Source organism: Paraburkholderia lacunae, assembly GCF_003353175.1.
GTDB lineage: Bacteria > Pseudomonadota > Gammaproteobacteria > Burkholderiales > Burkholderiaceae > Paraburkholderia > Paraburkholderia lacunae.
This window is the reverse complement of sequence record NZ_QHKS01000022.1, coordinates 1-112,315: the sequence shown is the minus strand read 5'-3', so window position 1 is coordinate 112,315 and position 112,315 is coordinate 1. Positions and strand designations below refer to the sequence as shown.

The window sequence follows — 112,315 nt, the reverse complement described above, 5'->3', positions numbered from 1 at the left end:
ACCAGTTTTTTCCACAGTAGGAGTGCATCATGATCGATGACCAGGTAAATGCCGAAGAACTGGCAGAAAGCAGGAGAAAGAGAGAGGCCGCAGCGAACGCAACGGATGATGGCATGGCGGTGGCTCCGGAAAATGAAAAGCCAATCGTCGAAGCGACTCAAAACAGAGCGCCGAAGCAATGGGTCAGGCACGCAAGAAAATGGCTGGGTGCTGGAAGCGGCTTTATGCGACCTTGAACGTCGGTGACTCATAAGGAAGATATTGTTCCGCCCTGAGACGGCGGAAGCGGAAGAACCGGCGAAGCGTCGGTTTTTTTCTGTGGCGTGGCATTGTCCCGGCACGAGGGCCCGAATGGGAGCTCGGACGTCAGATCCGCTGGCACAGGTATTAGAAGAACGGGCACGGTGCCATACCGCGATCCAGGCGAGGCAGCATGGATTCGACGTGAAGCCGCACGCGTGAAGCCTTCCGCGGCTCGTGTGACAAGTTCGGGGCGCCCCACACCCTGTACGGTAGCGCGCAGATATGTCAGCCCGGCCGGTACAGACTCGATCCGTGACACCAAATCAACTCTGCAAGGATCCCGATGTCGAGCGACCAATTCGAACGAGACCTGACGCATCTCGAACGGATCATTCCGTTACTTGTGCACGGAAATCCCCTCGCGCTAGCGTACTGGCGGCGTCGCGTTTCGTCGCTATCGCCGCAGCAGAGTCTGCTTCCCGATGGAACCAGGCGTGTAACCCGACTGCTTAACGTATTCGATGAAGTCGAGCGTGCATTGATATCAGGCAAGGTCACCGCCCGACGGTCACCGGGATGAACCTCGACGCGTTTACGTCTCGGTCGCAGCGTCGTCAAATCCGGCAACAGGCGCTCGAACTCCCGCTTCATCATGGTGCAGCATTCGCAGACATACCTAATGTAGCAGGGTGCTGCGGTGACGCCTCACAAGACGGCGTAGACGGGTTGGAGTAGTGGAATGGGGCCTGCTAACGATGGGATGGCGGGCGAAGTGAATTTCCGCCCTCATCGCATCAGATCACCGAGACCCTATCACTCCTTTCCGCCACCGTTGATTCCGCTTCCACTTCGCCATACCTGCTTTCCCCGCTCGGAGAGCTCGCCGCAACTATGCTCCGCGTCGGCCTCCGTCCCCTCTATCGCCATTTCGCCGCCTGCCTGTTCCTGCGCCTTCTGCTTCTGCCCGTGCCGCGCTGCCACGGCTTCATCGTGCGACCTGCCTGCGTAATTCATGGTCATTTCGCCAACTCCTCAAAAACAGTCTTTGCAACCTGCCAATCTGCCGAGCGCATGTCATTTCTCAAACGACAGTCCCAATTGCTTGCGTAGCCTGTCCAATACATGGTGTTCACCCATCCAACGGATCTCCCGCTTCCGCAGAAGGCTGCGTCTGTATCGCCGCAGCGACACGCCGAACATCAGCGCCAGCCCGACCGCGATGCCCCACATTGCGTACGTCATATCATCCTTTTCAATCTGTTCTCGCCTTACTTCAGGCGACAGACCGCGCGATAGAGAAATAGCACGCGCGCGCCCCAGCGCTTCCAAAGATCATGTTGAATCACTCAGTGCTTATGGCGCATCCAGTCCCGGATCGGATGCGTGTCCAGCCAACGGGCAACCGGCTCGCTTTTGTGTTCCCGCCCGTACCGTATCGCGGCAAATATCGCGACGCACAGCACCACCACGATCCCCACTACAAAACTGATCATTGACTGGCTCATGGCAGCCTCCCTTGAGGTCAGAACCATGCTTATATTTTAGGTGACCAGAGAAATAGCAGGAGCCATCTTCATTCAACGCTCCTTGTTTCGCGCGAACCTTGTCGCGCAGTTGCATAGTGCGATACGGGTGCGCCGCTACTCAGCGGGTCCAAGGATGACGTCAACAGCGGCCTGGCCGGCGATCTCCGAAACAAGGTAGGCCCAGCGGCGCGAAAACGGACCGCCTCGTATCTTGATGCGCTCGCCGAGCGCCACCACCCCGGGGGGCTTGATGGGTCCTTCAATGCGAAACCAGACGTCGAACATGTCCGCCGACGTGGGCAGCAGATCCACGTGAATCTCGAATCCGCGATAATTAACGGTTCGTTGCATGAATATCTCCAATTCCAGCGCCACCGCAAGACGGGCAAATCAATGGGCAGGATGTCTTTCTCGGCCATCGCCCTCAGGCGCACATCGCCCGCATCGCGCGCGGTGGCCGCTGGCGCGAGATCCACGTCAGAAACAATCTGGCTCTTGAGTTTGCCGCAGGTAAAGTCCACCGGCGTCACAACCCGAACATGGCGTCCGCTTGCCGATGTCATCCGATGAATTCAGTTCATCGCGACGAGCGGTGGAATCAGACTTCGATCCCGAGTGGGTGACTCCAGGCAAGCGCCGCACGCGCGCGCAGTGAGATGGCGTCAAGGCGCTGCCTCTTCGTCGCAGGCGGATTCCTCCAGCGCGAGGTTGACACCCGGCACGCAGCGAGCTCGTGATCTCGTGGCGCGAGCGCCGATTTGGCCACGTGAGCTGCTGTTTTCGGCCCGCACAAGGCTGTTGTCTGTTGCTTGGCACCGCGAGTATTCGTCACTATCTGGCAAACGTGCGCTGGACGTACAGCACAATGTTGAACGGCTGCCCCTTAGCTCAAGCGTCGGCTATTTGGCTTGCTCGGCCGTGTTATGGATGGCCTGGCCGCCCTTCGAAATGTCTTCGCCCGCACCCGCAATGGTGTTGCAGCCCGCGAGGAGAGCGGTACAGGCGATCAGAAACAGAGCAATGAGTCGCGTCATGTTGTCCTCCTTTCACAGATTTTTGGCGGCGGCAGGCGGGGGCGAGCCGGCACATGTATGGGCGCTGCGCACCTATCCGGGCCAGTGCAGATCCTCCGTACGAGTCTGATCGTAGGCGAGACGTTGGCCAACTACGGCGTCGAATCCACGCTCGCTTCGCAATCCCGCCTGAACTGTGGCACGAATGACCGCTGCACCTGGCCGCTGCTGCTGAGCTGGCGTTTGGACGAACGGCCGATTCAGGCTACCTTGCTCTGAATGCAGCACAGGCGATGATGCCCCCTGATCGCCATCAGAAGCCAAGCGGCGTCGCCCCCTTAAGGTGTGCAGGGCACTCCAGGAAGCCGGGAATTGGCGGACCCGGAAGTATTCTCGCGACAGGTCTGTAGCTCATGAAATCGAATATCGATTCTGCGGACCGCCGACATACTGCTTCTTTGCGATTTCGAGAACCTTTTCGCGTAACTCGTCAAAGGCACCAAGCACCGACCGCTCGTCGGATCCAACGCCAGGTTGCAGATTTCTGAGCATGGCGTCGTCGACCATGAAGGTGATTTCGCGCGAATTGTCGTACCCCCAGAAACACACGCAATGTCGGGAGGCATCGTAGCTACGGCTGGGGTTGGGAAATTGAAGCACGGCAATCAGCTTTTCGCGCACACGGCCGAGTAGCGCCACTTACTGGCGTTGGAGTCGATTGTGGCGTAAGCGACGCGTCTTTTCTCTGCTCTCAGAGCATCCGCTGTGTCGAGTACATGAGCACGCATCCTGCGTTCGACGGCGTACTCGCTCTCGCTGCCAATGGCAGCCGAAGCAGGTTTGAGTTGCGATCGCATGATGGTGCCCCGAAGCTGGAGGTCGCTCATGGGCGACCAATGTCTCCACTGTATACCCTTTGGCTGGCAGCGACGTCTTTATTTACCTGAACCCCCTGGAGTTCAGTTTTCCGAAACGTTTAAACATGTCGACCCCGAAGAATTCGCTCGGACGGCGACCGCCGTATGTAGCCGACACCATTCGATTGACCACCAGTTGAGCAGGTGTCGGCTGCTCAGCACCGATCGCCTCTCATCAAACGAAATGAAAATGACCCAGAAACTGATTGCCAATATGTTGGGCGTGCGCGGATCCGGTGTAACCGGGGCCGCACTGAAACTGCAGGAAGCTGGTCTGATCCGCTACAGCCAAGACCCCATCGAGGTATTAGACAGAACGGGACTCGAAAAGCGTGTGTGCGAATGTTACGGCGGAGTGAAGCGCGAATTCGACCGGCTGTTACCCGCTTTGAAAGCGCTATAGAGATGGCGTGAGCTTGTCTCGGCGCAATTTCAATTTCATGCAAGGGTCAGGATGGCTAGCAAAGACAAACGAATGACCGCTGTGTGGCCGCTTTGCGCAGCCCCATGACATCACTGAAACGGCCTCTACGAGTCGAGTGCCGTCAGTGCCGACGGCCGCAGCCCGGCCAGACGCAACCGGTGGGCCGGAGACGAAGCGGTTCTACCTAGTGCGGCTTGAATATGCCGCTTTTGTCCGAGTACCCGCGTGGCCAGGTCATCTTTCACCTGCACTTCGATAGCAATCGAACCCTCATTCCGGCCTGTTGAAGACGCCCGCTTCGAGATCTTTCGTGAAGTGTTGTAGCCAATCGCTTTCGTCGCCGATCACGTATTCCTTCGTAACCTGCGTCGATAGCCGGGCTATCGTGACGTAGCCCTGTAGACCAAGGTTCTCGTCACCTTTCGGGTCCGTCGTATCTGTTTCCAGAAGAGCGAAATCGCCTTCTGCCAAACCACTGCGCGCCAGGGTCGCTAGAAAGTCTTTGTGTTCATCCGGTTCGATCAGTCGCATGTTCGGCCCCCTTGTGTTCAACGGAGACGTCGTGGAGCCCTATCGTTACGAGGACCGACGACACCCGCTCAAGTGTGGAAATCTGCGCACCGCACCCATGAGGTACGCGTCGTAATCGCCACCGTATCGGTGCTGTCAGGAAGCCAGCGTCATTATTGCTTGCCGTTCTATCGCTTAGGCCCTTTCATGCTTTCCGACTCCATGGCCGCATTCCGTTCCTCGCTCGCCTCGATGGGTTCCATCGCTTCGTCAACCGACGCCATTGCGCGCTCGGCGGCAGCTTTCGTTTCGTCTGCCGGGGCATCGAATTCGTCGTTGCCGTCACCCGGGGGCTGCAGCATGTCTTTGAGCATCGCGTTTAGTTCAGATGTATCCCACGGCAGGCCACGCTGCGTTCGGACCTTTATGTAATGTCTTACTTCCGCGTCCTGTTCCGCGGTAAGTGGCAGCCCTCGGAAGGTGCTTGTAGGGTCAGAGTTTGTCATGGCTTTCTCCTGCTTCGATTGCTCTTTCAGTGTAGCCCCATTGCAACCATGAAAGCCGTAATAGCAGGGCGCTTGTGCCCGCTCTTGAAAGGGACCGGATGCTGTGGCAACGACAGGCAGTACAGGTTCTGATTGGCATTGTTGCCGGTGTCCTCGTCGGACATTTCTACCCTGACATCGGTTCTCAACTTAAACCACTCGGTGACCTGTTCATCAAACTGATCCGGATGCTGCTTGCCCCGATCATTTTTGCATCTGTTGTTGTCGGCATTGCGCGCATGAACGACCTTCATGAGGCCGGTCGCGTTGGCGTCAAGGCGGTCATTTACTTCGAAATTGCCTCAACGATTGCTCTCGCGGTTGGCCTTGTCGTCGTGAACGTCATCAAGCCGGGCAGTGGTATGAACATTGACCCCGCGCACATCGACAGTTCGTCCATTTCTACCTATACCCATGCGGCACAGCAGCACGGGATGCTTGAGTTCTTCATGAGCATCGTTCCGAACAGCATTGTCGGAGCGTTTGCGAATGGAGACATCCTGCCCATCATCTTCTTTTCGCTTCTGCTCGCAATCGCTCTCGCCAGACTTGGGCCCCGCACTGCGCCGTTCGTCGACATGCTCGACATGTTCCTCCAGGGCATGTTCGGTGTCGTGCGAATCGTGATGTACGTCGCGCCCATCGGTGCCTTTGGCGGCATGGCCTTTACCATCGCGAAGTACGGCATTGGCACGCTGGCATCGTTCGGCCAGCTGATGCTGTGCCTTTACCTGACCTCGATCTTCTTCGTGGTCGTTGTGCTTGGCCTGGTGAAGCGGATGAGCAGATTGTCGCTGTGGAAGTATCTCCGCTACATCAAGGACGAAATCTTCATCACGCTCGGTACAGCTTCGACTGAAGCGGTGCTCCCGCAGATGCTTATCAAAATGGAGAAGCTGGGTTGTTCACGGCCCGTAGTCGGGATGGTGTTGCCTACGGGCTATACCTTCAATGCCGACGGTACGGCGATCTACCTGACCATGGCCTCAATGTTTGTTGCGCAAGCGATGAATATCCACCTGACGATCTGGGATCAGTTGCTGCTTCTCGGCGTGTTGCTGCTGACATCCAAAGGGTCCGCGGGTGTAGCCGGAGCCGGATTCGTCGCGCTGGCTGCCACGCTGGCCTCGATGCATAAAATCCCCGTGTCTGGACTAGTGCTGTTGCTAGGCGTTGATCGCTTCCTCAACGAGGCCCGCGCGGTGACGAACCTGATCGGCAACGGAGCTAAAGTCGAAACTGGTGTACGAGGGAGTTGAGGCGGGAAGTTGAAGGCGGTGGCGGTTTCAGCTGAGAATCTGATTGTCGAAGTCGGAAACCAGCGAACAACAAAACCATCCACCATGAGCAAGTTTACGGAAAAAAAGGTCATCGGTCTATCGGGTGTCAGTCTCGGCCTGGACGAATTGGTCCGTCAAGGGGCGCGGCAAGTGATTCAACAAGCGGTTGAAGCGGAGCTGGCAGAACTGATGGAGCGGTTCGCGAACGTCAAGACCATGCACGGTCAACGCGCCGTGGTGCGCAATGGCTATTTGCCGGAACGCGAGGTGTTGACGGCGGCCGGGCCGATTGCGGTGAAAGTGCCGAAGGTGCGCGATCGCTCGGGATCAGGCGTGAAGTTCAATTCCTCGATCGTGCCGCCGTATGTGAGGAAGTCACCACGTGTGAGCGCCGCGCTGCCGTGGCTGTATCTGAAGGGCATTTCCACTGGCGACATGAGTGAGGCGCTGAGCGTGCTGCTGGGCGACGATGCCAAAGGTTTGTCGGCAAACGTGGTGAGTCGCCTGAAAACACAATGGGCCGACGAGCATGCCAAGTGGAGCCAGCGTGATCTGTCGAAGTCCCGCTACGTGTATTGGTGGGTTGACGGCATTCATACCGGTCTGCGTAGTGAGCACTCGGACGGCCAGTGCCTGCTGGTGATCATCGGCGTGAGGCCGGATGGTCGCAAGGAGCGTGTGGCAATCGGCGACGGGTATCGCGAGTCGAAGGCGTCCTGGCAGGAGTTATTGCTCGATCTGAAGTCGCGTGGCTTGCAGTGTGGTCCGCTGCTGGCCGTCGGCGATGGCGCAATGGGTTTCTGGGCCGCATTGGAAGAAGTGTTTCCTGCGACGCGAGGCCAGCGCTGCTGGTTCCACAAAATGGGCAACGTCCTGAATGCACTGCCGAAGTCACAGCCAAAGCAGATCTGCAGGCGATCTGGATGGCCGCCACGCGCACCGACGCGTATGCCGCGTTTGACCGTTTCGTGACGGTCTACGCGGCGAAATATCCGAAGGCAACAGAGACGTTGAAGAAGGACCGGGAAAGCCTGCTGGCGTTTTACGACTTCCCGGCCGAGCACTGGCAGCATTTGCGCACCACGAATGCGATTGAATCGACGTTCGCGACGGTGCGCCACCGTACGACGCGCACGCGCAACTGCGTGTCGCGACCAACCTTCCTTGGTCTGGCATTCAAGCTGATCGAGGAAGCTGAGAAAACCTGGCGCCGCATTAACGGCCCCGAACAGATCAAGCTGCTGCTGAAGGGCATTGCCTTCAGGGACGGCGAACCGGTGCAAGACGATCGACCGGTTCAGCAGAAACTCGCCGCCTGACGTCGCCGGCCATCAACTGCCCATACACCAGACTTGACCTTATCTCCTGCACTTGCCGGAGGACGTCTTGTCGTCGTTGGACAAAATCGGTTCCGGGACGACGCAAGCCTAGCTCGGTCGTGTGGCGCGACAGGCCAATCATTGCTAACCCGGTCATTCGACGAGTTGGCCCGGTCTATCGAGGCAGAACTGTATCTGTCTCAGTGGCGGCTCATAGCGATAATGGGGTACATCGTTAGCAATGTCGTTAATAAACCGAGGAACCCAATGAATCGCCGCTACGTTACCGCTGATGTATTCACCGACGAGAAATTCAAAGGCAATCCGGTCGCGATCGTACTCGATGCCGCTGGCTTATCAACCAGTCAGATGCAGGCAATCGCAAGCGAGTTCGCTTACAGTGAAACGACATTCGTGTTGCCTCCCCGCGATGCCGCCAATACTGCCTGGGTGAGAATTTTTACGCCGAGCCGCGAGATACCCTTCGCCGGACACCCGAACATCGGCACGGCATTTGTGCTCGCCGCAAAAGCGGCGTCCGGTCGGGATCCGTTGCCAGATCTGCTCGTCTTCGAGGAGTTAGCCGGCCTGGTTCCTGTCAACCAGCTGAAGGAGGGTGGGGCCGTGGTCGGCGCTGAGCTTATTGCGCCGGAACCGTTGGCGCGACTGTCACATGTCACCGCAAGCGAGGTGGCCGCGTGTCTCTCACTCACCCCTGACGACGTCCGGACCGATGCTCATCCGCCCCAGGTCGCCTCTGTTGGCCTTCCATTCCTCGTCGTTGAACTTGCTTCACGCGATGCTCTACGGCGGTGTGTGCCGAATCTCGTGGCGTTCAGAGGCTTGCTTCCGATTGACGGTGCCGTGTCCATCTACGCCTATACGCGCGATATCGACCACGCAAGCCCCGGAACTCACTGTGACCTGGAGGCGCGGATGTTCACATCGCGCATGACGGAAGACCCGGCCACGGGCAGCGCGACAGCGGCAACGGCGGCACTCATTGCTCAGATCCGGGGTTTAGAGGAACTGTCGTTGTGCGTCGCCCAAGGCGTGGACATGGGGCGCCCGAGCATCCTGTTCGCGAAAGTGGATACGCATGGTGGTCATGCAAGGGTGCGTGTCGGCGGCAAATGCGTTAGCGTGATGGAAGGGGCGTTTCAGCTCCCGGGCGACCACTAGTTAATCGTTGGCCAGCGTCCGCTATCGAGAAAGTCGAGCGTCTCTTGCGGGGCGGCTACGGCCTGCCGCGTCGGGTGAGCATTGTCTTTCTCATTTGATCCCTCTTTTTTCCTATTCCGCAAAGACTTCCTGCAATGTCCGCAGCGTGTCCAACAACGTTTTATCGGCCACAGAGCCTTCTTTCTTTACCAAGCGCGCTTTATCTACTGCGCGAATCTGATCTAGCAGGATCAAACCCTGTTTGCCCTTGAACGTCACTGGAATCCGAAAGGGCGCCGAGCGGCCCTTCGAAGTCATCGGTGCGACGATAGCTGTCCGCAAGTGGTCGTGCATTTCAGGGGGCGAAACAACAACACAAGGTCGCGTTTTTTGAATCTCGCTGCCGAGCGTCGGATCGAGCGCGACTAACCAGACCTCCCCGCGCACTACCATGCAAGCTCCGCGTCGTCGGCGTTCGGGAATTCGCCCATCACCAGCGCATCGTCGCCACTCTCGGCAAGAGCCTTGCTCGCTACCGCCCAGCCTTCGCGGCTCTTATGCCTCGGGCGTCGCAGCACAATCGCGTCGTTTTCGACTTCCATTTCCACTTCGTTCTCCAGTCCCAATTGCGCAAGGACGGGCTTCGGAATCAGTACGCCCTGCGAATTTCCCATTCTGCGAATCGTCGTTCTCATAGACCCCTCCCAAAAAAGTAATAACAATGTTATCCCTAAAAAAGCAGAAGTGTCAACACAATGTTATTACTTCCCACCATCCAGGTCACGTCTCCGCAATTAGCCCGGCGGCGGTCCGTTGGTAAGCAACTCGTGAGGGCCGTTCTGGCCGGTTGATTGAGGTTTTGGGTAATTTGGTGTCCCCCAAATTATTGCGCACACCAAAGTGGACAAGACGTGGGACGAGCGCGCCGCAGGCGGCGTATATAAGCGGCCGAACTTCCCGGCCGAGTTCAAATGGTCGTGATGTGATGGACGACTCTCGCCGGTCAGCATCATTCAGAGCAAGGTTCGTGAGGTTAGTGCCGTATATGCCGCCGCGTGTGGCGTGTGAGACCTATGCCGGCTCTGGCGACCTTCAGACGGTCGAGTTCGCGCTGCCTTACGTCACTGATAAATCGACCCGACAGCGCCAGGACAATGGCTGCTTCCTACCGTTGCGGACCACTCCGGCCGGCATACCGTAACAGGCTGTGCGGTGACTGGCGCGGCTTGCTCTTCGGTTCGCGACGCCGGTTCATGTGACGGCTTTGTCGCGGTAAGAAACGAGGGGTGAGCGAGATCGTTATGCGAAGTACAACTTATGTTGCGAAGCCGTAGAATCGATCGGCGGCGCGCGGATGGGTTCCGTGAACCCATTTCATCTACCCATCCGCAATCGTGCGCGCCAGTTCGATGCCGGCCTTGTCTACGGCGTCAATCCCGACAATTTCCCGGCGGGCAGAATCTCGGCGACCTCGCGCCACCACCGCTCGCCTCGGTGCGGCGCGGCCAGATCCAGCCGCTCTCCCATGCGCGGCGTCGCGAGCGGAATGCCGTGCGCGGCGGCGAGCCCCATCACGCGCTCGAACGGTTCCTGCCAGCGATGCATTGCCAGATCGAATGTGCCGTTGTGGACCGGTGTCAGCCAGCGGCCGCGCAGATCGAGGTGCGCCTGTATGGTTTCGTCGGGCTGCATGTGGACGTATGGCCATTGGGCGTCGTAGGCGCCCGTTTCGAGCAGCGTCACGTCGAATGGACCGAGCCGCTCGCCGATGGTCCTGAAACCGTCGAAGTAGCCTGTGTCGCCGCTGAAGAACACGCGCAGATCGCCGTCGACGATCACCCACGAGGCCCACAAGGTGCTGTTGCCGTCGAAGAGACTGCGGCCGGAGAAATGCTGGGCCGGCGTCGCTGTCAACGCCAGACCGTCGATCTCGACCCCTTGCCACCAGTCGAACTGGCGGACCTTCGACGCATCGATACCCCACTCGATCAGCCGGTCGCCAACGCCCAGCGGCGTCAGAAATACGCTCGTCGTACGGGCTAGCGCGAGCACCGTCTCGCGGTCCAGGTGGTCGTAGTGGTCGTGCGACAGAATCACGCCGCGCAGCGGCGGCAAGTCGGCGAGCGCAATGGGCGGTGCATGAAAACGCTTTGGACCGAAGCGCCGGAACGGCGATGCACGTTCGGCGAAGACCGGGTCGGTCAGCCAGAACTGTCCGCGCAGTTTGAGCAGCATGGTCGAATGCCCGAGGCGATACAGGCTGCGATCAGGCGCCGCTTCAAGCTGTTCGCGCGTCAGCGCATCGACGGGCAGGGTGCTGGCCGGCGCAGTGCCGTCCGGCTTCCTGAACAACACATTCCACGCGATGCTCAAGGTCTTGCCGATTCCTTCGGCGGGACGCGGCTTGACGTTGCGAAAGCGCTCGCCGTCATGCTGAACTGAGGAGTCGAACAATTCGCGCCCGCGTCGCGCTGCTGTCAAGCCCAAAGCGCGGTGGATAGAAGCGGTGAACGATGTCATGTAAGCCGTCCCGAAACGGAAAGTAGACTGTGGAGTGTAGTTTGTTATCGAGAAAAGTAAACCGCCTGGTGTAAAATTTAGTGATGAATACCCGTGCCAGTCCGCTACGCCTGACCGATCGCAAGCGCGCCGCCGTAATTGGAGCGGCCATCGAGGAGTTTCTCGCCGCCGGCTTCGACGCGACCAGCATGGACCGCATCGCCGCCCGCGCGGGCGTTTCGAAGCGTACCGTCTATAACCATTTCCCGAGCAAGGAAGCGCTATTCGCGGCGATCCTGCGGCAGTTGTGGGACTCGAGCGACACCGGCGAGGCACCCGCTTACTCCGACTCTCAGCCGTTGCGCGCGCAGTTGCTCCAGTTGCTATTGAAAAAGCTGAGCCTTTTGAACGACGAGGCATTCCTGTCGCTCGCGCGCGTTGCGATCGCGGCAGGCATTCATTCGCCTGAGCGCGCGCGCGACATGGTGGCCCGCATGGGCGAGCGCGAAGAAGATTTGACTGTGTGGATACGTGCGGCCGCTGCTGCTGGCCGCCTCAAGACATCGGACCCGATGTTCGCCTCGCAGCAGTTGCAAGGCCTCGTGAAAGCGTTCGCTTTCTGGCCGCAGGTGACGATGGGGCAGCGTCCCCTCAGCAAAGCCGAACAAAAGCAGGTCGCGGAATCCGCTGCCGATATGTTTCTCGCACGCTATGCGTGAGTAGTGTGTGAGCGGACGCGGCAATCCGGCGCAACAGCGCCCCGCAAACGGGATTACACTTCAGCCGCATATCAGGCCGCGGGCACAGCGGCCACAGGAGACGTAATGGACCTCTTCATGTCGATGGAAGCGTTCGTGAGGGCCGCTGAAGCGCAGAGCTTCGCCGGTGCCGCGCGCCAGTTGGGCGTCGCCAAATCGGTGGTGACCTCGCGCGTCAAACAGCTCGAAGACCATTTCGGCGTGCCGCTGTTTCATCGTTCGACGCGGGCCGTGCGCCTGTCGGAACTCGGCGAGACTTACTACCGCGAATGCGCCGAACTGGTCAACAAGGTTCACGATCTGTCCGGACGTTCGCGCGGCGATCCGCAAGCGCTGGCCGGTACACTCAATGTGCACGTGCTGCCGGGCTTCGCGCTCGGGCATTTTTCGCAGACGCTGATCGAATTCCGCGCCGCGTACCCACGCGTGGAATTCGTCGTAACTGTCAGCGACCGGGTCATCGATCCGGTTCAGGAAGGCTTCGATCTGGCGCTGCAGATCTATCCGCCGGCGTCGAACCTGCTGGTCGAGCGGCGTCTGTTTCCAGTGCGCGGCGTGCTATGTGCAGCGCCCGGCTACCTGAAGGAAGAGCCGCTGATCGAAACGCCGCTGGATTTGCTGCGGCACGACTTCGCCCGCTATTCGTACTACCCGTGGGGCGACAAGTGGCCGCTGATGCGCGGCAACGAGTGCTTCGAAATCGCGCTGAACCCGGTGCTGAAAACCAATAGCGTGCATCTGCTGCTGGAGTTCGCGCGAGCCGGCGCGGGCGTGGTTTATTTGCCGACCATGGTCGCCGCCGCCGATCTGCTGGAGCATCGCCTCGAACGCGTGCTGCCGGAGTACGCGGCGCCGCCGCTGTGGCTGTCGGCGGTGTATCCCGCCTCGCATCGCTCGACCACCAAGGTCAAGGCTTTCGTCGACTTCCTGCGCACCCGCTATCTGCGCGAGCCGCAATGGGACAAGGCGCTCGGCATTGCGCCGCCGGACGACGAGACCAAAAGCGTCGGCGAGGAACTGGCCGAAGACTGAGCTCAGCCGGACCCCCGTCCGCCCGGGTTCGCCGCCAGGTAGTTTCCCTGGCGGGATTTTGCTGCACTCAGGGTTCGCGTTTCCCGACCCTCGGAACATTGCTGTTGCGCCTGGCGCCACTTAATCTTCGATGCAAGCAACGCACATTCGTAGATCAACTGGAGGCAGACATGCAACAGACCTGGTTCGGCAGCCTGGACAACTATCGGAAGGGCTCCATCGAAATCATCAAGGGCAAACCGGAGCATTACGCCATGTCGAATGTGTTCGACGTGGCGAGCCGCGCCGAGCCTTATGAGAAAGTCGTCGTCGGCAAGAATCTCAAGTATGTGATCGAGACGCTGCGCGCGGAAGGTTCGTCGCCGTGGTTCGCTGCGTCGCATGACGAGTTCGCGGTCGTGCTCGACGGCGAGATCGACGTCTACTTCATCAAGCCGTCGGACGGTCCGCTGGTCGATGCGCAGACCGAAGGCAGCGTGCGGCTCGAAGGCCAGCCGGCGGGACAGTCGATGGGCTACGTGCGGCTGCGCCGCGGCCACCAGGCGCTGCTGCCCGCGGGCGCCGCCTACCGCTTCGAAGCGGTGAAGAAGGGCGTGCTGCTCGTGCAGACGATCCTCGGACGCTATTCGGTCGAGAAGTGGGCCGACATCTGCATCCACTGATTCCCGCTACACGATCGATCCTCTTCTGGAGCCCGTCATGGACAAAGCCAGTACCCTGCAAAACGTTACCGCGAGCGAGGCCGATCCGGTCACCGGCTATCGCGTGTTCCGCCTCGGCGATTTCGAATTCAGCCGCGACGCCTATTTCGCCACCGTCAAATGGCCCGCCAAAGGCCAGATCCGCTCGCACCAGATGCACGCCGACGACTTCCTGCGCGCGATGATGCGCGATGTGGCCTGGGGCTTCTTCTACGGCTGGGTCAACTTCGACGAAGTGATCGGCACGCGCAATCACTACGGCAAGGTCGACATGTACGCCGGCGCGTATAACGCGAACTTCAAGGAAGCGGGTGTCGACCACATGCAGCAGTTCGACACCCCGCTCATCATGGCGACCTTCAAGGCGATTCTGAAGGACTGGGTCAACGAAGGCTTCGATCCGTTCGCCGCACCCGAAGAAACCGGCTCCGCATTCGGCACGAAACACGGCGACAACATCGCCGCGATCGAGCGCACGCGGATCGCGACCCGGCGCATGCCGGGCCTCGAAGGCGACTCGCCGTTGCGCGACGATCTGCCGGTCAACCGCCAGTTCGCCGACGTCGACCAGGATGAACCCGAGATTCACGCGCAGCCCGGCTTCGAGAACGCGCTTCATGCGTTCAGCCTCTTCAAGTATCTGTCGCGCTCGGACGTAACGTGGAATCCGTCGGTCACTTCCGTGTGTCAGCAGAGCCTGTTTTGTCCGACCACCGAGGAATTCGTGCTGCCGGTGTTTCATGGCAACGACCGCGTCGAGTGGTTCCTGCAACTGTCCGACCAGATCATCTGGGATGTCGCGGATAAGGACAGCGGCGAGCCGCGTGCGCGCATCACGATGAACGCGGGCGATATCGCCGCGATGCCGGCCGACATTCGCCATAAGGGCTACTCGCAGAAGCGTTCGATGCTGCTGGTGTGGGAAAACGCCACGCCCGATCTGCCCAAGCGCTACGAAAGCGGCGAACTGCCGCCGTATCCGATCCAGATGTAACTCGCCGGCATTCCCCCCGATCGTCGATCGAACGGCGCCGGACTGCCGGCGCCGCGGGGGATGTCACGTCCAGGTTTTACTTGCGCGGGACTGATATGCAAACGCAACTCTTCATCGGCGGCCGCTTCGTGCCGGCCGCCAACGGCGAAACGCTCGCCTCCCTCAATCCGCACGACAACTCGGTGATCGCCGAAGTTGCGATGGCCGGACCCGCCGATGTCGACCGCGCTGTGCAGGCTGCGAAAGCGGCGTTTCCGAAGTGGAGCAAGCTTGCCGCGATGGAGCGGGGGCGCCTGCTGCTCAAACTCGCCGACGCGATCGAAGCGAACGCCGACGCGCTCGCACGCCTCGAATCGCTCGACACGGGGCATCCGGTTCGCGACACGCGCAATCTCGACGTGCCGCGCACCGCGGCCACGTTCCGCTATTTCGGCGGCATGGCCGACAAGTTCGAAGGTTCGGTGATTCCGGTCGAGCAGGGTTTTCTGAACTACCTGACGCGCGAGCCGGTGGGTATCGTCGGGCAGGTTGTGCCGTGGAATTTTCCACTGATGTTCACGAGCTGGAAGATGGCGCCGGCGCTCGCGGCGGGCAACTGCGTGATCATGAAGCCCGCCGAACTCACGCCGCTGTCGAGCCTCGCCATCGCGGAACTGATGGCTGAAGTGGGCTTTCCCGAGGGTGTCGTCAATATCCTGCCGGGTCTCGGTCATGTAGCCGGCCAGTACATCGCCGAGCATCCTGAAATCAGCAAGATCGCCTTCACCGGCTCGACCGCGGTGGGCCGCAAGATCGTGCAGGCGTCGAGCGGCAATCTGAAGAAGGTGCAGCTCGAGCTCGGCGGCAAGGGCGCGAACATCGTGTTCGGCGACGCCAATATCGACGCCGTCGTGCAAGGCTCGGCGTTCGCGATCTTCCACAACCAGGGGCAGGCGTGCATCGCCGGCTCGCGGATGATCGTGCATGAATCGATCGCCGATGAAGTGCTCGAGAAGTTCACCGCGTTGAGCCGTACGATCCGGATCGGCAATCCGCTCGATCCACTGACCGAAATGGGCCCGCTCACCTCGCGTCAGCACCGCGACCGCGTGCTGTCGTTCGTCGATGTGGCGCGTGAGCAGGGTGGCCGCGTGCTGGCGGGCGGCAAGGCGCCGGACGACGCTGCGCTCGCGAACGGCTGCTATGTCGAGCCGACCATCGTTGCAGCGAAGCCGGAGCATCGGGTGTCGCAGGAAGAGGTATTCGGTCCATTCATGACCGTCACGACCTTCCGCACCGACGAGGAAGCGCTCGCCATCGCGAACGGCACCGAATATGGTCTCGGCGCCGGCCTCTGGACCCGCGATCTGCAACGCGCGCATCTGCTCGCTCGCGAGATTCGCGCCGGCATGGTGTGGATCAACTGCTACAAGCGCGTGAGCCCCGCTTCGCCGTTCGGCGGCGTCGGCGCAAGCGGCTATGGCCGCGAGATGGGTTTCGAAGCGATGCGCGAATACACGCAGCCCAAGTCGGTGTGGGTCAACGTGGATGCGCAGATTCCGCCTTACTACCCGCGCTGAACCGCCATGAAACCTTTCATCTACAACGGCTTGCCGGCGCGCGTGATCTTCGGTGCGGGCAGTATCGACCAGCTCGATCGCGAGATCGGTTTGCTCGGCGCGACGCGGGCGATCGTGCTGTCCACACCGCAACAGCGTGGCCAGGCCGAAGCGCTGGCCGCCAGTCTCGGCGCGCGAGCGGCGGGCGTCTACGCCGAAGCCGTGATGCACGTGCCGGTCGAAACCGCTCGCGCGGCACGCGAGTTTGCGGCACAGGTCGGCGCCGATTGCGCGATCGCGATAGGCGGCGGTTCGACCACGGGTCTCGGCAAAGCGATCGCACTCGAAACCTCACTGCCGATCATCGCGATACCCACCACCTACGCCGGTTCCGAGATGACGCCGATTTACGGTCTCACCGAGGGCGGGCTCAAGAAGACCGGCCGCGATCTGCGTGTGTTGCCGAAGACGGTGATCTACGACCCCGCGTTGACGACGTCGCTGCCGCCGGGGTTGTCGCTCACGAGCGGTATCAACGCGATCGCCCACGCCGCGGAAGGGCTCTATGCGCAGGACGCGAATCCGATCATCAGCCTGATGGCGGAAGAGGGCATCCGTGCGCTCGGCGAGGGTTTGCCCCGCGTGATCGGGCAACCGGGCGATCTCGCCGCGCGTGGCGATTGCCTGTACGGCGCATGGTTGTGCGGCGCGGTGCTCGGCAGCGTCGGCATGGCCTTGCATCACAAGCTGTGTCATACGCTCGGCGGCACCTTCAATCTGCCGCACGCGGAAACCCACACGATCGTGTTGCCGCATGTGCTTGCCTACAACCGCGAGGCCGCGCCTGACGCGATGCAGCGTATTGCGCGCGCCTTGCACGCCGACGATGCCGCGCAAGCCGTGTTCGACCTCGCTCGCGATCACGGCGCACCGACCGCGCTGAAAGACATCGGTCTCAGCGCAAACGATCTCGACGTCGCGCTCGGTCTCGCGTTGAAGAATCCGTACTGGAATCCGCGGCCGGTCGAGCATGCGCCGCTGCGGGCGTTACTCGAAGCGGCTTTCGACGGGCGACGACCGGCTTAGCGCGCTCGATCCCATTCATATAAAAACTTCAGGAGACAACCATGGACGCACATTCCTTCGATGCGAGGCGCCGCCGCTTCGTCACACTCGCGGCAGGCGGCGTGTTCGCCGCCACGGCCTCGGCATTCTCGCCGCTGGTATTCGCCGCCGGCCCGCGCACGCTGAAAATCGGCTACGTGTCGCCGCAAACCGGCCCGCTCGCGCCGTTCGGCGAAGCAGACCGCTTCACGATCCAGCAGATGCAGACGGTGCTGAAAAACGGCATCGCGATCGGCGGCAAGACGTATCCGGTGTCGATCGTCGTCAAGGACAGCCAGTCGAATCCAAATCGTGCCGGCGAGGTCGCCAACGATCTGATCCTGAAGGACAAGGTCGACATCATGCTGGTGTCCGGCACGCCCGAAACCGCGAATCCGGTCAGCGACGCGTGCGAGCTGAACGAGCTGCCGTGCGTGTCGACGGTGGTGCCGTGGCAGCCGTGGTTCTTCGGCAGAAAGGGCGATCCGAAGAAGGGCTTTCGCTTTACCTATCATTTCTTCTGGGGACTGGAGGACGTGATCGCCGTCTACACCGGCATGTGGCAATCGGTGCAGACCAACCACAGCGTCGGCGGCCTGTTCCCGAACGACGGCGACGGCAACGCATGGGGCGACGCAAAGCTCGGCTTTCCGCCGGTGCTCGCACAAAAAGGCTTCACGCTGAAGGACCCGGGCCGCTTCCAGAGCATGACGCAAGACTTCTCCGCGCAGATTTCGTCGTTCAAGCAGGCGAACGCGCAGATCGTCACGGGCGTCGTGATCCCGCCGGACGCGAAGAATTTTCTGGTGCAGGCGCGCCAGCAAGGCCTGAAACCGAAAGTCATTTCGATCGGCAAGGCGCTGCTTTTTCCGACCTCGATCGAAGCGCTGGGCGATCTCGGCGAGGGCCTCTCCACCGAGGTGTGGTGGTCGCCGTCGCATCCGTTCAAGTCGTCGTTGACGGGGCAAAGCGCGCGGCAGCTCGCCGACGACTACGAACGCGTCACCTCGAAGCAATGGACTCAACCGCTCGGCTTCGCTCATGCGTTGTTCGAAATCGCCGTCGATTCGTTAAAGCGCGCGAAAGACGTCGATTCGAACGAAGCGATTCGCGACGCGCTGGCGTCGACGAAGCTCGATACGCTGGTTGGGCATGTCGCGTGGGGCAGTGGGCCGGTGAAGAATGTCGCGAAGACGCCGCTGGTGGGCGGGCAATGGCGCAGTGCACAAGGGGCGGGACAGAAGCATCGCTTCGATCTCGCGATCGTCAACAACCAGCTCGCGCCGAGCGTGCCGCTGTCCGGCCCGCTCAAGCTGATCGCGTGACTCGATAGCGGAGAGCGGCGATGAACCCAGTTCTCAGACTAACCGGCGTATCGAAGCGCTACGGCGCGCTGCAAGTGACCGACGACATCAGCTTCGCCGTCGAACGCGGCGAAACCTACGGCATCCTCGGCCCGAACGGCGCCGGCAAGACCACGCTGTTCAATCTCGTCAGCGGCGACGTGCGGCCCGATCAGGGCAGCGTCGAATTCGACGGCGCGGATGTGAACCACTTGCCGCCGCATCGGCGTTGCGCCGCCGGAATCGGCCGCTCGTATCAGGTACCGCGGCCGTTCGGCGGCATGACGGTGTTCGAGAATCTGCTGGTCGGCGCGACTTTCGGCGGTGAACTGGCCGAGCACGCCGCCTACGGCGTTTGCATCGACGTGCTCGAACGCACCGGCCTCAAAGCCCGTGCCAACCAGTTGGCCGGCACGCTCGGGCTGCTGGACCGCAAGCGCCTCGAACTGGCCCGCGCGCTCGCAACCCAGCCGCAGCTGCTGCTGCTCGACGAGATCGCCGGCGGCCTGACCGAGCCCGAAACTCACGAACTCGTCGACGAGATTCGCCGCGTCAAGGAGCGCGGCGTGACGATCGTGTGGATCGAGCACGTCGTGCATGCGCTGCTCGCGGTGGCCGACCGGCTGCTCGTCATCAACTTCGGCAAACGGCTGGCCGAAGGCCTGCCCGCGGCCGTGATGGACGACCCCGAAGTGCGGCGCGTGTATCTCGGACTGGAGGCATGACCATGTCGGCATTACTGGAGACTCGCGCGCTGAGCGCGTTTTACGGCGACTTCCAGGCGCTGTTCGGCATCGACGTGACGGTCGCGCCGGGCGAGGTGATCGCGCTGATCGGCTCGAACGGCGCGGGCAAATCGACCTTCCTGAAATCGGTGGCGGGTCTGCTGCGCCCGCGTGCCGCCGCACAGATCCTGTATCGCGGCGAGCCGATTGGCGGCGCGCCTGCGGCGGGCATCGTCGGCAAGGGCATTGCGCTGGTGCCGGAAGGGCGGCGCCTGTTCGCGAGCTTGAGCGTCGAAGAAAACCTGCTGCTCGGCGCGTTCTGCAAACGGCCGGGGCGCTGGAACCTGGCGGGCGTCTACGCGTTGTTCCCCGTGTTGCAGGAGCGCCGTCATCACGCGGCCACCGCGTTGTCGGGCGGCCAGCAGCAGATGGTCGCGATCGGCCGCGCGCTGATGAGCAATCCCGATCTGCTGATGTGCGACGAACTCTCGCTCGGCCTCGCGCCGGTGATCGTGCGCGAGATCTACGCGGCGTTGCCCGCGATCGTCGCGGGCGGCATGAGCGCGATCGTGGTCGAGCAGGACGTGCAACTGGCGCGCCGTGTGTCGTCGCGTTTCTATTGCTTCCAGGAAGGACGGGTGTCGCTGGCGGGCATATCGGCCGAGGTGTCGGACGAGGCGATCACGCAGGCGTACTTTGGAGCGGTGGCATGACTACGTTCATCAATATCGTCGTGCAAGGCGTGCTGCTCGGCGCGCTGTACGGGCTCTTCGCGATGGGGCAGTCGCTGGTGTTCGGCGTGATGCGGTTGACCAACACCGCGCATGGCGATTTCATCGTGCTGCTGGTGTTCGTGCTGTTCGCGTTGACGAGCTTCGCCCATCTGCCGCTTGCCGCGGCACTCGTGCTGCTGCTCGTGATCGCTTTCGGCGCGGGCTATGCGGTGCAGTACGCGATCCTCAACCGGGTCAGCAGCCGCGATCCGCTGCCTTCGCTGATCGTCACGTTCGGTTTGTCGATCGTGATCCAGAACGTGCTGCAACAGGTGTTCTCCGCCGATCCGCGTTCGGTCGCAACAGGCAGCTTCGAGTCGAAGAGCATCACGCTCGCGGGGGGCATCACGCTGGGCTATCTGCCGCTCATCACGCTGGCGGCGACGCTTGCGCTCGCCTTCGCGATGCAGTGGCTGTTCGGCCGCACGCCGCTCGGCCGCGCATTTCGCGCCACCTCGGACGACCGCGAAATCGTGCAGCTGATGGGCGTCTCGTATCGCCGCACCTATGCGCTGGCGATGGGCATCGCCTTCGTGCTGATCGCGCTTGCCGCCGCGCTGTATTCGATGCGCACCGCGGTCTCGCCGACCGACGGCCCGGCGTTGCTGCTGTACGCGTTCGAAGCGGTGATCATCGGCGGGATGGGCTCGTTCTGGGGCACCTGCATCGGCGGCATCGCGCTCGGCATCGCGCAGCAGGTGGGCTTTTATTTCGACCCCGGCTGGGGCATCTGGCTCGGCCACGTGGTGTTTCTCGGCGTGCTGGTGGCGCGGCCGCAGGGCTTGCTGCCCAAAACTGCATAGAGGTTCGACATGACCATGCAATTGAACATGCCCGCAGCGGGTTTCGAGGTTCGGCGCGCGACCCGTGCGAGCCGGGTGGCGGCGATCGTGCTCGTGATCCTCGCGCTGGCGGTGGCGAGCGCGCCGTGGTGGGCCGGGCGCGACGCGCTGCGCGACTTCGTGCAGCTCGCGTCGTATCTGGTGTTCGCGTTGATGTGGAACCTGCTGGCGGGTTATGGCGGGATGGTGTCGATCGGGCAGCAGGCGTTCTTCGGAATCGGCGGCTACGGCATGCTGATCCTCGCGAACTGTTGCGGCATCTCGCCGTTCGTCGCCGTACCGGTCGCGGCGCTGATTGCGACGATCGTCGCGATTCCCGTATCGCTGGTGGCGTTCCGGCTGGAAGGCGGCTACTTCGCGATCGGCACATGGGTGATCGCGGAAGTGTTCCGGCTGACGGTGGCGAACGTGTCGGTGCTCGGCGGCGGCTCCGGCACGAGCCTGACCGCGCTGCAGGGCGTGCCGCGCGCGCTGCGCGAATCGCTGACGCTTTGGCTCGCGCTGGCCATCGTCGCGGCGGCGCTCGGGTTGCTGTATCTGTTCCTGCGCTCGAAAGCCGGCCTCGCACTGACCGCGATGCGCGACAACGCGGTGGCGGCCAGTAGTCAGGGCGTCGACGTGAAGCGCGCGCGGCTGATCGTCTATCTGGTGTCCGCGTGCGGTACGGCACTGGCCGGCGGCCTGTATTTCGTCGGCAACCTGCGCATTTCGCCCGATGCCGCGTTCTCGGTGAACTGGACCGCGTTCGGCATCTTTATCGTGATGATCGGCGGTCTCGGCACGCTGGAAGGACCGATCGTCGGCGCGCTGATTTTCTTCGTGCTCAATCAGTTTCTGTCCGACTTTGGCACCTGGTATCTGATCGGGCTCGGCGCGCTGGCGATCGTCGTGACGATGTTCTTTCCGCAAGGGCTGTGGGGCTTCGTGTCGCGCCGCTACGGCCTGCAATTGTTCCCCGTGGGCCGGCGCGTCGTATTTCCCGACGCCGGTCCGTCTCAGCAACCCTCGCCAGGCGGAGCGACCGATTCGCTCGACGCGCCGTCGGCGGCACATCGCGCATGAGGTCGATGATGAACGACGAAACCATCCATCCGCTTACCCAGAATGTGCTCAAGACGTTTGCCGGCTGCACCGATCCGCGCCTGAAGCAGATCATGACCGCGCTGGTCGAACACCTGCACGCGTTTGCCCGCGAAGTCGAACTGACCGGCGACGAATGGCGCCGCGGCATCGAATTTCTCACCGCCACCGGCAACAAGTGCAGCGGCATCCGCCAGGAATTCATTCTGCTGTCGGACACGCTCGGCCTGTCGATCATGGTCGATGCGATCAACCACGGGCACGAGGGCGACACCACCGAGAGCAGCCTGCTCGGCCCGTTCTATCGCGAGGGCGCCAGGAACGAAGCATTCGGCGCCAACATCGCGCGCACGGAAGGCGAACCGGCGCTGATCCACGGCCGCCTCGTCGACGAGCGCGGCGCGCCGGTGGCCGGCGCGCTGATCGAGGTATGGGAAACGGCGAACAACGGCATGTACGAAGGCCAGGACCCCGATCAGCCCGAAAGCAATCTGCGCGGCAAATTCCGCTCGGGGCCGAACGGCGAATACGCGTTCAGGACCATCAAGCCGACCAGCTATCCGATTCCGACCGACGGTCCGGTCGGAAAAATGCTGATGGCGACCGGCCGTCATCCGATGCGGCCTGCTCACGTTCACTTCCTGATCGAGGCGCCCGGCTACGAAACGCTGACCACTGCGCTGTATTCCGCCGGCGACCCGTATGTCGAATCCGATGCGGTGTTCGGTGCGAAGCCGTCGCTCGTAATCGACTACGTGCCGAACGATAACGCGGCAGCCGCCAAAGAGTGGGACTTGCCGAGCCCGTTCTTCGAGGTCCAGCGCGACTTCGTACTGTCTGAACGGCGTGTATGAGGAGGCAAGGCGATGAACGTGGCGAGTCCCGAATCTCGGGCGGGCTTCCTGTGCGCGCTAGGCGACATTCCTGACGGCGGCGCGCTTGAAATTGCCGCTGAGCAATCCGGCGCGCCAGGCGTCGTCGTGTTGCGCCGCGGCGACGAGGTCTGGGCCTATCGCAACATGTGTCCGCACTTTTCGATTCCGCTGAACTACGAGCCGAACACCTTCTGGGCCTACGACGCCGAATTGCTGATGTGCGCGCATCACAGCGCGATGTTCCGCTTCGAAGACGGCTTGTGCATCGATGGCCCGTGTGAGGGCGCGGCGCTCACGCCGGTCGCCATTCGCATCGAGCAAGGGCAAATATTCAACAACGAATGGAGGAGATAGGCATGAAGAGAACGAAGCCAAAGCGGCTGGCGATAGCGGGCTGCACGTTTGCGATCATCGCGCCGGGCATCGCAAGCGCGCAAAGCAGCGTGACGCTGCAGGGCGTGATCGATGCGGGTGTCACGTATGTGAACAACCAGCATGGCGGCGCCGCGACACTGTTCGACAGCGGCGTGCTGTCACCGGATCTGCTGACCTTCAAAGGCAGCGAAGACCTGGGCGGCGGCAACAAGGCGATCTTCGAACTGACGTCGCAATTCGATCTGGGCAACGGCGCGACGATTCCAGGTGCGGGACAGATTTTCAACCGCACGGCCCTGGTCGGACTTGCCAACGACCGCTTCGGCTCGCTCACATTCGGCAACCAGTACGACTTCATGTTCGAGACGCTGACGCTCGGGCTCTATGACGGCGCGTTCCTGTTCGGCGGTATCTACGATTTTCGTCAGGGGCCGTTTACCGCACTCGGCGTGCCGAACAATCCGACCGGATCGTTCGATTTCGACCGGATGGCGGGCGCGACCCGCGTGGCGAATTCGGTCAAGTACCGCAGCCCGGATATCTCGGGTTTCACGTTCGGCGCGCTCTATGGATTCGGCGGCGTGCCCGGCTCGTTCTCCTCCGACTCGACGATGAGCTTCGGCGCGAACTATGCGAACGGTCCATTCGGAGTCGGTGCGGCGTATGTCGAAGTGAAGTACCCGCAACTCGGCAACGGTCACGACGGCATTCGCAATTTTGGTTTTGGCGCGCACTACAACTTCGGTAGCGTGCTGGGGATGTTGCTGTACACGAACACCAAAAATACCGCGAGCGGCGCGAGGATCGATGTGTACAAGGGCGGCGCGTCGTGGACGATCTCCGGGCCGTGGACGCTCGGCCTCGACTATGCGTACATGAAAGGTAACGACGTGCTCCTGAACAACAAGGCGCAACAGATCACGACGGCGCTGCAGTACAGCTTTTCGAAGCGCACAACCGCGTATGTCGAAGCGATCTATCAGCGCGCGAGCGGTGATGCGGCCGTGACGCGGGCGTGGATCAATGGCTTGCTGCAACCGGACGGCGCGGCGAGCAACCGGTCGCAGACGCTCGCGCGGATTGGTTTGCGCACGAGTTTCTGAGGTTTTGTTGAACAAGGCCGCGCAGCAGAGAGCAGATGGGCGGCGCGTTAAGCGCCCGACCTGCTCACTTTCGTCAGCGGCTGAGGGGGCAGATGTGAAAACGACAGTCTGCTTCCCGTCAACTGCTCAGGACCGGCCGGGTCCAGCGATAGACGATTTAAATACTGTCGGAGTCTCTGCTGCGTCGGCCTGGTAGAACCCGGGGAAACGTTCGAACTGCCGTTTCGCGTCGGCCGGATCGACACCTTCTTTCAGCACTGCGCTCGAAAACCCGGTTCTTTCCATCTGCACGAGCTGGTCTATCAGGACGTCGCCCGTCGCGCGTAAATCGCCCTTGAAGCCGAGCCTGCGGCGCAGGAGATAGGCCTGACTGTACGCGCGTCCGTCGGTGAAGTGTGGGAAGTGCAGGTCGATGCGCGCCAGCTGTTCGATCTGCCCGGCAAGTGCCGTCGGGTCAGCGTCGTTGGCGAGCTGAACAGGGTTCGTGACGCCGTCGGCGAGATGCTCTGCCGTCGTCAATATTCTCAGGCGAATACCGTTTGTGTTTGTCACCGGGACGCCTCCGCCTTTCGTCGAGCGTCGTTGGCTGCGACTTTGAACGGTTCCAGTCCGACACGCTTCAACGTTTGAATAAACGTCTCCCGTGTTCCGCCGGTGTTTCGAATATCGCGGTAGGTGGCGAGAATCGCCTCGATAACGTCAGGAACCTCGGATGCGGAGAATGACGGGCCGATGACCTTTCCAGCCTGGGCGGCGCCGCTCGATTGCTTGCCGTCCGAGCCGCCGAGGGTCACCTGGTACCATTCCTGACCGTCCTTGTCGACGCCGAGAATACCGATGTGACCGCTGTGATGGTGACCGCACGAGTTGATGCAGCCGCTGATGTGCAGATCGACTTCGCCGATGTCGTCGAGTTCGTCCAGGTCCTGGTATCGTTCGGTAACGGCCTGCGCAACGGGAATCGAACGTGCGTTGGCGAGGGCGCAAAAATCGCCGCCGGGGCACGCAATCATATCGGTGAGCAGATGAACGTTCGCGCTTGCCAGGTCTGCGTCGCAAGCGGCTTTCCACAGCGGGAACAGGTCGTCGACATGGACCCACGGCAGCACGATGTTCTGCGTATGCGTGATGCGCGCTTCACCTGCGGAAAAGCGCCCGGCCAGGTCGGCGACGATATCGAGCTGATCGGCCGACGCGTCGCCGGGTGCCTGAAAGAGGCGTTTGAACGACAGCGTGACAATACGCATCGCCGGATGTTTGTGGTGCGCGACGTTGCGCTGCAGCCAACGGCCGAAACGCGGATGGGCCTGCGCTTGCGCACGCAGGCCTGAACTGACGGTCTCGTCGCTCCGGTGTATCCGGCTGTTCAGGCCGGGTGGCACGAACGAGGCACTGACGCGGTCCAATTCGGCTTGCGGGATGGTGTGCGGACCACCGTCGCGTTCGACTATCTGGCGGAACTCCTCGTCTACCTCGTCGATATATCGTTGACCCTCGGCCTTGACCAGAATCTTGATGCGAGCCTTGTATTTGTTGTCGCGCCGGCCGTAGCGGTTGTAGACCCGCACGACCGCCTCGATGTAGTTCATGATTTGATGCCACGGCAAAAAGTCGCGCAGCACGACGCCAAGCATGGGCGTGCGGCCCATCCCTCCGCCTGCTGTCACCCGAAAACCCAGCTCGCCTGCGTCATTTTTTTGGAGCCGCAGACCGACATCGTGCCAATCCGTCGCGGCCCGGTCCTCGGTCGCGCCGGTGATCGCGATCTTGAACTTGCGCGGAAGAAACGCGAACTCGGGATGCAGCGTCGTCCACTGGCGCATGATTTCAGCAAATGGCCGCGGGTCGGCAATTTCATCGGGTGCAACGCCTGCGCGTTCGTCGCAGGAAATGTTGCGAATGCAATTGCCGCTGGTCTGAATGCCATGCATGTCGACGCTGGCGAGCAGGTCCATCACGTCCGCTGACTTCGATAGGGGAATCCAGTTGAACTGGACGTTGGTGCGCGTGGTGAAATGCGCGTAGTGCGTCGGCAAGTGGGGGGTCCCGAGCTTCTTTTGTGCTTCGCAGGCAAGCCGATATATTTCGGCCTCGGGCTCATCGTAGTCCCGCGCAATCCGGGCCAGCATGCGCAACTGCGCGCTCGACAGTTCTCCGTATGGGACGGCCACGCGCAGCATCGGCGCGTGCCGTTGCACATACCATCCGTTCTGAAGACGGAGTGGGCGAAAGTCGTCTTCGCTGAGTTTCCCGGATTGCCAGCGCTCGAGCTGGTCGCGAAACTGCGCAGCGCGGCTGCGCACGAATGATTTGTCAAACTCGGTGTACTGGTACATGGTCCGGGGCGTCTGCGGCCACACTTCCGATGGAACTCGACGTCGTGAAGCCAGGCTTGGTCAGTGGCCAAAGATAGAGGCAACGGCGCTCGCCGAACAGCAGCAGATACCGACTAAAACGCGCTAGCAGATGGCGAGCGAGGTCGCAGCTGCGCAGCCGGCGGCAGCAGCAGGGGAGACTGCTGCGCCGGAATTGTTCGCAACTGCTGCTGTTTTGCGCGGCCTGCCCGGCTCAAACTACGGCATGAGATGAAGCAGTCCTACCTTGGGAGGTGATGCCATGAACCTGTTGAAAATGACGCGAATCGTGCTGTGGAGTTTCTTTGGCGTCCGCCGGGGCGCTTCGCATCAGAGCGACATGGCGGCCGTCAAGCTGCCCCTGTTGCCGGTAGTCGCAGTCGTGCTCGCCGGCGGGTTTGGCGCGACGCTGTTTGCCCTCGCGAAACTCGCGGTCAACGTCGCACATTGAGAGTGCTGGGCATGCGGCAGGCAGGCGCGCCGGCAGAGACAAGCGGTCTGTCACGCGTGGCTCAGTCGCAGGCGCGCTCGAGCAGCGAACCTAGCGTTTTGACGGCATTCTCCATCCTGTCGCCCCAGGGATGACCGAAATTCAATCGGACGTGGTCCTGGAACGCGTGCGTTGCGGAGAAGACTGGCCCCGGTGCGATGCTGATACCGCTCTCTATCGCGAGGCGGTGCAGCGTCATCGCATCGACACGCGACGGAAGTCGAACCCACAGAAAATAGCCTCCGGACGGCAGTGTCCAGCGCGCATCGTCGGGCATCCAGCGGCGCAGCGCACTATCCATTGCGGCCAGCTGGATGCGAAGCGAGCCGCGCAGTTTGCGCAGATGCTTGTCATACCCGCCGTGCTGAAGATAGTCCGCTATGCCTGCCTGGGCCGGGATGCTGGCCGATAAAGTGGTCATCAACTTCAGGCGCTGCACCTTGTCGGTGAAACGGCCCGCCGCTACCCACCCAATGCGGTATCCGGGTGCGAGTGTCTTTGAAAATGAACTGCAGTGCATCACGAGGCCTTTCTTGTCGAAGGCCATGGCCGGCAGAGGGGAGGCCGCTGCATGGTGCAACTCGCCGTACACATCGTCCTCGATGAGCGGCACATCATGCTGGGCAAGAAGTTCGACCAGCGCTTTCTTCTTGTCCTGCGGCATCGCCGCGCCGGTCGGATTCTGAAAGCTGGTCATGAACCAGCATGCTCGAATGGGGTGCTTGTCGAGGGCGTCCGCCAGCGCCTGCAAATCGACGCCTGAAACAGGGTCGACCGGAATCTCCACGGCCCGCAGGTCAAGGCGCTCGATGGCTTGCAACGCCGCGTAAAACCCCGGTGACTCGACGGCCACGACGTCTCCCGGACGCGTCACCGCCATCAAGCACAGGTTGAGCGCTTCCAGAGCGCCATTGGTGACGACAATTTCTTCCATCGGTTGGGCAATGCCCATCCCCATGTACCGCAACGAAATCTGACGACGCAGCTGCTCGTTTCCCGGTGGAAGGTCGGCCACCGTACTCCATGGGCTGATCAGTCGGCTTGCGTGCGCGAGCGATTTGGCGAGGCGCTGAAGTGGAAAAAGCTGCGGAGACGGAAACGCCGAGCCCAAGGGAACAATGTCGGGATGCTTCGCCGCCTCGAGCACCGAAAAGACAAGGTCGCTGATTTCGACCTTGGCCGACTCCAGCGTGGGCGGAAGGCGTGTGCTCTGCCGCTGTTCAGGCGCCGCGCCTGGCGCCACGTAGTATCCGGAGCGCTCGCGTGCCCGGATCAGGCCCCACTCTTCAAGGAGATAGTAGGCTCGAAACACGGTCGACTGGCTGACGCCGTGCTGCGTCGTGAGTTGTCTCAGCGAGGGCATGCGGGAGCCGATGGGACGGCTACCCGAGCGGATTTCGTTGGCCATGGTGGTGGCCAGCAATTCGAAGCGTTTCATTTGACGGCCGTGGTTCGACTGCCTTCGTCACGTGAAGGATTGCGGCCAGCCTGTCTTGGACAGCCGGGCCGTCGAGCAGGCGATGTTGCCTTGAATGAGGCCGATGGGCAAGTTGTCGCGAATCGAACCGCTGGGCGTCGACGCTGGAGCGGCGGTTCCCCGCGCGGGCTATACGCCGACGTGCCTAACGTGGCTCAGGCGTCTCATGCGTCTCATGCGTCGATGGCCCGATCCGATGCTCGTCGCAGACGATTGCCGTGAGTAACATGGGAATGACCTGGTGCACAGTCGCGTCGCTGCCGGCCTGGCGCACGCGTGTTTCCACTGTCTCGACCGGCCCCGACACCACGGCGCCATAGAGCGGCGCTGCGATCGCAGCGCCGCTTCCTTTCCTGAAGATCGTGTCGTCCCGCTGGTAACCGATGACGGCATAGACGCGAAAGCCGAACACCGTCAGATCGGTGCCGTGAGCGGGCCGAAACGCATTGACCGAATTATTCTCGACACGCATCGGATTCGAATCGATGAATTGCCCGTTCTCCAGAGACATGATGAATGCGTGAGGATTCGATCTGCAGTCGAACTCGCTATCGAGCGGATGGGCGTGCGCCACCACCGGCCAGAGGGTCGCGCGCAGCGCAGTGAGCACGACTAGAGCGATGCGAAGGTGCGTTTTCATGCCGGATGGGCGAGAACCAGGTCCGGTCGCTCGCCGACTCGTGTCGGAAATGACAATTTCTCATATCCGCCGGATTTGTGCCTTCGCGAAGTGTGCGCTGACGCTCGTTGCGGGTCAGCTCGAGGAAGCGGGCGCGAACAAACGGAAGCGGGTGTATTGGCGACGCAGCGGCTCCGTCTGCTTGGCGGCCCCACGTCGGACTATCCGTCGCCCTATACCGCGCCGAACGTGACGTGTGGCGTTGCTGGTTGACGGTTGGCGGGGCAGAACGCGCCGGGGTTCGCACAACTCACTCGGTTCGATGCGGAACGTCGTTCGGGAAAGGGTACGGCGCATGAGGGCCCGGCCATTCCGCTGCCGGGGGGCCACGCAAGGCATCGCAGCCGGCGAGACTGGCCAGAAAGCTGCACGTAAGCAAGCCGGCACAAACGAGCCATATCGTTGATCGAGCGTTCATCGCCCACCTCCTGCCTGTGGCGCAACTGCTTGACGTCGTGCGTGAGGACTTTGATCAATTCAAATAGTAGCGGGTGCTGCCGCGTGCTGCCATGCGCCCGAATGTCATTGCCTCTCCCGATCCGCAGGGCATGAAAAAAGGCGGCGAACGGATAAAATCCGCCGCCGCCAATTGGAGCACTTCATTCACTGGAACCGCTGCGAGGATATCTCCCCGGTTAGAAGCGCGTGCGCACGCCCGTGGTCAGCTCGAGCTGGTTGGTGGCGCCGAAGGTGCTGCCAACCGTATAGCCGCCGTGCAGCTTCATGTAGTCGCCGGCCAGATACACTTCGGTGCGCTTGGACAGGTGATAGAAGATCGAACCGTACAAGGTTTCCTTGAAGCCGTTGTGGAGGGCCGAGGTCGGATCGAACGCGCCGATGTTGGCGTTCGGAATATTGCCGTCGCCGTTGTACGCGGCGTTGTGCACGCGCATCTGCTGGTAACCGAGCTCATAGTCGAGCGGACCCTTCGGCGACAGTTTGAGCGACACCGTCCAGGCGTTGTCCTGACGCTGGCCCAGCGCGCCCTGATTGCCCAGGTAACGGAAGTAACCCGCATTGGCGCGCAGGATACCGAACGTGTAGTTGCCGCCCACCGACCACGTCTGGTTGGTAATGCCAACGCGATTCACGTGGCTGTAGAAACCCGACACGTTGAATGGGCCGCCGTTGTAGCCGAGCGCCGCCTGATACGTGGAGTTGGAGCCGAAACTGGTCGAGTTGCCGAACGCGTAGCCCGCGCTGGCAAAAATGCCGTTGCTGAACAGTTTCTTCCAAGCGAGGCCATTGGTATAGCGCGTACCGGTCGGACCGGCCGCGTAGAAAATCATCTGCTTGAAGTTGTTCGAATTGGTCCAGCCGCCTTCTTCCGTCGTCAGTTTGGCGCTGCCATATGCATCACCATAAATGGTTGCCGCGTCGCGGGCGATCGTGTTCTGGAAGCCAGCCGTGATCTTGCCGAACGTGTCGTTCTCGATACCGACCCATGCATCACGGTCGAAGATCTGGCCCGGATCTTCCATCTGGCCGTTGGCGACCACGAATTCGCTCTCCAACCGGAAAATGATCTTCGTGCCGCCACCGATGTCTTCCGCGCCCTTCAGGCCCCAGCGGCTGCCGCTGAACCACGGTTCGCCGTCGTTGCCCATGCCGATGACATGATTACCGTTCGCATCCGCGTGCGTGCGGTAGGTGGGGAAGCTCAGGTCCATCAGGCCGTAGAGCTGGACGCTCGACTGTGCATGTGCGCCGGTCGCCGCGAAAGCGCCTGCCGTGGCGGCCAGTGCCAGATACTTTTTCTTCAAGATCGTCTCCTCAGATTACTACGTTGAAATTTTCTCTTTAGCTGCCTGCTGCGCCCTTCACCCGGCGATCCGGAAGACGGTGATGGTCAACTGATGAGTGCAATCCTAGTGACTTCAATCCTTCACGCTCCTTTCCCGTATCACTTGTACAACTAAGTGAAATCACTGATGTACGGCATTGCGCATGTTTCTGCTAGAACGCATCCTTGCTGCGCAGGATGTAGCCAAGACCACGCAACGTCATGATCTGCGCGCTCGACGTGCCGAGGTGCTTGCGCAGACGGTGGATATAGAGGTCGATGGCGTCCGCGCTCAGCTCGCCGCCGAGACCGGACATGCTCTCCATCAAGGCCGCCTTCGAGACCGTCTTGCCCTGTCTTGTCATCAGGGCCTCGAGAATGGTGTGCTCGCGGCGTCGCAACAACAGTGGCGTGGTGCCGAGAAGGAATGCGCGCGTGCCGGCCAGGTATTGCAGATCGCCGCAAACGAGGACGTCCGGCATGCCGCCCGCTTGCCGGCGAATCAGCGTCTCGATACGCGTGACCAGTTCACGAGCATCGAATGGCTTGACGACATAGTCGTCAGCACCCGCGCTGAAGCAATCGAGCTTGTCGTCCGTCGAGCCATACGCCGTCAGCATCAACACGGGCACCTTGTCGCCGCGACGGCGTAAGCGCGCCAGCACTTCTTTTCCGTCCATGCGGGGCAGGCGGATGTCGAGTAGCACTGCGTCGTAGCGTTGAGCCGCGAGCACCCCATCCGCGCGTTCGCCGTCGGGGACGCAATCAATCGTGAAGTTCTGATTGCGCAGCAAGTTGACAATCCAGTGTGCGAGTTCAGCGTTGTCTTCCACGAGCAGCAGCTTCATCGCGTTTCCTCACTTGCGCGACGCACGGGCAATCCGTGGCGGCGAGGCTCATGGACTCGACATCCACATCACGGGCGAACACGCGGCCGGCTTCACGCACACACTGGAACGCATTGCCGGGGACCACGAAGTTGCCGGTACCAGGGCGGTACCGGCATGGCATCGGGGTCAGACGGCACGCGACCCGCAACAACGATCGGTAAGCGCCGGTTTATTTCGCGCTGACAAACTCGTTGGTATAGGTTTTCCCCAGTTCGACACGCTTGCCCTTGACCGACGGATTGAACGCCGACAGTACCTTGAGCACGGTTGCCGGGCCGTCGGCCGGCATCTTGCCGTCCGCCGTGTACATCGGCAGCGACGCCTTCAGCGCGCTCACGTAGAGCGGCTTGTCCTTCTGGTAGTCGTCGGGCATCTTCGCGGCGATTTCTTCCGCGCTGTGCGTGTGGATGAACTGCATCGTGCGAACGAATGCGTGCGCCAGCTTCGCGGCTTCAGCCTTGTGCGAATCGGCCCATGCCGACTGCACATACAGGCTCGACGCCGGGTAGGTGCCGCCCAGCGCCGCCTTGGTGCCCTCGACCGAGCGCATGTCGACCAGCACCTTGGCGTCGCCGGACTTCTGCAAGGCCGACACGGTGGGCTCGGTCGTCATGCCCGCGTCGATCCGGCCTTGCTTGATTGCCGCGATGAAGCTGGCGTCGGCGCCCACCGGCAGCATCGTGTATTCGGTCGACTGGATGCCGTGTTGTCCGGCGAGGTATTGCGTGAGAAAGCTGGTCGATGAGCCGAGGCCGGTGACGCCGAGTGTCTTACCCTTGACGTCGGCCATCGATTTGATCGTGTCGGCGGCCTTGGTCGATACCAGCTCGACCTCGCCCGGCACCTGCCCGAACACCACGATCGCCTTGACGTCCTTGCCCTTGGTTTGCAGGTCGATCGTATGGTCGTAGAAGCCGACCACCGCCTGGACCGCGCCAGCCAGCAGTTCGTTTTCAGCGTCGACGCCGGCCGGCTGCGACAGCAGTTCGACGTCGAGCCCTTCGTCCTTGAAATAGCCGAGCTGTTCGGTCAGGCGTGCCGGCAGGTAGATCAGCTTCGTGATGCCGCCCACCATGATGGTGATCTTGCCGCTGTCCGCCGCGGTCGCCTGCTGCGAGGCAAGGCCGAAAAGCAGGCTGGAAGCGATGGCGATATGGCGCAGCGTGCGAAAGCTCGAGGTCATCGATAGTCTCCGTTATTGTTTCTGGCAGCGGAATGCCGCCCGTCTGTCTGCTTTGACGGAGCGATTCTAGGCGAGCGAATCCTTCCCAAGGCTTTCACGGAGGTCCATGCCCGATACGGGATTTCCACTAGCAGCCGCTTGAGTTGACCCACGCTCACGACTTCACTCGAACGATGGAATAGCGCGATCGCTCGGTTCGTTTAGGCGACTGCGCAGGCGGCTGGATAGGCGGCCGATTCAGCACCTGCGGCACGAGACTCTCACCGTGCCGATTCGTAGCGGCCGGTTGATTTCCGCTCAACCGCGCGGAGCGTCCGCGGCCGGCCAGACGCCCACGCATGCCGGGTTGGGGTCCGCGATCCTTTCGCGTGACGTAAAGTCCTCCCTTTTCAGGCCGTTAGAGCGGAAAGAGCACCGCTCTCGCCGCCGACCTTCCGGAACACCACGACGCCCCCGTCCACCGCACCCATGCACAAAGCAGCAGCCCAACCAGCTAACTTGTCCCGCGCCGAACTCCGGCGTCTCATCGTGGCGATCGTGATCGGCAACGGTTTCGTTGCGTACGACTTCACTGTGTACAGCTTTTCGGCCGTGCTGATCGGCAATCTGTTCTTTCCGTCCGGCAACCCCGTGTCGTCGCTGCTGCTCTCGCTTGCCACCTTCGGCGCGGGCTTCGTGATGCGCCCGCTCGGCGGGATCATGATCGGCCACATCGCCGACAGCCGGGGCCGCAAGGCCGGCATGACCGTCTCGCTTGCGCTGATGACGCTCGGCACGTGGCTGATCGCGTGCCTGCCCACCTATGCGTCGATCGGTCTCGCGGCGCCGGTGCTGATGGTGCTCGCGCGGCTGATGCAGGGGCTCGCGGCGGGCGGAGAGATCGGGCCGGTGGCGGCTTCGCTGATGGAGTCGGTTGCGTACCGGCACCGCTGTTTCGTGGTGAGCTGGCGCGGCGCGAGCCAGGGCGCGGCCGCGTTCGCCGCCGCGCTGGTCGGCGCGAGCACCACCGCGCTGCTTTCTCCCGAGGCCATGCAGAGCTGGGGATGGCGCATTCCGTTCGTGCTGGGCGGCGGCCTGATTGGCCCGGTCGGCTGGTATCTGCGCCGCCGTATGCCGGCGGCCCGGCGGCAGTCGATTGGACGGCTGAATCCTGGGCGCCTGTTCGTCGAGTACACGCGCCCGCTCGTCTGCGGCATTCTGATGACGGCGGCGACTTCGGTGACCATCTATCTCACCGTGTTCTACATGCCGTCCTACCTGGTGCGAACGCTGCATCGGCCGCCGGCGATCAGCCTGCTGACCGCCTGTCTCTCGGGCCTCGCGATCTTCGTGGTGACGCCGCTGGTAGGGCGTGCCGCCGACCGGTTCGCGAGCCGCAAGACGCTCCAGTACCTGTTTTTCGTGGCGTCACTGGCGGCGGCATGGCCGGTCTTCTGGATGCTGACCCACGGCGTGAGCGATCTCGCCGCGCTCGTCATCATCACGGCGTACGTGGCGCTCGCAGTGAACAACGAGGGTGCGATCATGGTGCTGATGATGGAGGCCTTTCCCGCGCATCGGCGCGCGGCGAGCCTTGCCGTGATCTTCGGTGTTGGCGTTGTCGTGTTCGGCGGGTTTTCGCCGTTCTTCGTCACATGGCTCATCAATGTAACGGGCAACCCGATGATTCCTGCGTGGTACGTGATGGCCGCCACCGGGCTCACGCTCGTCGCGCTGAACCGGTTTCCCGAGCGGGCGCCGGCGGAGGAGCCCGCATACGCTGCACAGCCGCCGGCATGATGCGCCGGTTCAGTCGCTACGCCGCATTGCGATGCGTCAGATCCCATGCGAGCGCACGCATGTCCTGCGGGCTCATGTCGAACGCGCGGCGAAACGCGCGGGTGAAATCCGATGGGCTCTGGAAGCCGAGCCCGTAAGCGATTTCGGTGATCTGCAGATGCGGGAAACGGACCAGTTCGTCCGCCGCTTCCCGCAGCCGGCGATTGCGAATGTAGGCGCCGAGCCCGCCGTCGGGCTCGAACCAGCGGTAGACCGTGGCGCGCTTCAGTCGCAGCGCTTCGACGATACGGGTCGGCGTGAGGTCGCCCTGGTGCAGATTGGCTTCGACGTAACGCCGGACCTGTCCCATTACCGCGGCCTGCAGCGCGGCGCGGCCCTCGCCTGTCAGGCGCGATTCCTTGCGAAAGGCCGCGATCAGAAGCTGGGCGCCGGCATTCAATGCGGCGGTCGCGCTCTGAGCGTCGAGCGTCGGTATTTCCCTGGCGATGGCCGCCATGTGATCCATGACGAGGCTGGTCAGCGGCGAGCCCAGTGGGAGGATGCGGCCATGCAGCGACGCGCCGTCACGAAGCTCCTCGTCCACGATCGCCGCCGGCAGGAACAGACTCAGCAGACGACAGGCGGGCCGCTCGGCCCGAAACGGCTGATTCATATCGAATGCGACGATGCCTTGCACCGAGCCCGGATCGCTGCGTTTCTTGCGCATGCCGGTCACGTTGCCGATTTCGCCTTCCACGAACAGCTGAAAGGCGTAATCGCGGCGCGTGTCGGTGGACACTCGCGCCACCGAGCGTTCGAGCACCAGTTTCTCGGTGCGGCAGTCGGTAAACGTCATGCCGCCCACCGCATATAAATCGATGTCGCCGCGGAACCCCCCGGCGACCTGCTGCTTCGACGGCGGTACGTCGACTACGTGGCCCACGCGCTTGCGCCAGGCGAGCAGTTGCTCGTCGGCTGCCAGCGCGCGTGTACTGAAGCTGCTCGTCGTGATGACCGGGCGCGGCTCGGCTGCGGCAGCGGTTGCGTCGGCCACCGGGCTATACGGCAGTGAGCGCTGGTTCATGAGCCAATTGCAGCGAGCGAAGAATACGGTTGGGGCAAGACAGCCGCGGCAGGCGAAATATTTACGCCTGGCCGTCGGGAACTGAGACGCATGGTAAAGCCTGACAAAAAAGGCGCGTTATCGTAGGACGATTAGATGCAGATCGTTTTCACTGATGGCGCGGCGAGTCATTGTATCCGCTGTATCCGCGCCCCGTTCTGAAAGCGCAACTGCGCGTTGACAAGAGTGCCGCCTCGGCATGCGCGGCGCAATAAGGGCGAGCTAGCCAGGCATCGCCCGTCTGGCCAGGTTACGGGGTGCGAGAAAATGAGCGGCACGATCAATCGACCGACCGCGCGGCGCGGTGGGCGGCTTCCAGCCAGTCTGGTGGACAGCCAGTTGGAGCATCTGGAGAGCATGGTCCAGTACTTGACGCGTGGGGACGCGGATAGTGCGCTCGACCGGCTCGACCACGAGTATTGGGAAAGGCGCATTCGTGCACTGCAAGAAACGCACGATCTGATTGCCAGCCAGCAGCGTCGTGTAAGCAAGCTTCTCGACCGGCTCCAGAGGTAAGCGGGTATCGGGATGCGGCGTAGCACTACGGTGTGAATATGCAGTGAATACGCTGACAGAGTAGTTGCGGTAAACGGGGTTAGTAGCGGGGAGGCCACATCGATGCCGCAGAGCATCGGCACGTCGACGCCAATCGCGACCGGATCCGTGTGCGGCGCCGATCGTGACTGGATCGGCGTGTTTTGCGCACTATCCCGATCACCTTTGGTTGACCCACGTGTCATATGAATCAACGCGCATCGCCGCGAGCCACCAATCCGCGTCCGGCTCCCTGCGCAGCGGCCCCGGCTCGCGTAACCGCGCCGCCCGGTCTCCGGAGGCCCTTGAACTTCAGGAGAGGCGCTTCGATGAATCGCCACGACAGAACGGCGATCGCCAACGAAATCAGAAACGAAGCCACAATCCCCGCAACATGCGCCCACCCCGGCACGGCGCCGCCGAAAAGAGCCACCGCATGATGATTCCGCGTCAAATCCGGAATGAGATTGTGATAGAGATAAAACCCATAGCTGATACGCCCAAAACTCACGAGCCAACGGGTCTCGAGCAGACCCATGATCACAGCGCTCCGGCAGCAGGCAATCGAACACACCAGCGCCGCGATGCAGGCACCATACGCCGCGGAAACAGCGGTCAGCACAAGCGGACTCGTCAACTCGCTCCACACGGGCTCGGTCGCGCAGAACCCGACAACGCATGCCGCCAGCGCGATTGACGTCACGCCATGTCCCAGCACGGCCCGCAAGCGGTGCGCGTCTGCGGCGATCATCAGGCCGCCGATTCCGCCGAGCGCCAGCATCCAGAAATTGGTCAACGGATGCGTGTAGATCGTGATCTCCTGCCAGTGCGCCGCGCGCATCGCGAGCAACGAAGCGAGTCCCACCACCACGATTACCGCACACACCGCCCCATGCCGCCGCGCGGCGATCAGCAACATCAACGGCGCGAACACCAGATAAAACTGCTCCTCGATCGCAAGGCTCCAGAGATGTGAGTAACGCCCCGGCCAGTAATGCAGCACTGAACCGATCCAGAAGTTCGACAGATAAGCAAAATGAAACGGCATGCCGCCAGCCAGTTCGGGATCCGCCATGCCGAGCGTCATCAATACGCACATCACCGCGAGCATCAGGTAGTAAATCGGGAATATGCGCAGCGTGCGGCGAAACAGGAAACGCTTCAGCTCGGCGGCAAAGCGACTGCCGTTGCGTTCAATGCGCGCGCGTTGCTCGGACAGAATGCCGATAATCAGAAATCCGCTCAGCGCGAAGAAAATCCATACGCCCAGATGGCCGATTTCGCCGATATCGCCAAACAGGCGGTGCTGAAAAAACACCATCAGGACCGCAAGCGCACGCAGTCCGTCGAAGCCGGCAATCCTGTTGTTCATGAGGTCGTCTTCCAGGGACAACGGCGGTGCGCGAAGCGCCGCCGTTCAGGGCGATAGTGGAAGGGCCGGAGCGCATTGCGACGGCCAGTCGGCAATGGCAACTAGAGGACGCCGCAAGGACGCTCAGCGATCCGGCCGATCGAAGATCGGCCGGCGGCGTATCCGGTCCACAAGAGTGGCCGCCGTCGGGAGGTGGCAGCGCTCGCAATGCGCGATGTCCGACAGGCGTGCATGAACCCATGCTACGACGAAAAAAAGCGAAAATAATCACGCGGTGTATTCATCGATTTTTTTCCGCGGTTATTACCGGTAGGCGTTGCTGATTTGCCATTCAAAGCCGCAAAACTTTCCGGCAAGCGAATACTGAATGATTCAGCATTACCGCATGCCGACATTTAAGTTTCAGATAAGTTTCAGATCGCTGCCAATGCATGCGCGATTAAAGGGCGGTTGTCAGCGCGCACGGGGATAATCCGCGGCATCGGCGGGAACGTTTTAATGTCATGGTATTCCTATGAGAAATAGCGGAATATGACTGTCTCTCACGGCGCATTGGATACGCGCCATCTGCGAGAACCCGAATGGAATCACGCCGCGGACGCTCGATCGAAGTGGATTTTTTCCGCGGTATCGTGCTGATCGTCATCGTGCTGGACCACATGCCCGGCAGCGTGCTGTCGCATCTGATGCTGCATGCCTACGCATTGTGCGATTCGGCTGAAGTGTTCGTATTTATCGGCGGCTACGCGTCCGCAGCGGCCTATACGAGGGTGCTCGCGGGCCGAGGCGAGAGCGCGGCGAACCGGCGTTTCGTCAGGCGCTGCTGGGAAATCTACCGCGCCTATTTGCTGACGGCAGTATTGACGCTATTATCCGGCGCCATTCTCGCGACGCTGCATCTGAACCCGCCAATGGTCGATCTGACCAGTTGGACGCCGTTCGCGGCGCAGCCGTTGCGCGAAGCACTCGATATCGCCGTGCTGCGGCGTCAGCCGTATCTGTCGAGCGTGCTGCCCATGTACGTGATCTTTGCGCTGTGCGTGCCGTTCGCGGTGCCGCTCGCGCGCCGTTCGCCACTGCTGGCGCTTGGGCTCAGTCTGGCGATCTGGGCGCTCGCCCGGCCGCTGGCCGCGCTATTGAGCATTGACGACATGGCCGACTGGGCTTTTAACCCGTTTGCGTGGCAGCTGATGTTCGTGCTCGGAATGCTGTGCCGGGTGCAGCCCATCAGCGAGCGCTTTCACGCCACCCGCGCCGCGCGCTGGCTGACGTGGGCCGCGGCGATCGCGGTACTGGCATTCGCTATACTCAAACTCTTCGTGCTGACGCAACCGTTGCCCGGCACGTTTAAACAGAACCTTTCCGTGGACCGTGTGATCAACTTCCTCGTCATTGCCTGGCTCGCGGCGCAGTTCGTTCGGATGGGCAGCATCGCGCGGCTCGCGAGGCGGCTGCCCGCGGTGGTGACTGTCGGCCGTACCGGGCTCGTGTGTTTCGTCGCCGGCACGCTGGTCTCCTTGATCGTCGATACGGCCACGCCGCATATGTTTCACGGTTTTCGCGGCACGCTGATCGGACTCGGCGGCGATCTGGTCGCCATCGGCGCCGTGCTGATGATCGCGCGCGGCTGGGACGGCTGGAAGGGGCTGCAGTCGCGCGCGGCGGCCAATGGGGCAGGTTGCGGATGAGGGCGCGTTCGCGCCGCATGCGCACACGAGTTTCACGCGCGCTCGCCACGGCTGTCAGTGCGATGCTAGGGCTGAGCGCCGCCGAGGCGCTCGGCGCACCTAAGGACGCACCTAAGGACGCACCGCTCGCGATGCGTTGCGTGGAATTCGCCGGCGCCGTGTTGCCGCCGGAACTCATCGCCATGCCCACTGCCGGCGTGCAGATCGAAAGTGCGGCGATGGTGGGCGCAACCGTGCCCGGCAATCAGCAAGGCGGCGAATATTGCCGTATCACCGGCCGCATCAAAGGGCTCAACGCGAGCACGCCCGATATCCGTTTCGACCTGAATCTGCCGCGCCGCTGGAATGGCCGCGCGCTGCAGATCGGCGGCGGCGGGTACAACGGCGTGGTGGTCAGCGGCACAGGCGTGATTCCGTTTTCGCCGGATCGCGCGCCGCTTGCGCAAGGCTATGCGACCTTCGGCGACGACTCGGGACACGTGGGCGATTCGTCGCTCGCGATCTTCGGGCTGGTCGACGACGCCGTGACGAATTTCGGCTACGCGCATCTGAAGAAAACGCATGACGCGGCGCTTGCACTCATCGCGCGCGCTTACGGCCGTCCGCCACACCGGATGTACTTCGCCGGTGGTTCGACCGGCGGGCGTGAAGGCTACACGGTCATGCAGCGCTTTCCGGACGACTACGACGGCGTGATCGCCAATTCGCCGGCGCTCAATTTTTCCGGCGTGCGCCTGCTCGGCGTGGAACTCGGCCAGGCCGAATACGCCACGCGCGGCGGCTACCTTCCGCCGCCGTTGCTCGAACACGTGTATCAACATACGCTGGCGGTTTGTGACCGCCTCGACGGCGCGGAGGACGGCATCATCAGCGACGTCGCCGCATGCCGCCAGCACGAAGCGGACATCATCGCCTCCTTGCGCTGCGCCGGGCATACGCCGTCGCACGACGAATGCCTCACCGACGCACAGTTATCCACCTTGCTCGTGATGCGCGACGGTCTGTCGTTGCCGTACCGGCTGGCGTGGAACGTCAGCGGTTATCGCGGCTACAACGTCTTTCAGGGCACGCATCTGACCGGCACGCTCGGGCTCGGGCATCAACCCGGCCGGCAGCCGGTGCCGACCTTCTTCGCCAACGGCTACCTGTTTGCTCAGGGCGACGGCTACGTCCGCTATTTCGTTGCGCGCGACCCGAGCTTCGACTCGCTCGGCTTCGACCCCCAACATCCGGGGAAATATCGGGCGCAACTGGTCGCGCTGTCGCAGACGATCGGCGCGATGAACACCGATCTGACGCGCTATATCGCACGCGGCGGCAAGCTCATCACGCTGCAAGGCCTCGCCGACGAAGTCGTCAGCCCGCACCAGACGATCGCCTACTACGAGGCGCTGATCGACCGTTTCGGCATCGACCAGGTCAACGCGTTCATGCGGCTTTATATGGTGCCGGGTTTCCAGCACGGCAGCGGCGTGTTCATTCCGTCGGTGGACCTGCTCGGCGCGCTCGACAACTGGGTGACGCGTGGCGTATCGCCCGAGACGCTGAGCGCGACCGACATTGCGGCGGCCACCAATGGGCGCTCCCGGCCGTTGTGCCGCTATCCGCTGTTTCCACGCTATGCGGGCAAGGGCAATCTGAATCTCGCCAGCAGTTTCGTGTGCGCCGAACCGTAAGGGCGGGGTGAGCGAAGCCTGCGCGGTTTTTACTTAAAAGAGCGCCGCGCTGCACGCTTTCGATCTTTCATTTAAATTGCGGGTGCGGTCGCGCATTCGCACCGCCTCCTTCCAATCCAATACCGGTGTCTGCCATCGTCGAACCCATGCAGCCAATCGTTTCGGTTACGAATCTTTCAAAAACCTATGCAACGGGTTTTCACGCGCTCAAAAACATCAATCTGGCTATCCACCGCGGAGAAATCTTCGGCTTGCTCGGCCCGAACGGCGCGGGCAAGACCACGCTGATCAGCATCATCTGCGGCATCGTCAATGCGAGCGAAGGCAGCGTGACGGTGGACGGCCGCGATATCGCGGCCGACTACCGTGGCGCGCGCTCGCTGATCGGGCTGGTGCCGCAGGAGCTCACCACCGACTCGTTCGAAACCGTCTGGGCAACCGTTTCTTTCAGCCGTGGACTGTTCGGCAAACCGAAAAACCCCGCTTACATCGAAAAGATCTTGCGGGATCTGTCGCTGTGGGAAAAGCGCAATAGCAAGATCATTACGCTGTCGGGCGGCATGAAGCGGCGCGTGCTGATCGCGAAGGCGCTCTCGCACGAACCGCGCGTGCTGTTTCTCGACGAACCGACCGCCGGCGTGGACGTCGAGTTGCGCCGTGACATGTGGAAGCTGGTGCGCTCGCTCGCCGCGAGCGGCGTGACGATCATCCTCACCACCCACTATATCGACGAAGCCGAGGAAATGGCCGACCGCATCGGCGTGATCAACGCGGGCGAGATCATGCTGGTCGAAGAGAAGACCGAGTTGATGCGCAAGCTCGGCAAGAAGCAGTTGACCTTGCAACTGGACGATCCGCTCGAGCAGGTACCGCCGGCACTCGTTCAGTATGGGCTGGATGTCGCGAAGGGCGGCAACGAGCTGATCTACACGTACGAGGGCGACGGCGGCCGCACCGACATCATCGCGCTGCTCAAGGCACTCGACGACGCCGGCATCCGTTTCAAGGACCTGCATACCACGCAAAGTTCGCTCGAAGACATCTTCGTCAGTCTGCTCCGGGGTGATCAATGAATCTCTACGCAATTCGCGCGATCTACAAGTTCGAAATGGCGCGCACGTGGCGCACGCTGATGCAAAGCATCATCGCGCCGGTGATTTCCACTTCGCTTTACTTCGTCGTGTTCGGCGCGGCGATCGGCTCGCGCATCAAGGAGGTGGACGGCATCAGTTACGGCGCGTTCATCGTGCCGGGTTTGATCATGCTGTCGCTGCTGTCGCAAAGCATTTCGAATGCTTCGTTCGGGATTTACTTTCCGCGCTTCACGGGGACGATCTATGAGCTGCTGTCGGCGCCGGTCTCGTATCTCGAGATCGTCGTGAGTTATGTGGGCGCGGCGGCGACCAAGTCGATTCTGCTGGGCCTGATCATTCTCGCCAGCGCGGGACTGTTCGTGCCGTTGCAGGTGCAGCACCCGCTCTGGATGATTCTGTTTCTCGTGCTCACCGCGGTGACGTTCAGTCTGTTCGGTTTCATCATCGGCATCTGGGCCGATAGCTTCGAGAAGCTGCAACTCGTGCCGCTTCTGATCGTCACGCCGCTGACGTTTCTCGGCGGCAGTTTCTATGCGGTCAATATGCTGCCGCCGTTCTGGAAGGTCGTGACGTTGTTCAATCCGATCGTCTATCTGGTCAGCGGGTTTCGCTGGAGCTTCTATGGGATCGCAGACGTGCATGTCGGCGTGAGCCTTGGCATGACCGCGGTGTTTCTCGCGGTGTTTCTCGCGATCGTCGCGTGGATCTTCAAGACGGGCTATCGTCTTAAGTCGTGATCGGCATCCCCATCACGGATGCCGATATCCATTACGACACATACCCCTGCGCGACGTTGATCAACTGCACGCGGTTGCGCACCTTGAACAATTGCCGCAGCCGGCGCAGGTGGTAGTCGACGTTGTGCGGCGACAGCCCGAGGAAGTAGGCGATTTCCTTGTCGCGCTGCCCCTGTACCACCGCCCTCAGCACCGCATGCTGCAAGTCGCTCAGCGCGACGCGCTGCGGCTGCTCGGGCGCAATGCCAATCACGCTTTTCGCGTGCGTCCAGATGAATTCGTGGATCGTGTGCGCGAACATCAGCGTCTCGGCCACGATCGATTCGGTCATCCAGCGCGGATTGCCGATCTCCGAATTGAAGCACAGGCTCGCGCTCAATTCCGGCTCGGGCAGCGGCATCTGCGTCAGAATCCCGCTTTTGCGGCCGGTCGCCTCCAGCAGGTCGATCATGCCGCAGAGCCGCTCGCTGCGCATTTGCGCACGCGGCAGATCGGCGCGCATGTCGGCTGTATTCCACAGGAACGGCAGCCCGGTCGGCGACGCCAGCGCGACACGCGGATCGAGCTCGAAATAGCGCTCGCGGAAGTAACGCGTGAGCCACGCCTGCGACTCGTAGCTGGTCAGCACGAACATCGTCTTGTGATGGGCGGTGGTGCGCGTGGCCGTATAGCTGAACGAGTCGAAGCCGAGCTGTTTGATGCGCTGCCGCACGAATTCGATGCGGTCCTGCGCACTGCCAAAACGGACCAGCGGACTGATGACGGGCGTGGCCCGCCGCGTGGCAGGCGAGGGCGTGCCGATTTCCTCCTCGGTGAAGAGCGTGAGAAAGCCCGCCGTCGTCATGCCTGACGAAGCCGTGCGGACTGCCGCCCGGGTTGCTTCAGCCGCGTGGGCTGATTTCGCCGGTTGCCGCGCGCCGGCCTGGTAAGCCGATTGTGCGGAAACCGCTGAGTTGTAAGATGCCGACGCCCGACCGGCTTCGCCTTGCGGCGAGCCAGTCAGCCAATGCGGCAGCGTATCGCATTCGTGTTCCATGAAACGGTAGCTCCGGCGTTCGAAACGCGTGATGGACGACGACCTGAATGATTAACTATTTCCAAATATTACGGTAGCTGCTTCCTTGCTATCATTTTTGAAATCTTGCGCTGACTGCTTGCGGGCGGGCGCGAGCCCGCTGGGTTTCTCATCTGCATGCGGCATGTTTCAGGAGACGCGATGGCAAGAGTTCCAAAGCTGACAACAACGCTCGCCTACGATCGCTATATGGCGGGCCAGAAACTGGTGTCGAGCGTCGAGCGGCCGTGGCGAAACCTGGTGCTGCGCTCGTATCTCGAACCGAACGAGCAGGAACTGCTGGAGGCGCCCGGCTTGCAGGACCTCACGCTGATGACGCTCGCCAGCGGCGCCGAACATCTCGAGCGCAACCTGGACGGCCGCTGGGAAAGTGCCGACCTGCGGTTGGGCGACGTCTGGTTCGTGCCGCCCGTGCCGATCTCCTGGCGCTGGCGTTCGATCAGCGACGAGCCGTTGTCGACCGTCCATCTGCCCATGGAGCGAAGCCTGATCGACAGCGTCGCCGATCAGATGGAACTGGGCGGCTCACGCGAGCTGTCACTGAGCGACGCGATGCAGTTTCACGATCCGCTGATCGCGGCGATGCTCGCTGCATTGCATCGCGCTGCCGGCGATCCGTCCGACTCGCGTCTTTACGTCGACGCGTTGGCTCACGCGCTCGCCGCGCATCTGTTGCAACATTATTCGCGCGGCCGCAACAACGGTTCAGCAGGTCCGGCGGCGGGCCCGGAGCGGCTGGTGCCGCGTCGCATACGCCGCGTGATCGACTACGTGCAGGCCAATCTTGCCGCCGATCTGGCGATCAGCGAACTGGCCGCGCACGCCGGACTCAGCAGTTTTCACTTCGCGCGCGTGTTTCGCCGCGAGACCGGCGAAACGCCACATCAGTTCGTTACGCGCTTGCGGCTGGAAGAAGCCGCGAGACTGCTGCGCACTACCGATCAGACGGTGCTGCAAATCGCGCTTGCGGTTGGTTTCGAGAATGCCAGTCATTTCTCCGTGCAGTTCAAGCGTGGCTATGGCGTGACGCCGCTTGCTTACCGGTTGCGCGGCTGATCCGAGGTTTGCGCGGTTCGCGGCGGGATGGTGGTTCGTGACCGCGAGCCGGCAGCGCCGCGGCAGTCGCGGCCGGCACTGTGCGCGTACCCGTTTGCGTGGACAGTGTGCAGTGCGGCAATCGATTACCGGTCGATTACCGGCCACCGCGATCGGCACGCCGCGCGCAACGTATCGCCAAATGCCGCGGTGGATCATCGAGTGGCAAGTCCGATGAGCCGCCATGGCGGCAAACACGCAACTTTCGCAGTGTGCTGCTCATTGCGCGGCTTGCAAACTACGAACTTTCGGGGCGCATGTGAAGAGAGAAATGGCGCCGGCTGGCCTCGATGCTGCTTGGCCGCTCTTTTTCAACTGGCCTGACCGGATGTGCGGCAACTGTACCTGTCGATGCCACGCACCGGCCGACAGAATATCGCGCCAGCGGCTTGGCTTGGCTTGGCTCGGCCTGGCCGGCGTCTGACCGACCAGGCCATTCAACCCGTCATACCGGATACCTAGCGATGACCCAACTTCGAATCACTTCATGCGGCCATGTATTGACCGCCGAAACCCATCCGGACGCGCCGCAAACCGTGGCCGCTTTCCTGAAGCTGCTGCCGTACCGCCAGAAGATCATCCATGTGCGCTGGAGCGGCGAGGGCTGCTGGGTGCCTCTCGGCGACTTCAAGCTCGAGAACGACGGCGCGCCGGTCGGTTTCGAGAATCACACGAGTCATCCGTCGGTCGGCGACATTCTCTTCTACCCGGGCGGCTACAGCGAAACGGAGATCATCCTCGCCTACGGCTCCTGCTGCTTCGCAAGCAAGCTGGGCCAACTCGCGGGCAATCACTTCCTGACCATCGTCGAAGGTAAGGAGAAGCTGCGCGAACTCGGCACCAAGGTGCTATGGGAAGGCGCGCAGGAAGTGCTGTTCGAGAAGATCTAGGCGGCTGGGCCGCATAACCGCGTAGGGCTCGCACGGGGCGGCGAGGCAGCGCGGGCCGCCGGGCATCCGGGCCGCCGGGCATCCGGCGTGGGTCCGCTGGGGGTCCGCCGCCGGTCCGTTGTAGAGCTCGGCGCCGCCGTGGCGTACCGGTGGCAGCCTGGCGGGGGGAGGGTGCCGCGTCGTGAAAACGCAGCAGGATAACCAGCCCGGCACCCCGCACGTAGTATCGCGCGGGGTGCCGTTCAAACGCTTACTTGAACAGTTTCATCGCTTGCGAGAGGGTATTCACCACGCCCCACGCCAGCGGAATCGTTACGTACAGCCAGAAGAGGGCGAGTTTGACCTTGTTGGTCGGATGAACGGCTTGAACGGTCGACATGCGAGTCTCCTTAGGCGCCTTTGGCGAGTTGTGCATCGGTCATGTGGTGCTTGTCGTCCACGCGCCTGATCAGCAGATTGCAGACGAAACCGACCACCAGCAGCACGGCCATGATGTGAACCGTCATCGTGTAGGCGTCCGCTTTTGCCACGCCGTGTGCGACTTCATAGGCACGGATGTAATTCACCAGCACCGGACCTGCGACGCCCGCCGCGGCCCATGCGGTCAACAGGCGGCCGTGAATGCCGCCGACGAACGCCGTGCCGAACATGTCCGCGAGATACGCCGGCACGGTCGAGAAACCGCCGCCGTACATCGACAGGATCACGCAGTAAGCGAGCACGAACAGTGCGATCTGGCCGGAAGCGGCGAAACCCGGCACGAGGTAATACAGCACGGCGCCGAGCAAGAAGAAGATGAAGTAGGTGTTCTTGCGGCCGATCCAGTCCGAAGCCGAAGCCCACACAAAACGGCCGCCCATGTTGAACAGCGACAGCAGGCCGACGAAACCGGCCGCCGCGGCTGCCGTCACGGTGTCCTTGAAGCTTTCCTGAATCATCACCGAAGCCTGGCCGAGAATACCGATGCCGGCCGTCACGTTCAGGAACAGCACCAGCCAGATCAGATAGAACTGCGGCGTTTTCAGCGCCTGGTCAATATGTACGTGGTTGCGCGAAATCATCTTCTTCTGATTGGTCGCGCTCGGCGTCCAGCCGGCGGGTTGCCAATCGACCGGCGGCACGCGGATCGCCAGCGCGCCGATCGACATCGAGATGAAATACGCAATGCCGAGCACGACAAAGGTCTCGGCCACGCCGACGCTGGTCGCACTGCGGAAGTGGTTCATCAGCGCCACGGAGAGCGGGGCGGCAATCATCGCGCCGCCGCCGAAACCCATGATCGCCATGCCGGTCGCCATGCCGCGGCGGTCGGGGAACCAGCGGATCAGCGTCGACACCGGCGAGACATAGCCGAGGCCGAGCCCGATGCCGCCGATCACGCCGTAGCCGAGATACAGCAATACGATCTGATGCAGATGCACGCCGAGCGCGGACACCAGAAAGCCGCCGCCGAAGCAGCATGCCGCGGTGAACATCGTGCGGCGCGGACCGACGTGTTCGAGCCACTTGCCGGCAAACGCCGCGGACAAACCGAGAAACACGATTGCCAGCGAAAAAATCCAGCCGAGCGAAGTCAGCGACCAATCGTCCGCCGCCGACTGCGTGATGCCGATCACTTTGGTCAGCGGACCATTGAACACCGAGAAGGCATACGCCTGGCCGATACAGAGGTGGACGGCGAGCGCCGCGGGCGGAACCATCCAGCGCGAGAAACCCGGTTTCGCGACGGTGGCCTGCTTGGAAAAGAAGGGGACGGAGCCTTGATTACCGCTCGGCTCAGTGATGCTGCTCATGGTCGGTCTCCGTAGACGAATGCTTTATTATCGGCGGCTGGCGCAAATGCTTGAGATGTCGCGGTATAAAAATCGCAGATTTCCACGTCGAATATATGTCTTAATATTTCATATCTGGCGTACATATTTGCAACAAACACCGCTCCGGGGAACGATAGATTGAGAAGTTTTGCATTGCAATATGAGATTAAAATGCATAATTCATAAGTCTGATGAAATGCATCTAGCATGTGGGATTGCGGCTGTACGTGGCGGATTCGCTGGGGGAGCCGCCGAGTGGAACGCAAAGGGAAGGCCGAAACGGGCAAGAATGTAAGGCGGCGAAAGGAAAATGTCTGTCACGAGAATCCCTGCACCAAAAACAAAGCGGGCCGGCAGTGGCAACCTTGCCACGCCGGCCCGCTGTAACAGATGCTGGCGAGAATCAGGCGAGCGTGCGCCCGGTCTTCATTTTTGCCGCCTGCACCGAGATCAGACAGCCGATCGCCAGATAAGCCGCCATCGGATGCCACGAGCCACCGGCAAAGCAGCCGAGCGCCACCGCGATAAACGGCGTGAAGCCGCCACCGACCACGCTCGCCACCTGGCAGCCGGGCAGTGAACCGTCCGTGGCTCGCCCGTGCTACCGTAACGATGCAATCCTAAAAACAACAATGATTGATATACTACATACAGAATATTGATTTATGCGGCGTTGCAGCATATGATTGAGGCATCTCATCACTCAATCATCCGGAGTTACAAATGGAACTTGTTCCTCTCTCGCTGCTTGCCGTTGCTGTCGTTGGTCTTGGCTCCGCCGCCACCGTTCTGCTGACTCGTTGGATCCCACAGCCGGTTGCGCAGCTTGCAGCGCAACATGGCCGGTTCATCGGCCTCGGCGAACAACGTAGTGGGTTGGCAGCGGCGGCGCCGTACCGTGCTCATGTTCAACAAGAGGCGATGAATGTCGTCAGAACTTCAAACTGAAGCAGTGTCCACACCGTTGACGTTGTCACTGCAGCCGATCGGCGCAAGCGCGAGCTTGCGCGATCAGGCGTACGCGATGCTTCGCCAGGCCATTGCCGACGCGGATATCTATCAGACGCGCGAAGAGATTCGCCTCGACGAACGCGTGCTGAGCGAGTCGCTCGGCGTGAGCCGCACGCCGGTGCGCGAGGCGATGACGCTGCTCGAGCAGGAGGGTTTTCTGCGCATGGTGCCGCGCCGCGGCATCTATATCGTGCGCAAGAGCAAACGCGAAATCGTCGAGATGATCCAGATGTGGGCGGCGCTCGAAAGCATGGCGGCGCGTCTCGCTACGCTGCACGCCACAGACGAGGAAATCGCCCGGCTGCGCCACATGTTCGACCATTTCCGCGACGCCACGCCGGCCGAGCACATCGCCGAATATTCGGACGCCAACATTGCGTTTCACCAGGCGATCGTCGAGTTGTCGAAGTCGCAGATCATCCTGGACACGATCAAGAACATCTTTATCCACGTGCGGGCGATTCGCCGCATGACCATTTCGCAGAGCGACCGCGCGTCGCGTTCCATCGTCGATCACCTGCGCATCATCGAGGCGCTGGAGCAGCGCGATACCGAATTGGCCGAGCGGCTCGTGCGTCAGCACTCGCTCGATCTCGCGGCATTCGTCGAAGCGAATTGCGATTTTCTGGATTAACGCCGCATTGCCGCCAGCATTGTCTCCCCCAATGCCGCGGGCGACTGCGCGACATGAATCCCCGCCGCGCGCATCGCTTCGATCTTCGCGCCCGCTGTACCCTTGCCGCCTGAAATGATCGCGCCCGCATGGCCCATCCGCCGTCCCGGCGGCGCGCTGGTGCCGGCGATGAAACCGACCACCGGCTTCGTCGAGCGCGCGTCTTTGAGGAACTGCGCGGCGTCTTCTTCCGCGGAGCCGCCGATCTCGCCGATCATGATGATGCCGTGGGTGTCGTCGTCGGCGAGAAACAGTTCGAGGCAATCGATGAAGTTCGTGCCGTTCACCGGATCGCCGCCGATGCCGATGCAGGTGGTCTGTCCGAGTCCCACGGCGGTGGTTTGCGCGACGGCCTCATAGGTCAGCGTGCCCGAGCGCGACACCACGCCGATCTTGCCCGCGCGATGGATATGTCCCGGCATGATGCCGATCTTGCACTGCCCCGGCGTGATCACGCCGGGGCAGTTCGGGCCGATCAGCCGCGTGCGCGAGCCGGCGATCGCGCGCTTCACGCGCACCATATCGACCACGGGGATGCCTTCGGTGATGCACACCACTAACGGTACTTGAGCATCGACGGCTTCGAGAATCGCATCGGCGGCGAGCGGCGGCGGCACGTAGATCACCGAGGCATCCGCGCCGGTGCACGCCACCGCTTCCGCGACCGTATCGAACACCGGCAAGCCGAGATGCGGCGCGCCGCCTTTGCCCGGTGTCACGCCGCCGACCATGCGCGTCCCGTACGCGAGCGCCTGTTCGGAATGGAAGCTGCCTTGCGATCCCGTGAAGCCCTGGCAGATGACCCTGGTGTTGCGATCGATCAGAACAGCCATGTCATTGCACTCCTGTGTGTGACCGCGCGACGGCGGCGACGACTTTGTCGGCGGCGTCGGCGAGATGGTCGGCGGATAGGATCGGCAAGCCGGAGTCGCGCAGAATCTGCTTGCCGAGTTCGACGTTGGTGCCTTCCAGCCGCACCACCAGCGGCACGCGCAAATCGACTTCGCGCGCGGCGGCGACCACGCCTTCGGCGATCACGTCGCAACGCATGATGCCGCCGAAAATGTTGACCAGAATGCCTTCGACTTTCGGGTCGTCGAGGATCAGACGGAACGCGGTCGCGACGCGTTCTCTGGTTGCGCCGCCACCTACGTCGAGGAAGTTGGCAGGCTCGCCGCCATAGAGCTTGATGATGTCCATGGTGGCCATCGCGAGTCCGGCGCCGTTGACCATGCAGCCGATGTTGCCGTCGAGCGTCACGTAATTCAGTCCGTGTTTCGCGGCTTCGAGTTCGGCAGCGTCTTCTTCGGCTTCGTCGCGCAACGCTTCGATCGACGGATGGCGGAAGAGCGCGTTGTCGTCGAAATTGATCTTCGCATCGAGCGCGAGCACGTCGCCGGCGGTGGTCACCACCAGCGGATTGATCTCGACAATCGACGCGTCCAGTTCCACGAACGCCCGGTACATGCCGACGATCAAGCGCACCGCCGCGCTCACCTGTTTGCCGCTCAGCCCGAGGCCGAACGCGATTTGCCGCGCATGAAAAGACTGCAGGCCGGTAGCCGGATCGATCGCCACCTTGAGGATTTTGTCTGGCGTGTGCGCCGCGACTTCCTCGATCTCCATGCCCCCTTCGGTCGACGCCATCACCGTGATGCGCGACGTGTTGCGATCGATCAGCATGCCTAGATACAGCTCGCGCTCGATCGCGCAGCCTTCCTCAATATACACGCGCTTTACTTCGCGGCCCGCCGCGCCGGTCTGCTTCGTCACCAGCACCGAGGCGAGCATCTGCGCCGCATTGCGCCTCACGTCGCTCACGCTCTTCACCACGCGCACCCCGCCCGGGCCCGTCAGATCGTTGGTGAAGCGGCCCGCGCCGCGCCCGCCTGCATGAATCTGCGATTTGACGACCCACACCGAGCCACCGAGTTGCGTCGCGGCGTCTTCGGCTTCCTGAGCCGTGAAGGCGACGCAGCCGTTCGGTACCGCCACGCCGTAGTCCCGCAACAACGCCTTCGCCTGATATTCGTGAATGTTCACTGTCTCCTCGCTGGGTGGGGTGGCACCGTGCGGTGCGGGATAAACCGCGCTTGACGGTCTGTGAAATATGGTATGTGATATATCAAACGGCTTCAAGACACAACGTGAGTCGGTGTTTTCCCTCAGTTCAGAGGTTCACGAACGGCAGTTTCTGGCTGTGACGCAGGCGGGATAAGACTTGAAGCGGGTTTAAAGCAGAAATCCAGACGCAAACACATCTTGAAATCGACCTTGATTGAATATGATATATCACATACCGTATGTACCGAAGCCGGCCAGACTCCCGCAGCGGCGGGTGTCATCGAAATGGCCGCATCCGTCGATAACCGTCGCACAACCGATTGACCAGGAGACGACCATGTCTGCCGTTGTTTCATCCCTGAGTTCCGCCGCGGGCAGCACGACGGCCGAGGACTCGCGCCGCTGCGCGGTGGTGAACATCTGGGTCGACCCGCGTGAACATGCGCCGGGCACGAAGAATCAGACCAAGTACAGGTAACACGCACACTTCAGGAGACACGACATGGGCAAAGCACTCGACGGTGTGCGCATTCTCGATTTCACGCACGTGCAATCGGGGCCGACCTGCACGCAGTTGCTCGCGTGGTTCGGCGCGGATGTGATCAAGGTGGAGCGGGCCGGCGCGGGCGATATCACGCGTGAGCAACTGCGCGATATTCCCGAGGTGGACAGCTTGTACTTCACGATGCTCAATCACAACAAGCGCTCGGTCACGATCGATACGAAAAACCCGCAAGGCAAACAGGTGCTCGAAGCGCTGATCCAGACATGCGACGTGCTGGTGGAGAATTTCGCACCGGGCGCGCTGGACCGGATGGGCTTCACGTGGGAGCGGATTCAGGAGTTGAATCCGCGGATGATCGTCGCATCGGTGAAGGGCTTCGGCCCAGGTCCCTACGAAGACTGCAAGGTCTACGAGAACGTCGCGCAATGTGCGGGCGGCGCGGCTTCGACCACCGGCTTCGACGACGGTCCGCCGGTGGTGAGCGGTGCGCAGATCGGCGACAGCGGCACCGGCTTGCATCTGGCGCTCGGCATCGTCACGGCGTTGTATCAGCGCACAAGCACCGGTCGCGGCCAGCGTGTACTCGCCGCGATGCAGGACGGCGTGCTCAACCTGTGCCGCGTGAAGTTGCGCGATCAGCAACGACTCGAACGCACCGGCGTCATGAAGGAATACCCGCAATATCCGAACGGGAAGTTCGGTGAAGCCGTGCCGCGCGCGGGCAACGCATCGGGTGGCGGTCAGCCGGGCTGGATTCTGAAGTGCAAGGGCTGGGAAACGGACCCGAATGCGTATATCTACTTCATCACCCAGGCGCCGGTGTGGGCGAAAATCTGCAACGTGATCGGTAAGGAAGAGTGGGCCACCGATCCCGACTACGCGACGCCCGCCGCACGTTTGCCGCATCTGAAGGATATCTTCGCGGAGATCGAGCGCTGGACCATGACCAAGACCAAGTTCGAGGCCATGGGCATTCTCAACAAGTACGACATTCCGTGCGGCCCGATTCTGTCGATGAAGGAGATCGCGGAAGAGCCGTCGCTGCGCAAGACCGGCACGATCGTCGAAGTCGATCATCCGTTGCGCGGCAAATATCTGACGGTCGGTAATCCTATCAAACTGTCCGATAGCCCAACCGAAGTCACGCGTTCGCCTCTGCTCGGCGAACACACTGACGAGGTCATGGCCGAACTCGGCTATACGCCCGAACAGATCAGCGCATTGCGCACGGCAGGCGCGATTTAATCGCGCCTGATTTGAAACATCAAACAGGTGACGGCGCGTTTTTTCCGGGCAGCACTCGAAGGCAGGGAAGATCGCGTCAAAAACGCTCAAGGAGCGAAGTATGGATACGTGGATGCGGTTCATGTCGGGCGACGGCGGCAGTGTGTTCGGCCAGGTCGAGGGCGGTTATCTGCATGAGTATGAGAGCCTCAATCGGCCGGTGCCGACCGGCGCCGTGCTGTCGACCCGTGCGCTGACGCCGCTTGCGCCTTGCGCCCCTGGCAAGATCGTTGCGCTCTGGAACAACTTTCACGCGTTGGCCGCGAAGCTCGACAAACCGGTGCCGGCGCATCCGCTGTTCTTGCTGAAGCCGGCAGGGTCGGTGATCGGCTCGGGCGAACCGATCCGGCGCCCGATCAGCTACGCGGGCAAGATTGCCTACGAGGGCGAACTCGGCATCGTAATCGGGCGGCGCTGCCGCGATGCGAGCGTCGAACAGGCCGCCGAAGCGATCTTCGGCTACACGCTCGTCAACGACGTAACCGCGGCCGATCTGCTGAACGAGAATCCACACTTTCCGCAATGGTGCCGTGCGAAGGGCTTCGATACGTTCTGTTGTATCGGACCCGCGATCGTCTCGGGTTTCGACTGGCGCAAAGCGCATCTCGTGACGATGCTCGACGGTGTCGAGCGGCAGAACTATCCGCTCGCCGATATGGTTTTTTCGCCGGCCGAGCAGGTCAGCATGATTTCGCAGGACCTGACGCTCGAACCCGGCGATGTGATCGCATGCGGCACCTCGGTTGGCGTCGGCTCGATCAAGGATGGCTCGACGGTGACGATCACGATCGACGGGATCGGCACGCTCAGCAATACATTGATCGCCGCGTGCGAGGTGGCGGCGTCGGCTGCGGCGTTGGTCACTGCAACGACCGCCTGAATTGAAGCGAATCGGGTTCGGCCCAACGCCGTTGCATCGCAACACGGAGGAGCACGCATGCTGCTAGCGTCTGACAGTACCGTGTGGATGGGAGCCGGTTTCTTGCTGGCCGCTGTGCTGGCGGCGGTGCTTGCCGCTATCGGGCAATTGCCGCTTGCACGGCGTTCTCGCCGCCGGCCGTATTGGCACGCAGGTGCATTGGCTGCCGCGCTCGCCGGGCTGCTCGCGGCCGGCGTCGGCGCGAGCGGCGGCGTGGTGACGGCTGGGCTGGCGGGCGCCGCGCTCGGCGCGTGGCTCGTGCGGCGGCGCGATCTGACGCGGAGGCCCCGGCTCGTTGCCCTGCTCGGCAGCAGCGCGGGGATCGCCGCGATGGCCGGCGGGTTTGCGCGTTATGTGACGTCGGCGCCGTCATCCGCGGCGCTGGCCAATGTCGAGCGCATCGAACTATATGCGGCGATATTCATCGGCGCACTGATTTTCGCGACGTCGGCGATCGTCTTTTGCAAACTGACCGGGCTGCTGGAAGCGAAGGACGCGGACGCGCCGGCGCGTCCAAGCCACCACTCCGTCAATCTGCTGGCGCTGGTGTTGTGTGGATGGCTCGGCTACGGCTTTGTCACTGAACAGGCCGAACCGTTCGGACTCGCCGCGCTGTTCGCGATGAGTGTGCTGGCCGCAGCGTTAGGCGCACATCTGATGCTGAGCCGGGAATATTCCAACGGTCATGGCGCCGACGCTCATGGATTCGCGGGACGTTGCCACGGATTAGTATTGGCGCGTCCGGGCCTGCTCGCGCGTATCGAATGGCATGACGGCGACGAGCCAATGTGGACGCTGCGCGAGACATCGCCGCGGGGCATGGCGCGCACGGGCGCATACCGGCACGGCCGTAGCCGGCGTAACGGCAGTTATGAACACCGGTATCAGCGCGCCTGTGCACGCTACCGCTCGACTCGGCGCGCGACGCGCGGTCAAGCATGAATGTTCCGACGCGTCGAACGGCAAGCAGAGCGGATGGCGAGTCGGAGCACGAGTCAGAGCAGTTCGCCGCCAGCCGGAGCGAACTGGTTGTAGTACTGGACTTTCTTTTGCAGGATCAGTTGCGCGAGAAAGTCGGCCTCGTATGCCCGGTGAAGATGCGCATGGAACCGCTCGATGTACGCGGTGATGCGCGCAGCTTCGCAGTTGAATTCCTTGAGGACGTCGAACGTGTCGCGGTCCCAGCGGAACCGCAAGCCAAGGTCGCTGAACGCGGCGTTGTAAGCGCTCAAGTGGGCATCGTCGGGATTGTCCACGGCAACGCGTGCAGTGCGCGTGCTGGCATGGGACACAATCGAAGCGTGATCCATGATCGGCCTCCTGGGCTGACAGGTGTGAGAACGGGGTGGCGAACTCACCTGCAGCATAGAAGTGCCGATCAACTTGCAATAGTCAAAGTTTTATTGGATTTCCATAGCCTACTGCTTATAAACGCTCAATTCCCTTACGCGTGTGATCTGCTCGATCAGGTTCGCGCCTTCCTCCATCAGGAAACGTTTGAAGGCGACGGCAACCGGCGGCAGGCGCTTGTTCTTCCGATGCACGACATACCAGTTGAGCATGACGGGAAAACCCTCGACGTCGAGCACGACGAGATGGCCGAGCTGCAATTCGAGGCTGATGGTATGCGCGGACAGGAACGCGATGCCCATGCCGGCGATCACGGCCTGCTTGATCGTCTCCGTGCTCTTGATCTCCATCGCGATGTTCAGATTGGTGAGCCGGCCGGCGAAGCCTTCTTCCATCGAATTCCACGTGTCCGAGCCGCGTTCGCGCACGATAAAAGCCTCGTTGCCCAACTGGTTCATCTTGATGTTGCGCTTGTTCGCGAGCGGGTGCGTGGGCGCCGCCACGATCACATAAGGGTGCGGCGCGAACGGTTCGTTGGTCGCGTCGGTTTCGTGCGGCGGGCGCACCATTACCGCGAGGTCCGTCTGATTGGTGGCGAGTTGATGCAGCAATTCCTCGCGATTGTGCACCGCAAGGTTCAGCACTACACCCGAGTAGCGTCGTGTGAATTCGGCCAGCAAGCGCGGAAAGAAGTAGTCGCCGGCGCTGATCACCGCGACGTTCAGCTTGCCGCCGGAGACGCCCTTGAGCTGGCCCATCGCTTCGTCGACTTCGTGGAACTGCTGGATGATCGCGCGGCTGTAGTGGAGCATCTCGGTGCCGGCCGGCGTCAGATAGATTTTTTTGCCCAGCTGTTCGAACAGCGGCAGCCCCGCGTGTTCCTCGAGTTGCCGGACCTGGGTGGAGACGGCGGGCTGCGTCAGATGCAATTCTTCCGCCGCGCGCGAGAAGCTCAGATGGCGCGCCACCGTTTCGAAAACCTTCAGTTGCCGCAGGGTCGCATTGCGCATCGTCATGGTCGATGTATAAGCAAACGTGAATCCACATAATAACAAACTTTAATTATTAGTAATTCAGCATTGACCCTAGCATGAGTCTTATAAGAAAGCGGAATTGAGAACTTCGGATCCGGGTTAACGCTTGGTTTCAGGGCATGGCTGAACGGGCGGCCAGTTGCGGATGGGACACCGATTCGTAATTGATCAGATTAAATAGCGGCTGGGAAAATTGCGAATTCAGCAAGTCTGTCTTTAAAGAAAAGAATTAGAGGAAAAATATTAAATATGCCCGGACGGCAAGGCTTTTCGGATCATAACCATAAGGTGGAGTGCATACAGCGTGGCGTTTTGGCTGGCTGCACCAAATAGATAGCGGAGACAAGGCTCATGGACGAAATTACTCAGCAGACCACGGCCCGCGTATTCTGGGCGAACCGTTGGTGGCAACTCGTCATCGGCATGATGTGCATGGCGTTGGTGGCCAATCTGCAATACGCATGGACGTTGTTCGTCACGCCGATGAACACAAGGCATCACTGGGGCGAAGCATCGATTCAACTCGCTTTCGCTATCTTCATCCTGACTGAAACCTGGCTCGTGCCGGTCGAGGGCTGGCTGGTCGACAAGTTCGGGCCGCGTCCGGTCGTCGCCGGCGGCGCCGTATGTGCCGGTCTCGCATGGGTCATCAATTCGTATGCGACGACCTTGCCGATGCTGTATGTGTCGGCGGTCATCGCGGGGATCGGCGCGGGCGGGGTGTACGGCACGTGTGTCGGCAACGCGCTGAAGTGGTTTCCCGATCGCCGCGGTCTTGCCGCGGGCCTGACTGCCGCGGGCTTCGGCGCCGGCGCGGCAGTGACGGTCATTCCAATCGCCAACATGATTACGCGCTCGGGCTACGAGCACACGTTTCTCTTTTTCGGCATCCTGCAAGGTGTAAGCATTCTCCTGCTTGCGCTGATGCTGAAGAAGCCGAATTTGCGCCAGGCCGCTGCGCCCAAGAGGAAATTCGCGGTGACCAAGGTCGATTACACGCCTGGCCAGATGATCAGGACACCGGTGTTCTGGGTGATCTACGTGTCGTTCGTCGCGGTGGCGGCGGGCGGCTTGATGGCGACCGCGCAAATCGGCCCGATCGCGAAAGACTGGGGCCTCGCGCGCATTCCGATGACGATATTCGGCATGACCTTGCCGCTGCTCACCGCAACTCTCTCGATCGACAATATCTGCAACGGTTTTACACGTCCGCTGTGCGGCTTCATCTCCGACAAGCTCGGCCGCGAAAACACGATGTTCGTGATCTTCATCGGCGAGGGCCTCGCATTGCTCGGACTGATGCAGTACGGCACCAACCCGTATGCGTTCATGACCTTCGCCGCGCTGATCTTCCTGTTCTGGGGGGAAATTTTCTCGATCTTTCCCGCGATCTGCGCCGATACGTTCGGCAGCAAATATGCGGCGGCCAATGCAGGCACCCTGTACACCGCGAAGGGCACGGCTTCGCTGCTGGTGCCGATCGCTTCGGTGCTGTCGGCCACAGGCGGCTGGAATCTCGTCTTTGTCGTCTCCGCGGCCGTGACGATCGCCGCGGGCATTTCGGCGAAGTTCATTCTCGCGCCAATGCGCTCGCGCTGGATCGAATCGAGCAACGAGCAGCCTCAAGGCGTGCTGGTCGCTGCCGGCAGCAAGAGTTCGCAGCTCAGTCATTGGCCCGGGCAGACGGGTGAATAGGGCGAATAATCCGCACCCGGCAGCGACTTCATGAACGTTTCGTTGCAGCAGCTCAAGGTGTTCGTCGCCGTCGCGCGGGAACGGAGCTTTACGCGCGCGGCCCGCGAATTCGATCTGACGCAATCGGCGGTGAGCCGCTGCGTGCGCGAACTCGAAGACGCTGTCGAGCTGAAACTGTTCGACCGCACCACGCGCCAGGTAGAACTGACTAATGCGGGCGCGAGTCTGGAACGGCGCATCGGCCGCTTGCTGGACGAAATCGAGCTGACGCTGCGCGAGGAGCGTGCTGCGTACTGCGGACACACGGGCGTAGTGGTGCTGGCGAGCAATCCGGTGTTGTCGTCGGGTTGGGTGGCGGACGGTCTTGCGCGTTGTGCCGCGGCTTTTCCCGAGCTGATCGTGTCCGTCAGGGATCAACCGCAAAGCGGCGTGCTCGCGAGCGTCGAGCAAGGCGAAGTCGACTTCGGCGTGGTATCGGTGGCCGAGCCGCTGGCCGGCGATCTGTTGCACGCGCAAGCGATCTTCACGACGCCGCTGCATGCGGTCATGCCGCACACGCATCCGCTTGCGCGGCACGCCAACGTCGTCTGGAGCGCGTTGCAGGAGTGGGCGCTCGTCACCTTGAATGCCGACACGGGCGTGCGCGCCGCGCTCGCTCTGGCGTTCGGCGCGCATGGCCTGAAACGGCGGCCGGTGCAGGAACTCGGCCATGTGGCGGCCGTGCTGCGCATGATCGAACTGGGCCTCGGCATCGGCGTCTTGCCGATCGACGCCCATTGGCCCGCGCTTCATGCGCCGCTGGTTAGCCGGCCACTGGTTCCCGAAATGAATCTGTCGACGCTGCTGGTGCAGCGTCGCAATCGTTCTCTCAGACCCAATGCCGCTGCGGCCTGGGCGCAGTTCGCCATGCCCGCGGGCGCTCCTTCGAGCGCCGCCGGCGCCGCGCCGTCCGCCATGCATGGATTCGCGCGGGCGGTCGCGTCGGCCGGCAGCACGGTACTGCACGAACCTTAAGCCCACAGCGCTGGCCGCAGCGGATCCGCTGCCAGTCAGTCCACGCTACATCTCACGCAAGGAGCTTCATGATGGAAACTGAAACCGACCTCAGGCGCCACGATTTGCTGATCGACGGCAAGCGCTTGCCGCCCGGCACCGGCGAATATTCCGTCGACATCAACCCGGCCACCGAAGAGCCGATCGCATTGGTCGCGCAAGGCAGCGTGGCCGATGTCGATACCGCAGTGCATGCGGCGCGCGCCGCGCTGAAAGTATGGAACGCGCTACGCGCAGCCGAACGCGGCCGAATTCTCACCCGCCTGGCCGGTCTGATGCGCGCGAATCTGGATGAACTCGCCGTGCTCGAAAGCCTCGACGCCGGCAAGCCGATCTCCGCGGTGATGCGCCAGGACATTCCGGCGGCGATCGATACGCTCGAATACTACGCAGGCTGGTGCGACAAGATCAACGGGCAGGTGGTGCCGGTACGCTCCGATGCGCTGACCTACACGCTGCGCGAACCGGTCGGCGTGGTCGCGGCGATCGTGCCATGGAATTTTCCGCTGATGATCGGCATGTGGAAGATCGCACCCGCGCTCGCGTGCGGCTGCACGCTGATCGTCAAACCCGCGGAGATCACGCCGCTCACCGCGCTGCGTATCGGCGAACTCGCGCTCGAAGCGGGCTTGCCGCCGGGAGTACTGAATATCGTCACCGGCAAGGGGCGGGTGGTCGGCGATGCGCTGGTCGCGCATCCGGGCGTCGACAAGGTGACTTTTACCGGTTCGCCGTCGGTGGGGCGCGGCATTCTGCAAGGCGCGGCCAGCAACTTCAAGCGCGTGACGCTGGAGCTCGGCGGCAAGTCGGCCAACCTGATCTTTCCGGATGCGAATCTCGACAATGCGGTCCGGGCGGCGGCGTCGGGGATTTTCTTCAACACCGGGCAGGTGTGTTCGGCGGGTTCGCGCATTCTCGCGCATCGCGACGTATACGACGAAGTGGTCGAGCGCCTGGCGGCGCGCGCGAAGTCGATCAAGGTCGGCGATCCGGCGGCGCGCGAGACGTCGATGGGGCCGCTCATCTCCGCCGCGCAGATGAAGACCGTGCTCGGTTATGTCGAAACGGGCCGGGCCGAAGGAGCGTCGCTCGTGACCGGCGGCGCGCGGGTGGGCGAGCGCGGCTTCTTCGTCGAGCCGACTGTGTTCGCCAACGTCGGGCACGAAATGCGCATTTCGCAGGAGGAGATCTTCGGGCCGGTGGCCAGCGTGATCCGCTTCAACGACGAAGCCGATGCGGTGCGAATGGCCAACGGTACGCTGTACAGCCTCGCTGCGGGCGTATGGAGCGCGGATATTGGCCGGGTGCATCGTGTCGCGCGCGATTTGCGGGCGGGGACGGTGTGGATCAACACTTACGGCTATACCGACGTGCGCTTGCCGTGGGGCGGCTCCGGCGACTCGGGTTTCGGCCGCGAGCACGGCGACGTCGCCATTGAAAACTTCACCGAGCCGAAGTCGGTCTGGCTCGCGATCGATCAATAACGACGTTAAAAAAGGATCGAACGCCTCGCGTTCGATCCTCGTTCCGTTTGCCCGGTTTGCCTCGCCGGTTCGCTTAACCAGCGTGTCCCGCGTGTCGACCGGGCAGCGCGGGTTCTCAATCGCCCTGCAATGCCATCCGCTCGCGCAGCTTCACCAATGCGAGCACGACGTCGATGGTCGGCGTCGGTTCGGCGACAATGCGGCCCATTTCCTGCACCACCGTCAGCAACGGGTCGATCTCCATCGGACGGCGGTTCTCCAGATCGACCAGCGTCGAAGTCTTGTGCGCGCCGACCGCACCCGCACCGTCGATCCGTTTTTCCACATCGACGCGAAAGTGCACGCCGAATTGATCCGCGATGCGCTTGGCCTCCAGCATCATCGTGCGTGATACAGCGCGCGTGCCGGGGTCACTGGTGAGCACGTCGAGCGTGGCGTGCGTCAACGCGCTGATCGGGTTGAAGCAGAGGTTGCCCCACAGCTTGAGCCAGATTTCATCGCGGATATTGTCGCGGATCGGTGCATCGAAACCTGCCGCCTGCATGATCTCGTGCAACTGTTGAATGCGCGGCGTGCGTTCGCCGCTCGGTTCGCCGATCGGGAATTTCTTGCCGTACACATGCTTGATGACGCCGGGTTCGACGATCTCCGCTGCGGGATAGAGCACGCAGCCGATCGCGCGTTCGGGGCCGAGCTTCGCCCATTGGCTGCCGTCCGGATCGATGCTGGCAAGACGGGTGCCGGCGAATTTGCCGCCATGCTGATAGAAGTACCAGTAAGGAATGCCGTTGACGCCCGTGACGATAGCCGTATGTTTGCCGAGCAGCGGCTGCATTGCATCGACCACGCCGGGCAGCGAGTGCGCTTTCAGCGTGACGATCACGAAGTCCTGCACGCCGAGTTCGCGCGGGTCGGACGTGCAGCGCACCGGCGCGCTGAACGTGTCGCCGTCCATCTGCAAGCGCGCGCCGTGTTCGCGCATCGCCGCCAGATGCGCGCCGCGCGCGATGAAACTCACGTCCGCGCCCGCGCGGGCCAGCTGCACGCCCATCAAACCGCCAATCGCTCCCGCTCCGAAGATACAGATTTTCATGATGTCGCCCCTGTGACTATGAGAAGCCGTTTGCCCGTTGCCGCGCATGGCCGTGCGATGGCGGCGGGTCACTGTTCGAGAATACGGGCGCGGATCGATTGCGGATAGTTAAAGTTTCTCGGGCGATGCATTAGGGATTGGTTATGGAATGAATGCCACTGAACGTGGTTCATGAGATATCGGATTCAATCGGAAAGCAGGGCGGTTGGTCAGACGAATACGGCAATCGAATAAGAAACTTCTCAATCGAGAACGACGTGAGCAAGAGGAGAATGCGCCTTCGCTGAAGTAATGCATTTGAGAGGCATTGCGAACGGATTCTTGGGAGTGATGCCATGAAGTCGAAGGTTGATTTGAACGATCGCGTCGTGTGTTTGCGGGTTGCTACGGCTCGCGAGCAACGTGTCGTTGGGGGTGGAGGTTCGACGCTTCGGCGTGGTCCGACGCCCGGCTCAGCGCTATGCACACGGTGATGCGTCAAACCGCTGGCGGGAATTCCACGGATATCGAGAGCGTGCTCGCGCGCCTGCTCGACGTCATGCTGATCGCGCTCGGCGCGGCTCTGGCGTCGCTCCTGTTCATGGCAGACACGGGGTATTCGATTATCGAAGGCGCTTTCGTGGCGTTCGATATGGCGTTCGCGATTCTGCTTTTGCCATGGTTCGGCGTATATCGCTCGTGGCGAGGCCGCTCGAAGTGGCGTTTGAGCATCAACATCGTGATCGGCTGGATCGTTGTGCAGGGCTGCGGCCTTGCGTTGATGTTCCTGCTCCACCGCACCGCGTCGGTGTCGCGGCTCTGGTGCGTGAGTTGGACCGCGCTCACCGCTCTGGGACTCGTCGCGTCGCGCGTGCTGGTGCATGCGGTGCTCGGGCGGCTGAGGCGCGCGGGACGCAATCTGCGCCTGGTTGCGGTGGTGGGCGCGGGTGCGCATCGCGACAAGGTGATCGCCAACATCCTGGGTTCGCCAAGCGCGGGCTTTCGGGCGGTGGTTACGTTCAATACGCAGCCGGGTGCCGAGTCCGATTTGCCGGGTTTGCCGTCGTTCGGGCGTCTGCGCGAATTTGCGAACTGGGTGCGCCGCGAACAGATCGAGGAGGTCTGGCTCGCGCTGCCGATGTCCGAAGAGAACATGGTGTTGCGCCTCATCGAGGAATTCAGCGGCGACCTCGTCAATTTGCGTTTCATTCCCGACGTACGCAGTCTCGCGATGTTCGACGGCAACGTCGTCGATCTGATCGGCGCGCCGGCGATCAATTTGATGGCCTCGCCCATGACCCCGCACGCGCTGCTCCAGAAAGCGATTTTCGACCGGCTGTTTGCTGCCGTGGCGTTGCTCGCGTTGTCGCCGGTGATGCTCGCGATCGCTGCGGCCATCAAGCTGTCGTCAAAGGGGCCGGTGCTCTTCACGCAGCGGCGCAAAGGTGCGGACGGCCGCGTGTTTCGCATCTACAAGTTCCGTTCGATGCGCGTGCACGCCGAGCGTGACGGCGTGGTCCATCAAGCCACGCGCAACGATCCGCGCATCACGCGTGTGGGTGCTTTCCTGCGTCGCACGAGTCTCGACGAGTTGCCGCAGTTCCTCAACGTGTTGCGTGGAGAGATGTCGGTAGTGGGGCCTCGCCCGCATGCAATCGAACATGACGATCAGTACCGCAGCGTCGTCGACGGTTATATCCACCGCTACCGCATCAAGCCTGGCATCACGGGCTGGGCGCAGGTGAACGGATTTCGCGGTGAGACCGATCGGATCGAGAAGATGCAGGGTCGCGTCGAACACGACCTCTATTACCTGCGCAACTGGTCGTTCGGGCTGGATATGCGCATCGTTTTCGCGACGGTGGTCAAGGGATTTGTCCATCGGAACGCTTACTGAGCGGGTGCCGCGCGCGGTACGCTTACAACACAGGTTGAACAGGATGTCAGTAGCACTTTGTGCCCGGACGAACGGGCTGCACAGGTCTCTCACGGCTGCCGTGGTCGTGTCGGCAGTTTTGCTGTCCGCATGCGCGTTTGCGCCCGGTATGCACATGAGCAATCCGTCGGCTCTATCTGTAGCGGACATGCCGGTACGGGACATGCAGGCGTCCGACGCGCCGGTGCGGGGCGCCAGCGCCAGCAAGCGTGCCGCCGCGGACGGTGAGCCAGCCGCGCAGGCCGAGCCACTCCCGGTGCCGATCAGCGACATCGACGTCGCCCTGATCCGCAAGCTGAAGGAAGAAGCCGCACACAGCGCTGCCGTCGAACCACGCCTGTTCGGCACGCCCGAGGCCTACACCCTCGGCGCCGGCGACGTTCTGCAGATCACGGTCTGGGACCATCCGGAACTGGCTGCCGCGCAGGGTGCGCAGGGCCAGGCGCAGGTTCGGCCCGCCGATGCACCGAGCGGCTTCGTGGTCGAGCAGAACGGCACGATCGCGTTCCCCTATGCGGGCAATCTGAACGTTGCCGGGATGCGCGTCGACGAAGTGCAGGCGCAGCTCGCGCGCCGGCTCGTCAGGGTGTTTCGCGAGCCGCAGGTCACGGTGCGCGTTGCGTCGTTTCGCTCGAAGAAGGTGTACATCGACGGCGAAGTGCACGCGCCTGGCGTGCAGCCGATCAACGACATCCCGATGACGCTGTACGAAGCGATCACCCGCGCCGGCGGATTCACGCCGGCCGCGGATCAGAGCCGCATGGAGTTGGTGCGCGAAGGCGTTGCGTATCCGCTGGATCTGCCGCAGATGCTTCTCGGCAAGCAAGGGCCGGCGAAGCTGCTGCTGAAAGACGGCGATCTGCTGCGGGTCGTTTCGCGTGACGAAAACGGCGTGTTCGTGATGGGCGAGATCAACCGTCCAACCACGGCGGTGCCGTTGAAGTCAGGGAAGCTCACGTTGAACGACGCGCTGTCGCAAGCCGGCAGCGTCAATGTGAACACGGCTAATGCGGCGCAGATGTACGTGATTCGCGGCGGCGAGAACAAGCGCGCGCAGGTGTTTCATCTAGATGGCAGCTCGCCGGTGTCGATGGTGCTCGCCAATCAGTTCGAGCTTCAGCCGAAGGACATTGTGTACGTAGATAGCACCGGGCTGGCACGCTTCAGTCGGGTTCTTGGCCAGTTGTTGCCGGCGATCAACGCGGGTCTGACCGCTGCGGTGGTGACGCGGTGAGCGGGCCGGTCCTGATGGTGTGCGAGGGCAATATTTGTCGCAGTCCCGTGGCAGCTGCGCTGCTCGCCAAAGCGCTGCCGCAGGTGGCCGCGCGTTCCGCCGGCACGCGCGCGCTCGTCGGTTATGGCGCCGATCCGCTCGCGGTGGAGCTGATGGACGCGCGCGGTGTCGACCTGCGCCCGCATGTGTCCACGGCATTGAGCGCGGCGCAGGTGCACGGCGCGCAACTGATCCTGACCATGACACGGGCGCAGCGCGCGCTGATCGAACGCGCGTACCCGTTCGCACGAGGCAAGGTGTACCGGATCCGCGAGCACGACCAACTTGACGTAGTCGACCCGTATCAGCGCGGCCGATTCATTTTTGAACTGGCGCTGACGCAGATCGAGCAAGGCGTGCAGCGCTGGCTTGGCGCCATTGCGGGACTGCAGCACTGAATCATGGGCATTCAAAAGAACCTTTCTTATGCCGCGGGAAGCTCTGGCGACGAACTCAATCTGTCCGAGATCACGTCGGTGCTCCGCGAGAACCGCCTGTTGATTACGGCGATTGCCGCGGTCACGTTGACGCTCGGCATCGGCTACGCGTTGCTCGCAACCCCTGTGTACCGTGCCGACGCAACGGTGCAGGTCGACGACGATTTGGGCGCTGTCAACGACAAGTTGGGCGATCTCGCCCAACTGTTCAGCGGCAAGGCGACCGCCGACGCCGAGATCGAACTGATCCGCTCTCGCGGAGTGGTCGACGATACGGTGCGCCAACTGCACCTCGATATCGATGCGAAACCGCGCTACTTCCCTCTGATCGGCGAACGGATGGCACGCGCATCGTCCGTCGACACACTTGCCGATCCGGTGTGGGGACTCGGTCGCTTCGCATGGGGCGGCGAAGCGGTGCGGGTGTCGCAGTTCGACGTACCGCCGACGCTCTATGGAGAAAGGTTCCTCCTCGTGTCGGATGGCGGCGAGCAATTCCATCTCGAGGACCATGATGGGGAGGTGGTGCTCAAAGGCCGCGTGGGCGAAGCGGTGTCCGGCAGCACGCCCCATGGGCCGGTTCATTTACGCGTCGATAGCCTCGTTGCGCGCGCCGGCACCGGCTTCACCTTGAGCCGCGCGTCGACGCAACTGACCACGGCTGCGTTGCAAAAAGCGTTGGACGTTGCCGAGAAAACCAAACAATCCGGCGTGATCGGAATTCGGCTCGATGGCGATGACAGCGAGCGCACTGCCGCAACGGTCAACGCAATCGTGCGTGGTTACGTACAGCGCAACGTCGGCTGGAAGTCCGCGCAGGCCGAGAAAATGCTGAGTTTTCTGGGCAATCAGCTGCCGCAGTTGAAGGTCGATCTGGATCAATCCGAGCAGCGCTTCAACGCGTTCCGCAACAGGAACGGCACGATCGACCTAGCCGAAGAAAGCCGCTTGCTGCTGCAGTCGATTGTCGAAAACAAGACGCGGATGATTGCGCTGCAACAGCAACGCGCCGAATTGCTGCAGCGATTCACGCCGACCCATCCATCGGTGGCCGCGCTCGATGCGCAAATGGCCGATCTGCAACGCCAGCAGGCACAACTGAATGCAAAGGTCGCAAGTTTGCCGAACACGCAGCAGGCGGCTGTGCGGTTTACGCGCGACGTCGAGATCAATACGGGCCTCTACACCAATCTGATGGACAGTGCGCAGCAGCTTCGCGTACTCAAGGCCGGCCAGTTGGGCAACGTGCGCGTGGTCGACTATGCGGTGACCACCGAGGAACCCGTCAGGCCGAAGAAGGCCCGCATCATCGGGGCTGCCGCGGCGCTGGGGTTGCTGCTGGGCACAGCCGCCGCGTTCGCGCGGCGGGCGCTGCATCGTGGCCTGGAAAGTCCGCAGGAGATCGAGCAGATCGCCGATGCTCCGGTATTTGCGGTCATTTCGCACAGCGAGCGGCAGATGCGGTTGCAGCGTGCGGCGCGCAGGGGCGCGCCGGGCGCTCACGTCCTTGCTGTCGCCGCGCCGGACGATGTCGCGGTGGAGGCGGTGCGCAGCTTGCGCACGGCGCTGCAACTCCGTCTGGACGATGCGCCGAACAACGTTGTGATGATCACCGGCCCTCGGCCCGATGTCGGCAAGTCATTCCTTTCGGTGAACCTCGCGGCGGTGCTCGCATCGGTCGGCAAGCGCGTGCTGCTGGTCGACGGGGACATGCGGCGCGGCAATCTGCATCAGTACTTCGGCTTGTCGCGCGAAACCGGCCTGCAGGACATGATCGGCGGTGCCAGCCTCGACGCCGCGGTACGCCGTCAGATACTGCCGAACCTCGACATGCTCACGCGTGGCAGCCGCTCGCCGATGCCGGCCGAAATGCTGACCGGCCACCGGCTGGGCGAACTGGTCGATCAGTTGGCGAGGATTTATGACGTCGTGATTCTCGACACGCCGCCGGTACTTGCCGTGACCGATTCGGCATTGATCGGCAAACACGCCGGTACGAGCTTGCTGGTGATGCGTCATGCGCGTCATTCCGCTGCGGAACTGCGCGAGACCACCCGGCTCCTCGGCAGCGCCGACGTCAAGGTCGACGGGATCCTGCTGAGCGACGTTCCGCAACGCTCGTCCGACTACACGTATTCCACCTACCACAGCGCGCCCGAGACGGTGAACTGAAGTACCAGGCCCAATCAGGCTCATTCATGACAAGAAAGATTCTCGTGACCTTCGGCACCCGGCCGGAGGCGATCAAAATGGCGCCACTCGTCAAGCGGCTGCAGCAGACAGCCGGCGTCGACTGTCTCGTCTGCGTGACTGGCCAGCATCGCGAGATGCTCGACCAGGTACTCGAATTGTTCGACATCAGCCCGGATTTCGACCTCGATGTGATGAAGCGCGGTCAGGATCTGTACGACGTGACCACGTCGATCATGCTCGGCATGCGCGATGTGCTGAGCGCGTGCCGGCCAGACGCCGTGCTCGTGCATGGCGACACCACTACGACGATGGCCGCGAGCCTGGCGGCGTTTTACGAGCGCATTCCTGTGGGCCATATCGAAGCGGGTTTGCGCACCGGCAATCTGCTCTCGCCCTGGCCGGAAGAAGCCAACCGCAAGCTGACCGGCGTGCTTGCCGCGATGCACTTTGCGCCGACCGAACGGGCGCGTCGCAATCTGCTGGCCGAGGGCGTCGCCGGGCATCGCATTGTCGTGACCGGCAACACGGTGATCGATGCCCTGCTCCGAGTGCACGCAAGGCTCGCGGACGATGCCGCGTTGCGCAGCGAGGCAGAGCGCGTGCTACCGCAGTTCCCGCCGTCGCGGCGCGTGATTCTGGTGACCGGGCATCGGCGGGAAAGCTTTGGGGCCGGCTTCGAACAGATTTGCGCCGCGTTGCTGCAAATTTCGCGCGGGCATCCGGATGTCGAGATCGTCTACCCGGTGCACCTGAATCCCCGCGTGCGAGAGCCGGTGAACCGGCTGCTGACCGGCATCGACAACATTCACCTCATCGAGCCGCTCGATTATCTGCCGTTCGTGCGGTTGATGAACCGCGCCTACCTGATTCTGACCGACTCGGGTGGCGTACAGGAGGAGGCGCCGTCGCTCGGCAAACCGGTGTTGGTCATGCGCGCCGCGACCGAACGCCAGGAAGCGGTGGACGCCGGCGTCGTCCGGCTAGTGGGCACCGGCGTGCAGCGCATCGTGGAGAGCGTGTCGCAGTTGCTGAACGACGCGGACAGTTATCGCGCGATGACGAGCGGCGCGAACCCCTATGGAAATGGACAGGCCAGCGAACGCATTGTCGATGCGCTCGCGGCGCTTTGGCCGGATGCCGTCGCAGCTTGAAAGATAACGGATGATTAGAAGGTAGAACAAACAAATGGAATTTGAAGTTATTTCGGTGATTGGGCTCGGCTATATCGGTTTGCCGACCGCGGCTGCTTTCGCGGCGCGCCGCAAGCAGGTGATTGGCGTGGATGTCGATCAGCATGCGGTCGACACGATCAACCGGGGCGCGATTCACATTGTCGAACCCGAGCTCGACATGCTGGTGCATGCCGCGGTCACCCAAGGTTATCTGCGCGCAACGCTGACGCCCGAACCCGCCGATGCGTTTCTGATCGCGGTGCCCACGCCGTTCGCGGACGGCCATAAGCCGGACCTGCGGTACATCGAGGCCGCGAGCCGGGCGATCGCATCGGTGCTCAAGAAGGGCGACCTGGTGGTGCTCGAATCGACGTCGCCGGTCGGCGCCACTGAACAGATGGCGGCCTGGATGGCGGAACTACGCCCGGACCTGAGCTTTCCGCAGCAGAAGGGCGAGAACTCGGATGTGCGAGTCGCACATTGTCCGGAACGGGTCTTGCCGGGCTATGTGATTCGTGAACTGGTCGAGAACGACCGGGTGATCGGCGGTATGACGCCCCGTTGCGGCGAACTCGCGCGTGAACTGTACCGGAGCTTCGTGCGCGGCGAATGCGTTCTGACCGATGCGCGAACCGCCGAAATGTGCAAGCTCACCGAGAACTCGTTTCGCGACGTGAACATTGCGTTTGCGAATGAGCTTTCGGTGATTTGCGACCGGCTCGACATCAACGTATGGGAATTGATCCGGCTGGCTAACCGGCACCCGCGGGTGAGCATTCTGCAACCTGGGCCGGGTGTCGGCGGGCATTGCATTGCCGTCGATCCGTGGTTCATCGTGGATGCCGCGCCCGAGCATGCGCGCCTGATCCGCACCGCGCGCAACGTCAACGACGACAAGCCGCGCTACGTGATCGACCGTGTGGAGCGGGCGGCCATGCGTTTCAGGGTGCCGGTGATCGCCTGCCTCGGACTTGCGTTCAAGGCGAATATCGACGATCTGCGAGAAAGCCCGGCGCTGGAAATCGTGCATGAACTCGCCGAGCGCTTCGCGGGGCAACTGGTGGTGGTCGAGCCCAATATCCGGTGTTTGCCGGCCTCTCTCGAGGGGAGCGTGCGATTGTGCGAGCTGAACGAGGCGCTGACTGAGGCGGACGTGGTTGTGATTCTGGTCGATCACGCGCAGTTCAAGCGGCTCGACCCGGTGCGCTTACAGGCGAAGGTGGTGATCGATACGCGGGGGGTGCTGGCGCATGCGTAAGAGATGAATAGCAACCTCTCCTCTACCAGTAAAACTCTTTTATGAAGCGCATTGAATTACTAGGTTGTCCACTCGACATCGCGACGCTGGCCGAGACAGTCGGCAAGCTCTCGGTACGTATTGCCAACCGGCAGTTTACCCAGCATGTCGTGGTCAATGTCGCGAAGCTCGTGAATTTTCAGACAGATGTCGCACTCGCTCAATCCGTTCGCGAATGCGACGTTATCAATGTCGACGGCATGGGTGTGGTGTGGGGCGCGCGCTTGCTCGGATATGACGTTGCCGAACGGGTCGCCGGGATTGATCTCTTTCAGGCGCTGTTACAGGTATCGGCAAGTCACGGCTATCCGGTTTTCTTCCTTGGTGCCACGGATGAGGTGGTCCGGCACGCCGTGGAGCGTTGTGTTGCCTGTTTTCACGGACTGCGTATCGCCGGCTATCACCATGGCTATTTTGGCGACGACGAGCAAGCGGTGGTAGACATGATTCGCCAATCCGGTGCCCGTTTGCTCTTTGTGGCAATGAGCTCTCCAAAGAAGGAGAACTTCATCAATCGCTGGAAATCCGCGCTCCATGTCGATTTCGTGATGGGCGTAGGCGGGAGTTTTGACGTGATGGCCGGCAAGGTCAAGCGCGCGCCGCTCTGGATGCAGAGGTGTGGACTCGAATGGTTCTATCGCGTCATCCAGGAGCCGCGGCGTATGTGGAAGCGTTATCTGGTTACGAATTGCAAGTTCGTATGGATGCTTGGCATGGCATGCATCACTCCCCGTCGGCACTGATGATGGTCCGAAATTGCCCATTGTTTATCAAACAGGATCGAAGTTGAAAGTGTCTGTATACGGGAACCCGATTGGATCGATCGAATGATCCGACAGGCTGCCCACTTGACGATAGGAAACCTTCTATCGCGTTGTATTTTTGCTTTCCTGACAATCGCTGTTGCAAAAGAATTAAGTGCGGACCAGTACGGCGCTTTTTCGTATGCAGTAGCGACGGTTTCGGTAGCTAGCTATTTCTGCGAACTCGGTCTTCAGAATACGTATTTGCGGGAAGTGGCTGGCGGCAATTCGCGGTGGAGCGACTATACGATTACTTCGTTCTATTTGCGGGCGCTTTTGCTCGTGGCCGTTGCGGGGCTGGCATGGCTAGTCTTGCCTCATTTTGCAGTTTCCGCGCTTGTGTTGAAATGCGTTCTGCTGATGTTCGTGCCCGGCATTCTGGGTCTTGCGCTTGCCAGCTGGATAACGGGGGTGCTCCTGTCGAAATCCGACACCGGCACGCTGGCAGCGGTTCGGCTGAAAGCGGCGCTGACTCAGGGAGTCTTTGTTGGTCTCGGCATGATCGTGCCGGTTGGCTCAATCGCACGGGTTGACGTGCTGGCGTTCAGTTATGGAGCAGGGCTCGCGGCGGGCGGACTTTTCGGCATTCGCGCCGTGCCGGTGCGCTCCTATCGGATTTCACTACGCCGGTTCAGATATGGCGCTGCTCGGCTCAGCCGCGGTCTGCACGCCTACGCGATCTCCGGTTTCTTTTACATGCTTGCGCCAACACTGGGCGTGTTGCTTCTGGAACGCTCGGCGAGCCTGGCCGTCGTCGGAACTTTTGCACTTGCATCGCGTGTGCCTCAATTTCTTTACACGATACCTGGCTCGGTGGCTCAGGCGTTCTATCCGAAATTGTTTCAGGCTGCGCGGGAGCAGCAGTGGTCGGCGTATGCAGCCTTGCTGCGCAGAGAAGCGTTGTTTCTCGCCTCGATCGGCACTGTGTTAGCTCTGGCGGTTATGGTGTCCGGACCGCTGATTGCCCATGTGCTGAGGCATTCCGGCGACGCCGCTTACCAGCACGAACTAAAAGAGGCGTTATTCGTCGGCGCTGCGGTGATATTGATTCAGAGCATGTCGATGCCTTTAGGACATGCTCTGGAAACTGCCGGACGCGCGATGCCGAGAACCGCAGGGCAAGCAGTTTCGCTGACCATTGCAGCAGTGCTCTTTGTTCGACTAGGCGCGCAGCATGGCGTAACAGGGGCTATGGCCGCTGCTGTCGCCGGCGAAATTGCCCTTTATTTGTCGTGGCTTCTTCTGACCTTGGTCTACATCAAGCAAGCGAACGTCGCGCGGCTATCGTTGTCATCGCTCGGCGTCGTGGGCTGCATTTCGATGCTGGGTTGGAGTATCTGGTATTGCTTCTTGCGGTAATGAAATGAAGATACTGATTGTATGTGAACATTTTTTCCCCCAGACCGGGGCGCAGGCACTTCAGGCTACCAAGGTTGCCGATGCTCTTCACCTCGCAGGCTGCGAGGTGCGCGTATTGTGCGGGGTAGCGCAGGAAGCTTCGTCTGATCGACCCTACGACGTTCAGTGGGTACCGCCGCGAGACTACGGTAAGGCGACGAGTTCAATGGGGCGTGCGTTAAGACGGCTGCGCTATGAGATCGACACGGTTAATACGCGCGGCGGCTGGGTACGCGGCATGGCGGCCAAAGTCATTGAGATCAACCGGTCGTTTGAGGCGGATGTCATCATGACTCAATCCACGCCGTTCCGTGCGCATCTCGTGGGTTTGCATCTTCCACCGGGCCTACGCAAGCGGTGGGCGTGTTATTTCAGCGATCTGTGGCCGCTCTCGTTGACACCCCGACCGTATCGAACGCGCTTGTCCGATCTACTGCGGCCGATTCAAATGAAGTTGCTCACGCAAGTCATGTCGACGGCGTGCCGTTCGATCTTCACCAACGACGTGTCCGTTCTACGTCTGCTGCAAGCCTGGCCCCAGGGTGACAGGGCACGCTGTCACGTCGTCGCCCATATTGGTACGCCGCCTTCCGCCGGCGAACCTCCGTCGGCAATCCGAGCGCACTATAAGAAGCGATTCGTCCACGTCGGAAAACTGACGCGAGAGCGTTCTTGCATGGCGTTGATCGAGGCCGTTACGCGACTCTGTAATGACAGTGAGGCAGGAGAGTTATCGTTTCCAGGGCTCAGTTTTGTCGGCGGCGTAGACCCGGCATTCCGGCGTAACTGCGACGAGCTTGTGAAGAAAGGTGTGGTCGAGTTTGTTGGCGACGTCGATCCTGCTGCCGCACGGGCTATCTGCCAGGCTGCGGGTACGCTGGTGGTCATCGAGGCGGATATGGATGAAAGCCCATTCCTTGCGAGCAAATTCGCGGACTATGCAATGCTCGACAAGCCGATCCTGGCGATTTCGCCGCGAGGCCCGATTCGTGATTTCCTCGAATGTGACGGCGGGGGCGTCGCGGTCGGCCATGACGCGGATGAGATTTACGCGGCCATGCGGTCGATCATCGTACAGGGCGACGTCTGCGGCGGCAGTCGCGCGTTGGCAGCACACTTCGACGCCATGCGGATCGCGGGGCACTACCTCGATATATTCCGGCTCGTTAAATGAAGGTGCTAGTCGTAACCAATATGTACGCGGGCGCCAACACGGCGTCGCCGAACCAGGGCGTGTTTGTCACCGAGCAGGTAGATGCTCTGCGGCGTTTGCCTGATACTGAAGTCGATGTCATGACGGTCAATGGTTTTTCAAACCGATTGGCGTACCCAGCTTCGCTGTTCGCGTTGGCGTATCGTGTGCTGACAAAAAAGTATGACATCGTGCATTACCACTTTGGCCTGACCGCATGGACTGCTCCGTTTCTGCGCGTGCTCACTCGCGCGAAGGTCGTTATCACGCTGCATGGCTCCGATGTCATGGGGTCGCGATTTCTCCAGCGCGTCACCCGTTTCTCAATCCGATACTGTGATCTTTGCATAGCTGTAAGCGATGCCATTCGCAATGCAATTTCCTCCCGAACGCGTCACTGCGTAACGGTCCCATGTGCGGTCAACGACGTCCTGTTTATGCCGCCCGTCGGTGGCCGAAAGAAAGACGCGCGCCGGCGGATAGTTGTATTTCCTTCGTCGCCAGCACGGCCGGAGAAGGACCACCCATTGTTCGTCGCTGCGATCGAGCATCTGCGTCGCATCAGCGACTATGTCATTGAAGAGCGTTTGATCGACGGCCTCGACCGTGGGAGTGTCCGTGAACTTCTGCAGCAGGCCGATGTTCTTGTGCTGACATCGAAAAGAGAGGGGTCGCCGCAAACGGTCAAGGAAGCGATGGCGTGTGCGCTGCCTGTCGTGTCCCTATCTGTCGGCGATATTGAACAACTGCTCGGCGGGGTTAACGGCTGTCGTGTCGTCAGGTGCCGCGATCCTCAAGGCGTTGCGGCCGCAGTGGCGGAGGTACTGGACGAAGCATGGTCCGCCGGGCCCGCGCGTCTGCGCGAGTTGGGATACCTGTCGGCGGATGTCGCGCAACGTATTCGTACTTTGTACCAATCCGAACTTGCGGGGTCGCGCTCGGCTGTGACGGAAACAAGGAAGCCATGAAATCCCGCCGCTACTACCTGGTCCTTGCGATAGTTTCGTTCAAGTTTGTATTGGACTTCTTTGTGCCGGCGCGCGACGTCAGTTTTGTGGCATTCAATGGGATGTTCGCGCTCCTTCTGCTGATCCTTCGGCCGAGATTGCATCTCAATCGACGGCTTGTGATGGCCGCGACGTTGGTCACTGTCTTTCTTGTCTTGCAGCTTTGCCGCGACCCGGCCAATCCTATCGCCTACAAGCTACTGACGCTGCCGGCGCTTTCGGTCCTGATGTACGGCGTGGGCCGGGAACTGGATGAAACCGTTGCGCTACGTCTATTCAGAATGCTGACGGTCGAATTTCTGGTCTTTTTTTCGGCTAATTATGGGCTTTCAGTAGCCATGGGACTTACAAAAGACCGCGAATTCTGGAACTTCGAACACCCCAATCTTCTTGGCAGCTATGTACTGGTTATGTTGATCCCAGTGAACTATGTGCTGATGAGGGGAAGTCCCAGGAGTAATGCATTGTTGCGCGCGATCTTCGTCGCGATTGCTTATCTCACAACGTCGACCGGCGCGCTGCTGCTTTCAATGGCTGTCTATATGAAAGCTCGTGGCTTCAAGGTCAAACACGTCCTGACCCTTGTCGCATCGGCCGGCATCTTCTTTGCGGTGGGTATGGCAGTCTTGGGTGCCCTCGATCGTACCGTCTACGACAAGATTGCAGCGCCATTTCTCGTCATCTACAGCGGAGGATGGGACCGCCTGGTTCAGGCTGCCCAGAATGGCGGCGGAATGACGTATCTATCGAGCGAGCAGCAAGGTTCATTTACCTGGCGGATTTACTCCTACTTGGTGTACACGTTCTACGTTGTCAAGCAAGACAGCATGGCGATGTTGTTTGGCAATGGCATTGGCGGCTACGTGAAAGTCTGGAACGGAGCGATGCCGCACAACGACTTCATCTTGCTTCTGGTTGACTTTGGTGTCGTGTCGTTCATATCCGTGGTTTGGCTCAGCGTTCATTTGATCCGAAAAGTGGCGCTTTGTGCACCCGCCTGGCTGTTTGTTATCCTGGTTCTGCTGCTTCGGCTAACGGGAGAGAACAACATCTATTCATATTACCTGGTGAGCCATGCAGTCATTTTTTCGTCGTTGATCGCCGGCGTTGAAATGAGGCGTGACCGTCGCGAGGCAAGCGGTGCGGCCGGGTTTTCATACCTTCCGGCATAGGTGAGACGGCCGTCATAGCATTGACGGCACGCTTTCCCTCACGTCCTCCGCACCAGCAAAAAACTCACCCCGATCGCCGCCAGAAACGCCCCGCAGCAGCGGTTGAACCAGCGCCGGACTTTCGCGCGAACCAGCCACTTCCCGAGGTACATGCCGGCCCACGAGTAAAGCGCGATCGCCACCCATTCGAGCACCAGAAAGCTCGCGCCCAGCACCGCGAACTGCGGCAGCATCGGTTTGGCGATATCGACGAACTGCGGCAGAAATGCGGTGAAGACCAGAATCGCCTTGGGATTGCCCGCGGCCACCAGGCACTCCTGCCGCGCGATCCGCCATAGCGACGCGTCGTCCTGCTGCGTCGTATCGATGGCGGGGGCGTCGCTGCGCCACAACTGAATCGCTAGCCAGATCAGATATGCCGCGCCGGCCAGTTTGATCGCGAGGAAAAACCACTCGGATGCGTGCAGCACGACAGCGAGGCCGGTCGCGGCCAGCGCCAGCATCAGCGCGAACGCGACAAGCCGGCCGGTGCCGCCGACAAATGCCGTCATGAACCCGTGTCGCGCAGCAACATTGATCGAGAGAAGATTGTTCGGGCCGGGCGCGAGATTGATCGCGAAGCAGGCCGGCAGAAAGAAAAGCCAGGCGGTGATTGACATGACGGCTCGCACGAAAGAGGGACGGTTGGCACGACCGGACGTGCGAGGCGGCAGGCGCCCAGCGCACGTTTCTCCGATTGTAGCGAAACAGTAGCGAAACGCCGCAGCCGTACCGATCCGGCTCGTCCGCTCAATTCACCGATTTGATGAAACCCGGATCGCCGATCAGCGCATCGACGCTCAGCTTGACCGTGTCCTCGATAGCGATGGTATTGCTGGTGAATTTGGGCGACTCTTGGCGGACGGTCTTGGTGGTTGAGAACACAACCTGCTGGGTAGCGGCATCGGTGACGACATAACGCATTTTCAGCGTCCAGAACGCAGGCGAACGTGCATCGTCCACCGTGAAATTCTCGATGCTGCCGCTCAGGATTCTCTTGCCTTCGTGGAGGTGAAAGCCGGCGATCCGCAAGCGGCTCACGATGCCGTTGCGCACCGCTTCGCTGATATCGCTTTTCAGCACGATGCCGGTCATCGCCGTATTTTCGATCCGGTTCGACGACACACGCCCGCTGCGCGCCGGCATATAAGCGAAGTCTTGAGCCGGCGCGACGCTGAGCCAGCCGGTTGGCTGGGCCGCCGCGCGTGGCGAACTATTCAGGCCGAACCACGACCATGAACAAGCGGACAGCATCAACGGCAACGCGACGGCGCCGCAACCCTTGAGTACGGTGGTGTATCTCAGGGTCGGACGAAGAGGGCTAAGCGATTGCAACAGGGACAGACTCCGTTGCTGCGGCTCAGACGCTGTGCGGGAAAAAGCGGCGGTCGATATCAGAGGAGGTGCCTTCCAAGTTGAAACCTATTCGAAAACGGCGGCCAGTCTTGAGACCAGCTAGTGCACGAGAACCGTTTGCCAGCCGGATTCACGAAGCCTCCCCAGCGCTTTCGCGAATCCATACGGTCATGCGTCGTCCCGGTACAGAACAGCATGGTACCAGTGAGACGATCCCATCCATTTTCCTGACGTGGTTTAAGCCCAACGATTTTCAACGTTCCCATCGTAACGAGCTCACTTTTTTTTGCGGCGGGCGCCCCGAAACAAGCCCCCTTAGAGGACAGCGAAAAGTAGGTGCTGCCCCGCATAGGGGCAACGCCAGTAAGCCGATAAGACGACTGAAGGCACCGCCGCGGGCGAACTGACAACAAGCGCCGCGCAGGCAAAAAATCAAAAAAACCCTGCTTTTCCCTGAGTCATATCCACTAACTCCCGCTGGGCGTCGTCAACGGCATTGACCGGCAACCGGACGGTCATCCGCACCAACATCCCGTAAGCACTTTCCACCAACCCATACTCCCGGGCCTCGATCCATCGACGTACCTTCGCCTCATCGGCATAGCCCACTTCGACGGTCAGCAAAACCTGAGCGATCCGCTCGACCCTCGGTGCATCGAGCAAAGCCGAGGCAACCGCATCGGTATAAGCCCGCACCAGGCCGCCGGCGCCCAGTTTGACCCCGCCGTAGTACCTCACGACAGCGGCCAGCACGCCGTCCAGATCATGGTGGCGCAATACCTCGAGAATCGGTCTGCCTGCCGTGCCGGACGGCTCGCCATCGTCGGACATGCCCGACTGGCCGCCAGCCAGCAACGCCCAGCACACATGCGTCGCGGCAGGATGCGCCTCGCGCAGGCGACGCAATTCGGCCATCGCGGCGTCGCGGTCGGCGACCGGTATCGCATGCGCTATGAAACGGCTCTTACGAATCTCGAGTTCAGCGGTCAGCGCTGCAGGCAATGTATAGGTAGGCAAGGCAAGAACTTCGGTTGATGAAAAAAGAGGAAGCGCGCGCTTCCATGTTCGCCATGGTAATGGATAGGCCATGCAGGGCCGGCAAATCGCCTATACAGAACCGCCTCGCCGCGATTCTCGCCGATTCGGTAACGGTCTCTTGCGAAGTGACGCAATGACGTAAGACACCGCGCACAGCATAATCATGGACGTGGCGAATCTAGCTCCCGGCTGGGGCGAAGCCAGATTCCTCGTCTGGCGATTTGCCACGCTTTCCTGCCGTTTTTTCGCATTGCGCACACACCGTCGCGCGCGATGCTTTTCTCGCCGTATCGCCACGCGCCTCCACGCCTATTCGTAAAAGACGTCTCAGCGCGCTCGCGCGCCGCGCAAATGCAGATTCCACGTGTTCGTCTACAATCATTGGCTGAATGCGCGCCCGCTTTCTCTCTCGAGGCCGCGCGTCGCCGAGGAGCTGACATGCTTGATCTTTCGACGCTAGGAACGTTCGTTGCCGTTGTACTAGGGCTGTTTCTGATTCCCGGTCCGGCAGTGCTGCTGGTTTTGACGCGCACCGTGCATGGCGGCCGAAAGGCAGGCATTCTCACCGGCCTCGGCGTTGCAGTCGGCGATTTCATTCACACGCTAGGCGCATCGGTTGGCCTGTCGGCGTTGCTGATGACGTCGGCGCTCGCCTTCAATGCCGTCAAATTCGTCGGCGCCGCCTACCTCGTTTATCTGGGCATTCGCGCATTGCGCGAAAAGCAGACGAGCACGCACGTGCCGGCTGTCGCGTCCGTGTCGGCTTCCAAAGCCTTTTTTCAGGCGATTCCCGCTGAGGTGCTGAACCCCAAGACGGCGCTGTTTTTCCTCGCGTTCCTGCCGCAGTTCGTCCATCCCGAGCACGGTTCGTCGTTCCTGCAGTTCGCAACGCTCGGATTGATCTTCGTTGGCATGAGCGCGCTTTATACGACGCTCATCGTGTTGACCGTCCGTCCGTTGGGCAAGCTCGTCAAACGCTTGACGTGGCTCAGCCGCTGGCAGAACAAGATGATTGGCGTGCTGTTCATTTCGCTCGGGTTGCGCGTAGCGACGCAAACGCGCTGATTCAGCAGGGCGAGGGGTCGGTTTGCGCGCATAGCGAGCGTGCTCCTGCTGCGGCTAGATGTTTCGGCGCTGCCGTCGCAAGCGGCCTTCCCGCGCGTACTCCATCTGGCCCTCGGTGCGCACAGCCAGCCGTTCCTGCGCGGCACGGTTCATCTGCCGCGTATCGTCGATCTCGCCGACGCGCAGCACTTCCTGCGCGATCCTGATGCGCAGCGTCATCAGCGGTTCGCCGCGTTCGACCAACGAGCGATCCGTTGCGCGCGCCTGCTGGACGCCGGCGTCAATCAGGTTGCGCAACTCCAGCAGCGTGAGCCGTTGACGCTGGATCTCGAGGATCAGCCGCTGGACGGCTTGCTCGTCGCGGATGCGCCACCAGGCGCGCAGTTCGGCGAGCGTTGGAGGTTCGAAGGGGGGAAGGCGCATTAGTCAGACGAAAAATACTGTATATATGTACAGTATATCCCGCCTTGTTACGGAATCGCGCAGGTCGTGTTCGAGCACTTGCAATGCCCCGGAAAGGACGGAGCGCGGCAGGGGTTCAGGAGAGCGCGAGCAGGATCGTCGTGGAGATGACGATGACGAAAAGACACACGGCAGTCAGGATGTCATACGGATATCTCATGTCGTAACCGTTAAACGTGGCGGATAAATGGACGATCATAGACATGACAATTTCCTGCGACTGTTAACGATTGCAAATGCGGATTGCAAAGCTCGAGCGCATAGGCGGCATGCGGGCGGCATTGGCGGGTTCTCTCGCGCTGTACCGGCGGCACAGCGCATAGACCGCGCACCGAGGTATTTAATGCGAAGCATGCCGAACGATCGACTGCGATATCTCGCTGCGTATGAATCGGGGAGAGGAAAAAATGAATGACGCCGTGTCTTCCGTGAACGCCGGAGCGTCCGAAATCGAGTTCTGGTTCGACTTCGCCAGCAATTACAGCTATTTGAGCGTCATGCGTATCGAAGCGCAGGCCATGCAGCGGGGCGTGGCGATCCACTGGCGGCCCTTCTTGTTGGGACCGATCTTTCGCGCCCTCGGTTTCGACAACTCGCCGTTCGTGCTGCAGAAGGAGAAGGGCGCCTACATGTGGAAAGACATGGAGCGGCAATGCCGCAAATACGGTCTCGCATGGGCGCGCCCAACAACCTTCCCGCGTACCGCCGTGCTGGCGACGCGCGTGGCGCTGCTGGGCGCGCAGCAGAGCTGGATCGCCGTGTACTGCCGCCGCATCATGCAACTGAACTTCGCATTCGATCGCGACATCGGCTCGATCGACGTGGTGAGCGAGGCGCTCGGCGAGCTGGGTTTGCCCGCGCAGCAGATCATCGCCGACGCGCAAAGCGATGCCAACAAGCTGCGCCTGCGTGAACAGACGGCAGTGGCTGCCGCCAAGGGCATCTTCGGTGCGCCGACGTTTTTTGTCGGCGCTGAAATGTTCTGGGGAAACGATCGTCTGGACGACGCGTTGGCGTTGTGCGATACGACCGCAACGCCCGGTTGAGTTTTTAACGCATCTGCTTTTTGTCAGCTGTCGGTATCGTCAGACGCGGCGATTACCGGACGCGTCTCTTCGTTGCGGCTTGGCTCGCCGGCCGACGCAACGCTTCAGCACTGCCGCATATCAACGCCACACCCGCAGTGGCGGTGGCCCGCAGCGATGCGCGAGAATCGCCCGCGCGGGCACGCAGCGCGAGGCTGTGCAGAATCGCGGAGGCGACTTTCGCTAGCAGCGCCGGTTCGGCATCCTCTTGCAGTTCGCCTTTGCCCTGGGCCAGCCTGAAACGCTTCTCGAAGGTCCTGTCGTAGGTCCGCAATCCTTCTGCGAGCGCGGCGCGCACCTCGGCGTCATCCACCGCTTCGACCGCGGCCGTGCCGATCATGAAGCAGCCGAGCTGAGCGCCGTCTGCCGGCAAATACCATGCGAGCGCCCCTTCATACACCCGCAGCAGCGCTTGCGGCAACGGCAGGTCTTCATCGAGCGCCTGAACCATCGCGAGGCGGCCGGCCTCGATATAACGCTCGAGCGTCGTCAGATACAACGCATGCTTGTCGCCGAATGCGCCGTACAGGCTTGGCCGGTTCATGCCGGTCGCGGCGCTCAATTGATCCAGGGAGGTGCCGGCGTAGCCGCTGCGCCAGAACACGTCTCTCGCATCGGCGAGCGCCTGGTCGGAATCGTAGGCGCGCGGGCGTCCACGTGGACGCACTTCTTTTTTTGTACTGGTTGGCATAAAAAGTATGGCGAAAGTGATTTATATGCAATATAGTACAAAAACATCAACGACTGGGAGTTGTCTCATGGATCTGTACTTCTCGCCACTTGCGTGCTCGATGGCCACCCGCATTTCCTTTTACGAGGCGGGCGCGCAAGCCGGATACATTCAGGTCGATTCGCAATCGAAGCAGCTGTCCGACGGTTCCGACTTTTATCCGATCAGCCCGCTCGGGCAAGTGCCGGTGCTGCGTACGGACGAAGGCTGGCTGTTGAGCGAAAACACGGCGATCCTGCCGTACGTGGCCGATCGTTATCAGGCCGCGCGGCTTGCGCCGGTTGCGGGCACGCCGCAGCGCGCGCGGCTGCAACAATGGCTGGGTTTTATCAGTACAGAATTGCACAAGGTGGTGTTCGTTCCGTTGCTCGATGCACGCGCGCCGGAAGATGTGAAGCGCTATGCGCGCGAGAAGGCCGACTTGCGGCTAAGCGTCCTGCAAAAACATCTGGCGCAAAACGAGTACCTGCTCGACGCTTTCAGTGTCGGCGACGCTTATCTGGTCACGGTGTTGAACTGGGCGTCGTACGGCGGCATCGACTTGTCGCAATGGCCGGCGGTTGCTGATTACTACAAGCGGCTGATGCAACGCCCGAGCGTGGCGAGGGCGGTGGCGGAAGAGTTCGCGCTGTATCGCGAAGAAGTGGCCAAGCGCGCGAAAAGCTGAGTACGGGTGCTACTCGTCGCTTTGCTGGCAGAACCGGCGTCCCGGAATGTGCGACACGACCGCCTGAGCGATTTCAAGTGGCGTGCTTTCCGCGGGCACGACGCGGCGGCTCGATTCGGGGGTGTGCTTCATGGTCCATTCGACGAGCCTGTACGAGCGCCCCCAAGGGGGTTGCAATGGGTCCGAGACCTTGCATGAGTGGATCTGGCGTACCCATTCGTTGCCGGGCATGGCACGCAGATGCTCGAATACCGTGTCTTCAACCATGGTTTGACTCCTTCTTCGCAGGCATGCGATCTTTCGGCGCGTCGGCGACACCCCGCTAAAAAAAGCGCCGCCGATGTTTTGGCGGCTCAACAGGGGATGTTGAGCGCCATAGTTGCAGGGAAGAATTAAGCCAAACTTAAGATCGCATATAAAAGCGCTTCCATATGCACGCGCTGCGATCCTGCCCTCAAGACCTGGCGGAATCGGCCGTTATTACGGTGGTTGGGGTCATCGGCCCCGTCTCGCCTTCGGGCCGCATCGTTGATAACGTGACAAACCTCGCCCAAACGCCGCTTTCCGATCGCCTGCGCACGCTCGTCGATACCGTGCAGCACAACGAGCGCACGCTGCGGCGCTTTCAGAACGTCGAGTTACGGTTGATCGGCTCACAGGATTTCAGTTCCTTTCTCGACACGCTGTTCTGCCATCTGCCGCAAGAATTCGCGCTGGCGAGCGTCAGGCTATGGCTCGACGACCGCGCGCCGATGCTGCTCGAACTGCTCGAGCCGGGCGCGTTGCAGGCCCTCGGCCAGACCGATCTGAAGACGTCACGCGAAGGAGGACTCGCCGCGCAACGTCTGTGCGCCGAGGGCCGGCCGTGGCTGGGGCAGGTGCGCGAACTGGACGAGCGCGCCTGCCGCGCATTTTTCGGTGAAGACGACTTGCCGGCGAGTGCGATCGTGCTGCCGCTTGCCGTCGGCGACAACGTCAGCGGCTATCTATGCCTCGGCAGCGATGACCCCGCGCGTTTCGGCGATGGCATGGCCACGGATATTCTGGAACGCTTTGCGAGCATCGTCACAGCCAGTCTCGACAATGTCGCGCATCGCGAGCGGCTCAAGCAACTTGGCATGACCGACGCGCTGACCGGCCTCGCCAATCGCCGTTACTTCGACGAGCGGTTGCGCGAGGAGATCATGCGTGCCGTACGCTATGCGGTGCCGGTCGCCTGCCTGTTCATCGATATCGACTCCTTCAAGCGCATCAACGACACCTACGGCCATCAGACCGGCGACCGCGCGTTGGCGGCAGTGGCGGCCTGCGTACGGCAACAGGTGCGTCTTGGCGATACCGTGGCGCGCTACGGCGGCGAGGAGTTCGCGGCACTGTTGCAAGGCGATCGGAGCGATGCGCTGACGGTCGCCGAGCGTGTGCGACTGGCGGTCGAAAAGCTGGATCTGCGGGACGATCACGGCGAACGGATCGCGTTGACCGTGTCGATCGGCGTGGCGGCGCGCACGATTGCCGGCGCACCGGCGGATACCGCCACGCTTGGCCGGGCGATGATGGATGAAGCCGATCGCGCGATGTACCAGGCCAAACGCAATGGCCGCAATCGCATCGAGGCGATGGTGCAAGCGGCCGGCGATCACGTGCAACGTCAATAGTTGTCGGGCGGGCGCGGGACGTGCCGCCTGTCACGCATCCGGCGGCACGCCCAGCAACTGCAACGCGCCGCCCGTCACCGCGCTGAACACCGGACCGGCCACCGTTCCGCCGTAAAACGCCTTGCCGGCCGGATCGTCGATCATCACCGCCACAATTAGCCGTGGGGCGCTCATCGGCGCCATGCCGACAAACAATGCGCGGTAGCGGTTTTTCGCGTAGCTCGCGCCGACCTGTTTGCGTGCCGTGCCGGTTTTACCGCCGATCCGGTAGCCTTCCACCGCAGCGGCGCGTCCGGTGCCGCCGGGGCCGGTGGCCATTTCCAGCATCGAGCGGATTGCGCGCGCGGTGGCGGGCGTCGTGACCGTCTGGCCCTTGCGCGTGGCCGACGGCGCATCGGCTGCGGCTGCGGCGCGGTCGGCGCTAGCAATACTTGCATCGCTTGAGCCGCTTGCACCGCTTGCACCGCTCGAACCGCTCGAACCGCTCGAACCGCTCGAACCGCTCGAACCGCTCGAACCGCTCGAACCGCTCGAACCGCTCGTCGGGTCCCGCAACAAACTCACGTGATGCATCGTGCCGTCGCCCGCGTACGCCGTGTAGACCTGGGCAATTTGCAGCAGCGACGTCGACAGGCCGTAGCCATACGCCATCGTTGCCTGTTCGATCGGACGCCAGCGTTTGTACGGGCGCACCTTGCCCGACGCGACGCCCGGAAAGGTCAGCTCGGGTCTGAGCCCGAGCCCGTATTCCCGATACTTGGTCCAGATCGTTTCGGCGGGCAGATTCAGCGCGAGCTTGGCGAGCGCGATGTTGCTCGACTTCTGCACCGCTTCGGCGACGGTCATCGCGCCGTGATTCGACGTGTCGTGAATCACCGCCGGGCCGATTTTGTACCGGCCCGGCGCGGTATCGATGACGCTTTGCGGCCGCACCTTGCCCTGATCGATCGACAGCGCGACCACCACCGGCTTGATCGTCGAGCCGGGCTCGAAGGTGTCGACCACCGCGCGATTGCGCAGTTGCCGCCCGGTCAGGCGGGCGCGGTCGTTCGGATCGAAGCTCGGATAGTTGGCGAGCGCCAGAATCTCGCCGTTGCGCGCATCGAGCACGACCACGCTGCCGGCTTCGGCGTGGTGTCTGGCAATCGCTTCCTTGAGCTGCGCATAGGCGAGCTGCTGAATCCGCCGGTCGATCGTCAAATGGATCGTCTGGCCGTTCTGCGGCGGCACCAGCGGCCGTGTTTCGGACACCACCCGGCCGAGCCGGTCGCGGATCACTTCGCGCTGGCCGGGTACGCCGAGCAGCTGTTCGTTGGCGGCGAGTTCCACGCCTTCCTGGCCGTTGTCCTCGATATCCGTGAAGCCGACCACGTGGGCCGCCGATTCGCCCTCCGGATAAAAACGCTTCGAATCCGCCATTTGCGTGATGCCGGCGAGGCCCAGTTTGCCGACGTGATCCGCGGTGTCCGCATCCACCTGGCGTTTGAGAAGCACGAAGGCCTTGTCGGCGGTGAGCCTGCGGCGCAATTCCGCCAGCGGCAGATCGAGCAGCTTCGAAAGCGGTGGGAAGGCGGCCTCGTCGAGCAGCTTCGGCGTGGCCCAGATCTCGTAGGTCGCGAGGCTCACGGCGAGCATCGAGCCGTTGCGATCGACGATCCGCCCGCGCGTCGCATCCAGTTCGATGGTGCGCTGATAGCGCTTTTGCCCCTGATCGACGTAGAAGTCCTGCTTCACCACCTGCACCCAGAACGCGCGGCCGGCCAGCGACGCAAAGGCGCCGAACACCAGCAGGACGACGAGTTTCGAGCGCCACATCGGCAGGCGCGCGGTCAGCAAAGGGTTCTTCGCGACCGGTGCGTATGGATCATGCGACTGTGATTTCTTCTTCTGGATCATGGGTGCGGGTATGGACAGCGGGAAGGCGATCAGGCCGATCGCGTCGACCGTGACGAAGAGCCGTTGCCAGTGGCGCAGCCGCTTCGCGGCCGCCGCGGCAACGGCCGTCGCCCAGATTGTAATAAGAACGTAATCTGGATGCGAGGCCCATGCGAGCGGATAGTGGCCGAGCGGCACGTCCAGGGGGCGAGAGGCGTGGTGAGCGTTCGCTGATGAGCGGGTGTTTGGGTGGGGGCGAATAGTGTGCGGACGACAGCGGCCGGTAGCGGACGGCAGCGGACAGGGGCGGACGGCAGCGGACAGGGGCGGACGGCAGCGGACAGGGGCGGAAAAAGTGTCAACCCATTTCAGGACGGGTCAAAGCCACAAAAAAAACCGCGCGGTGTGAAAAATCCGCGCGGCTGGTTCGTTCGATTAATGCGTCAACTCCGACGCGGCGTGTTAAGAGGCGCTCCCTGCCTGTCGAGCGCCTTCTTTTTTGCGCTGCGCAGTGGCGACGCAGCCTCAGGCCGGCAGAGCGAAGCTCGAAATCGCCTCGCGCAGCACGCCCACCTGATCTTTCAGCGAATGGGCCGCGGCGGCGGCTTGCTCGACGAGCGCCGCATTCTGCTGCGTGACCTGATCCATTTCGCCGACTGCGCGATTCACCTGCTCGATGCCCGCGCTTTGTTCGCGCGACGCATGGCTGATTTCCTCGAGAATTTCATTGACGCGGCGCACCGATTGCACGATTTCGCCCATCGTCGAACCAGCGTTGGAAACCAATGCGGCGCCTGCTTCGACGGTGCCGGTGGAGGTCTCGATCAGCGCCTTGATTTCCTTGGCGGCGGTGGCCGAGCGTTGCGCGAGGCTGCGCACTTCCGCCGCGACGACAGCGAAGCCGCGTCCCTGTTCGCCCGCCCGGGCCGCTTCGACGGCTGCGTTGAGCGCGAGGATATTGGTCTGGAACGCGATGCCGTCGATCACGCCGATGATGTCGCCGATCTGCCGCGAGCTGCTGGTGATTTCGCCCATCGTGCGGACCACGTCGTCGACCACGCGGCTGCCGCGCGTGGCGACGTCCGCGGCCTGGCCAGCGAGTTGCGCCGCTTGCTGCGCGCTGTCCGCGTTCTGTTTCACGTTGACCGTCATCTGATCCATGCTCGACGCGGTTTCGACGAGCGCCGCCGCCTGCTCTTCGGTGCGTTGCGAGAGATCCGTATTGCCGGCGGCGATTTCGGTTGCGCCGATATTGATGTTCTCGGTGCCCTGACGCACGCGCGAAACCGTATCGACGAGCCCGGCCTGCATGGTGTGGAGCGCGTGCAGCAGGCTGCCGGTGGCTTCCGGGCGAACCGGCACACGCGTGGCGAGGTTACCGCGCGCCATGTGTTGGGCTGCGTCGACGGCCGCTTCCAGATCGCCGCCGAGCGAGCGGCGGATGCTGCGCAGAACCAGCAGCATGACGGACGTGGCGATGGCGCCGAGCGTCACGGTGATGGCGAGCCAGCGCAGCAGGCTGGCGTAGAACGCGCGCTGCACGTCGTCCATGTACATGCCGGTGACCAGATACCAGTCCCACGGCGTGAAGTGGCGCGAGTAGCTGGTCTTCGCGACGGGCTGGTCGCTGCCTGGCTTGGACCACAGATAGTCGACGAAACCGCCGCCATCGCGATTGCCTGCGGTGACGATGTCGACGAACAGATGGTGACCTGCCGGGTCGGTGAACTGCGCCAAATTTTTGCCGACCAGTTCCTTCTTGATCGGATGCATCAGCATGACGGACTGCGAGTCGTTGACGGAGATGTAGCCGTCTTTGCCATAGCGCATCGCGGCTAGCGTTTCCAGCGCCTGTTTTCTGGCTTCTTCTTCGCTGATCGCGTGTTGCTGCGCGAGGGTGTAGTAGCGGTTGACGATGTGGTTCGCCTGGTCGATCAGCGTAGTGAGCTGATCGCGGCGGTCGGAGATCATCGAGGCGCGGTTTTGCCATGCGCCGAAGCCGCCGATCAGGATCAGGCCGGTCCAGAGGACCGCAATCATTGAGGCTAGTTTTTTGTTCAGAGTCATGGGCGGGGACTTGTTCCAGGTGGTCGGTCGGAGACTTTGTAATTCGCTTGCAGCAACGGGCCTGTCGATTACCGTGTTTACGGTTTTGATGCGCGATGGGTGGAGAGAGGGAAAACCCTTGTGTATTTATTTGTCTGATTTTTAGCCTGCACGGCGCTTCTGGTTGGTTGTGGTCTGTGCAGTGCACACCTGCGCCTGCGGCGTTCGCTTTTGATTTCTGATTGGTTTCCTGGCGTTGCCGCCGGCACAGGGGCGCCGCTAATTAACTGATATAAAAATCAATGCGGAAGACGGTTAAAACCCGATATTGGATAAGCTCAAAACCGTCAAAACTCTAAAAGCAAAGAGCAGATGGAAACACGCCAACTCAACGCCGGCAAGGAATAGTGTCAATATTCCACAAAACGCCAATCAAATCCAAATCAGAAAAGCTAAATCCCCATCGCCTGGAAAATGCAAAAAACAACACATTTTTCCACCTAACCCCAACAGCATAAAAATCCTAATCTCCGCAAAAAAACGCATAAAAACGTTTTCAGCTATAGTCGCGATTTTCCAGTCGCCAGCAGGGCACAAAGAACCCCTTTCAGGGATGGACAAAACCGGCCTGTCACCAGGAGTACCGAAAAATATGAACGCCCGCGAACCTGCCTTCATTTCCGCGTCCCGCAGCGCGCGCCTGCGCCAGATGCTGGTCAGCAATGAACTCGAATTCATGATGGAGGCCCACAATGGCCTTTCTGCTCGCATCGTCCGGGAAGCCGGCTTCAAAGCAATCTGGGGTTCGGGTCTCGCCATCTCCGCGCAATTCGGGGTGCGCGACAACAACGAAGCCAGCTGGACGCAAGTCGTCGATACCCTCGAATTCATGGCCGACGCCAGCGATCTGCCGATCCTCCTCGATGGCGATACCGGCTACGGCAACTTCAACAATGTGCGCCGCCTCGTGCGCAAACTCGAACAGCGCGGCATCGCCGGCGTCTGTATCGAAGACAAGCAATTCCCGAAAACCAATAGCTTCATCAACGGCGAACGCCAGCCGCTCGCCGATATGGATGAGTTCTGCGGCAAGATCAAAGCCGGTAAAGACTCGCAGTCGGATGAAAACTTCTCGATCGTCGCCCGCGTCGAAGCGCTCATCGCCGGCTGGGGCATGGACGAAGCGCTGCGCCGGGCAGAGGCCTATCGGCAAGCAGGCGCCGACGCGATCCTGATCCACAGCAAGCTCTCGCGCCCCGACGAAATCCTCGAATTCGCGCGCGAGTGGGCCGGCCGCGCACCGCTCGTGATCGTGCCGACCAAGTACTACAGCACCCCCACCGAAGTGTTCCGCGAAGCGGGCATCAGCACGGTGATCTGGGCGAATCATCTGATCCGCGCGGCCACCTCGGCGATGCAGGCGGTCGCCAAAGAGATTCACAGCAGCGAAACGCTCGTCAATGTCGAAGACAGCATCGCCGCCGTCAACGAAATCTTCCGTCTGCAAGACGCCGACGAATACTCGGAAGCCGAAGACCGCTATCTGTCGGGCGGACGCACGGCCGGCGCGGCGGTGGTGCTGGCGGCAAGCCGCGGCGCGGGACTCGAAGCCGTCACCGAAGATCGTCCGAAAGTCATGCTGCCGATCGCGGGCAAGCCGCTCCTGCGCTGGCTGGTCGATGCCTTCAAGAAGCAGGGCGTCAACGACATCACCGTGGTCGGCGGTTATCGCGCCGATGCCATCGATACCGCCGGCATCAAGCTGGTTGTCAACGAACGTCATGCGCAAACCGGCGAACTCGCGTCGCTCGCCTGCGCGATCGGCGGCGTCGCGGGCGACACCGTCGTCTCGTACGGCGACCTGCTGTTCCGCAGCTACATCCTGCGCGATCTGGTGGAGAGCGAAGCGGCGTTCAGCGTGGTGGTCGATTCGTCGCTGACGGATGCGGAGAACGCCAGCGTGCGCGACTTCGCGTGGTGCTCGGCAGCCGACGATCGCGGCCTGTTCGGCAACAAGGTCACGCTGCGTCACGTGTCGAGCGGGCAGGACGCCGCGTCGGCGATCGCTACGCCAACGCCGCATGGCCGCTGGGTCGGTCTGCTGAACGTGCGCGGTGAAGGCCGCGAGCGTCTGCAAGCCGTACTCGCCACGCTGCAGGCGCGTTCCGATTTCGATTCGCTCGACATGCCCGCGCTGCTGAACGCGCTGATCGAAGCAGGCGAATCGATCGAAGTGCAATACGTGCACGGTCACTGGCGCGGTGTGAACGATCTGGAAGACTTCCGCCGCGCCGGCGATTTCGCCCATGCGCAAGCGCCGTTCGCGGCAGCGGCCGGCATCGGCAACAAGGCCGTGGACGCAGCCAGTGGAGCCGCACAATGATCGAGGCCGCACAATTCGTCGAGGCGGCGCGCGAGCGCGGCTTCGACTGGTATGCAGGGGTGCCGTGTTCGTACCTGACGCCCTTCATCAACTACGTGTTGCAGGACGAGTCGCTGCACTACGTCTCGGCGGCCAATGAAGGCGACGCGGTCGCGTTGATCGCCGGCGTTACGCTCGGCGCGCAAAACGGCCGGCGCGGCATCACGATGATGCAGAACTCCGGGCTCGGCAACGCGGTGAGCCCGTTGACGTCGCTGACGTGGACCTTCCGTCTGCCGCAATTGCTGATCGTCACGTGGCGCGGCCAACCGGGCGTCGCCGACGAGCCGCAGCATGCGCTGATGGGGCCGGTCACGCCCGCTATGCTCGAGACGATGGAGATTCCGTGGGAAACCTTCCCCACCGAAGCAGGGGCAATCGGCCCAGCGCTCGATCGCGCCATCGCTCACATGGACGAAACCGGCCGTCCGTACGCGCTCGTCATGCAAAAGGGCAGCGTGGCGCCCTACGAACTGAAAGAGCGCAACCTAGGCGCGCGCCGCGTACCGGCGGCGCCGCGTTCGCAATTCACGAACGCCGCGGCGAGCGACTTGCCGTCGCGTCACGACGCGTTGCGCAAAGTCATCGCGCACACGCCGCTCGAATCGACGGTGGTGCTTGCGTCGACGGGCTTTTGCGGCCGCGAACTCTATGCGATCGACGACCGTCCGAACCAGTTGTACATGGTCGGCTCGATGGGTTGCGTGACGCCGTTCGCGCTGGGTCTCGCGCTGGCGCGCCCCGACCTGCACGTCGTCGCGCTCGACGGCGACGGCGCCGCGCTGATGCGCATGGGCGCGTTCGCGACGCTCGGCGCATATGGTCCGGCGAATCTCACGCACGTGCTGTTCGATAACGGCGCGCACGACTCGACCGGCGGTCAGGCGACGGTGTCGCCGCAAGTGTCGTTTGCGGGTGTCGCCGCGGCCTGCGGTTATGCGTCGGCGGTTGAAAGCGACAACCTCGACGTGCTCGACGCGTTGTTCGAAGCGGCGCCGCTCGACGGCCCGCGCTTCGCGCGTCTCGCGATCCGCCGCGGCACGCCGGATGGCCTGCCGCGTCCCACTATCACCCCGCCCGATGTGAAAGCGCGCCTGATGCGCCACATCGGCGCCGCTCAAGGAGTGCGCTAATGCTGCTGCTCAATCCCGGCCCGGTGACGCTCACCGAACGCGTCCGCAACAGTCTGCTGCAAATGGATCTGTGCCATCGCGAAAGCGAGTTTTTCGACTTGCAGGAAGAAGCGCGCACGCGCCTCGTCGATCTCTACGAGCTCGACGCCGCAGAGTGGCAAGCGGTGCTGATGACCGGCTCCGGCACCGCGGCCGTGGAAAGCATGACCGCCGCGCTGGTGCCGCGCAACGGCAAGCTGCTGGTGATCGAAAACGGCGTGTACGGCGAGCGCATTTCGCAGATCGCCACGCAGTACGGCATGGCGCACGAGTCGCTGAAACACGACTGGATGCAGGCGCCGGATCTCGCGAAGATCGCCGAACGCCTCGACGCGGACCGGGCGTTCACGCACGTCGCCGTAATTCATCATGAAACGACGACCGGCCGCCTGAACGATCTGCCGGCGCTCGGCGCACTGTGCCGCGAGCGCGGCCTGCGCTTGCTGGTGGACGGCGTCAGCAGCTTTGGCGCGGAAGCGATCGATTTCGCGGACAGCAGTCTCGACGCCGTCGCCGCAACCGCGAACAAGTGCCTGCACGGCGTGCCGGGCGCGTCGTTCGTGCTGGTGCGGCGCGCGGCGCTCGCGCAAGCGGCGAGCCGCACGTATTACCTGGATCTCGGCCGTATGGCGCGCTTGCAGGATCAGCGCAACACGCCGTTCACGCCGTCGGTCCATGCGTACTACGCGCTGGTCGAAGCGCTGCGCGAAATCGCCGACGAAGGCGGCTGGCGCGCGCGTCATGCGCGTTATGCCGCGCTCGCCGAGCAGGCGCGCGCGGGTCTGGCTGAAAGGGGCATCGGCAGTGTGTTGCCGCCGGAGCAATCGTCGGTGGTGCTGCGGGCCTATCGCTTGCCGGACGGCGTGCCGTATCCGCGCTTGCACGACGCATTGAAAGCGCGCGGTTTCGTCATCTATGCCGGTCAGGGCGGCCTGTCGGCCGAACTGTTCCGCATCTCGACGATGGGCAACATTCACGCGGCCGATATCGACCGCCTGCTGCAAGGCTTTACCGAACTCACGCGCTGAGCGTCGGGCCGGCGTTCATGACGGTGTTCATGACAACGTTCATGAGCGCGCGGTCTCACACCGGATCCTTGTCCGGCGGTCCCTCCGGCCGCTGCGGTTCCTCGGTGTGATGACCGGGCGACGGCGGCACCAGCGGATCGCCTTCCGGGTCGCGGGTCGGATCGGCGTGCGGATCGGGAATCGGACTGGTATGCATGTCGTAGCTCATTGCATCACCTTGAAGTAGGGAAGTGGGCCGATACGGCCGGCGGCGGTTGGGTACGCGCCTGCCGTTCTTTTCAAGCGTAGGCGATTCGACACGCGCCGGGCGGCTACTTTTTCGGCCGGCGGCAGACGCTGAGTTGCCAGTAACGTTCGGTGGCAAAAACGTCCTCGTAGTTGCCCGCGCCGAAGGCGCGCAGCTGGCTTTCGTACGCGTTGACGGCTTCGCGTTTGAGCAGCGCCTGGCGCTCCGGATCGATCGTGTGATGCGCGCTCGGATGCGCCGGCGTCGCGACGATGCCGCGCCGCGCCAGATCGGCGAGCCGCGCCTGCACGACGCCGGGCGTGCGCCGGTGGATCGCTTCCTCGTAGCCGAACCACGTGAGATGCGACAGGCGCGGCAGGATTTCGCAGCAGGCTTCGTACACCCGCTGGTGGTCGGCGTGCTTCAGGCCGAGCGGCATTAGCAGCGTGTTAGCGGTTGAGCGGTAGATGATTTCTTCGAGCGCCGCCTCCAGCGTGGCGATCGACGGCGAGTCGAGGTACTGGCCGTCGCGAAACGGCATGCGCAACGGAATTGCGTCGAGCACCTCGAGCGCGCGGTTGTCTTCGAGCGTGCGTGCGTGGACTGCCTGATGGGCGTCCGTGAATCCCGACTTTTCATCCCATTCGGTATGCATTGCCTGCTCGGGCGGGGCGGCGAATACCGTGCAGACCGCGGCATCGGGATGCGCGGCGAGTAGTGCGCCGCAACTGAACACGGCGTCGTTGAAATGGGGCGAGACGATGAAAAGGCGCGGGCTGGTTTCGCTCATGGATAGGGTGGTGGTGTGGGCGCGCGGGCCGCATTCGACGCCTGGGCGTTGCGCTCGAAATCGCGGTGTCACATCAGCTTAGGCTGAATCGAAACGGCTTGCGTGAAAGTCTTGGCGTGCAAGCGGCATGCCCGGCCGCGGCGATCCGGCACTTGTCTCCCGCAGACGCTCACCGTTGCGGTTTTCAGGTTTCCCGAACTTCCTCACCGTCAAACGGCGTTTGCGGGCGCGTGGCGCGCAGGTTCGTTCGTGCGGCTCATGTGGCTCCGTGTGGGTTTGGGCGCGGTGCTCTCAGCCGTTCGCCAGTTGCGCCGCGCGGCTGAAGGCCGTCACGATCGTCGCCTCGATGTCGGCGCGCAAGCGGGCGTCGGCGGTTCGCAGCGCATACGCCGGGTGATAGGTCGGCACGACCAGGCGCCCGCCGTGGAAGATCGTCTGGCCAAGGTATTCGGATAGATTGGTGTGCGCGCCGGTCAGCGCCTTCAGCGCGGTCGCGCCGAGCGTGACGACGACGCGCGGCGCGATCCGCGTGAGTTCTCTTTCGAGCCAATACTGGCAAGCTTCGACTTCGCGCCGCGCAGGGGTACGGTGGACGCGCTGCTGGTCGATCAATTCCCACTTGTAATGCTTGACGGCATAGGTCAGATACAGCGCTGCGCGTTCGACGCCCGCGCGCGCGAGCACGGTGTCCAGCAACTGGCCGGCCGGTCCGGTGAAGGGTTCGCCTTGCCGGTCTTCGTGCTCGCCGGGCTGCTCGCCGACCACCATGATTGCCGCATCCGCCGCCCCGGCGCCTGCAACCGCGTGTGTCGCATTGCGCCATAAAGCGCACCGCCTGCAGGTGGCGAGTGGCCCGCGAGGTTCGAGCAACGGCGGCGTCAGCGCCGAATACTCGACCGGGGGCGTGTCCGGTACCGTAATAGGGGCGCTTTGTGCGCCAAGACGGCTGCGCGCCCGTGCGAGATGCGCGGGTAACGGCGGACCTGCCGGCGGCGTTCGCCAGTAGCGCAGCGGCACGGGGGACGGCGCCGCATTGAAGGCGCTTGCGTAATACGCGAGCCAGAGCGCTTCAGTGGGCTCGCTCGTGATGGCTTCGCCGGTCATGGCGCTCGCGGCTGACGCCTGAGCTGACACCTGATCCGGCACCTGATCCGACACAGACACCTGAGCGGCGTATTCGGCCTCGTCTGGGAGCGGCTGCCCGATGCGCAGCAGCATTCCGTTCCAGAATGCCGCGCCGTGCGGGGTGATCAGCGTCCACGTGGAAGCGCCCATGCGAGGGGCGAACCGCGCGGCGGCGCGCTCCAGCACATCATGATGCGGCTCGTACCAGCCGACGAACTCAGGCGGACCCATCGACGGATCGCGCCGCCTGAACAGCGTAAGTGTGAGCAGGTCGTCCGTTTCGTGCTCGACGTCCCGGATGCGCTGATTGAGCAGCGCGCCGTCGGCGTCGTTGAGATCGAGGACGTTGCGCTCGCCGCGCGTCCAACGCCACAGGACGCGATACAGCAGCGCCCAGCGGTCCGGCGCCCGAAAGCAGCCCGCCGTTTTCAGCCAGGCGAGCAGTTCGCGAGGAATTGCGGGGACGGCTGCGGCAGTGCTGGAGGGGCCCGACATGTTTGAGGTGTCAATGGTGCCGGAATCGGCTCCAGTTCCGATAGCCGCCGGAGAGCGCACACCATGTACGATGGCAACATCCCCGACGGCAACATCAAGTCCCTTCTGTTCGGGCGCCGCAGCGCGGTCAGATTCGATCCACTCGATCTGCCCAGGCTCGACACCTTGCCGCAGCAGCGTTCGCGCGGTGCGCCGCCATGCGGCAAAAGACGGTTCAATCGGAATGCGTTTCATGCTGACGCGCCGTGGATGGGCGCATCACGTCATGCGCTGATCCATCCGGCCAAAATACTGTATGGATATACAGTATCCGCCTAAACGTACGCCTCGCGCAAGCGTGCCGCCCGGGAGCCCGCGTCGAGAGCGCTAGACGCGGCGCAAATCCTCCGGCGTATCCACATCGCGCAGCATTCCCGGGTCGTCGATATCCAGCCGTGTCACATGCTGCGACATCAGCAGCGAGCGCGCGCCGGTGTCGCCGTCGAGCATCATCAAAGCTTCGCGATGTTCGACGCCGAAGCCAACCGGATGGCCGCGCTGTCCCTGATAAAACGGCGCGACCAGCGAAGCGCCGCCATCGAGCGCGCGGGCCACAGCTTCGATCGTCGTAACGGCGATGCGCGGCATGTCGGCGAGCGCGACGATCCAGCCTTCGGCGTCCTCGCTGGCCTCGATGCCGGCGGCGAGGCTCGCGCCCATGCCGCGCCGTGCTTCGGCGGCAAACATCACGTCGCAACCGGCGTCGTTCAGCAAGCGCGCGAGTGCGTCCGAGCCCGGCCGCACCACGGCCAACACCCGCGTGACGACCCTCAGCAGCCGATGCGCGGCTTCCTGGGCGACCGGCATGCCGTCGGGCATTCGCGCAAGCAGTTTGTTGTGCAGGCCGTCCGGGTCGAAGCGCGACCCGGAGCCGGCGGCGAGCAGCACGCCTGTGGCGAGCGAGGCGTAGGCCATGGGCGACACCGGTAGAAAGGATGAAGTCGATTGTGCGATGCAACGCACATACAGGCAAGCGTGAATGCGACCATCAACGCCAACGCCAACGCCAACGCCACGGCTCTTCCGTTCGGAGGGGGAAGCGGGTCCATTCATGAAACCCACGCGCCGCACGTCATACACGCCGACCACGCGCCGCACGCGGATCGTGTCGAGTTCCGCATCGACGTGCACCTCGACGACCACCGCTGAAGCGCCTTCTTTCTGGCTGCAAAAAGAAAGCCTGTTTTGCGCCAGATGAGGAGTTGGCGGCTTCAGCCCACTTCACACATCGGCCCAGCGGCGCAGCAGATTGTGATAAATCCCGGTGAGACTGACCACCGTCGCATCGTTTGAACCTTTCTCCGCGGCAAGGCGCTGCACGTCGTTGTCGAGTTGAAACAGCAGTGCGCGCTCGCCGTCGTCACGCACCATGCTCTGAATCCAGAAGAACGACGCGACCCGCACGCCGCGCGTCACCGGACTCACGTGATGCAGACTCGAAGCGGGGTAGAGCACCATGTCGCCGGCCGGCAGCTTCGCGCGATGCACGCCGAAGGTGTCTTCGATGCAAAGCTCGCCGCCGTCGTAGGTGTCCGGCTCGGCGAGAAACAGCGTGGCGGACAGATCGCTGCGAATGCGAAAGTCGGTGCCGCGCAACTGGCGGATCGCGTTGTCGACATGGGTGCCGAAGCCGTCGCCGCCTGCGTAGCGGTTAAAGAGCGGCGGAAACACCTTGAGCGGCAATGCCGCGGAAAAGAAGCGTGGATTGCGGCCCAGTGCGTCCTGAATCGCGTCGCCCGCCGCGCGCGCGGCGGGCGATCCTTCGGGCAATTGCTGGTTGCGCTTGGCCTGCGCCGACTGTTCGCCGGAGGTCGCATTGCCGTCGATCCATTGCGCCGCGTCGAGGACCTCACGGCATTGCGCGACCTGCTGTTTGCTGAGCACGCCTTGCAGATGCAGCATCATGCGCGCGACTCCTGCGCCGGGATCATCGCCGGGCTGATATCGTCAGCCAGTGCGCGAAACGCACTGACCGGCGACTCGGCGAGCCACGCCCGCATCTTCGCGACGAATGCCGCGGTCGCCGTATGCGGCACGCACCGCAACCAGCCCAGCGCGACCTCGATTTCGCCGCGCTCGGCGAGCAGGCGCGCGTAGTTGAACTGACCGCGGAAATCGCCGCCTTGCGCCGCACGCCGGTAATAGTCGAGTGCGATGTTGGCATCCGCATCGACTTCCCAACCGTCCTCATAGAAGCTGCCAATGAAATTGATCGACTTCACGTGACCCAGATCGGCGGCGCGCCGAAACCATTGCAGCGCCTCTGCGCGATCGCACTCGATGCCGTTGCCGAGCGCCAGCGCCGACGCATAGTTGTACATGCCCCAATCGAGCCCGGACTGCGCCGCGAGCCGATACCAGTACACCGCCACCGGCGCGCATGCGGCGGTTCCCCAGCCGTGTTCGTAGCAACGGCCCAACATGTTCATCGCCATCGGATGATCCCGCCTGGCCGCATGCCTGAACCACGTCAACGCCTCTGCGGCATCGCGTTCGACACCGTGACCGTCGAGCAGATACTGGCCATATACCGCCTGCGCTTCGACGATGCCGTTATGCGCAGCCGCCGCCACCCATACGGCGGCCTGGGCGGGCGGACCGGAAAGAATCGCGGCGAGTTCGTCATGCGACACGCTCGCCAGCGCTTTCACGCTTACGTGTTCCATCTCGCCGTGCTCAGTAGTGCGCGTTGAGCGTCAGGAACGCGGAACGTCCCGGCGCGATCGACGCGTAATGCGCCGGATACGCCTGGTCGAAATACGTGCGATTGAAGATGTTCTGCACATTCAGTTGCAGATCGGCTTTCTTGCTGATCCGGTACGTCGCCATGCCGTCGAAGCGCCAGTACGACGGCACCGCGCGCAGATTCGCCGTGTCGCCGTACACCTGCGACATGTAGAACGCGCCGGCGCCGATCGTGAACTTCGGCAGCACGTCGTAGTTGGTCCACAGGCTGATGCTGTTCTTCGGCGTGTTCGGGAACTGGTGGCCGTTGTCCGGGGTGGTCCGGCCGTTGTCGCGCAACTCGCTCTTCATATAGGTATAGCCGCCGAACACTTGCCACTGGCTGGTCAACTGGCCGGCCACGCCGAATTCGAAACCCTGCACGCGTTTGTTGCCGACCATCGCGTATTCGTTGTTCGGCAGCGTGACGCGCGCGTTGGTCGTGTCGATCTGGAACAGGGCGCCCGTCAGCGACAGGTGGTTGTTCAGCACACTCCATTTGGTGCCGATTTCATAGCTGCGGTTCTTTTCCGGCGCGAGCTGAGCGGCGTTCGCACCGACGCCGCCGCGGCCCGGCGTCAGCGACTGGGTTTCGCTGCCTTGACCGAGGAGCGAGCCGGCCGGCGTCGACGAGGTCGCGATCGACGCATAGAGGCTGCCGTTCGAAGCCGGTTTGAAGACGAGGCCGAACTGGTAGTTGAACAGCGTGTCGTCGCGCGACACGCGCTTGCCGCCGCTGGCCACGGTGTTGCGGAAGTTCGTCGAGTAATCGTCGACGCGCAGGCCGACGTTGGCTTGCCAGCGCCTCGTGAACTCGATCGTGTCGAACGCGTACAGCGATTTGGTGACCGTGCGCTGCTCGCTCGGATCGTTCGCCTGGCTAACCGATCCGGCCCACGGGTCGTTCGGATTCGGCGACCACAGGCTCGTGCAGTTGTAGCCCGACGCCGCGCCGATGCCCTTGGTCTGGCAGATCTTGCCGGTCGCGGCGGCCACCTTGTACGAATCGTTCACGCTGGTTTCGCGCGACAACTCGAGTCCGGTGGTGAAGCCGTGCTTCAGGAAGCCGGTCTTGAACTCGCCGAACAGTTCGGTCTGGTTCGCGAGGCTGTAGACGTCGCTCGCACGCGTATTCGCGCGGCGCCACACCTTGCCGTTGACCACGTTGCCCTGGCTGTCGTCCGGCTGGGTCCAGACGTAGTCCTGCGTCGATTTGGTATAGCGCGTGGTATTGCGAATCGTCAGGTTGCTGTCGATGTCGTGCTCGATGCGCACTGTGCCTACGTCCGAGGCCGTCTTGCGGAAGTCGCGGTCGATCAGGCCGTAGAAGTTGTGACGGTCCACGTTGGCCGGATAGATCGTGTTGACGTTGGCCGGCTTGTTGATGGTCGTGTAGAAGTACGGAATGCCGCTGTCGGGCAGGTCGTCGGTCGACAGGTGGTAGTAGCTGGCCGTCACGCGGGTCGGCGTGCCGAGGCCGTACGTGAACGACGGCGCGATGCCCCAGCGCCCGTTGTTGACCGCGTCGCGGCCGGCCACGTCGTTGTTGTGGCTCATCACGTTCAGGCGGAAGGCCGCGTGATCGGCCATTTGCCAGTTACCGTCGGCGGTGAAGCGGCGGTAACGGTCGGTGCCGAGGCCCGCACTGCCGGCGGCGGAGTTGCCCAGATGCGGGGTCTTGCTGATCAGGTTGACGCTGCCGCCAGCTCCGCCGCGGCCGCCGTACGCGCCGTCGGAACCCTTGGTTACCTCGACGCTTTCGATGTTGAACACTTCGCGGGTGGTCGCGCCGATGTCGCGCAGGCCGTCGACGAAAGTGCTGCCCTGCGCGTCGTAGCCGCGGATGAACGGCCGGTCGCCGAGCGGATTGCCGCCTTCGCCGGCGCCGAAGGTAATGCCCGGCACGGTGCGCAGCGCTTCGGTCAGCGTCGAGGCGCCGGTGCTCTGGATCAACTCCTGCGGAATCACGGTCACCGATTTCGGCGTATCGACCAGCGGCGCAGTGAATTTGACCGACGCCGAGTGGTCGGTCTTGAAGCCGTCGTCAGCCTGGCCTTGCACGGTGATCGGCGCCAGCTGGCCTTCCTTGTCGGGCGCCGGCGTGCCGGCGGAGCCCTGGGCGAGGGCGGGGCCGGCAGCCAGCATGCTGCACAGCGTCGTGCTGATTTTGCCGAACCGGGGTTCGTCGGACCGCAACTTCATCTTCATATTTATCCCTCGTCGTGAATCTGATGACCGGGCGGACATCGCAATCCTTACCCGGATATTTCATGTTCATTACAAAACATTTGTGGTGCGCATTCTATTCAGCTTGAGTGTAATTGAGAAGCATTCTCAATAATAGGCTATAAGGTGCGGTGGGAGTTTTACGAGGGGTTAGGGTGAAATTTCCGAAAAATGGCCGAACTTATCGGGATAAAGAGCGACTTTGATGGCTGGGTCGGGTTACCGGGAGCGGCTTTCGATCTCGGCTCGCAGGACCCTTTACGACGTTTTGGGCGCGCGGGTAGTCCGCCAAAAGTCTGAACCGCGGGCCGTCGACTTCTCTTTGGCCTTGCTTCGGCTTCTCTTCGGCTTTTCGTCAGCTTCTCGCCGACTTCTTACAGTTCGGCCAGCTCCGCCAGCGTGGCGCGCAACCACACGAGCGCCGGATCCGCCTGGTTGCGCGGATGCCAAGCCGCATACAGCGTGAAGCCGCGTGCTTCGAACGGCAGCGCAAAAGCGTCGAGCAGATCGGGATAACGCGCGGCGAAGCGCGACGGCAGCGTCGACACGTAGTTGGTTTTCGACAGCAACTCGGGCACCAGCGTGAAATGCTGGACCGATAGCGCGACGCGCCGTTCGCGGCCGAGCGCGTCGAGATGCTCGTCGCGTTGATCGCACGGCGGCTTAATCGCGGCGGCACAAAAAACGGCCTTGCTCTTGATTCAGCAAGGCCGTTTTCCATTGGCGCATACCCGCCAAACGATCGATCAACCGATCAATCGATGCCGTGAAATACCGCGTCGTCCGGACCGAGATAGGCGGGCGGGCGCCATGCGGCGTCGCGCATCGAATGCTGGACCAGTTTTTCCACGCCCAGCAGTACCGCGAAGATCGCCATCCGCACCGGAATGCCGTTATCGGTTTGCCGGAAAATCGCCAGCCGCGAATCGTGATTCAGATCGACGCTCAGATCGTTCGCACCCGGTCGGCTGTCGCGCGGCAGCGGGTGCATGATCAAGGTGTCGCTGCCGCACACGCTATCCACCAGCGCCTGATTGATCTGGAAGTCGGGCGTGTAGCCTTCGAACGATTCGTCGGTGAAGCGCTCTTTCTGGATGCGCGTGGCGTACACCACGTCCGCGCCGCGCAGCCCGGCGGTGAGATCGTGGGTCTGCTCGATTACGTGATCGTTGCGCGAGATCTGCTCGATGATGTAGCCCGGCATTTCGAGCATCGGCGGCGAGATCAGCGTGAACTTGATGCCGCGATAGAGCGCCAGCAGCTTGACCAGCGAATGCACGGTGCGCCCGTACTTCAGGTCGCCGACCAGTGCGATATGCGCACCGTCGACGATCTTGCCCAGGCGCGAGAATTCCCGCTGGATCGTGTACAGGTCGAGCAGCGCCTGGCTCGGATGCTCGCCGGGACCGTCACCGCCGTTGATCACCGGCACGTTGGTCGCCCGCGCGAATTCAGCCACCGAGCCTTGCTCCGGATGGCGGATCACCAGTGCATCCACGTAGCCGCTCATCACGCGGCTGGTGTCGTAGATCGACTCGCCCTTGGCCATCGACGAAAACGTGAAGCCGGTGGTGTCGCACACCGAGCCGCCCAGCCGGCAGAACGCCGCACCGAAGCTGACGCGTGTCCGTGTACTGGCTTCGAAAAACAGATTGCCGAGCACCGCGCCTTCGAGCACGCGGGAGATTTTCCGGCGCCGCGCGATCGGCTGCATGATGTCGGCGACGCGAAACAGCGCCTCGACCGAATCGCGCGAGAACTGGTCGACCGACAGCAGTTGCGGCTTGCCCTCGAACAGCATCTGGCTCGCAAGCGACTGTGTGTCTACGCTTTGCGTACGCTTCTCGCCCGGCTCGCCGTGCACGACGATTTCCGACACGAAACGCTCGACGATCTCCGGCATCGCCCGCGATTCCTGCGAGTCGTCCGGCAGCAGCCACGTGTCGAGCGCCCGGCGCGACACGCCGATACGGCTCGCAAAGGTGTCGCGGGTCATGTTCAGGCGACGCATCGCGTCGCGGAGGAAGGCTTGTTGCGGGACGCTCATGCGCTCACCTGTCGAGAGTGGAGTTCGTACCGGGTCATGTACGCGTTGCGTATATTAATTTGCTCGGCGTAGAAGTCAAGTAATTTTGAGATGGGCTTTGTCAAACGGCGCCCGAGCCGGTTACACTGCGCTTCATGCATACCGGCCAAACGCTCCGACTCCGCTCGTCACGCACCGCACGTTTCGTTCTTGCGAACGTCGTCGTGATCGCACGCGCGGGTTGCGCGAGCGTTAGCGCCAAAGCCAAAAAACAGCCGCTCATCTGACCGGAGCACGCTGTTCCGTCAGATGTGCGACGGAACAGCCGGTCAACGCCCGCCTTCGGCATTACCTGTTTTTCCTTCCTCGCACGCTCTACGGAATCGATACGGTCGCGTTCGAGGTAAAGACATGTCTATTTTTTCGGGTATCTGGATTCCGCTCATCACACCGTTCGCCGACGGCGAAGTCGATCACGCGGCGCTGCGAGGTTTAGTGCGCCGCTATGCCGAGGCCGGCGTGGCCGGTCTGGTCGCGCTCGGCACGACCGGCGAACCGGCCGCGCTCGACGCCGCGGAACAGGACGCCGTGCTGGCGACCATTCTCGACGAAGCGCGGGCCATGGCCGGCCGCAGCGGGGATGCGCAAGCGCTGCCGGTGCTGGTCGGCGTATCCGGCAATCACACGGCGAGCATGCGCGAGCGCATCGTGCAACTTAATTCGTTGCCGATCGCCGGTGTGCTGATGGCCGCGCCGTACTACATCCGGCCTTCGCAAGCGGGTATCGTCGGCCATTTCACGAGGCTCGCCGACGCCAGCGAAAAGCCGGTCGTGCTGTACGACATTCCCTATCGAACCGGCGTGCGGCTCGAACTCGATACGCTGCTCACGCTCGCCGCGCATCCGCAGATTCAGGCGGTGAAGGATTGCGCCGGTTCGCTCGACATCACGCTCGCGCTGATTCGCGACGGCCGCTTGCAGGTGCTCACCGGCGAAGATGTCAATATCTTCAACACCTTGTGCCTCGGCGGAAGCGGGGCAATCGCGGCGTCCGCGCATCTGCGGCCCGAACGGTTTGTGGCGTTATATCGTGCGCTCGCGGCGGGCCGGCTCGAAGAAGGGCGGCGCATTTTTCACGCGCTCGCACCGCTGATTCAGGCGCTGTTTGCTGAACCGAATCCGGGACCGGTGAAGGCGCTGCTGGCTGCGCATGGCCTGATCCGCAACGAACTGCGCATGCCGATGACGCGCGCCGGCGCTGCGCTGGTCGAGCGGCTCAGGGAGCTGGACGGGCTTGCTCGACACGAGCCGGACGCCATCGCCGCGGCGTGAAGAGCGGCTACGCTGTGATACGGGATTGCAAACGGATCTGACGCCGACTGTTCATACGGCGGCCATTCTTCCTCTAAGCAGGTCGCTGAAGGCGTCGGCGGTAAGCGGCCTGCCGAGCAGGAAGCCCTGCATTTCGTCGCACCTCATCGCCTTGAGCATATCGCGTTGCGATTCGGTCTCGACGCCTTCGGCCACCACGTCCATCTCCAGCGAGTGCGCGAGCGCGATGATCGCCGAAATGATCGCGTGGCCTTCCGCGCCATGTTCGTCGAGACCATTGGTGAAGAAACGGTCGATCTTCAGCTGCTTGACGCGAAAGCGTTGCAGATAGGCGAGGCTGGAGTAGCCGGTGCCGAAGTCGTCGATGGCGATTTCAAAGCCGCTTGCCTGGAACGCGCGAATCATTTCGATGGTTTTCGGCGCATCCTGCATCGCGACGGACTCGGTGATTTCGAACATGATCTGTTCGCATCGCACGCCTTCGGCCCGCACGATCTCCAGCATCTTCGCGACCAGGTTCGGTTGCGACAACTGACGCGGCGACAGATTGATCGCGACTTTCATCGGCGGCAAACCTTCCGCGCTCCAGCGGCGGATCTGCCGGCAGGTGTCGCGCAAGACCCAGTAGCCGATCTGCAGGATCTGGCCCGAGCGCTCGGCAATCGGAATGAACTCCAGCGGCGCGAGTGTGCCGAGCTCGGCGTGATGCAGACGGATCAGCGCTTCGGCGCCCGCCAGCGAGTCGCCGTTGCCGGCGAACTTGGGCTGGAAGTGCAGCGAGAAATGTCCGGCGGCGAGTGCTTCGTGCAAGGCGTGCTGGATTTGCAGCGTGCGCGTCGCGGCCTCGTTCATGCTTCGTTCGAAGAAGCGATAAGTGCTGCGCCCGGCGCGTTTTGCTTCGTACATGGCTGCGTCGGCATGTTTCAGCAGGGTGTCAACGGTATTGCCGTCGTGCGGACAGAGCGCGATGCCGATGCTCGGCATCACCTGCAACGGCTGCGCATCCGCCCACACGCCTTGGCGCATCCGTTCGAGCACACCTTCGGCCATCAGGGCGGCCTCCTCGCGTGAAGCGAGGTTCTCGCACAGCACGACGAATTCGTCGCCGCCCAGCCGCGCCACCGTGTCGTTCTCGCGTACGCACAGCAGGAGGCGCTGCGCGAATGCGGACAGCACTTCGTCGCCGGCCGAGTGGCCAAGCGAATCGTTGATGGTCTTGAAACCGTCGAGATCCATGAACAGGATCGCGAACAGCGAGTGCTGACGGCGCGAACGGTGAATCGCGTGTTCGATGCGCTCGGTCAGCGTGTTGCGGTTCGGCAAGCCGGTCAGTGTGTCGAGCGTCGCGAGGCGCATGATCTGGCTGTTCAGACTCGACACCGCACCGGTCAGGAAGGTGGTGCGCGCATCGAAACGCGACAGCAGCAGCGTGCCGAGCAGAATCGCAAACGTGAACAGGATCACCGAGGTCGCGAGCCACGCGGCGCTGACCCCTTTGGCCGCGCCGCACACGGAGCCGGGTGGGAACTCGGCGGCGGCCATGCCGGCGTAATGCATGCCGCTGATCGCGACGCCCATCACCAGCGCCGCGCCGAAACGCTGGCGCAACACGTGGCGCTTGTCGTCGTCGCTGAGCGCGTGCGCGATCCACAGCGCGGCGGTCGACGCGCCGATCGCAATGACAATCGAGGCGGCCAGCCACGCTGGTTGATAGCGGATGCCGGGTTCCATCCGCAGTGCCGCCATGCCGGTGTAGTGCATGCCGGCAATGCCGAGCCCCATCAGCACGCCGCCGCTCACGAGCCGAGCCGCCGTCAGCCGCGCCTGAGTCGTCACGAACAGTGCCAGATACGACGTGCCGATCGCGAGGCCCAGCGAATAGGCGGTTGTCGCGAAGTCGTAGCCGAGCGGAATCGGCAGCGAGAATGCCAGCATCGCAACGAAGTGCATCGACCAGATGCCGACGCCGAGCGCCATGGCGCCCCCCAGCCGCCATGCGTGGCGCAGACGGGGCGAGGCGAGCAGGAAGATGCGTCCGGTCAGGTCGAGCGCCGTATATGACGCTAGCGTTGCGACGACGAACGATATTGCCACCAGCCAAAAATTGTAAGAGCTCAGCATGTCAAGTCCAACCACGAAAGGGAAGCGGCTTAACTGGTTATCGACTGATGGTGGGGTTTATTTAATTGATTTTCATTATCCTGGCCATAGTCAGTGGCTGGAACCGGTGGTCTCCTGCACGGCCGTGGCTTGCGCGAGTTCAAGCTCGAGCCCTTCGTCGAGCCAGCCCGTGATGCCGCCGATCATCAGCTTGACCGGGCGCCCCAATTGCGCGAAGCGCCGCGCGCGGCGCCGTTACAGTGCGGACCGGCGCAGTGGGTGTAGCGCTCCAACGGAAGTCATTAGCGGAATTTACGAACTTCAACAGCATGTGAGTTCGATACTTGGGACAGATTGGGCAGCCGACAAGATCAGTATTAACAATGTCCCGCCATTGGAGGAGGCAGGGGCAACGAGGCTAATGCGCCTCCACCGATCAACGCACTCGCCCGATTCGGTTTGCCGGAGGAGGACATCGCGCGCGTCGTCCTATTTCTCGCGACCTTGGACGCACAGTTCGTGACAGGCTACAGCTTTACGCCGGATGGCGGATCGATCATCGACAGCGCACGGTGAACCGGAAGAGAGCGGACGTCAGGAAGCACATCGCCGGATAAGGCGTCAGCAAATAACCAGTTACAACCAAACGACGTGCTGGCGACAAGCACTGTTTTCATTCGCCTTGAGGCTGAGAGAGTCGCGTAAGGCATCTGCGAATCGCTGAAGCGCCTGCAGCGAGCCAGACACGCTGTGATATTCCTCACGGCCGATTCGTCCGTCCAGCATCACGAGCATGCCGGAATTTCGGGCCATTTCAAGGATGTCCATCTCATCCACTCCTTTCAATTATTAGCGACGATGATTTATGCCGCCATCAAGCAGGAACGCATGGTCGGCTGCGTTGGGCGAGGAGGGAATACTCGCCACTCACCATCAGGATGTCTAAAGAAAAAGATTATCTTCTGCTGCGTTGTTGAAATCAGCTCCGCCCGGACGCATTGAAGGTTCGGATTGTCGTGTCGAGTCAATTTCACCGACGTATTAATCCCTGGTGCAAACCATTTTTTTACCTGACCTCGGAGCGATTGACTGATCCTCGCTAGGTCTTCGCCATTGTGCGGCGACGGGGAGGTTACCTGGCACTCGCTTTGGCGCTCGAGCAACGCGTAGGACGGCGACATTTCAATGCCTCCAGCTGCACAGACCGACTGCCGACTCAAAAGCGCTGCGACCTAATTGTCAGTGCAATATGACCAAAAATATCCTGTTATTTGACCTAAGATTAGTGTGTGTGTGACCTAAAATCAAGGCGGAAAAGAGAGTGAAAACACCTATCTGTCTGACGTGAAGCGATGGGGTGCGTTGCAGACCAAATAGGGCGCTGAGGCCCACTGGTAGCGCCGACCACGACTGGAGAGTTTGCCGGAATTCCCTATCCGCGATCGATTTGGCCCTTTCATTGCGTGTCAGCGTTGCAAAACGCCGCCACGTAGAGCGAGTCCAACAACGTCACTGCAGGAAATTTCCGTTACCCGGTGCGTTGACCTACAATAAATTCAAAGTATTTCCTTTGTTGGAGGAGCTAGCATGCCTAGCATGATGATGTTGCCAGTGGTGCCGACGCCCGCTGACGTCAATCTCACCGCGCCCGATATCACGCGAGGGCAGCGGAGCAAGGGGGAGCTTCGTCTCGCCGAGATTGTGCGTGCCGCCAGAGAGGTTTTCGAAGAGGATGGGTACGCGACGTTTTCGGCACGCCGTGTGGCTGCGCGAGTTGGAATTACGCTAGGAAATCTGCAGTACTATTTTCGAACCAAGGAAGAATTGCTGCGAGTGACTCTCGAATCGGGCATGCGCGAGACGCTGGAGCGCTACGCGGAGTTGATCAATAGGCAGGGGGAAAATGCTTCGAGTCGCTACTCAGCGTTAGCGGAGCGTATCTTCCTTGATATCTACGAGACCAAGCTGACGAGTTTCCTCATTGAAGCGTGGGCATTCGGGCATCGCGAATCCTATGCCGCGGAATTGATGGGTGACATTTATTCGCAGTATCTCGATGCTATCGCCGGCCTCATCAAGCAAATCGATCGAACGTTGACAAAAGACGAATGCCATGTGCGCGCGTTTGCACTTGCTGCTCTGGCGGGCGGCATGATGCTATTCCAGCGCGAAGGCGGGGAGTCCGAGAAGGATAACGCCGCATTCGCGCGCGCCGCAAAGCGCTACATGCGGAAGATCGCCGGACTCTCGGGTAAGCAGCCTCTCGCAGGAAACCACGCTGGGCTTGACGACCTTGACGCAGTCAAAAAAATGCGATCCTACCGTGCAGGGACAGGACCGTCGCACGCCGCAGTATTCGGGTCCGATATCTACGTGCTGCAAGGTCGCCTCGAATTGGCTGTGCACCGCAAGGGCAAAGATGCCCTCTATAGCAGACCAACAATGCAGGCGAAGCGCCGAGAGACGAAGATCAATGAGATCGTGACTACGGCTGCCAATGTATTCGCATCCGAGGGTTATGCGAACTTTACTCAAGCGCGCATCGCCCGCGAGCTGGGGTTGCTGCCGTCAGCACTGCAGCACTATTTCCCGACACGTGAGGATCTTTTCAACTTCACGGTGACTACTCTCATGAACACGTATCTCGAGCGATACGCAGACATGGGAAGGCCAAGTGACAAACCGCCATTGCAACGGCTTTGCGAGTTGATCGAGGATGTATTCGAGGAGAATTCCGATCCACGTGTCAGCCGTTTTTGGCTCGAGATGTTATCGGTTACGGGGCGTTCTGAAATTACTCGAGACCTGCTGAAGAGGGCGTATTTCGCGTATCGTGCGATCTACGTGGATTTGGTGCGCGAAATTGATCGAGCGGCTACGGCGCGCGAATGTCTGTCGCGTGCGACGCTCATCGTGACGCAACTCGAAGGCTTGTTGATTTTCATCGGGCGTGGCAGTCTCCGAATGCCTAACCTTGATGATGTGTTCGAACTGATCAAGGCGACCGCAATCGACATCGCGCAAGGCAGTCGTCGCCAGAAGGAGGCAAGCTAGCCTTGAGGGGCAACGCCGGGGTATGGGCCGCCGAGGCTGAGAGAGTTCTCCTTTCTTGTGCCCGGCTGGCTGTAGCGTAGAACGGCACTGTCACGATTGCCTTCCGGTTCCAGCTCAGCCTGCCCGACATCGAAGAGCTGCTGTTCGAGCGCGGCGTGACGGTCAGCTACGAGACGATTCGCCGCTGGTGCGAGAAGTTCGGCGCCGCGCCGATCCCGATGTGGAAACAACTGACTGGAGAGCCCGTCGCGGGAAAACTGCACACCGGATTCGGAGGGAGGGGACGGCGATCGCCGTTTCCTACCCCTATCCGTTGAGGAGATGCGGACAATCCTGAACAAAAGCGAGCGCCCTGCGCGCGTGTCGCAATTCGCTGTATCCACGTCGCTTTGCCGCAAATGCCCGGTGTCGTTCCTGCCGTAATGCTGGGGTCGGTCCAACAAGTCATTCCTTACAGCTCGATCTTTGCTATCCGGAGGAACGGACTGGGCAGGCGGCGTCTAGACGCTACCCGATCCGGTCTCATGCCCATGCCCAGACACATCACCATCCGCGGTGGGTTGGCCGCGACGATCGCCGGTTACACGCTATTGCTGATTCTGGTCATCGTGGCCGGCATTGGCGGCCTTTACGACAGCAGCACTGCGTTGCGTGACATGTATCAAGACGACACCGCCGCGCTGTTGCACCTGAAAACGAGTTCCGAACGTCTTCTGCTGTTGCGCGGCGGTCTCGGCGAAACGGAGCAGATTATCAGTGCCGGCAAGCCGGCGAAGTCTGCAATCGTGCAACTGCATGCTCTGCTCGGCGCGAGCAACCGGGAATTGGACGCTTACCGGACACTGCACGTGCCGGACAGCACGGAACAGCCGCTGCTCGATGCAATGCAGGCCAAGCGACAACAGCTTCTCAATCAGGTCTTTGAGCTTGCGCTGAAACAGCTCGACGACGACAACCTTGTCGATTTCCTCACGACGCAGCGGGAGGCGCCGGCGGCCCTCTTTGCCGACTATCAAGCCGCGCTTACAGCGCTCGAAGACTATCAGGTCAAACGTGAGAAGGCGCGCTTCGAGCGCGCCGAGGCGCGCCTTCGCATCATATCGTGGGCGCTCGGGATAACCGGCGGGGTGGCGCTCCTGATCGGTGCGCTGGCGCAGCGCACCCTCGCGCGGGCAATCGTAGAGCCGATCAACTTGGCGGTTGATCATTTCAGCCGCATCGCGGACGGTGATCTGACCAGCGTGATCGCCGTGCAGCGCCACAACGAGATGAGTTATTTGCTCGACGCGCTGAAAAGCATGCAGAACAGCCTTGTACAGACGGTTCAGAAGGTTCGCGCGAGCACCGAGGCCATCGTGCACGATGCGCATGCCATTGCGAGCGGCAACCTGGATCTGTCGGTGCGCACCGAGCAACAGGCGGCCTCGCTTCAGCAGGCGGCAGCCAGCATGGAACAGTTGACCGCCACCGTTCGTCAGAACGCCGACAACGCGCGCCGTGCCGCCGAACTTGCCACGGGCGCCTCGGATATCGCCGCGCGTGGTGGCCAGGTGGTGAACCAGGTTGTGGCAACAATGGATGCAATCTCGGGAAGCTCGAATCGGATCGTCGGCATCGTGGGGGTAATCGAAGGCATTGCGTTCCAGACAAACATTCTGGCGTTGAATGCGGCTGTCGAAGCGGCTCGTGCAGGCGAACAGGGGCGCGGCTTCGCGGTGGTCGCCGCCGAGGTGCGCAACCTCGCACAGCGCTCCGCGGCGGCAGCCAAAGAAATCAACGAACTGATTGGCGACTCGACCGTCAAGGTCAAGGACGGCAGCACGCTCGTCGCCCACGCTGGCGCCACGATGGACGAAGTGGTGCTGGCCGTCAGGCGCGTGACCGCCATCATGGCCGAGATCAGTCTCGCCTCGAGCGAACAGACGGTCGGCATTGAACTCGTCAACACGAGCGTGACGCAGATGGAGGAGATGACACAGCAGAATTCCGCACTGGTCGAAGAAGCGTCGGCTGCTGCAGTTTCACTCAAAGAGCAGAGCCGGGAGTTGAACGACGCGGTGGCCGTGTTCCGCTTAAAGGAGGGTGCCGCGGTGGTGTAGAGGGTTTTTGTCCGACGCTTCAATAGCCTGGCCAAAGGCCCGGTATTGCCGGTGCGACTTGGTGCGGACCTTGTCCGTTACTTCACCGTATTCGGTCAGCAGTCCGCGCGGACTGTTGATCTGCGTGGGACGGCACTTCAGCAGAAGCGCCAAGCCGCTACTGCAAGCGGCTCTCCACGCGACAACCGCCCGATTTTGCACAACCCGGACGATTGTCCCAAATCACGGATTTCATGGAGGTCCTGAAAACGCCATTGGTACTTGTTTGGGAGCGGGTGACGCAAATGCGGAAATTCCGTGCAGACATGTGCTAAACGCGATCTCTGACAGCGGCGAAATCTTTCTTCGCAAAGTCGACACGTTCGAAGACCATTCGATTCGTTGAAGTGCAGCGTCGTCGGTTGTAAACGACAGCAACGTGTATTTGCATCGGACATGCGTACCTGTGCGAGCCGTTTGGCGCGAGCTAAACGGCCCCCTTCATTGGACATGCTGCCGGACGCGATCGTCCATGTTTTGCTCACACCTGCGGCCTCTTCCCGCTTTCGGACTTGAGCAGACGTTCCAACTGCGAGGCGACAAAGCGAGTCGTCGATTGCCTCCGCGAGGACTTGTGTTTTTCCGTCACTAACCGTTATCAAAACGCACTTTCAGGGCGCTCAGCCCATCGCTTGGCGGCGGTATCCCATGCCGATGCCGTTTTCTTTCTATCGGCGGATTTTGGGCTTTGCTGTACTGGCGCCTAACGTCACTTCCCACGCAAAGGCAATCAGNGATCTGTTCAAGATCGGCATCGGCCCGTCGAGTTCGCACACGGTCGGTCCGATGATCGCTGCATGCCGCTTCGCCTCGCATATTGAAGATGCGAATCTGCTGGGCTTCGTGCGCCGCGTCAAGGTCGAGCTGTTCGGCTCGCTCGGCGCCACCGGCAAGGGGCACGGCACCGACAAAGCGGTGCTGCTCGGCCTCGAAGGCAATCTGCCCGACCGGATCGATCCGGACCTGATCGAGCCGCGTCTTCAG

The 112,315-nt window shown here is 62.0% G+C and carries 105 protein-coding genes and 6 pseudogenes; 62 read left to right on the top strand and 49 right to left on the bottom strand.

Going from position 1 to position 112,315, the window contains the following annotated elements:
• Positions 1-29: 29 nt before the first annotated feature.
• On the top strand, positions 30-236 hold the full coding sequence (locus DLM46_RS28225) for a hypothetical protein (protein ID WP_115105832.1): 207 nt from the start codon (positions 30-32) through the stop codon (positions 234-236).
• Between the two features lie 820 nt (positions 237-1,056).
• Here the strand turns inward: DLM46_RS28225 and DLM46_RS28215 are convergent.
• The 5 genes from DLM46_RS28215 to DLM46_RS28190 form a co-directional block, all read right to left on the bottom strand.
• Positions 1,057-1,263 (bottom strand): hypothetical protein, encoded by a 207-nt coding sequence (locus DLM46_RS28215; protein WP_115105828.1) that lies wholly within the window; start codon positions 1,261-1,263, stop codon positions 1,057-1,059.
• Between the two features lie 326 nt (positions 1,264-1,589).
• Positions 1,590-1,748, bottom strand: a complete 159-nt coding sequence (locus DLM46_RS39655; RefSeq protein WP_165848074.1) for a hypothetical protein — start codon at positions 1,746-1,748, stop codon at positions 1,590-1,592.
• A gap of 135 nt (positions 1,749-1,883) precedes the next feature.
• Positions 1,884-2,120: a hypothetical protein gene (locus DLM46_RS28205; protein WP_115105901.1), complete on the bottom strand. Its 237-nt coding sequence runs from the start codon at positions 2,118-2,120 to the stop codon at positions 1,884-1,886.
• 548 nt (positions 2,121-2,668) lie between these two features.
• Positions 2,669-2,803 carry an entericidin A/B family lipoprotein gene (locus DLM46_RS28200; RefSeq protein ID WP_115105822.1) on the bottom strand — a complete coding sequence of 45 codons (135 nt, stop codon included), beginning with the start codon at positions 2,801-2,803 and terminating at the stop codon, positions 2,669-2,671.
• Positions 2,804-3,193: 390 nt separating this feature from the next.
• The gene (locus DLM46_RS28190; RefSeq protein ID WP_115105817.1) at positions 3,194-3,481 is read right to left on the bottom strand and encodes a DUF1488 family protein; all 288 of its coding nucleotides are present in this window, start codon (positions 3,479-3,481) and stop codon (positions 3,194-3,196) included.
• A gap of 315 nt (positions 3,482-3,796) precedes the next feature.
• Between DLM46_RS28190 and DLM46_RS28180 the strand changes: the two are divergent.
• Positions 3,797-4,102, top strand: a pseudogene (locus DLM46_RS28180) (helix-turn-helix domain-containing protein); the annotation flags it as partial.
• A 291-nt stretch (positions 4,103-4,393) separates the two neighbouring features.
• Here DLM46_RS28180 and DLM46_RS28175 read toward each other — a convergent pair.
• The gene (locus tag DLM46_RS28175; RefSeq protein WP_115105812.1) at positions 4,394-4,654 is read right to left on the bottom strand and encodes a transcriptional regulator; all 261 of its coding nucleotides are present in this window, start codon (positions 4,652-4,654) and stop codon (positions 4,394-4,396) included.
• 167 nt (positions 4,655-4,821) lie between these two features.
• The gene (locus DLM46_RS28170) at positions 4,822-5,139 is read right to left on the bottom strand and encodes a hypothetical protein (protein ID WP_115105810.1); all 318 of its coding nucleotides are present in this window, start codon (positions 5,137-5,139) and stop codon (positions 4,822-4,824) included.
• A gap of 98 nt (positions 5,140-5,237) precedes the next feature.
• Here DLM46_RS28170 and dctA point away from each other — a divergent pair.
• The 3 genes and pseudogenes from dctA to DLM46_RS28155 form a co-directional block, all read left to right on the top strand.
• Positions 5,238-6,404, top strand: a pseudogene (dctA, locus tag DLM46_RS28165) (C4-dicarboxylate transporter DctA); the annotation flags it as partial.
• Positions 6,405-6,521: 117 nt separating this feature from the next.
• Positions 6,522-7,777 (top strand): annotated as a pseudogene (locus DLM46_RS28160) (IS256 family transposase).
• Between the two features lie 267 nt (positions 7,778-8,044).
• Positions 8,045-8,959: a PhzF family phenazine biosynthesis protein gene (locus DLM46_RS28155; RefSeq protein ID WP_115105899.1), complete on the top strand. Its 915-nt coding sequence runs from the start codon at positions 8,045-8,047 to the stop codon at positions 8,957-8,959.
• 111 nt (positions 8,960-9,070) lie between these two features.
• Here DLM46_RS28155 and DLM46_RS28150 read toward each other — a convergent pair whose 3' ends face one another.
• The 3 genes from DLM46_RS28150 to DLM46_RS28135 form a co-directional block, all read right to left on the bottom strand.
• Positions 9,071-9,391 (bottom strand): type II toxin-antitoxin system PemK/MazF family toxin, encoded by a 321-nt coding sequence (locus tag DLM46_RS28150; RefSeq protein ID WP_115105806.1) that lies wholly within the window; start codon positions 9,389-9,391, stop codon positions 9,071-9,073.
• A complete protein-coding gene (locus tag DLM46_RS28145) occupies positions 9,385-9,633 on the bottom strand; it encodes an AbrB/MazE/SpoVT family DNA-binding domain-containing protein (RefSeq protein WP_115105804.1) in 249 nt (82 codons plus the stop codon). The genes DLM46_RS28150 and DLM46_RS28145 overlap by 7 nt, the downstream gene beginning before the upstream one ends.
• Positions 9,634-10,360: 727 nt before the next feature.
• The gene (locus DLM46_RS28135) at positions 10,361-11,458 is read right to left on the bottom strand and encodes an MBL fold metallo-hydrolase (RefSeq protein ID WP_115105801.1); all 1,098 of its coding nucleotides are present in this window, start codon (positions 11,456-11,458) and stop codon (positions 10,361-10,363) included.
• An 83-nt stretch (positions 11,459-11,541) separates the two neighbouring features.
• Between DLM46_RS28135 and DLM46_RS28130 the strand changes: the two genes are divergently transcribed.
• The 14 genes from DLM46_RS28130 to DLM46_RS28065 all read left to right on the top strand — a co-directional run bounded on the left by DLM46_RS28130 (position 11,542) and on the right by DLM46_RS28065 (position 24,680).
• Positions 11,542-12,156, top strand: coding sequence for a TetR/AcrR family transcriptional regulator (locus DLM46_RS28130; protein WP_115105798.1), 615 nt, complete (start codon positions 11,542-11,544; stop codon positions 12,154-12,156).
• A gap of 105 nt (positions 12,157-12,261) precedes the next feature.
• A complete protein-coding gene (locus DLM46_RS28125; RefSeq protein ID WP_115105795.1) occupies positions 12,262-13,227 on the top strand; it encodes a LysR family transcriptional regulator in 966 nt (321 codons plus the stop codon).
• A 170-nt stretch (positions 13,228-13,397) separates the two neighbouring features.
• The gene (locus DLM46_RS28120; protein WP_115105793.1) at positions 13,398-13,889 is read left to right on the top strand and encodes a cupin domain-containing protein; all 492 of its coding nucleotides are present in this window, start codon (positions 13,398-13,400) and stop codon (positions 13,887-13,889) included.
• Positions 13,890-13,926: 37 nt separating this feature from the next.
• Complete coding sequence (locus tag DLM46_RS28115) at positions 13,927-14,922, top strand: hydroxyquinol 1,2-dioxygenase (RefSeq protein ID WP_115105790.1); 996 nt, start codon at positions 13,927-13,929, stop codon at positions 14,920-14,922.
• 95 nt (positions 14,923-15,017) lie between these two features.
• Complete coding sequence (locus DLM46_RS28110) at positions 15,018-16,481, top strand: aldehyde dehydrogenase family protein (protein WP_115105787.1); 1,464 nt, start codon at positions 15,018-15,020, stop codon at positions 16,479-16,481.
• A gap of 6 nt (positions 16,482-16,487) precedes the next feature.
• On the top strand, positions 16,488-17,546 hold the full coding sequence (locus DLM46_RS28105) for a maleylacetate reductase (RefSeq protein ID WP_115105784.1): 1,059 nt from the start codon (positions 16,488-16,490) through the stop codon (positions 17,544-17,546).
• 41 nt (positions 17,547-17,587) lie between these two features.
• Positions 17,588-18,889 (top strand): ABC transporter substrate-binding protein, encoded by a 1,302-nt coding sequence (locus tag DLM46_RS28100; protein WP_115105782.1) that lies wholly within the window; start codon positions 17,588-17,590, stop codon positions 18,887-18,889.
• A gap of 20 nt (positions 18,890-18,909) precedes the next feature.
• On the top strand, positions 18,910-19,632 hold the full coding sequence (locus tag DLM46_RS28095) for an ABC transporter ATP-binding protein (RefSeq protein WP_115105779.1): 723 nt from the start codon (positions 18,910-18,912) through the stop codon (positions 19,630-19,632).
• 2 nt (positions 19,633-19,634) lie between these two features.
• On the top strand, positions 19,635-20,345 hold the full coding sequence (locus DLM46_RS28090) for an ABC transporter ATP-binding protein (protein WP_115105777.1): 711 nt from the start codon (positions 19,635-19,637) through the stop codon (positions 20,343-20,345).
• Positions 20,342-21,208, top strand: coding sequence for a branched-chain amino acid ABC transporter permease (locus tag DLM46_RS28085; RefSeq protein WP_115105775.1), 867 nt, complete (start codon positions 20,342-20,344; stop codon positions 21,206-21,208). The genes DLM46_RS28090 and DLM46_RS28085 overlap by 4 nt, the downstream gene beginning before the upstream one ends.
• Positions 21,209-21,217: 9 nt before the next feature.
• Positions 21,218-22,309, top strand: coding sequence for a branched-chain amino acid ABC transporter permease (locus tag DLM46_RS28080; RefSeq protein WP_244306397.1), 1,092 nt, complete (start codon positions 21,218-21,220; stop codon positions 22,307-22,309).
• A 5-nt stretch (positions 22,310-22,314) separates the two neighbouring features.
• Positions 22,315-23,181 (top strand): intradiol ring-cleavage dioxygenase, encoded by an 867-nt coding sequence (locus DLM46_RS28075; protein WP_425274020.1) that lies wholly within the window; start codon positions 22,315-22,317, stop codon positions 23,179-23,181.
• A gap of 12 nt (positions 23,182-23,193) precedes the next feature.
• Complete coding sequence (locus DLM46_RS28070; RefSeq protein ID WP_115105770.1) at positions 23,194-23,556, top strand: Rieske (2Fe-2S) protein; 363 nt, start codon at positions 23,194-23,196, stop codon at positions 23,554-23,556.
• A 2-nt stretch (positions 23,557-23,558) separates the two neighbouring features.
• Positions 23,559-24,680: a porin gene (locus tag DLM46_RS28065; RefSeq protein WP_115105768.1), complete on the top strand. Its 1,122-nt coding sequence runs from the start codon at positions 23,559-23,561 to the stop codon at positions 24,678-24,680.
• 126 nt (positions 24,681-24,806) lie between these two features.
• Here DLM46_RS28065 and DLM46_RS28060 read toward each other — a convergent pair whose 3' ends face one another.
• Entirely contained in the window at positions 24,807-25,232 is a 426-nt protein-coding gene (locus DLM46_RS28060) for a DUF934 domain-containing protein (protein ID WP_208866341.1), read from the bottom strand.
• Positions 25,229-27,016, bottom strand: coding sequence for a nitrite/sulfite reductase (locus DLM46_RS28055; protein WP_115105766.1), 1,788 nt, complete (start codon positions 27,014-27,016; stop codon positions 25,229-25,231). Before DLM46_RS28055 ends, DLM46_RS28060 begins: the two co-directional genes overlap by 4 nt.
• Before the next feature lie 280 nt (positions 27,017-27,296).
• Between DLM46_RS28055 and DLM46_RS28050 the strand changes: the two genes are divergently transcribed.
• On the top strand, positions 27,297-27,485 hold the full coding sequence (locus DLM46_RS28050) for a DUF2970 domain-containing protein (RefSeq protein ID WP_115105763.1): 189 nt from the start codon (positions 27,297-27,299) through the stop codon (positions 27,483-27,485).
• 61 nt (positions 27,486-27,546) lie between these two features.
• On the opposite strand, the gene DLM46_RS28045 is transcribed toward DLM46_RS28050, so the two are convergent.
• The 5 genes from DLM46_RS28045 to DLM46_RS28025 form a co-directional block, all read right to left on the bottom strand.
• The gene (locus DLM46_RS28045) at positions 27,547-28,962 is read right to left on the bottom strand and encodes an aminotransferase-like domain-containing protein (protein WP_115105760.1); all 1,416 of its coding nucleotides are present in this window, start codon (positions 28,960-28,962) and stop codon (positions 27,547-27,549) included.
• A gap of 184 nt (positions 28,963-29,146) precedes the next feature.
• Entirely contained in the window at positions 29,147-29,641 is a 495-nt protein-coding gene (locus tag DLM46_RS28040; RefSeq protein ID WP_115105757.1) for a hypothetical protein, read from the bottom strand.
• A 674-nt stretch (positions 29,642-30,315) separates the two neighbouring features.
• A complete protein-coding gene (locus DLM46_RS28035) occupies positions 30,316-31,443 on the bottom strand; it encodes a porin (RefSeq protein ID WP_115105755.1) in 1,128 nt (375 codons plus the stop codon).
• A gap of 193 nt (positions 31,444-31,636) precedes the next feature.
• A complete protein-coding gene (locus tag DLM46_RS28030; RefSeq protein WP_115105752.1) occupies positions 31,637-32,311 on the bottom strand; it encodes a response regulator in 675 nt (224 codons plus the stop codon).
• A 211-nt stretch (positions 32,312-32,522) separates the two neighbouring features.
• A complete protein-coding gene (locus tag DLM46_RS28025; protein WP_115105750.1) occupies positions 32,523-33,536 on the bottom strand; it encodes an ABC transporter substrate-binding protein in 1,014 nt (337 codons plus the stop codon).
• Positions 33,537-34,064: 528 nt separating this feature from the next.
• Here DLM46_RS28025 and DLM46_RS28020 point away from each other — a divergent pair.
• Complete coding sequence (locus DLM46_RS28020) at positions 34,065-35,315, top strand: MFS transporter (protein WP_244306396.1); 1,251 nt, start codon at positions 34,065-34,067, stop codon at positions 35,313-35,315.
• Between the two features lie 16 nt (positions 35,316-35,331).
• Here the strand turns inward: DLM46_RS28020 and DLM46_RS28015 are convergent, their stop codons facing one another.
• The gene (locus DLM46_RS28015; RefSeq protein WP_115105744.1) at positions 35,332-36,378 is read right to left on the bottom strand and encodes an AraC family transcriptional regulator; all 1,047 of its coding nucleotides are present in this window, start codon (positions 36,376-36,378) and stop codon (positions 35,332-35,334) included.
• A 306-nt stretch (positions 36,379-36,684) separates the two neighbouring features.
• On the opposite strand from DLM46_RS28015, the gene DLM46_RS28010 reads away from it, so the two are divergent.
• Positions 36,685-36,933: a hypothetical protein gene (locus tag DLM46_RS28010; protein WP_115105741.1), complete on the top strand. Its 249-nt coding sequence runs from the start codon at positions 36,685-36,687 to the stop codon at positions 36,931-36,933.
• A gap of 229 nt (positions 36,934-37,162) precedes the next feature.
• Here the strand turns inward: DLM46_RS28010 and DLM46_RS28005 are convergent, their stop codons facing one another.
• A complete protein-coding gene (locus DLM46_RS28005; RefSeq protein WP_115105739.1) occupies positions 37,163-38,323 on the bottom strand; it encodes an acyltransferase family protein in 1,161 nt (386 codons plus the stop codon).
• Between the two features lie 581 nt (positions 38,324-38,904).
• On the opposite strand from DLM46_RS28005, the gene DLM46_RS28000 reads away from it, so the two are divergent.
• The 4 genes from DLM46_RS28000 to DLM46_RS27985 all read left to right on the top strand — a co-directional run bounded on the left by DLM46_RS28000 (position 38,905) and on the right by DLM46_RS27985 (position 43,518).
• Positions 38,905-40,011 (top strand): OpgC domain-containing protein, encoded by a 1,107-nt coding sequence (locus DLM46_RS28000; RefSeq protein ID WP_115105737.1) that lies wholly within the window; start codon positions 38,905-38,907, stop codon positions 40,009-40,011.
• Positions 40,008-41,687, top strand: coding sequence for a tannase/feruloyl esterase family alpha/beta hydrolase (locus DLM46_RS27995; RefSeq protein WP_425274019.1), 1,680 nt, complete (start codon positions 40,008-40,010; stop codon positions 41,685-41,687). Before DLM46_RS28000 ends, DLM46_RS27995 begins: the two co-directional genes overlap by 4 nt.
• Before the next feature lie 146 nt (positions 41,688-41,833).
• The gene (locus DLM46_RS27990; RefSeq protein ID WP_115105890.1) at positions 41,834-42,760 is read left to right on the top strand and encodes an ABC transporter ATP-binding protein; all 927 of its coding nucleotides are present in this window, start codon (positions 41,834-41,836) and stop codon (positions 42,758-42,760) included.
• Positions 42,757-43,518 carry an ABC transporter permease gene (locus DLM46_RS27985; RefSeq protein WP_115105734.1) on the top strand — a complete coding sequence of 254 codons (762 nt, stop codon included), beginning with the start codon at positions 42,757-42,759 and terminating at the stop codon, positions 43,516-43,518. The genes DLM46_RS27990 and DLM46_RS27985 overlap by 4 nt, the downstream gene beginning before the upstream one ends.
• A gap of 31 nt (positions 43,519-43,549) precedes the next feature.
• Here DLM46_RS27985 and DLM46_RS27980 read toward each other — a convergent pair whose 3' ends face one another.
• Complete coding sequence (locus tag DLM46_RS27980) at positions 43,550-44,554, bottom strand: helix-turn-helix transcriptional regulator (RefSeq protein WP_115105731.1); 1,005 nt, start codon at positions 44,552-44,554, stop codon at positions 43,550-43,552.
• 180 nt (positions 44,555-44,734) lie between these two features.
• On the opposite strand from DLM46_RS27980, the gene DLM46_RS27975 reads away from it, so the two are divergent.
• Together DLM46_RS27975 and DLM46_RS27970 are read left to right on the top strand one after the other, a co-directional pair.
• Positions 44,735-45,649 (top strand): helix-turn-helix domain-containing protein, encoded by a 915-nt coding sequence (locus DLM46_RS27975; protein WP_115105729.1) that lies wholly within the window; start codon positions 44,735-44,737, stop codon positions 45,647-45,649.
• 503 nt (positions 45,650-46,152) lie between these two features.
• Entirely contained in the window at positions 46,153-46,578 is a 426-nt protein-coding gene (locus DLM46_RS27970; protein WP_115105726.1) for a DUF3830 family protein, read from the top strand.
• Between the two features lie 250 nt (positions 46,579-46,828).
• Here the strand turns inward: DLM46_RS27970 and DLM46_RS27965 are convergent, their stop codons facing one another.
• The 3 genes and pseudogenes from DLM46_RS27965 to DLM46_RS27955 form a co-directional block, all read right to left on the bottom strand.
• Complete coding sequence (locus DLM46_RS27965; RefSeq protein WP_115105724.1) at positions 46,829-46,957, bottom strand: MFS transporter small subunit; 129 nt, start codon at positions 46,955-46,957, stop codon at positions 46,829-46,831.
• A 10-nt stretch (positions 46,958-46,967) separates the two neighbouring features.
• Positions 46,968-48,371: an L-lactate MFS transporter gene (locus DLM46_RS27960; protein WP_115105721.1), complete on the bottom strand. Its 1,404-nt coding sequence runs from the start codon at positions 48,369-48,371 to the stop codon at positions 46,968-46,970.
• A 424-nt stretch (positions 48,372-48,795) separates the two neighbouring features.
• A pseudogene (locus DLM46_RS27955) lies at positions 48,796-48,975 on the bottom strand (shikimate transporter); the annotation flags it as partial.
• Positions 48,976-49,115: 140 nt separating this feature from the next.
• On the opposite strand from DLM46_RS27955, the gene DLM46_RS27950 reads away from it, so the two are divergent.
• Both DLM46_RS27950 and DLM46_RS27945 read left to right on the top strand, forming a co-directional pair.
• Positions 49,116-49,340, top strand: coding sequence for a hypothetical protein (locus DLM46_RS27950; protein ID WP_115105719.1), 225 nt, complete (start codon positions 49,116-49,118; stop codon positions 49,338-49,340).
• Entirely contained in the window at positions 49,318-50,037 is a 720-nt protein-coding gene (locus DLM46_RS27945) for a GntR family transcriptional regulator (RefSeq protein ID WP_115105716.1), read from the top strand. Before DLM46_RS27950 ends, DLM46_RS27945 begins: the two co-directional genes overlap by 23 nt.
• Here DLM46_RS27945 and sucD read toward each other — a convergent pair.
• Complete coding sequence (gene sucD / locus DLM46_RS27940) at positions 50,034-50,909, bottom strand: succinate--CoA ligase subunit alpha (RefSeq protein ID WP_115105714.1); 876 nt, start codon at positions 50,907-50,909, stop codon at positions 50,034-50,036. The genes DLM46_RS27945 and sucD overlap by 4 nt on opposite strands.
• Position 50,910: 1 nt before the next feature.
• Positions 50,911-52,119: an ADP-forming succinate--CoA ligase subunit beta gene (gene sucC, locus DLM46_RS27935; RefSeq protein ID WP_115105711.1), complete on the bottom strand. Its 1,209-nt coding sequence runs from the start codon at positions 52,117-52,119 to the stop codon at positions 50,911-50,913.
• Between the two features lie 358 nt (positions 52,120-52,477).
• Between sucC and DLM46_RS39650 the strand changes: the two genes are divergently transcribed.
• From DLM46_RS39650 to DLM46_RS27915, 4 genes are all read left to right on the top strand, one after another.
• Positions 52,478-52,618 carry a hypothetical protein gene (locus DLM46_RS39650; protein WP_165848069.1) on the top strand — a complete coding sequence of 47 codons (141 nt, stop codon included), beginning with the start codon at positions 52,478-52,480 and terminating at the stop codon, positions 52,616-52,618.
• Positions 52,619-52,642: 24 nt separating this feature from the next.
• Positions 52,643-53,890 carry a formyl-CoA transferase gene (gene frc / locus DLM46_RS27925; RefSeq protein WP_115105706.1) on the top strand — a complete coding sequence of 416 codons (1,248 nt, stop codon included), beginning with the start codon at positions 52,643-52,645 and terminating at the stop codon, positions 53,888-53,890.
• Positions 53,891-53,990: 100 nt separating this feature from the next.
• Positions 53,991-54,809, top strand: a complete 819-nt coding sequence (locus DLM46_RS27920) for a fumarylacetoacetate hydrolase family protein (protein WP_115105704.1) — start codon at positions 53,991-53,993, stop codon at positions 54,807-54,809.
• A 57-nt stretch (positions 54,810-54,866) separates the two neighbouring features.
• Entirely contained in the window at positions 54,867-55,790 is a 924-nt protein-coding gene (locus tag DLM46_RS27915; protein WP_115105701.1) for an NAD(P)(+) transhydrogenase (Re/Si-specific) subunit beta, read from the top strand.
• Between the two features lie 53 nt (positions 55,791-55,843).
• Here the strand turns inward: DLM46_RS27915 and DLM46_RS27910 are convergent, their stop codons facing one another.
• Positions 55,844-56,158, bottom strand: coding sequence for an HAD family hydrolase (locus DLM46_RS27910; RefSeq protein ID WP_115105699.1), 315 nt, complete (start codon positions 56,156-56,158; stop codon positions 55,844-55,846).
• A gap of 108 nt (positions 56,159-56,266) precedes the next feature.
• A complete protein-coding gene (locus tag DLM46_RS27905) occupies positions 56,267-57,214 on the bottom strand; it encodes a LysR family transcriptional regulator (RefSeq protein ID WP_115105696.1) in 948 nt (315 codons plus the stop codon).
• A gap of 369 nt (positions 57,215-57,583) precedes the next feature.
• Between DLM46_RS27905 and oxlT the strand changes: the two genes are divergently transcribed.
• From oxlT to DLM46_RS27890, 3 genes are all read left to right on the top strand, one after another.
• Complete coding sequence (gene oxlT, locus DLM46_RS27900) at positions 57,584-58,927, top strand: oxalate/formate MFS antiporter (RefSeq protein ID WP_115105694.1); 1,344 nt, start codon at positions 57,584-57,586, stop codon at positions 58,925-58,927.
• Between the two features lie 30 nt (positions 58,928-58,957).
• On the top strand, positions 58,958-59,941 hold the full coding sequence (locus DLM46_RS27895; protein ID WP_115105691.1) for a LysR family transcriptional regulator: 984 nt from the start codon (positions 58,958-58,960) through the stop codon (positions 59,939-59,941).
• Positions 59,942-60,012: 71 nt separating this feature from the next.
• Complete coding sequence (locus DLM46_RS27890; RefSeq protein ID WP_115105689.1) at positions 60,013-61,464, top strand: aldehyde dehydrogenase family protein; 1,452 nt, start codon at positions 60,013-60,015, stop codon at positions 61,462-61,464.
• Positions 61,465-61,579: 115 nt separating this feature from the next.
• On the opposite strand, the gene DLM46_RS27885 is transcribed toward DLM46_RS27890, so the two are convergent.
• Positions 61,580-62,557, bottom strand: a complete 978-nt coding sequence (locus DLM46_RS27885) for a 2-dehydropantoate 2-reductase (protein WP_115105686.1) — start codon at positions 62,555-62,557, stop codon at positions 61,580-61,582.
• 460 nt (positions 62,558-63,017) lie between these two features.
• Between DLM46_RS27885 and DLM46_RS27880 the strand changes: the two genes are divergently transcribed.
• The 11 genes from DLM46_RS27880 to DLM46_RS27830 all read left to right on the top strand — a co-directional run bounded on the left by DLM46_RS27880 (position 63,018) and on the right by DLM46_RS27830 (position 76,416).
• Entirely contained in the window at positions 63,018-64,433 is a 1,416-nt protein-coding gene (locus DLM46_RS27880; protein WP_115105683.1) for an undecaprenyl-phosphate glucose phosphotransferase, read from the top strand.
• Positions 64,434-64,476: 43 nt separating this feature from the next.
• Positions 64,477-65,706 carry a polysaccharide biosynthesis/export family protein gene (locus DLM46_RS27875; protein ID WP_165848073.1) on the top strand — a complete coding sequence of 410 codons (1,230 nt, stop codon included), beginning with the start codon at positions 64,477-64,479 and terminating at the stop codon, positions 65,704-65,706.
• A 14-nt stretch (positions 65,707-65,720) separates the two neighbouring features.
• Positions 65,721-66,143, top strand: coding sequence for an arsenate reductase/protein-tyrosine-phosphatase family protein (locus DLM46_RS27870; RefSeq protein ID WP_115105887.1), 423 nt, complete (start codon positions 65,721-65,723; stop codon positions 66,141-66,143).
• A 3-nt stretch (positions 66,144-66,146) separates the two neighbouring features.
• A complete protein-coding gene (locus DLM46_RS27865) occupies positions 66,147-68,354 on the top strand; it encodes a polysaccharide biosynthesis tyrosine autokinase (RefSeq protein ID WP_115105678.1) in 2,208 nt (735 codons plus the stop codon).
• Positions 68,355-68,380: 26 nt separating this feature from the next.
• Complete coding sequence (wecB, locus tag DLM46_RS27860; RefSeq protein WP_115105675.1) at positions 68,381-69,526, top strand: non-hydrolyzing UDP-N-acetylglucosamine 2-epimerase; 1,146 nt, start codon at positions 68,381-68,383, stop codon at positions 69,524-69,526.
• Between the two features lie 34 nt (positions 69,527-69,560).
• Positions 69,561-70,805: a UDP-N-acetyl-D-mannosamine dehydrogenase gene (gene wecC / locus DLM46_RS27855; RefSeq protein WP_115105672.1), complete on the top strand. Its 1,245-nt coding sequence runs from the start codon at positions 69,561-69,563 to the stop codon at positions 70,803-70,805.
• 41 nt (positions 70,806-70,846) lie between these two features.
• Positions 70,847-71,587 (top strand): WecB/TagA/CpsF family glycosyltransferase, encoded by a 741-nt coding sequence (locus DLM46_RS27850; RefSeq protein WP_115105669.1) that lies wholly within the window; start codon positions 70,847-70,849, stop codon positions 71,585-71,587.
• A gap of 84 nt (positions 71,588-71,671) precedes the next feature.
• Positions 71,672-73,006, top strand: coding sequence for a lipopolysaccharide biosynthesis protein (locus DLM46_RS27845; RefSeq protein ID WP_133300385.1), 1,335 nt, complete (start codon positions 71,672-71,674; stop codon positions 73,004-73,006).
• A 4-nt stretch (positions 73,007-73,010) separates the two neighbouring features.
• Positions 73,011-74,219, top strand: coding sequence for a glycosyltransferase family protein (locus tag DLM46_RS27840; protein WP_115105664.1), 1,209 nt, complete (start codon positions 73,011-73,013; stop codon positions 74,217-74,219).
• Positions 74,216-75,205 (top strand): glycosyltransferase family 4 protein, encoded by a 990-nt coding sequence (locus DLM46_RS27835; RefSeq protein WP_115105661.1) that lies wholly within the window; start codon positions 74,216-74,218, stop codon positions 75,203-75,205. Before DLM46_RS27840 ends, DLM46_RS27835 begins: the two co-directional genes overlap by 4 nt.
• Positions 75,202-76,416 carry a hypothetical protein gene (locus tag DLM46_RS27830; RefSeq protein ID WP_115105658.1) on the top strand — a complete coding sequence of 405 codons (1,215 nt, stop codon included), beginning with the start codon at positions 75,202-75,204 and terminating at the stop codon, positions 76,414-76,416. The genes DLM46_RS27835 and DLM46_RS27830 overlap by 4 nt, the downstream gene beginning before the upstream one ends.
• 38 nt (positions 76,417-76,454) lie before the next feature.
• Here DLM46_RS27830 and DLM46_RS27825 read toward each other — a convergent pair whose 3' ends face one another.
• The 3 genes from DLM46_RS27825 to DLM46_RS27815 form a co-directional block, all read right to left on the bottom strand.
• Positions 76,455-77,075: a LysE family translocator gene (locus tag DLM46_RS27825; protein WP_115105656.1), complete on the bottom strand. Its 621-nt coding sequence runs from the start codon at positions 77,073-77,075 to the stop codon at positions 76,455-76,457.
• A 130-nt stretch (positions 77,076-77,205) separates the two neighbouring features.
• The gene (locus DLM46_RS27820) at positions 77,206-77,793 is read right to left on the bottom strand and encodes a hypothetical protein (RefSeq protein ID WP_425274022.1); all 588 of its coding nucleotides are present in this window, start codon (positions 77,791-77,793) and stop codon (positions 77,206-77,208) included.
• Positions 77,794-78,243: 450 nt separating this feature from the next.
• On the bottom strand, positions 78,244-78,900 hold the full coding sequence (locus DLM46_RS27815) for an IMPACT family protein (RefSeq protein ID WP_115105651.1): 657 nt from the start codon (positions 78,898-78,900) through the stop codon (positions 78,244-78,246).
• Positions 78,901-79,287: 387 nt separating this feature from the next.
• Here DLM46_RS27815 and DLM46_RS27810 point away from each other — a divergent pair, with 387 nt between their 5' ends.
• The gene (locus DLM46_RS27810) at positions 79,288-79,914 is read left to right on the top strand and encodes a LysE family translocator (protein ID WP_115105649.1); all 627 of its coding nucleotides are present in this window, start codon (positions 79,288-79,290) and stop codon (positions 79,912-79,914) included.
• 54 nt (positions 79,915-79,968) lie between these two features.
• On the opposite strand, the gene DLM46_RS27805 is transcribed toward DLM46_RS27810, so the two are convergent.
• Both DLM46_RS27805 and DLM46_RS41005 read right to left on the bottom strand, forming a co-directional pair.
• A complete protein-coding gene (locus DLM46_RS27805; protein ID WP_115105648.1) occupies positions 79,969-80,337 on the bottom strand; it encodes a hypothetical protein in 369 nt (122 codons plus the stop codon).
• Between the two features lie 115 nt (positions 80,338-80,452).
• A complete protein-coding gene (locus DLM46_RS41005) occupies positions 80,453-80,581 on the bottom strand; it encodes a hypothetical protein (RefSeq protein ID WP_279635234.1) in 129 nt (42 codons plus the stop codon).
• Positions 80,582-80,783: 202 nt separating this feature from the next.
• On the opposite strand from DLM46_RS41005, the gene DLM46_RS27800 reads away from it, so the two are divergent.
• The gene (locus DLM46_RS27800) at positions 80,784-81,422 is read left to right on the top strand and encodes a 2-hydroxychromene-2-carboxylate isomerase (protein WP_115105647.1); all 639 of its coding nucleotides are present in this window, start codon (positions 80,784-80,786) and stop codon (positions 81,420-81,422) included.
• 52 nt (positions 81,423-81,474) lie between these two features.
• Here the strand turns inward: DLM46_RS27800 and DLM46_RS27795 are convergent, their stop codons facing one another.
• Positions 81,475-82,128, bottom strand: coding sequence for a TetR/AcrR family transcriptional regulator (locus DLM46_RS27795; protein ID WP_244306394.1), 654 nt, complete (start codon positions 82,126-82,128; stop codon positions 81,475-81,477).
• Positions 82,129-82,219: 91 nt separating this feature from the next.
• Between DLM46_RS27795 and DLM46_RS27790 the strand changes: the two genes are divergently transcribed.
• A complete protein-coding gene (locus DLM46_RS27790) occupies positions 82,220-82,858 on the top strand; it encodes a glutathione binding-like protein (RefSeq protein ID WP_115105645.1) in 639 nt (212 codons plus the stop codon).
• 9 nt (positions 82,859-82,867) lie between these two features.
• Here DLM46_RS27790 and DLM46_RS27785 read toward each other — a convergent pair whose 3' ends face one another.
• Positions 82,868-83,125, bottom strand: coding sequence for a DUF2866 domain-containing protein (locus DLM46_RS27785; protein WP_115105644.1), 258 nt, complete (start codon positions 83,123-83,125; stop codon positions 82,868-82,870).
• A 269-nt stretch (positions 83,126-83,394) separates the two neighbouring features.
• On the opposite strand from DLM46_RS27785, the gene DLM46_RS27780 reads away from it, so the two are divergent.
• Entirely contained in the window at positions 83,395-84,513 is a 1,119-nt protein-coding gene (locus tag DLM46_RS27780; protein WP_115105884.1) for a GGDEF domain-containing protein, read from the top strand.
• A 30-nt stretch (positions 84,514-84,543) separates the two neighbouring features.
• Here the strand turns inward: DLM46_RS27780 and DLM46_RS27775 are convergent, their stop codons facing one another.
• Both DLM46_RS27775 and DLM46_RS27770 read right to left on the bottom strand, forming a co-directional pair.
• Positions 84,544-86,409, bottom strand: coding sequence for a peptidoglycan D,D-transpeptidase FtsI family protein (locus DLM46_RS27775; protein ID WP_115105882.1), 1,866 nt, complete (start codon positions 86,407-86,409; stop codon positions 84,544-84,546).
• Between the two features lie 504 nt (positions 86,410-86,913).
• Positions 86,914-88,455, bottom strand: coding sequence for a methyl-accepting chemotaxis protein (locus DLM46_RS27770; RefSeq protein ID WP_115105643.1), 1,542 nt, complete (start codon positions 88,453-88,455; stop codon positions 86,914-86,916).
• A gap of 631 nt (positions 88,456-89,086) precedes the next feature.
• Here DLM46_RS27770 and aepX point away from each other — a divergent pair.
• The 3 genes from aepX to DLM46_RS27755 are packed head-to-tail and all read left to right on the top strand — an operon-like array spanning position 89,087 to position 93,056.
• The gene (gene aepX / locus DLM46_RS27765) at positions 89,087-90,817 is read left to right on the top strand and encodes a phosphoenolpyruvate mutase (RefSeq protein ID WP_115105642.1); all 1,731 of its coding nucleotides are present in this window, start codon (positions 89,087-89,089) and stop codon (positions 90,815-90,817) included.
• Positions 90,814-91,989 (top strand): phosphonopyruvate decarboxylase, encoded by a 1,176-nt coding sequence (gene aepY, locus DLM46_RS27760; protein WP_115105641.1) that lies wholly within the window; start codon positions 90,814-90,816, stop codon positions 91,987-91,989. The genes aepX and aepY overlap by 4 nt, the downstream gene beginning before the upstream one ends.
• Positions 91,989-93,056: a 2-aminoethylphosphonate aminotransferase gene (locus DLM46_RS27755; RefSeq protein ID WP_115105640.1), complete on the top strand. Its 1,068-nt coding sequence runs from the start codon at positions 91,989-91,991 to the stop codon at positions 93,054-93,056. Before aepY ends, DLM46_RS27755 begins: the two co-directional genes overlap by 1 nt.
• Positions 93,057-93,111: 55 nt before the next feature.
• Here DLM46_RS27755 and DLM46_RS39645 read toward each other — a convergent pair whose 3' ends face one another.
• The 3 genes from DLM46_RS39645 to DLM46_RS27745 all read right to left on the bottom strand — a co-directional run bounded on the left by DLM46_RS39645 (position 93,112) and on the right by DLM46_RS27745 (position 95,866).
• Positions 93,112-93,264 (bottom strand): hypothetical protein, encoded by a 153-nt coding sequence (locus tag DLM46_RS39645; RefSeq protein WP_165848071.1) that lies wholly within the window; start codon positions 93,262-93,264, stop codon positions 93,112-93,114.
• Positions 93,265-93,367: 103 nt separating this feature from the next.
• Positions 93,368-94,072 (bottom strand): PIG-L family deacetylase, encoded by a 705-nt coding sequence (locus DLM46_RS27750; protein WP_115105639.1) that lies wholly within the window; start codon positions 94,070-94,072, stop codon positions 93,368-93,370.
• Between the two features lie 291 nt (positions 94,073-94,363).
• Positions 94,364-95,866, bottom strand: a complete 1,503-nt coding sequence (locus DLM46_RS27745; protein ID WP_425274021.1) for a UdgX family uracil-DNA binding protein — start codon at positions 95,864-95,866, stop codon at positions 94,364-94,366.
• Between DLM46_RS27745 and DLM46_RS40555 the strand changes: the two genes are divergently transcribed.
• Entirely contained in the window at positions 95,756-96,010 is a 255-nt protein-coding gene (locus DLM46_RS40555; protein ID WP_244306392.1) for a hypothetical protein, read from the top strand. The two genes, DLM46_RS27745 and DLM46_RS40555, sit on opposite strands and share 111 nt — an antisense overlap.
• Before the next feature lie 48 nt (positions 96,011-96,058).
• Here the strand turns inward: DLM46_RS40555 and DLM46_RS27740 are convergent, their stop codons facing one another.
• Positions 96,059-96,646: a nucleotidyltransferase family protein gene (locus tag DLM46_RS27740; protein ID WP_115105879.1), complete on the bottom strand. Its 588-nt coding sequence runs from the start codon at positions 96,644-96,646 to the stop codon at positions 96,059-96,061.
• Positions 96,647-96,706: 60 nt separating this feature from the next.
• Between DLM46_RS27740 and DLM46_RS39640 the strand changes: the two genes are divergently transcribed.
• Positions 96,707-96,880, top strand: coding sequence for a hypothetical protein (locus DLM46_RS39640; protein ID WP_165848070.1), 174 nt, complete (start codon positions 96,707-96,709; stop codon positions 96,878-96,880).
• 72 nt (positions 96,881-96,952) lie between these two features.
• Here the strand turns inward: DLM46_RS39640 and DLM46_RS27735 are convergent, their stop codons facing one another.
• The 5 genes from DLM46_RS27735 to DLM46_RS27715 all read right to left on the bottom strand — a co-directional run bounded on the left by DLM46_RS27735 (position 96,953) and on the right by DLM46_RS27715 (position 102,728).
• Positions 96,953-97,636 carry a Fe2+-dependent dioxygenase gene (locus DLM46_RS27735; protein WP_115105637.1) on the bottom strand — a complete coding sequence of 228 codons (684 nt, stop codon included), beginning with the start codon at positions 97,634-97,636 and terminating at the stop codon, positions 96,953-96,955.
• Positions 97,633-98,397 carry a tetratricopeptide repeat protein gene (locus DLM46_RS27730; RefSeq protein ID WP_115105636.1) on the bottom strand — a complete coding sequence of 255 codons (765 nt, stop codon included), beginning with the start codon at positions 98,395-98,397 and terminating at the stop codon, positions 97,633-97,635. Before DLM46_RS27730 ends, DLM46_RS27735 begins: the two co-directional genes overlap by 4 nt.
• A 10-nt stretch (positions 98,398-98,407) precedes the next feature.
• A complete protein-coding gene (locus DLM46_RS27725) occupies positions 98,408-100,657 on the bottom strand; it encodes a TonB-dependent receptor (protein WP_115105877.1) in 2,250 nt (749 codons plus the stop codon).
• Positions 100,658-101,055: 398 nt separating this feature from the next.
• Positions 101,056-101,349, bottom strand: a complete 294-nt coding sequence (locus DLM46_RS40550) for a LysR substrate-binding domain-containing protein (protein ID WP_341868608.1) — start codon at positions 101,347-101,349, stop codon at positions 101,056-101,058.
• A gap of 86 nt (positions 101,350-101,435) precedes the next feature.
• Entirely contained in the window at positions 101,436-102,728 is a 1,293-nt protein-coding gene (locus DLM46_RS27715) for an aspartate carbamoyltransferase (RefSeq protein WP_115105634.1), read from the bottom strand.
• A 390-nt stretch (positions 102,729-103,118) separates the two neighbouring features.
• On the opposite strand from DLM46_RS27715, the gene dapA reads away from it, so the two are divergent.
• The gene (gene dapA, locus DLM46_RS27710; RefSeq protein WP_115105633.1) at positions 103,119-104,039 is read left to right on the top strand and encodes a 4-hydroxy-tetrahydrodipicolinate synthase; all 921 of its coding nucleotides are present in this window, start codon (positions 103,119-103,121) and stop codon (positions 104,037-104,039) included.
• 51 nt (positions 104,040-104,090) lie between these two features.
• On the opposite strand, the gene DLM46_RS27705 is transcribed toward dapA, so the two are convergent.
• The 3 genes and pseudogenes from DLM46_RS27705 to DLM46_RS27695 all read right to left on the bottom strand — a co-directional run bounded on the left by DLM46_RS27705 (position 104,091) and on the right by DLM46_RS27695 (position 106,967).
• Positions 104,091-106,160: a putative bifunctional diguanylate cyclase/phosphodiesterase gene (locus tag DLM46_RS27705; protein WP_115105632.1), complete on the bottom strand. Its 2,070-nt coding sequence runs from the start codon at positions 106,158-106,160 to the stop codon at positions 104,091-104,093.
• Positions 106,161-106,250: 90 nt separating this feature from the next.
• A pseudogene (locus DLM46_RS41435) lies at positions 106,251-106,420 on the bottom strand (rhodanese-like domain-containing protein); the annotation flags it as partial.
• 355 nt (positions 106,421-106,775) lie between these two features.
• The gene (locus DLM46_RS27695) at positions 106,776-106,967 is read right to left on the bottom strand and encodes a hypothetical protein (protein ID WP_115105631.1); all 192 of its coding nucleotides are present in this window, start codon (positions 106,965-106,967) and stop codon (positions 106,776-106,778) included.
• 759 nt (positions 106,968-107,726) lie between these two features.
• On the opposite strand from DLM46_RS27695, the gene DLM46_RS27690 reads away from it, so the two are divergent.
• From DLM46_RS27690 to DLM46_RS27675, 4 genes and pseudogenes are all read left to right on the top strand, one after another.
• Positions 107,727-109,193: a TetR/AcrR family transcriptional regulator gene (locus tag DLM46_RS27690; RefSeq protein ID WP_115105630.1), complete on the top strand. Its 1,467-nt coding sequence runs from the start codon at positions 107,727-107,729 to the stop codon at positions 109,191-109,193.
• A 101-nt stretch (positions 109,194-109,294) separates the two neighbouring features.
• A pseudogene (locus DLM46_RS27685) lies at positions 109,295-109,399 on the top strand (IS6 family transposase); the annotation flags it as partial.
• A gap of 324 nt (positions 109,400-109,723) precedes the next feature.
• Positions 109,724-111,292, top strand: coding sequence for a methyl-accepting chemotaxis protein (locus tag DLM46_RS27680; protein WP_115105629.1), 1,569 nt, complete (start codon positions 109,724-109,726; stop codon positions 111,290-111,292).
• 693 nt (positions 111,293-111,985) lie between these two features.
• A partial coding sequence (locus DLM46_RS27675; protein WP_279635235.1) for a serine dehydratase beta chain occupies positions 111,986-112,315 on the top strand: 330 nt, incomplete at its 3' end.

What these genes read in the sequence shown, in the direction of transcription:
- DLM46_RS28225 (WP_115105832.1), top strand. Translation starts at nt 30, where the DNA reads ATGATCGATGACCAGGTAAATGCCGAAGAACTGGCAGAAAGCAGGAGA.
- DLM46_RS28215 (WP_115105828.1), bottom strand. Translation starts at nt 1,263, where the DNA reads ATGACCATGAATTACGCAGGCAGGTCGCACGATGAAGCCGTGGCAGCG.
- DLM46_RS39655 (WP_165848074.1), bottom strand. Translation starts at nt 1,748, where the DNA reads ATGAGCCAGTCAATGATCAGTTTTGTAGTGGGGATCGTGGTGGTGCTG.
- DLM46_RS28205 (WP_115105901.1), bottom strand. Translation starts at nt 2,120, where the DNA reads ATGCAACGAACCGTTAATTATCGCGGATTCGAGATTCACGTGGATCTG.
- DLM46_RS28200 (WP_115105822.1), bottom strand. Translation starts at nt 2,803, where the DNA reads ATGACGCGACTCATTGCTCTGTTTCTGATCGCCTGTACCGCTCTCCTC.
- DLM46_RS28175 (WP_115105812.1), bottom strand. Translation starts at nt 4,654, where the DNA reads ATGCGACTGATCGAACCGGATGAACACAAAGACTTTCTAGCGACCCTG.
- DLM46_RS28170 (WP_115105810.1), bottom strand. Translation starts at nt 5,139, where the DNA reads ATGACAAACTCTGACCCTACAAGCACCTTCCGAGGGCTGCCACTTACC.
- DLM46_RS28155 (WP_115105899.1), top strand. Translation starts at nt 8,045, where the DNA reads ATGAATCGCCGCTACGTTACCGCTGATGTATTCACCGACGAGAAATTC.
- DLM46_RS28150 (WP_115105806.1), bottom strand. Translation starts at nt 9,391, where the DNA reads ATGGTAGTGCGCGGGGAGGTCTGGTTAGTCGCGCTCGATCCGACGCTC.
- DLM46_RS28145 (WP_115105804.1), bottom strand. Translation starts at nt 9,633, where the DNA reads ATGAGAACGACGATTCGCAGAATGGGAAATTCGCAGGGCGTACTGATT.
- DLM46_RS28135 (WP_115105801.1), bottom strand. Translation starts at nt 11,458, where the DNA reads ATGACATCGTTCACCGCTTCTATCCACCGCGCTTTGGGCTTGACAGCA.
- DLM46_RS28130 (WP_115105798.1), top strand. Translation starts at nt 11,542, where the DNA reads ATGAATACCCGTGCCAGTCCGCTACGCCTGACCGATCGCAAGCGCGCC.
- DLM46_RS28125 (WP_115105795.1), top strand. Translation starts at nt 12,262, where the DNA reads ATGGACCTCTTCATGTCGATGGAAGCGTTCGTGAGGGCCGCTGAAGCG.
- DLM46_RS28120 (WP_115105793.1), top strand. Translation starts at nt 13,398, where the DNA reads ATGCAACAGACCTGGTTCGGCAGCCTGGACAACTATCGGAAGGGCTCC.
- DLM46_RS28115 (WP_115105790.1), top strand. Translation starts at nt 13,927, where the DNA reads ATGGACAAAGCCAGTACCCTGCAAAACGTTACCGCGAGCGAGGCCGAT.
- DLM46_RS28110 (WP_115105787.1), top strand. Translation starts at nt 15,018, where the DNA reads ATGCAAACGCAACTCTTCATCGGCGGCCGCTTCGTGCCGGCCGCCAAC.
- DLM46_RS28105 (WP_115105784.1), top strand. Translation starts at nt 16,488, where the DNA reads ATGAAACCTTTCATCTACAACGGCTTGCCGGCGCGCGTGATCTTCGGT.
- DLM46_RS28100 (WP_115105782.1), top strand. Translation starts at nt 17,588, where the DNA reads ATGGACGCACATTCCTTCGATGCGAGGCGCCGCCGCTTCGTCACACTC.
- DLM46_RS28095 (WP_115105779.1), top strand. Translation starts at nt 18,910, where the DNA reads ATGAACCCAGTTCTCAGACTAACCGGCGTATCGAAGCGCTACGGCGCG.
- DLM46_RS28090 (WP_115105777.1), top strand. Translation starts at nt 19,635, where the DNA reads ATGTCGGCATTACTGGAGACTCGCGCGCTGAGCGCGTTTTACGGCGAC.
- DLM46_RS28085 (WP_115105775.1), top strand. Translation starts at nt 20,342, where the DNA reads ATGACTACGTTCATCAATATCGTCGTGCAAGGCGTGCTGCTCGGCGCG.
- DLM46_RS28080 (WP_244306397.1), top strand. Translation starts at nt 21,218, where the DNA reads ATGACCATGCAATTGAACATGCCCGCAGCGGGTTTCGAGGTTCGGCGC.
- DLM46_RS28075 (WP_425274020.1), top strand. Translation starts at nt 22,315, where the DNA reads ATGATGAACGACGAAACCATCCATCCGCTTACCCAGAATGTGCTCAAG.
- DLM46_RS28070 (WP_115105770.1), top strand. Translation starts at nt 23,194, where the DNA reads ATGAACGTGGCGAGTCCCGAATCTCGGGCGGGCTTCCTGTGCGCGCTA.
- DLM46_RS28065 (WP_115105768.1), top strand. Translation starts at nt 23,559, where the DNA reads ATGAAGAGAACGAAGCCAAAGCGGCTGGCGATAGCGGGCTGCACGTTT.
- DLM46_RS28055 (WP_115105766.1), bottom strand. Translation starts at nt 27,016, where the DNA reads ATGTACCAGTACACCGAGTTTGACAAATCATTCGTGCGCAGCCGCGCT.
- DLM46_RS28050 (WP_115105763.1), top strand. Translation starts at nt 27,297, where the DNA reads ATGAACCTGTTGAAAATGACGCGAATCGTGCTGTGGAGTTTCTTTGGC.
- DLM46_RS28045 (WP_115105760.1), bottom strand. Translation starts at nt 28,962, where the DNA reads ATGAAACGCTTCGAATTGCTGGCCACCACCATGGCCAACGAAATCCGC.
- DLM46_RS28040 (WP_115105757.1), bottom strand. Translation starts at nt 29,641, where the DNA reads ATGAAAACGCACCTTCGCATCGCTCTAGTCGTGCTCACTGCGCTGCGC.
- DLM46_RS28030 (WP_115105752.1), bottom strand. Translation starts at nt 32,311, where the DNA reads ATGAAGCTGCTGCTCGTGGAAGACAACGCTGAACTCGCACACTGGATT.
- DLM46_RS28025 (WP_115105750.1), bottom strand. Translation starts at nt 33,536, where the DNA reads ATGACCTCGAGCTTTCGCACGCTGCGCCATATCGCCATCGCTTCCAGC.
- DLM46_RS28015 (WP_115105744.1), bottom strand. Translation starts at nt 36,378, where the DNA reads ATGAACCAGCGCTCACTGCCGTATAGCCCGGTGGCCGACGCAACCGCT.
- DLM46_RS28010 (WP_115105741.1), top strand. Translation starts at nt 36,685, where the DNA reads ATGAGCGGCACGATCAATCGACCGACCGCGCGGCGCGGTGGGCGGCTT.
- DLM46_RS28005 (WP_115105739.1), bottom strand. Translation starts at nt 38,323, where the DNA reads ATGAACAACAGGATTGCCGGCTTCGACGGACTGCGTGCGCTTGCGGTC.
- DLM46_RS28000 (WP_115105737.1), top strand. Translation starts at nt 38,905, where the DNA reads ATGGAATCACGCCGCGGACGCTCGATCGAAGTGGATTTTTTCCGCGGT.
- DLM46_RS27995 (WP_425274019.1), top strand. Translation starts at nt 40,008, where the DNA reads ATGAGGGCGCGTTCGCGCCGCATGCGCACACGAGTTTCACGCGCGCTC.
- DLM46_RS27990 (WP_115105890.1), top strand. Translation starts at nt 41,834, where the DNA reads ATGCAGCCAATCGTTTCGGTTACGAATCTTTCAAAAACCTATGCAACG.
- DLM46_RS27985 (WP_115105734.1), top strand. Translation starts at nt 42,757, where the DNA reads ATGAATCTCTACGCAATTCGCGCGATCTACAAGTTCGAAATGGCGCGC.
- DLM46_RS27980 (WP_115105731.1), bottom strand. Translation starts at nt 44,554, where the DNA reads ATGGAACACGAATGCGATACGCTGCCGCATTGGCTGACTGGCTCGCCG.
- DLM46_RS27975 (WP_115105729.1), top strand. Translation starts at nt 44,735, where the DNA reads ATGGCAAGAGTTCCAAAGCTGACAACAACGCTCGCCTACGATCGCTAT.
- DLM46_RS27970 (WP_115105726.1), top strand. Translation starts at nt 46,153, where the DNA reads ATGACCCAACTTCGAATCACTTCATGCGGCCATGTATTGACCGCCGAA.
- DLM46_RS27965 (WP_115105724.1), bottom strand. Translation starts at nt 46,957, where the DNA reads ATGTCGACCGTTCAAGCCGTTCATCCGACCAACAAGGTCAAACTCGCC.
- DLM46_RS27960 (WP_115105721.1), bottom strand. Translation starts at nt 48,371, where the DNA reads ATGAGCAGCATCACTGAGCCGAGCGGTAATCAAGGCTCCGTCCCCTTC.
- DLM46_RS27950 (WP_115105719.1), top strand. Translation starts at nt 49,116, where the DNA reads ATGGAACTTGTTCCTCTCTCGCTGCTTGCCGTTGCTGTCGTTGGTCTT.
- DLM46_RS27945 (WP_115105716.1), top strand. Translation starts at nt 49,318, where the DNA reads ATGTCGTCAGAACTTCAAACTGAAGCAGTGTCCACACCGTTGACGTTG.
- sucD (WP_115105714.1), bottom strand. Translation starts at nt 50,909, where the DNA reads ATGGCTGTTCTGATCGATCGCAACACCAGGGTCATCTGCCAGGGCTTC.
- DLM46_RS39650 (WP_165848069.1), top strand. Translation starts at nt 52,478, where the DNA reads ATGTCTGCCGTTGTTTCATCCCTGAGTTCCGCCGCGGGCAGCACGACG.
- frc (WP_115105706.1), top strand. Translation starts at nt 52,643, where the DNA reads ATGGGCAAAGCACTCGACGGTGTGCGCATTCTCGATTTCACGCACGTG.
- DLM46_RS27920 (WP_115105704.1), top strand. Translation starts at nt 53,991, where the DNA reads ATGGATACGTGGATGCGGTTCATGTCGGGCGACGGCGGCAGTGTGTTC.
- DLM46_RS27915 (WP_115105701.1), top strand. Translation starts at nt 54,867, where the DNA reads ATGCTGCTAGCGTCTGACAGTACCGTGTGGATGGGAGCCGGTTTCTTG.
- DLM46_RS27910 (WP_115105699.1), bottom strand. Translation starts at nt 56,158, where the DNA reads ATGGATCACGCTTCGATTGTGTCCCATGCCAGCACGCGCACTGCACGC.
- DLM46_RS27905 (WP_115105696.1), bottom strand. Translation starts at nt 57,214, where the DNA reads ATGACGATGCGCAATGCGACCCTGCGGCAACTGAAGGTTTTCGAAACG.
- oxlT (WP_115105694.1), top strand. Translation starts at nt 57,584, where the DNA reads ATGGACGAAATTACTCAGCAGACCACGGCCCGCGTATTCTGGGCGAAC.
- DLM46_RS27895 (WP_115105691.1), top strand. Translation starts at nt 58,958, where the DNA reads ATGAACGTTTCGTTGCAGCAGCTCAAGGTGTTCGTCGCCGTCGCGCGG.
- DLM46_RS27890 (WP_115105689.1), top strand. Translation starts at nt 60,013, where the DNA reads ATGGAAACTGAAACCGACCTCAGGCGCCACGATTTGCTGATCGACGGC.
- DLM46_RS27885 (WP_115105686.1), bottom strand. Translation starts at nt 62,557, where the DNA reads ATGAAAATCTGTATCTTCGGAGCGGGAGCGATTGGCGGTTTGATGGGC.
- DLM46_RS27880 (WP_115105683.1), top strand. Translation starts at nt 63,018, where the DNA reads ATGCACACGGTGATGCGTCAAACCGCTGGCGGGAATTCCACGGATATC.
- DLM46_RS27875 (WP_165848073.1), top strand. Translation starts at nt 64,477, where the DNA reads ATGTCAGTAGCACTTTGTGCCCGGACGAACGGGCTGCACAGGTCTCTC.
- DLM46_RS27870 (WP_115105887.1), top strand. Translation starts at nt 65,721, where the DNA reads ATGGTGTGCGAGGGCAATATTTGTCGCAGTCCCGTGGCAGCTGCGCTG.
- DLM46_RS27865 (WP_115105678.1), top strand. Translation starts at nt 66,147, where the DNA reads ATGGGCATTCAAAAGAACCTTTCTTATGCCGCGGGAAGCTCTGGCGAC.
- wecB (WP_115105675.1), top strand. Translation starts at nt 68,381, where the DNA reads ATGACAAGAAAGATTCTCGTGACCTTCGGCACCCGGCCGGAGGCGATC.
- wecC (WP_115105672.1), top strand. Translation starts at nt 69,561, where the DNA reads ATGGAATTTGAAGTTATTTCGGTGATTGGGCTCGGCTATATCGGTTTG.
- DLM46_RS27850 (WP_115105669.1), top strand. Translation starts at nt 70,847, where the DNA reads ATGAAGCGCATTGAATTACTAGGTTGTCCACTCGACATCGCGACGCTG.
- DLM46_RS27845 (WP_133300385.1), top strand. Translation starts at nt 71,672, where the DNA reads ATGATCCGACAGGCTGCCCACTTGACGATAGGAAACCTTCTATCGCGT.
- DLM46_RS27840 (WP_115105664.1), top strand. Translation starts at nt 73,011, where the DNA reads ATGAAGATACTGATTGTATGTGAACATTTTTTCCCCCAGACCGGGGCG.
- DLM46_RS27835 (WP_115105661.1), top strand. Translation starts at nt 74,216, where the DNA reads ATGAAGGTGCTAGTCGTAACCAATATGTACGCGGGCGCCAACACGGCG.
- DLM46_RS27830 (WP_115105658.1), top strand. Translation starts at nt 75,202, where the DNA reads ATGAAATCCCGCCGCTACTACCTGGTCCTTGCGATAGTTTCGTTCAAG.
- DLM46_RS27825 (WP_115105656.1), bottom strand. Translation starts at nt 77,075, where the DNA reads ATGTCAATCACCGCCTGGCTTTTCTTTCTGCCGGCCTGCTTCGCGATC.
- DLM46_RS27815 (WP_115105651.1), bottom strand. Translation starts at nt 78,900, where the DNA reads ATGGCCTATCCATTACCATGGCGAACATGGAAGCGCGCGCTTCCTCTT.
- DLM46_RS27810 (WP_115105649.1), top strand. Translation starts at nt 79,288, where the DNA reads ATGCTTGATCTTTCGACGCTAGGAACGTTCGTTGCCGTTGTACTAGGG.
- DLM46_RS27805 (WP_115105648.1), bottom strand. Translation starts at nt 80,337, where the DNA reads ATGCGCCTTCCCCCCTTCGAACCTCCAACGCTCGCCGAACTGCGCGCC.
- DLM46_RS41005 (WP_279635234.1), bottom strand. Translation starts at nt 80,581, where the DNA reads ATGTCTATGATCGTCCATTTATCCGCCACGTTTAACGGTTACGACATG.
- DLM46_RS27800 (WP_115105647.1), top strand. Translation starts at nt 80,784, where the DNA reads ATGAATGACGCCGTGTCTTCCGTGAACGCCGGAGCGTCCGAAATCGAG.
- DLM46_RS27790 (WP_115105645.1), top strand. Translation starts at nt 82,220, where the DNA reads ATGGATCTGTACTTCTCGCCACTTGCGTGCTCGATGGCCACCCGCATT.
- DLM46_RS27785 (WP_115105644.1), bottom strand. Translation starts at nt 83,125, where the DNA reads ATGGTTGAAGACACGGTATTCGAGCATCTGCGTGCCATGCCCGGCAAC.
- DLM46_RS27775 (WP_115105882.1), bottom strand. Translation starts at nt 86,409, where the DNA reads ATGATCCAGAAGAAGAAATCACAGTCGCATGATCCATACGCACCGGTC.
- DLM46_RS27770 (WP_115105643.1), bottom strand. Translation starts at nt 88,455, where the DNA reads ATGACTCTGAACAAAAAACTAGCCTCAATGATTGCGGTCCTCTGGACC.
- aepX (WP_115105642.1), top strand. Translation starts at nt 89,087, where the DNA reads ATGAACGCCCGCGAACCTGCCTTCATTTCCGCGTCCCGCAGCGCGCGC.
- aepY (WP_115105641.1), top strand. Translation starts at nt 90,814, where the DNA reads ATGATCGAGGCCGCACAATTCGTCGAGGCGGCGCGCGAGCGCGGCTTC.
- DLM46_RS27755 (WP_115105640.1), top strand. Translation starts at nt 91,989, where the DNA reads ATGCTGCTGCTCAATCCCGGCCCGGTGACGCTCACCGAACGCGTCCGC.
- DLM46_RS39645 (WP_165848071.1), bottom strand. Translation starts at nt 93,264, where the DNA reads ATGAGCTACGACATGCATACCAGTCCGATTCCCGATCCGCACGCCGAT.
- DLM46_RS27750 (WP_115105639.1), bottom strand. Translation starts at nt 94,072, where the DNA reads ATGAGCGAAACCAGCCCGCGCCTTTTCATCGTCTCGCCCCATTTCAAC.
- DLM46_RS40555 (WP_244306392.1), top strand. Translation starts at nt 95,756, where the DNA reads ATGTACGATGGCAACATCCCCGACGGCAACATCAAGTCCCTTCTGTTC.
- DLM46_RS27740 (WP_115105879.1), bottom strand. Translation starts at nt 96,646, where the DNA reads ATGGCCTACGCCTCGCTCGCCACAGGCGTGCTGCTCGCCGCCGGCTCC.
- DLM46_RS27735 (WP_115105637.1), bottom strand. Translation starts at nt 97,636, where the DNA reads ATGATGCTGCATCTGCAAGGCGTGCTCAGCAAACAGCAGGTCGCGCAA.
- DLM46_RS27730 (WP_115105636.1), bottom strand. Translation starts at nt 98,397, where the DNA reads ATGGAACACGTAAGCGTGAAAGCGCTGGCGAGCGTGTCGCATGACGAA.
- DLM46_RS27725 (WP_115105877.1), bottom strand. Translation starts at nt 100,657, where the DNA reads ATGAAGTTGCGGTCCGACGAACCCCGGTTCGGCAAAATCAGCACGACG.
- DLM46_RS27715 (WP_115105634.1), bottom strand. Translation starts at nt 102,728, where the DNA reads ATGAGCGTCCCGCAACAAGCCTTCCTCCGCGACGCGATGCGTCGCCTG.
- dapA (WP_115105633.1), top strand. Translation starts at nt 103,119, where the DNA reads ATGTCTATTTTTTCGGGTATCTGGATTCCGCTCATCACACCGTTCGCC.
- DLM46_RS27705 (WP_115105632.1), bottom strand. Translation starts at nt 106,160, where the DNA reads ATGCTGAGCTCTTACAATTTTTGGCTGGTGGCAATATCGTTCGTCGTC.
- DLM46_RS27695 (WP_115105631.1), bottom strand. Translation starts at nt 106,967, where the DNA reads ATGGACATCCTTGAAATGGCCCGAAATTCCGGCATGCTCGTGATGCTG.
- DLM46_RS27690 (WP_115105630.1), top strand. Translation starts at nt 107,727, where the DNA reads ATGCCTAGCATGATGATGTTGCCAGTGGTGCCGACGCCCGCTGACGTC.
- DLM46_RS27680 (WP_115105629.1), top strand. Translation starts at nt 109,724, where the DNA reads ATGCCCAGACACATCACCATCCGCGGTGGGTTGGCCGCGACGATCGCC.